This is a genomic window from Kushneria phosphatilytica, from assembly GCF_008247605.1.
In the GTDB taxonomy this organism is placed as follows: Bacteria; Pseudomonadota; Gammaproteobacteria; order Pseudomonadales; family Halomonadaceae; genus Kushneria; species Kushneria phosphatilytica.
On record NZ_CP043420.1, the window covers coordinates 1,151,692 to 1,264,688 of the forward strand.

Sequence of the window (112,997 nt, forward strand, 5' to 3'; positions counted from 1 at the left end):
CGCAAACCAGGCCCCGTAGAGCAGGGTGATCATGCCGACCAGCGTGACAATGTAGAACCACCAGTGGGTACCCGAGAGTATCGGGAACATGCGTGCCAGCAGAAAGACACCCGCTTTTACCATGGTGGCTGAATGCAGATAAGCGGAAACCGGTGTGGGGGCTGCCATCGCATGGGGCAACCAGAACTGGAAGGGGAACTGGGCGGACTTGGTAAAGCAGCCCAGCAGTACCAGCACCAGCATCAGCGGATAGAGCGGGTTACCGCGAATCTGATCAGCGTTGGCAATTACGGTATCGATATCGTAGCTGCCCACGACCTGGCCAATCAGCAAAAAACCGGCCAGCAGGGCGAGTCCGCCGGCACCAGTGACGGTGAGTGCCATGCGTGCCCCCTTGCGGGCATCGCTTTCACGATACCAGTACCCGATCAGCAAAAAGGAGGAGAGGCTGGTCAGTTCCCAGAAGAACCACAAAAGCAGCAGGTTATTGGCCGTCACGATACCGAGCATGGCGGTCATGAACAGCATCAGAAAGCCATAGAACCGCACGATCGAATCATTCTCGGATAGATAATAGCGGGCATAGAGAATGATCAGCAGGCCGATACCGAGAATCAGCAGGCTGAACAGAAAACTCAGGCCGTCGAGACGAAATGCCAGCGACAGGCCCAGTGCCGGTATCCACTCCAGCGAGTGACGTAACACCTCGCCATCAAGGATGGTGGAGGTTTGCGACAATGATATGCCCAGTGCGATAGCCGGCAACAGGGCTGTCAGCCAGGCACACCAGCCACGTGAGATATGCTGGCACATCAGGGGTACCAGGCTACCTGCCAGTGGCAAGAGCACTATCAGTAGCAGGACCATTCAGGACTCGCTCTGTCTATCGTTCGGAATGTGCTGTCAATGACCGGCAGTGGTCGACTGACGTCAGATTAGCAGAGGGCACCGCCGTCATGGCGGGAGATACCGGCAGGCGGGTCGGTCAGGAAGGGGCGACGAAAAAACCGGGGAGCGTGAATCCATGCCGGAGCCCAATCCCGACTTCCACCGTGTACGGTCATATCGTCAAAGCGCTGTGGTGCGGCGCCTGGCGTGGTCATGGTCATCTCCTCATCCCTGGTGACGCGGTGTCACCACCGGCTTCGGGTGGCAATCATGAACCGGGCGTCAATAATCCGGCCGAATGTAGCATGCTCCCCCGGGAGCATCCAGCCGAGCCGGCGCCGCTATCTTAAGAGGCGGCCAGGCCCATGGTCGAAGCGTGCCTGTATCGCTGCCTTCAGCGTTAAGGCATTATCACGCGCCGTCGCTGGTTCGAAAATAGCGTTGGCAGTGTCGGTTCAGGCAGGGAGGAGAGGCGGTGAAAACCATCATGATAACTGGCGGCGCGGGTTTTATCGGCTCGGCGCTGATACATCACATCATCGATCATCGCTATGAGCAGGTGCTCAATGTGGATGCGCTCACCTACGCCAGCCAGCCCGAAGCGCTGGCGGGACTGGAGCGCCTGTCGCGCTATCATTTCGAACGGGCCGATGTTCGCGATGCCTCGCGCATGTCACAACTGCTGGCGCAATATCAGCCCAATGCCGTCATGCATCTGGCTGCGGAAACCCACGTCGATCGCTCGATCGCCGGCCCGGAGGTTTTCGTTGATACCAATGTGACCGGTGTAGCCTCCCTGCTCGAGGCTTCAAGACAATACTGGCAGGGGCTACCGGATGATGAACGCGCACATTTTCGATTCCTGCATGTTTCCACCGATGAAGTTTATGGTGCGCTGGCGGAAGGCGCCGCTGCCCCGGATGAATCCTCCCCCTATGCGCCCAGTTCTCCCTATGCCGCCAGCAAGGCGGGTGGCGATCATCTGGTAAATGCCTGGCACGCGACTTATGGTCTGCCCATATTGCTGACGCGGAGCACCAACAATTATGGTCCCGGACAGTATCCGGAAAAGCTGATTCCGCTGATGATCCTCAATGCGCTCGCCGGTCGAGCCCTGCCAGTCTACGGCGACGGCCGCCAGTGTCGAGACTGGCTGCATGTCGAGGATCATGTCCGAGCGCTGTGTCGGATACTCGACGCCGGTCAACCGGGGGAGAGCTACAACATTGCTGGTGGCGCCGAGCGCAGCAATCTGGTGATCATTCAGTCGCTTTGCGATGCTCTGGCGCAACAGGCGGGCCTCGATAGTGCGGCACTACGGGCACTGATTTCACATGTTACCGATCGGCCGGGGCATGATCGCCGTTATGCGCTCAATGCACGTCGCATGCGTGATGAGCTCGGCTGGGAACCGAATCACAATCTCGGGACCGGACTGGCAGAGACAGTAGAGTGGTATCTCTCCAATGTACATCGATGGCAGCGGCTGTTCGAGCCGGCAGCCGATAGGTGACGCTCATGACACCATCAGGGTACTGCCATGCCTGGCTGACCCCTGCAGATGTTGTCGAATCAGGAGTTCTTGCTCGATGAACATGATGTCTTCCACTACACCTCGACTGCCACTGGGGCTGGGGCTGGCAGGGCTGCTGCCCTTTGTGCTCTGTGCCGCGGTCGTGGTGCTGGCAGGGTTGCCATGGCAGGCCATTGCCATGCAGGCTTTTCTCTATTACAGCGCCGTGATTCTCTCCTTCCTGGGCGGTATTCACTGGGGTGTAGCCATGAGCCTCGATCAGGGCGGCAGCACGGAGTTCAATGGCCGCATGGTTATGGCCATGGCTCCAAGTCTGATCGCCTGGCCCTCACTGATGCTCGATGCCCGTTTCGCTCTGCTGGCGCTGATGGCCGGCTTTCTGCTGGTGCGGCTGTACGAGCGTCAGAGCGATAGCGTTGCGCGCTTGCCTGGCTGGTATCTGGCCCTGCGCACGCTGTTGACCGTAGTCGTGGTGCTGACCCATCTGGTGCTGGTGATCTGGTTGTCGCTGTTGCCGGTCTGACGTGGTTTCAGGGATCAGAAGAGCCGTGCCAGTAATGCCACCACGGCGGTTTCCACCCGCAGAATACGCTCGCCCAGATGGATACCCTCGAACCCGGCAGCCAGCAAACGCTCGACTTCGTAGTCGACAAATCCACCTTCCGGCCCGATGGCCAGGGTGACCGGCGAATCAAGGGGCAATTGACGGGGACAGGCCGAGGATTGCCCGGGATGTGCCAGCAATGCCCGGCGATTCTCGATCAGGTTTGGGAGCGTATCTTCCACGAAAGGGCGAAAACGCGGTGCCATATGAATGCGGGGCAGTCGGGTATCGCGCGCCTGTTCCAGTCCCAGTATCAGATGGTCGTGGATACGTGACACGCTCAACTCCGGTGACTGCCAGAAGCTTTTCTCGACCCGGGCGGTATGGAGCAGCGTCAGTTCCTTGACCCCTAGTGCAGCAATGTTTTCCAGCGTACGTGCCAGCATGCGTGGGCGGGGCAGGGCCAGCAATACATGAACCGGGAGGGCCGCTGGCGGTGTTTGATCCAGTGCGTCAAACGTAAGCTCGACGGCATCGCTGGACAGTTCGGTGATGATGGCGCGACCGATACCGCCTTCTTCGACCCCGACCATTAGTGTGTCGCCTTGTCTGGCTCGATGGACGTCATGCAGGTGGCGAAGACGGCGTGGGTCCGTAACCCGAGCGGTATTCGGTGAGTACTGTTCCTCTGGCTTGAGCAACAACAGGTTCATGGGGCGCTCGCTTGAAGGGTGTCTGCAGCCCCCCATGATAACCTGCTGTCATCATTGCTGCCCGGGTGGGGCCTGTGACTGCGTGGCGGATCACCGGGTGGCCTGACATAATGAGCACCATTTGACACAACGGTTTGCAATACGCGGGCACACTCCGTGTGCCCCTCGACAGGATGGGACGTCATGAAGGTTCTGATCATTGGCGGCGGAGGCCGTGAGCACGCCCTGGCGTGGAAAATCGTGCAATCGACACGGGTCGAGCGTGTCTGGGTTGCACCGGGCAATGCCGGGACTGCTCGCGAACCCGGTGTAGCCAATGCGGATGTAGCCGCTACCGATCTTGAAGGATTGGTGGCCTTTGCCAGCGATCACGCCATCGATCTGACTATCGTGGGGCCCGAAGCACCTTTGGTGGCCGGTGTAGTGGATCGTTTCCGTGGGGCCGGGCTGGCCATCTTCGGGCCGACGCAGGCAGCGGCTCGTCTGGAAGGGTCCAAGGCCTTCAGCAAGGATTTCCTGGCGCGCCATGATATTCCCACGGCGCAGTATCGCAGCTTTACCGATCTCGATGAGGCGCTCGATTATCTGCATCAGCAGGGCGCGCCGATCGTGATCAAGGCCGATGGGCTGGCTGCCGGCAAGGGCGTGGTGGTTGCCATGACGCTGGATGAAGCCGAGGCGGCAATTCGTGACATGCTCTCCGGTAATGCCTTCGGCGATGCCGGTGCTCGCGTGGTCATTGAGGAGTACCTTGAAGGCGAAGAGGCCAGTTTCATTGTCATGGCCGATGGTGAGCATGTGCTGCCGCTGGCCACCAGTCAGGATCACAAGCGGGCTTATGATGATGATCAGGGGCCCAATACCGGTGGGATGGGCGCTTATTCACCGGCCCCGGTCGTCAGTGAGGCGGTTCATCAGCGCATCATGGATGAGGTCATTACCCCTACCATTGCCGGTATGGCGAGTGAAGGCTGTCCTTATACCGGCTTTCTGTATGCCGGTTTGATGATCACCCCCGAGGGGGCGCCGAAAGTCATCGAATTCAACTGCCGCTTCGGCGACCCCGAGGCTCAGCCGATCCTGATGCGACTACGCAGTGATCTCATGGAGCACTGTCTGGCAGCCCTCGAGAGTCGACTCGATGGCCAGACCTGCGAGTGGGATGAGCGTGCTGCCGTCGGGGTGGTGCTGGCTGCCGGCGGCTATCCGGGCAGTTATCGCAAGGGCGTGCCGATTCAGGGCATGGAAGCCTGCGAGGCAGAAGGCCGTCGGGTCTTCCAGGCCGGTACTGCCGAAAGCGAGGCCGGCGGTGTAGTCAGTAGCGGCGGTCGCGTACTGTGCGTCACGGCATTGGGCGAGGATGTGCAGGCTGCCCGCGATCGTGCCTATGATGGACTGAAGGCCATTCGCATGGAGGATGGCTTCTATCGGCGGGATATTGCGCATCGGGCGTTGAACCGCGGCTGAGGACTTTATCGGCTGCCGCCATGTTGACGTTCGTCGGGACGTGCTCCGGCACGTTGTCGGAGTACGTCGAGCGAGGAGAGGGGTCATGTCGCGCGAATATCCCATCGTTGCCGTGACCGGGTCATCCGGAGCGGGCACTACTACGGTGCGGCGGGCCTTTGAGCGCATGTTTGCGCGCGAGGCCATTCACGCCGCTTTCGTCGATGGCGATGCTTTCCACCGTTACTCTCGTGATGATCTGGCACGCATTTTTGAGCAGGAGCCGGAGCGCAAACACGAGCTATCGCATTTTGCGGTCGAAGCCAATCTGCTTGATCGACTGGAAAATCTGTTCATCGAATATGGCGAACAGGGCACCGGTATCTATCGGCAGTATATTCATGCCGAAGACAAGCGCATGCTCGAGCAGGGCTATCGAGTAGGGACTTTCACCGAATGGCAGTCGCTGCCGGGCGGCACTGATCTGTTGTTCTATGAAGGACTACATGGCGGGCTGGTGTCGGAACATCATGACATCGCCCGTCATGTCGATCTGCTGGTGGGAGTGACGCCGACGGTCAATCTGGAGTGGATCCAGAAGATTGACCGCGATATCAACATGCGTGGTTACTCTCATGAGGCGGTAGTCGATACCATCCTGGGCCGGATGCATGATTATGTGCGGCATATCCTGCCGCAGTTCTCACGCACTCATATCAACTTCCAGCGGGTGCCGAGTGTGGACACTTCCAACCCGTTCGAACCCCAGGCGATCCCTTCCGATGCCGAATCCTTTGTGGTCATTCGGTTTCGGGATCGCACCAGTGCCGATTTCCCTTACCTGTTGACGATGCTGCGTGATGCCTTCATGACACGGCCCAATACTCTTGTGGTGCCGGGCTCCCAGATGCCACTGGCCATCGAGCTGATTCTGGCGCCGCGAGTGGAGCAACTGCTGGCGCAGCGTCGCTTCCGCTGACCGGATGAGATCCGAACTGCGCTTTTGGCGCTATTGTCAGCTGATTATGAAGACACTGTTGAGGTGATGGCGTTCACAGGTACTGACATGAAGGCAGGAGTGCCCTGCCTGCCATCGTCGCCATTCACCCGATCAGTAGTGTTAATGTGACGGCTTGTCGTCTCAATTCAGCCACTTCCGGAGTTGCCATGGCCACGCTTTTCGATCAGATCATCAATCGCGAGATTCCCGCCGAGATTGTCTTTGAAGACGACCAGGTGCTGGCGTTCAACGATATCAATCCTCAGGCGCCCACCCATGTTTTGATCATTCCGAAGAAACCGATCGCCACACTCAATGACATCACCGAGGATGATCTGGAACTGGTCGGTCGGCTGCATCTGACCGCGGCGCACATCGCTCGTGAACGTGGCATCGCGGAAGAAGGCTACCGGGTAGTCATGAACTGCAACGAGTATGGTGGTCAGACTGTTTACCATATTCATCTGCACCTGATGGGCGGTCGTCGCTTTACCTGGCCGGCCGGTTGAACTCGCAGTTGCCGGTGTTGAAGCGCGTCGTTGCATCATGGCGCATGCGTTATAACAGGGATTGTCGCTGAGCGTTGTGACCGCGACGCCCGATGTCGCTCGGCATTAGGGGTTTTTCTGCAGCAAAAGTGGTATCGCGGATATTGGTCAGACTGGAATACGTGATTCACGCAAGGAGGGACGATGACACGTCAATGGCGAACCCGGGACCGCTGGATAATTCAGCTCGATGGTATGCTGCGCACCCTGGTGCCTGGCGCTCTGGTGCCAATACGACCTTCACCGGCGCTGGGTGCCGGTGATACGGCTGCGGGTCGACTTGAGCGCCGCCAGATCATTTCACTGATGCGTTTCAATCACAGCAGTGGCATTTGTACCCAGGGGCATTACCACGGTCAGGGGCTGATGGCCCGTAACGCCATTATCGGTCAGCGAATTTCGGATGCCGCTGATGATCAACGTGACCACCTGGCCTGGTGCGAGGGGCGGCTGAAGGAACTGGGTGCCCATACCAGTCCCCTCAATCCGTTATACTACGCTGCCTCATTTGGCGTCGGGGTCATGGTGGGCAGAATCAGTGATCCGATCAGCCTGGGATTCATTCACGCCGGTTCCGAACTGGCGACGACCCGTCTGGAAACCCAGTTGCGGTATCTGCCCGGAGGCGACCAGCGCTCGCGGGCTATCCTTGAACGCATGCGCGATGACAAGGTGCACCATGCCTACACTGCCCTGGAAGCTGGCGGGCGGCGTTTGCCTGCTCCGTTGCGCTGGGGATTATCGAAGGTGGCCGGCGCGATAGGGCCGGGCAAACGGCTGAGATAAGTGCCCTGGGCAAATTCAGCGGCGCCGTCGGGCACTGGGACCGCGAATTGCACGACTGCCGGGTTGCCCCGGCAATGACGTGTCATCGGGGGCGTTCGCTGTCTGTCTCGGTGGCCAGTAGATCCCATGCCGAGATGAAAAGCGCGGCAATCAGCGGGCCGATGACAAAGCCATTGATACCGAACAGAGCCATGCCGCCCAGAGTGGAAATCAGGACGACATAGTCCGGCAGCTTGGTATCCTTGCCGACCAGAATCGGGCGCAATACATTATCTACCATCCCGATGACCAGTACGCCCACCGCAATCAGAATGACTCCGCGCCCGATGTCTCCGATGGCCATCAGCCAGATGGCCACAGGCGCCCAGATCAGCCCGGCACCGATGGCAGGCAACAATGACAGAAAGGCCATTACGACCCCCCACAGCAGGGGTGCCTCGATCCCAAGTAGCCAGAAAGCAATCCCCCCCAGGGCGCCCTGGGTGGCGGCCACGATGATATTGCCCTTGACGGTGGCGCGGGTAACGGCGATGAACTTGCTCAAAAGCTGATGTTTCTGGCGTGGGCTCAGCGGAATGGCCTGGCGAATACGCCGGGCAAGCGTTACGCCGTCACGTAGCAGGAAAAACAGCAGATAGAGCATGACCCCGAAACTGATCACGAACTGCAGGGTATTCTGACCGATATTGACGGCCTGGCCGGCAAGAAACTGACTGCCCTGCATGGCCCCTGCCGAGAGGCGATCGCGCAGGCCGGAAAAATCGCCGATACCGACGCCTTGCAGCCATTGTTGCACCGTGGGGGGCAGGGCTGACCGAATCTGCTCTATCCAGAGTCCCAGGTTAAGGTCGCCCGAGCGTATCCGCTGATAGACGCTGGCACCTTCCTGTACCAGTGAGGCGGCAATGAAGATAACCGGAATGATGACAATGACCAGACAGATCATCAGGGTGGTAAAGGCTGCTGCATTGCGACGGCCCTGCCATAACCCGAGCATGCGCTGCTGAAGTGGCATGAACAGTAGCGCCAGAATGACACCCCAGAATATGGCGCTGAAGAAGGGCAGCAGAATCCAGCAGAAGGCGACCGAGACGCCTGCCAGCAACAAACCGAAAAATCGGCGATCAACCGGTTTATCCATTTATGCGCTCCGGTATGTACCCTGATGGGCAAGTGCCCGGCCGCAAGGCCGGGACCGGGCTGTAGGGCATCGTCTGCAGACGAAAACCTCAGTCCATGTTGCGCGAATAGAAGATTTCCAGCATCTCGCGTCGCAGGCGGCGCTCGATATCGTCGGCTTCTTCGAAGGAGAGATCGCGTCGCGATGTGCCGAACAGATAATTATCGAGGTTGAAGTCCTTCAGCAGCATCTTGGTGTGAAAAAGATTCTCCTGATAGACATTGACGTCGGTCATCTGATAGGCGCGCTTGGTATCCTCGGCAATGTAGTCCTGAATCGAGGCAATGTCGTGATCAATGAACAGCTTGCGGCCATCGACATCACGGGTAAAGCCGCGAACCCGGTAGTCGGTGGTCACGATATCGGAGTCGAAGCTGTGAATCAGATAGTTGAGGGCCTTGAGCGGTGAAATCATCCCGCAGGTCGAGACATCAATATCCAGTCGGAAGGTACTGATGCCGTTATCCGGATGCGACTCTGGGTAGGTGTGTACCGTCACGTGGCTCTTGTCGAGATGCCCCACCACGGTTTCCGGCAGCGGTCCGGGACCGGGTTCGATATGTTCGGCCTCCTCCTGATCAAGCTCATGCTCTGCAATCAGCAGGGTGACGCTGGCGCCATGGGGCTCGTAATCCTGACGCGCCACATTAAGAACATGGGCGCCGATGATATTGCTGACATCGCGCAGTATCTGAGTCAGGCGCTCGGCGTTGTACAGCTCATCGATATAATCGATATAGGCGAGGCGCTGCTCTTCCGTCTTCGCGTAACAAATGTCGTAGATGTTGAAGCTCAGCGAGCTGGTCAGGTTGTTGAACCCATGGAGTCGGAGCTTGCTGGTCAATTCCGAACCTCCCGATTGCACGGCGGTGGTTCACCCGACGAGCTGGCGTCGGAACCCGGACAGGCAGGGAAAGTCGATATGCACCTTCCCCTGCAAGGCCGCGTATTATGCACAGGCTGGGGCAGTGTTGCACCTGTTCTCGCCAGCCGGCCTGTTGATTCAGGCGCCTGCCTCGCGAATCTCGAAGTCATGGCTGATCTCGACCCCGCCACGCTCGAGCATCAAAGAGGCACTGCAGTATTTCTCTGCCGAGAGTTCGACAGCCCGTTTGACGCGTTCTTCCTTCAGGCTGCGTCCGGTGACCACAAAGTGAATGTGGATGCGAGTAAAGACCGCCGGTGTCGAGTCGGCCCGTTCGGCTTCGATCTCGGCAACGCAATCGGTGACATCGGCTCGCGCTTTTTCAAGGATGTTGATGACATCATAGGATGTACAGCCGCCCAGCCCCATCAGCAACATTTCCATCGGACGAGGGCCGGTATTACGGCCACCATTATCGGGGTTGCCATCGATGACAACAGCATGTCCGCTGCCTGATTCGGTGACGAACTGACGGCCATCGGTCCATTTGACGCGCGCTTTCATTGCAATGCTGTCCTGTAATTGACAAGTGTAAGAGTCCGAAATGACCGGCCGGTCTGCCCACACGGCACCCTGTTATCGGGAGAGGCGGGCATCAAGTCGAGCCAGTCGGTCGGGGGTGCCGATATCATCCCAGTCACCACGGTAATGATAACCACCTATCCGATTCTGCTGTATGGCCTCGGTGAGTAGTGGTGCCAGACGGCAGGGCTTGCCATCGGTCAGATGGGCGACCAGTGCAGGATCGATCAGAGCGAGGCCGGCATAGGTCAGCTTTGGTATCCCCTCGGTGTGCAGTCTGTTGTGCGCATCCAGATGGAAATCTCCCTCGCGGTGCTGGAGAGGGTTATCAACCATGACCAGCTGGGCAAGATCGCCGGAGGCCAGGGTCAGTCGGGTGGGCTCAAGATCGCACCAGACATCCCCGTTGATCAGCACAAAAGGGGCTTCGCCCAGCAGTGGCAGGGCACGGCGAATCCCGCCAGCCGTTTCCAGCGGGCTGGCTTCACGACTCCAGTGGATATGGATGCCATATGTCTCGCCATCCCCCAGCGCTGCGATCAGTTGCTCGGCCAGATGACTGACATTGATGACGACTTCCGTGATACCGGCGCGGCGCAACCGCTCGAGATGATGAACAATCAGCGGACGGCCACCGGCCTTTAACAGCGGTTTGGGCGTATGCTCGGTCAACGGACGCATGCGGCGCCCGAAACCGGCTGCCAGAATCATCGCTTTCATGAAGCGCCCCCCATACTGGTGGATTCGGACAGGCGCGCATCCAGCCCGGGCATGAAGGTATGTTCAAACCAGTGATGAAAACCACCGAATTGTTGTCGATTCAGTCCCTGACGTACATGTTCGGCGAACAGCGGCAGCATGCGCAGATAGCGGGATTTGCCATCGCGGTGTGCCAGCCGGCAGAACAGCCCCAGCACCTTGAGACTGCGTTGGGTGGCACTGGCATCGACCAGCTCACGAATGGCTCTGGCGGATACCGGCTCGATCAGGCCATGGTCATGGGCGCGGCGATGCCAGGCCTCGATCCAGTGCCGCTGCGCTCGATCCGGCCAGGCCGGATTGCGATCACGCAGCAGCGAGGCCGGATCATAGGTCAGTGGTCCACGTACAGCGCCCTGAAAGTCGATGATCCAGAGTCGATTTTGATGACACATCAGGTTCTGGGGGTGAAAGTCACGGTGTACCGTTACCTGGGGCTGATCGATCATCGAGCTGATCAGCGTGTCACGAAGTCGAGGCCACTCGTCGGGTGGCGTCAGGGAAAGCCAGTGCAGACACCATTGCGGAAAAAGATCGAGCTCACGGCCCAGCCATTCGCTGTCGTAGCTCGGTAGCTGATCGGCAGGCTGGGTGGCGACATCGACCGCGAGTTCAATGGCCTGCGCCATTCGGTTGATGACGGGTGCCGGCAGACTGCTGCCGGCCGGCGAAGGGTGTTGCTGCAACTCCTGCAGCTGCGAGCGCAGCATGATGTCGCCAAGATCCTGCAACTCGATGAAACCCTGTTCGATATCGGCTTTCTCAATGCGCGGCACCGGTAGGCCTCCCTGGCGCCATTGACTTGCGATCTCGACAAAGGCTCGGCAATCTTCCTGTTCGGGTGGGGCATCCATCAGAATGCGGGTGCTGCCATCGGGCAGGGTCAGGCGAAAATAGCGGCGGAAACTGGCATCGTCGGCGATCACGCCGAGATCCAGGGTGTCCGGGCGCAACCGATGGCGCTGTGCCACCCACTGGCGCAGGGCATCGAGCCGCGTGTCCATGAAACCTCCTCAGGTTGACGGTCCGGGTCGCGCGCCGCATGCTGACGCAGTTTTGCCATCCAGCCGGATGCTGCGTGTGCATGAACCGCGCAGTAAGCAGTAAAAGATGCCGGCTGGGTACGATACCGGTTTTCAGGTGCCAGTACACCGCTTTATGACAGCAAGGATATCCAGGGATCATGGGCCAGCGACTTTTCTGGACCGCCGCCTCTCTGACGGGGCTGCTTACGTCAATCGGCGCCCAGGCGGCCCCCGAACCGCTACCGGCTGATCAGCTCGACTGGCAGCCATGGGGGGCTGACCGCCCCGGCGACGCCTTGTGCCGCGGACACTATGTCATGCCGGAGTATCGCCTCGCGCCAGGGAAAACAACGTCCCAGATTCGTTCCTCGGCCGACAATGCCGATTACGGTCTGGATGGGCAGACCATTCTCAATGGTGATGTCGTTCTGCGCCGCGGCGATCAGCAGGTCGAGGCCTCACGGGTGACCGTGAACAAGGCACGTACTCAGGCAACACTGGACGGCCCGCTGACCTGGCGTCGGCCGGGTGTGCTGGTGCGTGGCAGCGATGGCCAGGTCTCGCTTGTCAGCGATGCCGCTCATGTCGACCAGGCACACTACGTCGTACACGATCAGCATATTCGCGGCGATGCCGATCGGCTGGCCCGATTGAAGGATGGTCGATACCGTCTGACCAGTGCCACCTATACCAGCTGTGATCCTCAGAGCAGCCTGTGGAAGATCGTCGGAAGTGACGTAACGCTCAATCGTGAAAAGGGCTATGGTACGGCCACCAATGCACGTCTCGAGGTTGAGGATGTGCCGGTCTTCTACTGGCCCTGGGTGCGTTTCCCCATTGATGATCGTCGCCAGAGCGGGTTTTTATGGCCCACGGTCGGCTTCAGCGGAGATAACGGGCTGGATTATGCCCAGCCGTACTATCTCAATCTGGCGCCCAATTACGATGCGACCATCACGCCGCGCTATATGGTCAATCGTGGTGCCATGCTGGGTGGCCAGTTCCGCTACCTGATCGATGAGAACAATGCCGGTTTCATTGAAGGGAACTATCTCCCTGATGATCAACAAGGCACGGATGAAGACAATGGCGATGATCTGAAAGGAGAGGATCGCTGGCTCTTCCGTTTTGCCCAGAATGGTCAGCTCAATGATCGTACGCTCTACAATCTGCGCTACGGCGCGGCCAGCGATGGCAATTACTTTGATGACTTCGGGCAGACCTTTGGCGAAAAGGACACCGACAATCTGGAGCGGCTGGCGCGTATCGATTACGCCGGCAGCGCCTGGCATCTGCAGGCACGGGCTCGCGGCTACCAGAAGATGGACTATCCGCTACGTGACGATGACAAGCCGTTCTATGAGCTGCCCGCCCTGATTGCCAATGGCAGCTGGCGTCAGGACAGCGGCCTTTACGAAGAGTGGAACACCTCGGCGATCAACTTCTGGCGCGATGTTGAAGCCGATAATGTGCCTATTCGCGAGGCAGCGACCGGTACCCGGCTGAATCTGGCACCGGCGATCGGCTATCGTCGTTCCCCGTCCTGGGGCTTTTTCGAGCCCCGCATGCAGCTGATGTATACCCAGTATGATCTCGATTGGCACAATCGAAACGGCGCGGAAGGGCGCGATGATACCCCTGACCGAACGGTGCCGATCTATTCGGTCGACTCCGGTCTGATCTTCGAGCGCGAGACCTCATTCTTCGGTGATGGCTATCGACAGACGCTGGAGCCACGCCTTTATTATGCGTATGTGCCGTATCGGGATCAGAGTGACTACCCCGAGTTCGATACTGATGAGCAGCCGCTCTCCTATGGCCAGCTCTGGTCGCCATTCCGGTTCAGCGGCATCGATCGGATCGGCGATGTCAACAAGGTCTCCTATGGTGTGGCTTCGCGCTTTCTGGAGGACGACACCGGTCGCGAAAGACTGGCGCTCTCGATAGGGCAGAGCCACTATTTCGAGAATCGTCGCGTGGTGGATGCGCAATACGATAACCTCAATGATACCTACCGGGATGAACTCGATTATCGTAATCATCGTGACGAATCACCGGTAATCGGTCAGCTGGATTGGCAGATCACTGATGCCTGGTCAGCCCGTCAGGCACTTTTCTACGATACTCATCGTGATCGTACCGAGAAGAGCGCCAGCTATCTGCGTTATCACGATCCCGAGGGTGGTCTGGTACTCAATCTCGGCTATCGCTGGGAGGTTGAAGGCTTCGACCCCTCCGGAGACAACGATGACCGACTCGGCTATAACCGCGATGAATACGATGTCTCCTTCGCGTGGAAGGCGACGCCGGGCATTTCCCTGCTGGGTCGCTATCTCTACGATCAGACCAACAGTCGCTCGCTCGAGAAGCTGGCAGGCATCAGGTTCGACGATTGCTGCTACGGCGTGGAAGTGGCCTGGCGCGAGTGGGTTGATGACGATGACTCGGCCAATACCATCGAAGATGACGAGACCAAGCGCGGTATTTTCCTGCGCTTCGTGCTCAAGGGGCTGGGCGGTCTGGGTACGCCACCGGACAGCTACTACGCCGATGCGATTCCAGGCTATCGACCCGATCGTTTCTGAACGATGTGCTCCGACCGCTTCGCGCGGTCGGGGATGAGTAGTGCTCGACAATCACGTTTGTATATCAGGAAGAGAGTCTCATGAAAGCAGGCAACCTGCGCAACCCGCGTCTCGCACCGCTGCTGGCTCTGGTCATGGCGCTGGTGCTCACACCGCTGGCGCATGCCGAGGTCAAACCGCTGGCGCGCATCGTGGCTGTCGTCAACGATGATGCCATCATGTCGACCGAACTTGACGACCGCGTCAGGCAGGTTCGCAGTCAGCTGCAGAGTCGTAACGTGCCCATGCCGGATGACAGCGAACTGCGCCACCAGGTATTGCAGCGCATGATTACCGAACAGATCGAGTTGCAGATGGCGCAGCGTGCCAATCTCTCGGTCAGTGATACCCAGCTCAACAAGGCATTGCGTTCGATTGCCCAAAATAATGACATGACCCTGGATCAGTTCTCGCAGCATCTGCAAAAGCAGGGTCTGTCGCTGGGAGATGTACGTGAGCAGGTGCGCCGTGAATTACTGATCAACCAGGTGCAGCAGCATGAAGTGGCTGGTCAGGTCAATATTACTGATCGCGAGGTTGATCAGTATCTGCAGAATGCCGGTGCCAATGCCAATGTACAGTATCACCTGGGGCATATTCTGATCGCGGTGCCGGAGGCGCCTACGCCTCAGCAGGCGCAGGCGGCCAAACAGAAGGCCCAGCAGTTGCGCGAACGAATCGAATCGGGCAAGGCCAGCTTTGAGCAGGTAGCGGCCAGCCAGTCCGATGGTTCGAATGCCCTCGATGGCGGCGATCTGGGTTGGCGTAGCGGGGCCGAGCTGCCCACCGTTTTTTCTGATGTGGTACCTGACATGTCGGTAGGCGATGTCAGTCAGCCGATTCGCAGCCCCAGCGGCTATCACCTGGTCAAGCTGCTCGACAAGCGCGGTGGTGGCAGTGCCGATCAGCAGCGTGATCAGGTTCGTCGTCGTCTGTTCGAGCGCAAGGTCAATGATCAGCTTGAGGCCTGGACTCAGGAGATCAGAGCCTCGGCTTACATTGATAACCGTCTTGATGAGCACGGTAATACTGCGGGCAGTAGCCAGTGACCGAGCGATCGGATAGCCCGGTCATTGCCCTGACGCCAGGGGAGCCGGCTGGTATTGGCCCCGAGCTGGTGGCGAGGCTGGCCTGTGAGCCGTATGAACGGCCGGTCCGGTTGGTGGCGGTAGCCGATCCGCACTTGATGCGCGAACGGGCCCGCAGTATCGGGCTCGCCCTTGAAGTGATCGAACTTGCGGCGGATGAGCCGGTCCCCGCTCTCGTCAGCGGCCAGCTGGCAGTATGGCCGATAGCACTGCGTGAGCCATCCCGGGCGGGTGTGCTGAATCCCGTTAATGCCGATTATGTGCTGGAAACCCTGCGTATAGCAGCGCACGCCTGTCTATCGGGGCAGGCGGCTGCCATGGTGACAGCCCCGATTCACAAGGGGGCGATCATCGAGGCCGGGCATATCGGCTTTACCGGTCATACCGAGTTCCTGCGTGACCTCTGCGGCGTGGAAGAAGTGGTCATGATGCTGGCGACCCGTCTGGGCGAATCGGCCCTGCGCGTGGCGCTGGCGACCACTCATCTGCCACTGAAGGAGGTCAGTCAGGCGTTGACACCAGCGCTGCTTGAGCATGTGCTGATGCTCCTGGATCAGGACCTGCGACGTCATTTCGGTATCGACCAGCCACTGGTGCGGGTCTGTGGGCTCAATCCTCATGCTGGAGAAGCGGGGCACCTGGGCCGGGAGGAGATCGATGTCATTATTCCGGTGCTGGAAAAACTGCGCCGCAAGGGGCTTGCCGTAGAAGGGCCGCTCCCCGCGGACACCCTGTTTACACCGCATCATCTCGAGGGCGCCGATGCCATTCTGGCGATGTACCATGATCAGGGGCTACCGGTGCTCAAACATGCCGGTTTCGGCCGGGCGGCCAATATCACCCTGGGGCTCCCGCTGATTCGCACCTCGGTCGATCACGGCACTGCGCTGGATCTGGCTGGCACCGGTCAGGCAGATCCCGGCAGTCTGCATGTCGCCCTCGATATGGCGCTGGAGATGGTCCACGCCTCGCCCGCACGCTGACCCCCCGGATATTCGAACCATGGCAAATTCTCCCGGCCCCTTGCGGGCACGCAAACGTTTCGGTCAGAACTTTCTGCGCGATGATCGTGTCATCGCCCGAATCGTAAAAAGTATCCAGCCACGACCGGAGGATCGACTGGTTGAAATAGGCCCGGGTCAGGGTGCATTGACCGGGGCGCTGCTGGAAGCCCATGGCAGGCTTGATGCCATCGAGCTTGATCGTGATCTGCTGGCCGGACTGCGCACCCGGTTTTTCAACTACCCCGACTTTCGCCTGTATGAGGGGGATGCGCTGCATTTCGATTTTGCCGAGTTGCGTGGTGAAGGGCCGCCTTTGCGTGTGGTCGGCAATCTGCCCTATAACATTTCCACGCCGCTGATCTTTCATCTGATCGACAGCGGGGCGGCGATTCGTGACATGCACTTCATGCTGCAGCGCGAGGTGGTTCAGCGTCTGGCGGCTGAACCGGGTGGTGGCCAATGGGGTCGGCTATCGGTGATGGCTCAGTACCACTGTCAGGTCATGGCGCTGTTCAGCGTCCCGCCGGATGCTTTTGTGCCGCAGCCGAAAGTGGAGTCAAGCATCGTACGGCTGGTGCCCTGGGGGCAAAAGCCGCATGTTGCCGAGGATGAAGCTTTGCTGAGTGAACTGGTAAGACGTGCCTTCGCCCAGCGACGCAAGACCCTGCGCAACAACCTGCGTGGCTGGATTGACAGCGAGACCCTGACAGCGCTGGAGATCGATCCGGGCCGCCGGCCCGAAACCCTGACAGTGGCCGAATTCGTGGCACTGTCCAATCATCCGGCGGTGACACGGCCGCAGTAATGGACATGATGAATCTCACCCCGCAAGGGAGTAACGCATGACGACCTGGGCGATCGGCGATCTGCATGGCTGTTGCCGCGAATTCGAAACACTGCTTGATAAAATCGACTTTCAGCCGGGGCGCGATCGGCTCTGGCTGACCGGCGATCTCATCAATCGGGGGCCCGAGTCGCTGGAGTGTCTGCGTCTTGTCCATTCACTCGATGAGCATGTCGAGGTGGTGCTCGGCAATCATGATTTTCATCTGCTGGTGGTGGCGCACGGGCATGGCCGGGAGAAGCGCGGCGACACGCTGCGCCCGATTCTGGATGCGCCGGATGGTGAAGAACTGATGGACTGGCTGCGTCGTCAGCCGCTGCTCGTTCAGCAGACCTTCGATATTGATCGCACTCGGGGGCGCGAGGCCACCGTCATGACGCATGCGGGTCTGCTGCCGCAATGGTCGCTTGACCATGCTGCCGCTCTGGCCAGGGAGACGGAGGCGGTACTGCGCAGCGACACCTTTTTCGAGCTGCTGCCCGAGCTTTATGGTAATGAGCCTGCATTGTTCGAGGAGACACTCACGGGCTGGTCGCGTCTGCGGTCATTGATCAATATCTTCGCCCGAATGCGCTTCATTGATGCAGAGGGGCGGCTCGACTTCAGTGCCAAGGAGGGGCTCGACAGTGCGCCCGAGGGCTTCCTTCCCTGGTTCAGCTATCCTCGTCAGGACAATCTGCGGTTGATCTTCGGTCACTGGGCAGCACTTGAAGGGCGAACGCCGGGCGCACGCATCGATGTGCGCGCGCTGGACACTGGTTGTGTGTGGGGACGTTCACTGACAGCGCTCGATATGGAAACCGAAGACACGATCAGTGTGTCGTCCCGAGACGGAGAGTCATCATGAGCTTCAATCATATCGACCCGGCAACGCTCAGGCTCTGGCTGGATGAGCAGCGTCCGCTGACGCTGGTGGATATCCGCGATCCATTCAGTTTCGAGAGTGGCCATATTCCCGGTAGTCGGCATCTCGACAACACCAGTGTGGGCGATTTCGTCGATCGAGCTGCTCCGGAGCAACCGGTCGTGGTGGTCTGTTATCACGGCCACTCGAGCCAGCAGGCAGCCGGCTGGCTGGCCGGACAGGGCTTTCAGGAGGTTTACAGCCTCGATGGTGGCTTCACCGATTGGCAGTATCGTCATCCCGAGCACGTGGCGTCACGTAACGGCGGTGGGCAGGGAAGTTCGTGATCTGTCCGCCGCTTGATCGCCGCGATGATCCGGCTACCCGAGGACTTGAGGTCTACTGTGTGGGTGGAGCGGTGCGCGATGCCCGACTGGGCATCGCCAGCATGGATCGTGACTGGGTGGTGGTCGGGACTACCGTGGCGACAATGCTTGAACGCGGCTTTCGCCAGGTGGGGCGCGATTTTCCGGTCTTTCTGCATCCCGAGAGCCATGAGGAGTACGCGCTGGCGCGTACCGAACGCAAGTCCGGCCGCGGCTACACCGGCTTCGAGGTGCATGCCGATCCCACGGTGACGCTCGAAGAGGATTTGCGAAGACGCGATCTGACGCTCAATGCCATGGCCTGTAGCGCTACCGGCGAACTGGTCGACCCCTTTGGCGGGGCCGGGGATTGTGATGCCGGCCTGCTGCGCCATGTCTCGGAGGCCTTTGTCGAGGATCCCCTGCGGGTGTTGCGGACGGCGCGCTTTCTGGCGCGTCTGGCCCCCCGGGGATTTCGTATCGCCGATGAAACCCGGGCGCTGATGGCTACCATGGTGGCGCAGGGGGAGATGCACGATCTGGTCGCCGAACGAGTCTGGCAGGAGACCGAACGGGCACTTGGTGAGGCCCAGCCACAGGCCTATTTCATGGCGTTGCAGGAGTGCGGGGCGCTGCATGAACTGATGCCGGCGCTGGTCGGTCATGAGACGGTGGCCATCGGGTGTCTGACTCAGGGGCTGGCAGGCGATGCGGTGCAACGTTTTGCGCTGTTGATGTCGGTACTGGATGAAACTGCGTTCGAGACTCTGGGTGACACTCTGCGCGTGCCCAACCTCTGGCGTGAAGAGGCCGTGTTGCTGATTCGCAGTCTCGAACAGCTTGATGGGCAGGCCATACGTTCGGCGGAGGGGATCGGCAACTGGCTGAAGGCGATCGATGGCTGGCGTCGCCCCGAACGGATTGAACGTGTCCTGCACACGCTTTCGCTGCGATGTCCGGATATTGATGCAGCACCGTTGATGCAGGCGCACGCTGCCGGGCTGGCAGTATCGCCACAAACGCTGATGGCCGAGGGGTATCGCGGTGCCGAGCTCGGCCACATGATTGCCCTGCGACGTCAGCAGGCGATAGAGGCGACCCTGCACAAGGCCGAATGACACAGGGAACGGCGCTGCATCGCTTCAGTCCGGCAGAGAGATACAGCCTCCCTGCCATTCGAAATGAATCGGCCAGAGTCGCTGACGTCCGGGGTCGAAGGTTTGCCAGAGTTCGGCGAAGGACCGGCCTTCAAGTGGATGATGGCGCTGCGGGCAGAGTTCGGCGAGCGGCCGTAATACGAAGGCATTACGGGTGATTTCCTCGCGCGGCAGGTGGACGCCATCGATGATCCCGACGTGGTCATCGACCAGTAGCAGATCAATATCCAGACTGCGGGAGCTGAATTTCGGTGCATCATGTCGCCGGCCCTGCGCCTTCTCGAGGGTTTTGCTCCAGCGTGATAGTTCACCGATGCTCAGATCGGTCCTGAAGCCCACCACCAGATTGAAGAAGTTACGCCCGCTGCTGAAACCGACCGGTTCACTTTCGAAAACCCGTGAGATGTCCAGAGACCCGAATTCTCCTTGCAGAGCATCAAGCGCTGCGCCGAGATGACGATAACGGTCGATATTGCTGCCCAGCCCGCTCAGTACATAGCTCATCTCAGCCCTCGCGCTGTCCGCGTTCGATGCGAATGCCGACGAACGCGGCATCAACAACCGCGCCAGGCTTTCGCAGCGTCAGACGCACCCAGGTGACCCCAAACGCCTGCTGCAACAGTTCGGCCATGCGTTCGGCAAAGGTTTCCACGAGTTCAAAGCGGTGTTCGTTGCAGAATTTCTGAAGCCGTGCACTGATGGCAGCGTAATCGAGCGTGGCAGAAAGATCGTCATCCCGTGCGGCACGAGCAATATCACAACCCAGCTCCAGATCGAGCAGCAAGCGTTGATGAATCTGTTGTTCCCACTTGTAGACGCCGATCACGGCTTCCAGTGCCAGACCCTCGATCAGTACGGTATCCATGATGCTTTCCCGAATAAACGTCAGGAGAGATTGGCGGCTGACGGAGATGTCAGCTCATGTAGTGGCCAGCGGGCAACGGCGCGCATCGAGCCGGGGTCGCACTCGCCGGCCAGCAGTCGCTGGGCCCCGGCATAGGCGATCATGGCGCCATTGTCAGTGCAGAAGCGGCCGCGTGGATACCAGACCCGGGCGCCGCGGCGTGCCAATGCGGCATCGAGCCGTTCCCGCAGGCGTCGGTTGGCGCTGACGCCGCCAGCGGCCACCAGTCGGGTCAGCCCGGTCTGCTCCAGTGCACGGCGGCACTTGATGACCAGCGTATCGATCACGGCCTCTTCGAAGGCGAGCGCAATATCGGCACGATCCTGATCGCTTGCAGGATGCGTCTCCTGCAGCTTGCGGAGTGTCGTCAGGGTATGGGTCTTCAGCCCGGAGAAACTGAAATCGAGTCCGGGGCGGTCCGTCATCGGTCGTGGAAAGCGAAAACGCTCCGGGTTGCCCTGCTCGGCCAGGCGAGCGACATGCGGACCACCCGGATAGGGCAGGTCGAGCATGCGTGCTGTCTTGTCAAAAGCCTCGCCGGCGGCATCGTCGACCGACTCTCCCAGTAGCCGATAACAGCCGATGTCCCGGACCTCGACCAGCTGGGTATGGCCGCCGGAGACCAGTAGCGCGACAAAGGGGAACTCGGGACGATCCTCTTCCAGCATGGGGGCCAGAAGATGTCCTTCCATGTGATGAACGCCCAGTACCGGTATCTGCCAGGCCTTTGCCAGCCCATGAGCTGTCGAAGCGCCTACCATCAAGGCACCGATCAGGCCGGGACCCGCGGTATAGGCGATGGCATCCAGCTCGCCTCTTGCCAGCCCGGCTTCGCTGAATACCTGCTCGATCAACGGCAACAGCCTGCGCACATGATCGCGTGATGCCAGTTCGGGTACGACGCCCCCGTAAACGGCGTGAAGATCGGTCTGACTGTGTAGCGCATCGGCCAGTAGCCCGCGTTCGCTGTCGAACAGGGCAACACCGGTTTCATCGCAGGAGGTTTCGATGCCCAGTACGCGCATGGCCTCGCTCTCCGGAAATGGCGTGATGGCCGCCCGGCGGACGGCAGTGATTGAGGCGCATTCTACCCGCTGGGGGCGGCGCCGTCAGCGACATGCACAAGTTTGCAGTCAGCATCGCTGAAGAGTACAATGCTTGACCTTGCAAGCCGGGCTGTGCATCAAGGCCGCGTCATGGGCCTGGCGCTGCAATCGTGAAAATCGGGCTTTTGCAGTGCGATTTTGCGATGCAAGTGCTCCCGGACCGTTGATGACGGTATTGAGCACATTCATGACTGAAACGTTACCTTAAGGTGGTGATTGCTTAATGCCTTCTGTCAAAGTACGTGATAATGAACCGTTCGACGTAGCGCTGCGGCGCTTCAAGCGCTCCTGTGAAAAGGCTGGCGTGCTCTCCGAAGTACGTCGTCGTGAGCATTACGAAAAGCCGACAGCCGAGCGCAAGCGCAAGGCAGCAGCTGCCGTGAAGCGTCACGCCAAGAAGCTGCAGCGTGAACGCAAGCGTTTCGAGCGGATGTACTGATCGCCCAGGCGAATCGGTACTGCGTACGAGAAGCGGTCGCCCGCCGCTTCTGGAGGGATGACGAACGGCCGCTCTAGCGGCCGTTTGTTTTTTAACAGGGCCTGTTGGTTCAACAGAAGCCTCGATCCTCTTCATGCTGCGTTCTCCCTGCATGTATCTGACGTCTATCCGGCGTTGATGACAATGCAGACATGAGCGAACATGGATAACTGATCATTCGGATAACCATGATCGGATCGGCTACTGAGATCGGTTTGCCACATCCGCGGATGCATCATGGCTGGCAGGATTCCACAACACTTCATCGATGATCTTCTGGCGCGCTGCGATATTGTCGATATCGTGGGAGAGCGTGTGCGCCTGAAGAAGTCCGGGCGTAACCACTCCGGGCTATGTCCCTTTCATCAGGAAAAGACCCCTTCCTTTACGGTCAGCGCCGAGCGTCAGTTTTATCACTGCTTTGGCTGTGGCGCCGGAGGTAACGCGCTGCGGTTCATCATGGAGTACGAGCGGCTGACTTTTCCCGAAGCCGTGGAACAACTGGCCGGTCGCCTGGGTCAGGAAGTACCGCGCGAAGGCGAAAGCGATGTTTCCCGTGAGCGTGCCCGACAGCATGCGCAAAAGCGCGAGGAGGCCGTTAATCTGCTGGAGCGGGCCAATCGCTTCTATCGGCAGCAATTGTTGACGGGGGATAGTGAGAAGGCCATGGCATATCTCCGGCGCCGCGGCGTCTCTGATGACATTGCCGAGCGCTATGCGATCGGTTTTGCACCGCCGGGCTGGGATAATCTCAAGCAGCATCTTGGGTCACATGGTGTCGAGGAATCGGTCCAGGTCGAATACGGCCTGTTGGTGCAAAAGGAAGAAACCGGCCGCAGCTGGGATCGCTTTCGTGACCGACTGATGTTTCCGATTCGGGACTGGAAGGGGCGGACAATTGCTTTCGGTGGTCGGGTGCTGGGGGATGATAAACCCAAGTATCTGAACTCTCCGGAGTCACCGGTCTTTCACAAGGGACGTGAGCTCTATGGGCTGTATGAAGCTCGACAGGCCGCTGGCCGCCCCGAGCGATTGCTGATTGTCGAAGGCTATATGGACGTCGTTGCCCTGGCCCAGTTCGGTATCAATAACGCCGTTGCTACTCTGGGCACGGCGACATCGCAGGAACACCTCAAGCGATTGTTCCGATTGGTCGATGAAGTTGTATTCTGTTTCGATGGCGATGACGCCGGGCGACAGGCCGCTCGACGAGCGCTGGATACAGTGCTGCCAATGATGATCGATGGTCGGCAGGCACGTTTTCTGTTTCTGCCGGAGGGTGAGGACCCGGACTCACTGGTGCGCAGTGAAGGGCGTGAAGGGTTTGAAAATCGGGTGGTCTGTGCCGGATCACTGTCCGAGTTCATGTTCGAACAGGCAGCTCAGGGGCGTGACCTGGGGCGGCTCGAGGACCGTGAGCGGTTTGCCAGTGCCGTGCTTGCCCATGTCGCCAGGCTGCCCGAGGGCATGCTGCGTTCGCTGATGTTGCGGGAACTGTCGCAGCGTAGTGGGCTGGAAGTGGTCCGGCTTGAAACCCTGATGAATAATTCGGGTAATGAGGTGCGCCAGGCCGCACCGATCGAGGACAGCGCTGCAGATCACCAGGTACCCACCGGTTCATCATGGCAGGCGCGTGAGTCGCGTTCGTCCGGACGTGATAACCGCCTGTCATTGCCGGACCAGGCGCTGCATCTGCTGGTGCATGCCCCCGGTCTGGTGACCCGACTGCCTGAAGGCATCGACTGGTGCCCGGAAGGTGATGACGGGCGTTTGCTGGCGGAAGTGGTACAGCTGCTGCGTTCGGGAGGGTATCGCTCTCCCCAGGTAGTGCTGGCGCACTTTCATGGCACCGTTGAGGGGGAGCGGCTATTGGCGCTGATGCGTCGCGAGTTGCTGATCCCTCACGATAGACGCGAGATGGAACTCGAAGGGCTGGTGGGGCGTTTTCGTCGTGACAGCTCGCAGCGTACGCCCGAACGTGAACTTCAGGCCTTGCTGGACAAGGAGCGGGAGGGAGCAAGACTCAGTGACGAGGAAAAACAGCGATTTCGTGCGCTGATCAGCGAGCTGGGCGGCATCGGGGGTTGAAAACCCGGAACTGCACCCTATTAAACATGTCAAGAGCGCTTGAATGCCAAGCGTAACGGATAAAGCTAACACACCTGAATGCAGTAGCAAACGGTTTGGTGGCGTAAATGCCGTCATTCACTATACTGGTCTGACAGTGCGACCGTCATGGTAATCGCGTTCAGGTGCTTCACTCTTCTTCGAGATAGGTTTCTATGGCTGGAATGACACCGCAGTCACGTCTGAAGGAGTTGATCGCGCGCGGGAAGGAACAGGGGTTCCTGACCTATGCCGAGGTCAACGACCATCTGCCCGAGGATATCGCCGACCCTGATCAGGTCGAAGACATCATCGGCATGATCAACGACATGGGTATCAACGTCGTTGAAGAGGCGCCCGACGAAGACACTCTGATGATGTCCGACCAGTCGCCGGATGAATCGGCTGCTGAAGAGGCTGTCGCTGCGCTGGCCGCCGTTGAAAGTGATGTCGGTCGTACTACTGATCCGGTGCGCATGTACATGCGTGAAATGGGTACGGTCGAGCTGCTGACCCGCGAAGGCGAGATCGAGATTGCCAAGCGCATCGAGGAAGGGACTCGTCAGGTCATGGCGGCACTGGCTTACCTGCCTGGCGCTGTCGATTCGATTCTGGATGCCTATGATGCCACTCAGGATGAAGAGGCGCCCGGTCGGTTATCCGATCTGTTTTCCGGATTCATTGATCCCGATGAAGGTGTCCCGGGTGTGGCCGAGGTTGAAGAGCCCGAGCCTGCTCCTGCCGAGGAAGACAGCGGTGATGTCGGTGATGATGGCGACGACGAGGACGATGACGAAGAGAGTGACAGCGAAGAGTCGTCCGGCGACAGCGGCCCCGACCCGGAGCTGGCCCGTGTGCGTTTCGAGCAGCTGCGTGAACAGAACGAGCGCGTTCGTGCCGCACTCGAAAAGCATGGCCTGAGTTCGAAGGAAGCAACGGCTGAACAGGAACGGCTGGCGGAACTGTTTGCGCCGATCAAGCTGGTGCCGCGTCATTTCGAGCGTCTGGTCGGGCAGATCCGGCTCAGTGTCGGTCAGGTGCGTGATCAGGAAAAAACCATCATGCAGACCGTGGTCAAGCGCTGCAAGGTGCCGCGCAAGACCTTTATCGCCTCTTTCCCGGGCAGCGAATCCGATACGGCCTGGCTCGATCATTTCATCGAGAAGAACGGCAAATATGCCGAGGCGCTGGAAGGCTGGCGCAGCGAAATCCTCCGTGCTCAGCGCAAGATCGCCTTCGAGGAAGAGCTTGCTCAGCTCCCGGTAGGTGAACTCAAGGAGGTCAATCGCCGCCTCTCGATCGGTGAAGCCAAGGCCCGTCGTGCCAAGAAGGAAATGGTCGAGGCCAACCTGCGTCTGGTGATCTCGATTGCCAAGAAGTACACCAATCGCGGCCTGCAGTTCCTGGACCTGATTCAGGAAGGCAACATTGGTCTGATGAAGGCCGTCGACAAGTTCGAGTATCGGCGCGGTTACAAGTTCTCGACTTACGCCACCTGGTGGATTCGTCAGGCGATTACCCGCTCCATTGCCGACCAGGCACGGACCATTCGTATTCCGGTCCACATGATCGAGACGATCAACAAGCTCAACCGGGTCTCCCGCCAGATGTTGCAGGAGATGGGTCGCGAGCCGACGCCCGAAGAACTGGGCGAGCGCCTTGAGATGCCGGAAGACAAGGTGCGCAAGGTGCTCAAGATCGCCAAGGAGCCGATCTCCATGGAGACACCGATCGGCGATGACGAAGACTCGCATCTGGGCGATTTTATCGAGGACGGCACCATGGTGTCGCCGATCGATTCCGCCACGGGTGAAGGCCTGATTGAAGCGACCCGCAATGTGCTGGGTGGTTTGACGGCTCGCGAGGCCAAGGTGTTGCGCATGCGCTTCGGTATCGACATGAATACCGATCACACGCTGGAAGAGGTCGGCAAGCAGTTCGACGTCACTCGCGAGCGTATTCGCCAGATCGAAGCCAAGGCGTTGCGCAAGCTGCGACATCCCTCTCGCAGCGAAGCTCTGCGCTCCTTTATCGAGGAGTAGGCAAGCCTTTGCAGACTGCGTAACGATCCGGTCAGGGGCGCTCCATGGAGCGCCCCTTTTGTTTTCCTGCCTAACACTGACCCGACCGAGTCACGCATGAGTGACAATCGCTACTGTTGTGGGCGTTTCAGTTCATCGAGCAGCCAGTCATGGACGGCGCTTATGCGCGGATCATCGAGAGCGCCGGGAGGGTGGACCAGTACATACTGCTTGCCAGTGGCGATACGTTCGCGGAAAGGGGCTATCAACTGACCTGAAGAGATTTCATCACTCAACAGGGTGCGGCGTGCAATTGCCACTCCCATGCCGGCAATGGCCGCGGCAATGGTGAGATCATGACGATTGAAGGTATAGCCGCGTTGGACATTGATCGCCGGGGCGCCGATGGCTTCGAGATAGGCCTCCCACTCGGCATGATCGCTGCTGCCCCGCCAGGCGGTGACATCATGCAGTAACGGATACCAGGCCAGGTCGGCCGGCTGACGCAGAATCGGTCGGCCGCGTAGCAGCGAAGGCGCGCAGACCGGGAAGATTTCTTCGGCCATCAGTGGGGTCGTACGCATGCCCGGGTAAACCCCTTCGCCGAGATCAATGGCCAGGTCGAAATCTCCGTTGGCCAATGACTGACTGCTGTCCTCGGCCTGCAGGCGCAGGTCCAGTTCCGGGAGCCTTGCTCTCAGGCGTGGCAGTCTGGGCAGCAACCACCGGGCAAGAAAGGAGGGCAAGGCCCTTAATCGGATCTCGCCACTCATCAGGCTGCGTGAAAGTCGCTCGATCTCCTGATCCACTTGCCCGTAGGCATCGATGACCACGCTGGCCAGACGCTGTCCCTCCGGTGTCAGAGAGAGGCGCCGGTGATGGCGATGAAACAGCCGAAACCCCAGCCGGGCTTCGAGCTGCTTGATCTGCTGGCTGACCGCGCCCGTGGTGATGTGCAGCTCACCAGCCGCCTGGGTAAAGGAGAGACACCGCGCCGCTGTCGCGAATACGTGGAGCCCACCATGCATTGCACCATTGAGTCGGGGCATGGCCACCTGCTTCGGTTTAGTATTACTAAATAGATGCTTAGACAATATCGCTTGAGACTGGGAGATAAAAGCATAAACCTGTCAGTCATACGTGATGTCTGAGTCAGCTGATTTAGTTCTGCTTACAACAATACGGGAGCCCTGACATGCCTATCAGCGTCTTCGAACTGTTCAATATCGGCATTGGTCCTTCCAGTTCCCACACCGTGGGCCCGATGCGGGCCGCCCGGCGGTTTCTCGAGTCACTGCAGCAGCGCATTGCTCTGGAGCGGGTGAGCGGGATCGAAATTCATTTGCATGGCTCTCTGGCCGCCACGGGGCAGGGCCATGGCACCGACCGGGCAGTCATCATGGGACTGATGGGTGAACAGCCCGACCGTATTGATCCGGCGATTATCGATCCCTGTATCGAAGAACTGTTGGAAGCGCAGACCCTGCGGCTGGACAATCGTGTTGATGTGCCCTTTTTGTGGGGGCGTGACCTGCACTGGTCGCAGGAACCATTGCCCCGCCATCCCAACGCCCTGACGCTGGTGGCCTGTTTGCCCGGTGATGCCTGCTTTTCCCAGACCTGGTATTCGCTCGGAGGCGGCTTTGTCGTCGAGGCCGGAGAAATCGATGACGAGGCATCACTCGACGAGACGGTGGCGTTGCCTTACGAGTTCAATAGTGCTGATGAGCTGCTTGAGCTGTGCCAGCAGCATGATCTGAGTATTGCCGAGCTGATGCTGGCCAATGAACAGGCCTGGCACAGCGAGGCGGAAATTCGTGAGCGACTGCTGACCATCTGGCAGGCGATGCAGGCCTGTGTTGAGCGTGGTCTGCATCAGCAGGGCACGTTGCCGGGAGGGTTGAACGTACCACGTCGGGCACCCGGGTTGTATCAGCGGTTGCAGCGTAACGAGCGCAATCTGATTGCTACCACCTTTTCGGCAATGGAGTGGGTCAATCTCTATGCGCTGGCGGTGAACGAAGAGAACGCCGCGGGCGGGCGCATGGTGACAGCGCCCACCAACGGCGCCGCCGGGATCGTGCCGGCAGTACTGCATTATTGGATGCAGTTCGAAGAGAGTGCCTGCGAACGCGGAGTAGTGGATTTTCTATTGACGGCCGGCGCGATCGGTATCCTGTGCAAGAAGAATGCCTCGATCTCCGGTGCCGAAGTGGGCTGTCAGGGAGAGGTCGGTGTGGCGTGTGCCATGGCGGCAGCGGGGCTTGCTCAGGTAATGGGAGGCACCCCGGCTCAGATCGAGAATGCTGCCGAAATCGGCCTTGAGCATAATCTCGGTCTGACCTGCGATCCGGTCGGCGGACTGGTACAGGTACCCTGCATCGAACGCAACGCCATTGCCTCGGTCAAGGCAATCAATGCGGCCCAGTTTGCTCTGGGGGGCGATGGTACCCATTTCGTCTCGCTGGATCGGGTGATCCGTACCATGCGTGATACCGGGCGTGACATGCAGAGTGAATACAAGGAGACCTCGCGCGGCGGCCTGGCCGTCAACGCCATCGAGTGCTGAGAATGTCAGTGGCTTGAGAGCGAAGGCGTACCGGGCGTCGACATGCGTTCGACCAGGAAATCGACGAACTGGCGCACTCTTGAAGAGGGCTGACGGTGGCGGGGATAGACGATCCAGGCACCGGTATGCGGATAGCGGAAGGCTTCGAGGACACGCTCCAGCCAACCGGTCTGCAAATGTTCATCGATCAGATCTTCTGGCAGCTGTGCCAGGCCCATGCCCCGAGTGACCGCATCCAGCATGGCCCGTGAAGAATTGGCCTGCCAGTTGCCGGTCACCCGGGGTTCACGACGCTGACCATGAACTTCGAACAGCCAGTGATCGTCAGCGCCGGTCAGACAGTTGTGCCGGGTCAGATCGCTCAATGTCGCGGGACGGCCGTGCCGTTTCAGATAATCCGGGGTGGCCACCACATGCAACGGACGTTCGCATAGTCGGCGGGCAATCAGGGTCGAGTCCTCCAGCACACCGATCCGAACCCCCAGATCGAATCCTTCTCCGATCAGATCGAACGATTCGTCCGTAAAGGTCATCTGCACGTCAAGCGTGGTATGGGCGTTGGCAAATTCGTTGATCAGTGGAGCGATATAGCGCTCGCCGAAGACCGGAGGGGCGACCACCCGGAGGGTGCCGCTGGGCTCATCACGCAGGGTACGAACTGCCTGCTCGGCTTCGGCCAGCCCACTGAGCATCGGCAGGCAGCGATCAAAGTAGAGCAGGCCGGCGTCTGTCAGATGGAGTCGGCGTGTGGTGCGATAGAGCAGAGGCACGCCAAGCTGCTGTTCAAGCTGGCTGATCAGGCGGCTGACGTGTGAAGGCGAAACCTTGAGGTGACGGGCCGCCCGCGAGAAGCTGCCCACGCGCGCCACTTCGATGAAGGCTTCAATCCGATCCCAGCGCTGCATGATGTCCCTCGCTTCCCGGTGATTCTATCTGCCACGTTCGTTGATCAGCAGGTGCTCCAGGACGGCAGCGGTCTGCAGGATACGAGCGTCTTCTCCTCTGGGACGGGCCACCATCAGACCCAGTGGCAGGGACCGGTCATGCGGCTGGAACGGCAGAGAGAGTGCACAGGCATCAAGATAGTTGAAAACATTGGTGTGACGCAGCGCCCGCCGATTGGTCTCCATGAACAGCGATCGGTCACGCTCCAGGGGCGCCCGTTCAGGCGGCAGCAAGGGGGTGGTGGGCAGCAGTACACCGTCAAAACCGACCATCTCTCGTTGAAAGCGTTGTTGTAGCGTCTCGCGCGGCCAGAGGCGTTCGAGATAGTCGTGCGCCGTGATCGCCACGCCGTCACCGAGTCGTTCGGCGACGATGGGATCAAAGCGCTCCGACATTGTCGCCAGACGCTCATGATGCAGAGCGGCAGCTTCCGGTACGACCAGACCGCCCCGGGCGTTGATGGCGACAGTCTCTTCGATGGCTTCGATCGGCAGTCGTTCGAGCTGACAGCCCTGTGCTTCAAGCTGCGCGCAGGCTCGGTCGAAGAGGGCACGAACCTCATCATCGAGCTCTTCGAACAGCGCTCCCTGTGGCAATGCCAGCCGCAGTGGGCGCGGTGAGGCGTCCAGGTCCGGGAGCCTCTGTTCACTCAGGGCTGCCCATAGCCTGGCGCAACACTCCACGGTGGGGGCGATGGGACCGACACAATCGAGACTGGTTGATAGCGGCCACGCGCCTTCGCGCGGCACGCTCTCCTGGCTGGGCTTGAACCCGGTGAGGCCGCAGAAGGCGGCCGGCACTCGCAGCGACCCCCCGGTATCGCTGCCCAGGGTAGCTGCTGCCAGGCCCAGGGCGACTGAAGCTGCCCCGCCCGAAGTTGAACCACCGGGAATGCGCGCAGCATCGAAGGGGTTGGGCGGGGTGCCGTAATGTGGATTGAGCCCCAGCCCGGAGAAGGCGAATTCGGTCATGTTGGTGCGACCGAAAGCCAGGGCGCCGGCGCGGCGCAGCCGAGTTACGGCTGGCGCGTCATGCGCTGACACCGGTTGATCGTCAAGAACGCGAGATCCCGCTCGCGTGATCTCGCCGCGAACATCGAAAAGATCCTTGAGGCTGATCGGGACACCCTCAATGCCGCTGGCTAAGGGCTCGGGATCCGCCATGGTGGCATGCTCCAGCCGCTCCAGACCGGGGTCGAGAAAAATGGTGTCGCGGTCCGGATGATTGCGAATGCGTTCCACCAGAGCACGGGTGCTCTGTGCGGGTGAGAAATCGCCACGCTGCCAGGCAGTCATCAGCTCGGCCAGCGAGCGCTGGCGTACCGGGCGTTGCCAGAAGGCGTGGGCCTGAGAAAGCTCTGTCATTACGTTATTGTCTCGCCCTGTAATTATTGAACGATCGGCAGAACATCAATGGTATAGCCATGCTCGATGCGCCTGTTGTGTACGGGGTCGAGCAGTGCCATGTCAAAGCGACGGCTCGAGCGTACGCCACCGCGAGCTGGCACGGTACCGCACCATAGTGCCGTATGCGGTGCAAGCTCACCATTACGAGCAATTTCTTCGGGTAGACGGGCGAACAGCTCCGCGGGATCAAGCAGTTCCGCCAGGGTGCCATGCTGGTAGCAGACGGACTCTCCCGCTTCCTCGATGTGGCTCTCCAGCAACAACTGATCCCAGTGTGGGCGGATCTCATCAAATGCCCAGATGTCGCGACCGATTGGCTTGGCGCAGAGCTGCTTGGATTCGGCGACGCCCACGGCTTCAAGCTTGCGGTCAGTATGATCGGAGCCAACTGTTACCCACAGTCGCCCCTCTTCATCACTGAGCAGACAGACCTCGACCTCACCGGAACCGGCTTCTCCCAGCATCTGGATCCTGGACTGCTGGGTGACAAGCCATTCACTGCAGCGGTAAAAAAGCGGTGTGGTTGAAGGAGGCTTGACGCCAAGTTCGGCCAGTTCATCGATATGATGCTGAACTGCCGTTTGATCGCGTCCTGCCCAACCGGCGATGGCAATCCGGTGAATGACAATCTCGTGGCGTTCACTGCCGTGGTGGAAGACCGGCATGGGTATCTCCTTGTGAAGGTTGCAGGGTTCAGAGCGCGTTCGGTAGCCACAGTGCCAGTTGTGGCCAGAGGATCAGGATGATCGCCAGTACCAGCATGGCGACGATATAGGGCAGGGTTCCCAACACAACGTCACTGAAGGGGCGCCCGGGGCGCGACGCCTGAACGATGTAGAGATTGAGTCCTACCGGTGGTGTGATCAGCGCCATTTCAATGAACAGGATCATGACCACGCCGAACCACACCGGATCGAAACCGGCGGAAAACAGTAGCGGAGCGACGATGGGGAGGGAGATCACCATCAGTGACAGGGTTTCGATGAAAAAGCCCAGCACAATGAACAAGGCCAGGACAGCCAGTAGCAGAGCCATATCACTGAGCTGTAGTGAATTCAGCAGGTCGGTAAGTTTGCCCGAGAGCCCGGCTGAAGCCAGCGCGAAATTGAGAAACGACGCCGCCAGGATAATGAACAGGATCATCGCGGAGGTCCGCACGGTATTGTCCAGAGCGGCCAGCAACATGCGGTGATCGAGACGTCGGTTGCAGGCAGCCAGAATCAAGGCAACCACGACCCCCAGAGCCGCTGCTTCGGTAGGCGTGGCCCAACCGAGGTAGATGGAGCCGACGATGGCGATGAACAGGGTCAGCAGCGGTAACAGGAAGGCGGAGTGGCGCAGACGCTCACGCCATGAAGAGCTTCGGCTCGGGCCCCCCAGGGCAGGGCGCAGATAACATAGTAAAGCGGAGGTCAGGAGAAACAGCAGGGTCAGAATCAGCCCTGGTATCAGCCCGGCCATGAACAGTTTCGGGATCGAGGTCTGGGTGAGAAAACCATAGACGATCAGATTGATCGACGGTGGAATCAGAATGCCCAGGGTGCCGCCGGCGGCGATGGTGCCGCAGAACAGGCGTGGATGGTAGCCGAGTTGCTCGCCCTGTGGCAGGGCAACAGTGGAAACGGTCGCTGCCGTGGCTACCGAAGAGCCGGACGTTGCTGAAAACAGCATCGACGTCATGACATTGGCGTGCAGCAGGCCGCCGGGTAACCAGGACAGCCAGTGATCCATGGCGCGATAGGCACGTTCGGCAATGCCGGCGCGCACGATGATTTCTCCCATCAGAATGAACAGCGGAATGGCGATCAGCAGAAAGGAGTCAGCAGCCGACCACAGGTTCTGGCCCAGGGCGCGTAGCAGCGGAAAGAAGGCAAAGAACTGATCAACGCCAAAGGCCAGCAGAAACAGTGCGACTGCCACGGGAATGCCGGTCAGTAGCAGGGCCAGAATCCCGATCGATAGAAAGGCCAGCATCAGCGTGACTCCTTCATCGATGACGGATCCGGGTCAGTAGACGATACGGTTTCATCGTTCATGCCGATCAGGGTGGTCAGGGTGGGGCGATCTCCCATGAGGGCTGCCAGCAGACTGCGAACACCCAGCACCGAAGTGGTCAAGGCAAACCAGCTGTAGCCGAGTACCCAGATCAGCTGGGGGATCCACAGCGGTGTCGAAAGCGGGGTATTGGCCGTGGCGTGGTTGTGCAGCGAGGTGGCAAGCACTGGCCAGGCATGCAGCATGATCAGCCAGCTCACCAGATTGAGCGCCGAAATGGCGACCAGATCGAGTACTGCCTGAAGCCATGTCGGCAGCCGTGAATAGCCCAGATCGATACGGATATGCGCCTTCTCGATCAGGGTATGCGCCAATCCCCAGGAGGAGAGAATCGCGAGCATATAGCCGGAGTATTCCTGAACGCCATCCAGTGACTCACCGGTCAGTTTGCGGCGAATCACTTCCAGGGTGACGAAGGCGACCACCGCCAGCAGCGCCAGTCCGATCAAGCGGGCGGCCCAGCGTGACAGCAGTCGGGTCAGGGCGACCAGACGGTCGCAGGCATGAAGCAGGGCAGTCATGAGTTCCCCTCCGCGATGGACCGGGCGGCTGCCCGGTCGTCAGCGTTGGTGTCAGTGCCTGATGAGCGGTGTCAGGGCGTCGGTACCTTGAGGTCGACGATGGGGCCGACCTGGTTGTTCCAGGCCTTGCGGGTGGGGGCATCGACCCTGGCTGCCCACGCCGGCAACACATGATCCCCGAGTGCCTCGCGGGCATGCTGTTCGTCGGCCTTGCTCGGTTCCACCAACGTCATGCTGGCCGGTTTGCCGTGCTCACACTGCCCACCCTGCCCGGTGAGGCAGGCAATACCCTGTTGCGTTTCGGTATGGGCGTTTTCCCAGACCGGTTTGACGAAGTTCTGCTGAATCTGCTCGGTCAGCAGTTGCTGCTGTTGCTTGGAAAGCGCATTCCAGCGCTTGTTGTTGATGGCTGTAAGCACATAGTCCCATCCGCCGATCGGCAGCGGCATCAGGTAGCTGCTGACATCCTGCCAGCCGGCACTGTAGCCGGAGAGTGAGCCGGTCACGGCACAATCGATGACCCCTCGCTCCATGGCGCCGGGGACTTCGTTGAAGGCAAGATTGACACTGTTGGCGCCAATCGCCTGCAGGAATTCGCCGGTGGAACGCCCGCTGGCGCGCACTTTTTTCCCCTTGAGATCGGCCAGCCCCTTGATCGGTGTATTACAGAACACGATCTGCTCGGGATAGGGCACGATGGCCAGGGCATGGCTGTCAAAGCGCTGATTCATGGTGCGCTGAGCGATCGGCATATAGGCGTTGGCAACCCGGTGTGCAGTATCGACATCCGGTGCCATCATCGGCAGATCAAGTCCTTCGAGTTCGGGCGCATCACTGACCACGTAATCTGCCGAGGTCATGCCGACATCAAATAGCCCATTGGAGAGGTAGCGAAAAACATCGGAGCTGGCGATGCCCATCTGATCGAAGGTGGTCATCTGGACATTGAACTGGCCATCACTGGCTTCGGGCAGGGTCTTCGTCCAGAAGGGCTTTTCGAAATCCTGGTGCAAGGCAAGGCTGCTCCAGCTGCCCACTACCTTGAGGTCGGTCGCCGCCAGCGCACTGCCGGAAGAGGCAAACAGTGCGGTGGTCGCCAGCGTCCAGCCCAGTGAGGTGTGCCTGAGCCAATTGGAGAGGTGTTGCAATGATGCCATGGGATACTCCCTCTATTGTGATTGTCGGAGCTCGGTAGCCGGATCGCGCCGCGATCTCAGCTGTATTTCAGGTGGGTGTTGGGGACATCGGTGATCAGCATGTGACCCGGACTATGAGTAATGGCCAGAGGCAAACGAGCATTTTCCAGCGCTACCTGGGGAGTAACGCCGCAGGCCCAGAATACCGGGATGTCACCGGGCTCGATGACCGGCGGGTCACCGAAGTTGGGGCAGCTCAGATCCGTAATGCCGAGCTGTTCGGGGGCACACAGATGTATCGGGGCACCATGTACCCGCGGCATGTCACTCGTTACCTGAACGGCGCGAATGGCATCACCCGGCGGCATGGGACGCATCGACACCACCAGGTGCCCATGGAAGGCGCCAGCCGGAGTCAGTTCGATGCGAGTGCGATACATGGGTACATTGCGCTCGTGGAGGATATGTCGCACCGGTATGCCATCAGCGAGCAGCGCCTGTTCAAAGGAAAAGGAACAGCCGATGGCAAAGCCCATCATATCGTCCTGCCAGAATTCGCGGATATCTTCCGGCTCATTCACACAGCAACCATCCCGATAAATTCGGTAACGGGGCAGATCGGTACGCAGGTCGATATCGGGCGCCAGACTGGGCAGGTGAGGATCACCCGGTTCGGTGACACCCAGTAGTGGGCATGCCCTGGCATTGGCAATACAGAAGCGAAGAAAGTCATCGCCGTACTGCTGAGGCAGGATCACCAGATTGGCCTGTGCATATCCGTCGGCGAGTCCTGCCGTGGGGCCTTTCCAGCGGCCATGGCGGATAGTGTCCCGGATGGCATCAGGGGTGCCGGTGGGGCGTACAGCAGCAAAATGGCTCATGGCTGATCTCGCTTGTTGTTGTCCATGGCCGGTTGTTGGCCGGCGCGAGCATCTCCTGTTCAAGCTATCCGCTGGGCGGTCATCATTCAAATCGATTTTAATGATTATTGATGATCGGCAAATCCTTTCATTTTTTCATGCTGTGCGGCTTCATACCGGTGCCCAATGGATGTTCGAGTTGATCGCACCGGGCGATATCGATCGCCAGTGAAGTCAGTGATTCTGCGAGGGTTCGCTCCATGTCCTGCTGCCAGGACGCGGTAAAATCGAGTTCCGGCAGGTGGCAGGGCAGGTTGATCAGCGCGCCTTCAAGGATCTCCTGTTCGACCAGACGAGGCGGAATGGCGCCGATACCGAGTCCATCCAGGGTCATGCGAACTACCGTCGATAGCGAACTCGAGCAGTGCAGCTTGACACTGTCGAGGCCATGCTGACGCAGCAGTGAACTGAGCTCATGATAGGGTCGACTGTTACGGGCGAAGGTAATGACGGCATGACCGCGTAGCGCTTCAAGCGTGAAGTGCTCCGTGCTCAGGTCTGTTCCGGGTGCTGTGACCATGCCCATGGCATAGCTGCATAGATAGCGGTTGAGCACATGTTCAGCAGTGACGGGGCCCATCAGAAATGCCATGTCGAGATCATGAGCGGTGAGTCGGGCCGCCAACCCGGGCGAACTGTCCACTTCCAGTTCCAGCGTCATCTCTGGAAAGCGATGGGCAATTTCGTTGAGCAGATCGGGGAGCCAGCTGTGCGCAACACTTTCCACTACGCCCAGTCTGAGGGTGCCGCTGAAGGCGCTGGGCTTATGCAGCATGGCAACTGCCGTCTGGCGATCGGCCAACAGTTTCTCGGCATGGCGCAGAAAGATGCGACCATGCGATGTCGGTTTGATCGGCCGCTGGCCACGTTCAAGCATGGGTTCGCCGAGTAGTGCTTCCAAACGGCTGATGCGCTCGGAGATCGATGGCTGGGTCAGATGCAGATGCGCAGCGGCGCGACGAAAGGAACCCAACCGCACAATCCAGACAAAAGCCTCCAGCTCCTTGAAATCAAACACGCCCGTGGTCTCTTTGGTTGCTGAAGTATTGAAATTCCTGTCACGGCAAGCGTTGGGGGGAGTGTCAACGCCCTGTTTTACGGATACTTGTTCAATTATTGCCATGCAGCAATGGTGATTTGCGTCATGATTGTCAATTGTTGCGATGACATGACGCTTATGGAGTGCATAGTAGAGCCGTGTGCAGGGCGTTTCGACGCGACGTCACAATAACAATCAATGCCGTTCAAGACGACTTGTGGAGGTGCCTTTCATGGCAACGGTTGGTGACACAATGCCCGGTGAAAATAACGGGCACAGGCCCATGACGGTCGGTTTTCTGCTGCTCAATGATTTTACCCTGATCTCCCTGGCCTCTGCGGTCGAACCACTGCGCATGGCCAATCAGCTGGCGGGAAAAGAACTCTACTGCTGGTATACGCTGACCCATGATGGTGAATCGGTCAGGGCCAGCGATGGACTCTCGATCACGCCGGATGGCAAGGCCTCTGAAATATCGGGGCTGGACATGGTGGTGGTCTGCGGTGGCGTAGGCATTCAGAACAGCGTTACCCGGGCTCATATCAACTGGTTGTGCAGCCAGGCAAGCCCGACGCGACGACTGGGCGCCATCTGTACCGGCAGCTGGGCGCTGGCTGCTGCCGGGCTGCTGGATGGCTATGAGGCCAGCGCTCACTGGGAATGTCTGGCTGCCATGCAGGAGGCTTTCCCTCGCACCATGCTCTCCACAAGGCTTTATTCGATCGATCGTGATCGCTTTACCTGCACCGGGGGTACGGCGCCGATGGACATGATGCTCAACCTGATCTCACGTGACCATGGTCGGGAACTCTCCGCCGGTATCTCGGAGATGTTCATGTGCGAGCGTATGCGCAGCGAACAGGATCAGCAGCGAGTGCCACTACGTCACGTGATCGGGGCCCGCCAGCCGCGACTGCTCGAGATCGTGGCGCTGATGGAAGCCAATCTGGAAGAGCCGATTGCTCTCGATGAACTGGCCAGTTATGTCAATGTGTCACGGCGTCAGCTGGAGCGCCTGTTCCAGCGTCATCTGGGGTGTTCTCCCTCGCGTTACTATCTCCGCCTGCGCCTGGCACGGGCACGTTCTCTGCTGCGTCAATCGGCGATGTCGGTCATTGATGTGGCTGCGGCCTGTGGTTTCGTTTCCACACCGCACTTCTCCAAGTGCTATCGCGAATCCTTCGGTACCTCGCCACGTGACGACCGCGGCGAAACCGTTCGCATGCAGCGTCTTGAACCACTGCCCAGGGCGATGAAACCGAGTGGCGAGAGACTGACTCCGGTGAGTGCTGCAGCGCTGGCACTGGACCATGCCCGGGGAGAGCCGACCTACGCCAGTCTGGCGTTCTGACTGATGCCTGCGCTGATGAGTCAGCTACCCATCAGCGCAGTCACCATGCCGAACACGGCCACGCCGGCCAGTACGGGCCAACCGAGCGAACGGGTGCGATACCACACCAGTAGTGTGGCACTTGCTCCGGCCAGGGTGGACAGCCAGGCCATTGGCTCATTACCGCTCGGTACCAGCGCGTGTCCCAGTAGTGCGGCGATCATGAGCGGACCAAGCCGGCCCAGCCAGCGTGGCATGGCGTCGTGTCTCGCTTCCTTTGCCCGGGTATGTAGCCGTGCCTGGGCCCAGAACAGCGGCAGCAGTCTCATCATCAGTGTGCCCAGAGCAGCCGCCAGGATGGTCAGCCAGAGCATCATGCTATTCATTATCGTCCCTCATCGGGCTGATCTTCCGTCCAGCTGGGTTGAATTGGTAACAGAGCAGACCGCACAGGGCGGCGATGGGCACGCCGATATGCTCGAGTTCGTTCAGGGTGAAGAGCATGGCCGTGATAACGCTGACCCCCAGTGCGATGGCGCCATGACGTGATGTGCAGTGAGGTACCAGCAGCACCAGAAAGAGTGCCGGGAGTGCAAAGGGCATGACACGTCCCAGCAGCGGCCACTGCATCATCAGCCATTCGCCGGCATAGGCCCCGAGCGCCGTACCGATCACCCAGCTGCTCCAGGCCAGCAGCGCGGCTCCGATGAACCAGCCGATCCGGGCTGATTCGGCAACACGCGGCAGACGTGCCTGCGCCAACGCGAAGATCTGATCGGTCAGACCATGCATCAGCCAGAGCCAGTGTCGACTGCGCGGCAGCCAGGTCGCCAGATTGGGCGCGTAGACAATATGGCGCAGATTGATCAGCAGCGTCATTGTCAGCGCCAGCCACCAGGGGGAACCCGCGGCTATCATGCTGACCAGCACGAACTGCGAAGCGCCCGCGTAAATCAGTGCCGATATGGCGATCGCCTGCCAGGGGGTCAGACCCGCCTGAACAGCGACGAGGCCAAAGGAGATGGCCACCGGCAAATACCCGCCAAGTAGGGGCAGGGCATCGCGCATGCCACTCCGCCAGGGCTTCATGGCCATGCCCTCAGCGCTCATCCGCGAGGCCTCCGCGGGGCATAGAGGATGGTGATCAGCATCGCGACCGGTTGATCGCCGGCTGCGTAGAGATGTTCGCAATCAGCGTTGAACTCAAGCGAGTCGCCAGCGTCGAGTTCCGTTGGTGCTTCGGTAGGACCTACCCGAATGTGGCCATGAATCACCTCGACCCGCTCGCGGGCATGGGGCGTATGCGCTTCGGCAATACGACGGCCGTGCGGATCGCAGTGCATCAGATAGGCATCGACCGGACAGGCATCATCAGTTCCCTGTTCGAGCAGGGTAACGCGCATGCCGCTATCGATCAGGGCGCCTGTCGCCGGGGCGACCAGTGTGCCGAAGGGCACTTCCAGTTGCCGGGCCATTCGCCAGAGTGTATCGAGCGTGGGATTGCCGATCCCCTGCTCGATACGCGAGAGGTTTGATTTGGCAATCCCGGCCCGCTCGGCCAGATGGGAAAGCGACCACTCGCGCTGTTGCCGCAGACAAGTGATGCGTTGTCCCAGTGCCTTCAGGGCGTGCTCTTCCATCTAGGGGGCTCCTGTGATCATCTTGTTCCTTTAATCGAACGTTTTATATATGGAACAGATTGGTGTCAAGTCGGCGCATGATTGGCCATGACGCATTCGGAACACCGGGGTGTCGCTTTTGAAGGCCGGGGACGAGAAGCACGGCGATATGCTGCGACAAACAACAGGGCGCCCGTCAGGCAGACAACGGGCATTGACCTGCAACCGCGTCCGAAGGAGTTCGTCATGGCCACTGCTGCTGCCACATCATCGCTGCATGATGATGCCATCGTGATTGATGGATTGATCATCGCCAAATGGGATCGCGCACTGTTCGAGGACATGCGCAAGGGTGGACTGACTGCGGCCAACTGCACGGTGTCGGTGTGGGAGAATTTCGAGGCCACCGTCAACAACATCGTTGCCGTCAATGCGTTGATGCGAGAAAGCAGCGACCTGGTGAGGCCGGTACAGACCACGCGGGACATCACCCGAGCGAAGGAGGAAGGCAAGACCGGCATCATTCTTGGTTTCCAGAATGCCCAGGCTTTCGAGGATCGGCTGGGTTATGTCGAGATCTTCAAAAAGCTCGGCGTGGGTATCACCCAGCTGTGCTACAACACCCAGAACATGGTGGGCACCGGGTGCTATGAACGTGACGGCGGCCTTTCCGATTACGGCCGTGAGGTCATCGGCGAGATGAACCGGGTCGGCATGATGTGCGATCTCTCGCATGTCGGTGCCAAAACCTCCGAAGAGGTCATCCGCGAATCGCGGCAACCGGTCTGCTACTCCCACTGCCTGCCGACCGGCCTCAAGGAACATCCCCGCAACAAGTCCGACGAGGATCTGAAGTTCATTGCCGATCACGGCGGTTTCGTCGGGGTCACCATGTTCACGCCGTTTCTGAAGGCCGGTGTCAACGCCACCATCGAGGATTACGTCGAAGCGATCGTCTACATCATGAACATCGTTGGCGAGGATGCGATCGGCATTGGTACCGACTTCACCCAGGGCCAGGACGAGGCTTTCTTCGAGTGGCTGACCCACGACAAGGGCTATGCCCGCCGGCTGACCCGCTTCGGCGAAATCATCAATCCGAAGGGGATCAGGACCATCGGTGAATTTCCCAATCTCACTCAGGCGTTACTGGATCACGGGCTCTCCGAGCCGGTGGTGCGCAAGATCATGGGAGAGAACTGGGTGCGTACCTTACGCGACGTCTGGGGCGAGTAATTCACCGAGCCTGTTGCGTTCGCGGGCAAAGAACAATTTCAGAGGTAACCGATATGACCCTGACGGCACCTGAACTGCCTATCAGCGTCGACAGCGAAACCGGTGTCTGGACCACCGATGCGCTGCCGATGCTCTATGTGCCGCGGCACTTTTTCATCAATAACCACGTGGCGGTCGAGGAAGCACTGGGTATCGAGAACTACGCCCGCGTGCTTTATGACGCCGGTTACAGGTCAGCCTGGCACTGGTGCGAGAAGGAGGCCGAGCTGCATGGCATCGAGGGCGTGGCGGTCTTCGAACACTATATGCATCGACTCTCCCAGCGCGGCTGGGGTCGTTTTATCACCGAAGAGATCGATCTCGAGCGTGGAATCGCACGGGTGCGACTGGAGCACTCCTGTTTTGTCTATCAGCTTGGCAAGGTCGAGCGTCGGGTCGAGTACATGTTCACCGGCTGGTTCGCCGGGGCCATGGACCAGATTCTTGCTGCGCGTGGTAGTTCGCTGCGCACGGTAGCAAAGCAGACCCAGAGTGCGGCGGAAACCGGCTGTGAGGTCGGTTATTTCGAAGTAATGCCGAAAGCTGTATCGGCTTGACCGGCCGGTTGATCGAGGTGTGCCATGGCTTATGAAACCCTGCTCAAGCCGATCCGGATCGGCAACCTGACCATTCGCAATCGAGCGGTCAGTACTGCTCATGCCGAGGTCTATGCCACCGAGGGCGGCATGACCACCGAGCGCTACGTGCGCTACTACGAAGAGAAGGCGAAAGGTGGCTGCGGACTTTGCATCTGTGGCGGCTCTTCGCCGGTGTCGATTGACAGTCCGCAGGCGTGGTGGAGTTCAGTGAACCTGGCCACCGATCGGATCGTGCCGCATTTCCGGAATCTTGCCGATGCCGTGCATCGTCATGGTGGGAAGATCATGATCCAGATCACCCACATGGGGCGTCGTTCTCGCTGGGATGGTTTCGACTGGCCGCATCTGCTGTCGCCCTCGGGCATCCGCGAGCCGGTCCACCGGGCGACCTGCAAAACCATCGAGGAAGAGGAGATCCATCGGGTAATTGACGACTTCGCCCAGGCGGCACGTCGGGTGAAAGAGGGCGGGCTCGATGGTATTGAGCTCTCAGCGGTGCACCAGCATCTGATCGATCAGTTCTGGAGCCCCAGGGTCAACAAGCGTACCGATGAGTGGGGCGGCAGTTTCGAGAATCGCATGCGTTTCGGCATGGAGGTGCTCAAGGCCGTGCGTGCCGAGGTTGGGGACGACTTCTGTGTGGGCTTGCGCATCTGTGGCGACGAGTTTCATCCCGATGGGCTGTCGCATGAGGACATGAAAGAGATCGCCGCCTGGTATGATGCCACCGGCATGCTGGATTTCTTCGGCGTGGTGGGATCGGGGTGTGACACCCACGACACGCTCGCCAATGTCATTCCCAATATGTCCTATCCGCCCGAACCCTTCCTGCATCTGGCCGCGGGAATCAAGGAAGTGGTCTCGGTACCGGTGATCCATGCCCAGAACATCAAGGATCCGACCCAGGCCAACCGTATTCTCGAGGGGGGCCATGTCGATCTGGTGGGCATGACCCGGGCACATATCGCCGATCCGCATCTGATTGCGAAGATCAAGTCCGGCGAGCCGGACCGTATCCGTCAGTGCGTCGGTGCCAACTACTGCATCGATCGTCAGTATCAGGGACTGGATGTGCTCTGCATCCAGAATGCGGCAACCTCGCGTGAGCATATGGGTCTGCCGCACGAGATCGAGCGCAGCGATGGTCCGCCGCGGCGAGTGGTGGTGGTCGGTGGGGGCCCCGGCGGCATGGAAGCCGCGCGTGTGGCAGCCGAACGCGGGCATTCGGTGACGCTGTTCGAGATCGAGCCCCAGCTTGGTGGTCAGATCACCATCGCCGCTCGCGCGCCCAATCGCGATCAGATCGCCGGCATTACCCGCTGGTACGAGATGGAACTGGCGCGGCTGGGGGTGGAATTGAAGCTCGGTACGCGTGCCGATGACGCCATGATCCGTGACCTGCAGCCCAATGTGGTGATCCTCGCCAACGGGGGCAACTCCTTCACCGATCAGGTGCCGGAGTGGGGCGCCACCGATGGCCTGGCGGTCTCGAGCTGGGACATTCTCCGGGGCACGGTCGAGCCCGGACGCAATGTGCTGGTCTATGACACCACCTGTGAATTTGCCGGCATGTCGGTGGCGGACTACCTCGCCAGCCATGGCGCCCAGGTGGAGATCGTGACCGACGATACCAAGCCGGGCGTCGCCGTCGGTGGCACTACCTTTCCTACCTACTACCGCAGTCTCTACGAGAAGTCCGTGGTAATGACCGGTGATATGGCCCTGCACAAGGTTTACCGCGAAGGAGAATCGCTGGTGGCACTGCTGGAGAACGAGTACACCGGCGAACAGGAAGAGCGGGTGATTGATCAGGTGGTGATCGAAAACGGTGTGCGTCCTGACGAAACGCTCTACTACGCATTGAAGCCTCGCTCGCGCAATCATGGTCAGCTGGATCTGGAAGCCTTTTATGCGGCCCGGCCGCAGCCATGCCTGGCGCATGATGACGGGGATTATGCGCTGTTTCGGATCGGGGATTGCGTGTCGCCGAGGAATACGCATGCGGCGATCTATGATGCGCTTCGCCTCTGCAAGGACCTGTAGGAAAGCTATTGCGCTCGGTCATGCAGTGTTGAAGGCCGGCTCACGATACTCATGGACACATCAGTCCACTGCACTCGTTCGCCGGCCTTCGCCTTGCCTGACCTTCGCTCATGACGCTTTCTCGGCGTAGCACCATGAACCGAGGGAGAAGATGCCATGGACCCACTACTCTCCGTTTTGATTTTGGCAGCGCTGGCCATGGGGGCACTGGGGGCCTGGCGGCGCATCCGCCTGTGGCGCCAGGGACGCCCGGCATCGGTCAACCTGCTGCAGGGCATGTTGCGCATGCCGCGGCGCTATCTGGTCGATCTGCACCACGTGGTAGCGCGTGATCGCTATATTGCCCACACCCATGTCGCCACTGCAGGCGGTTTCGTGGCGGCCATGGCATTGGCGATCGTGGTTCATGTGCTGGGATTCGAGAATGCCATCATGGCCGGCCTGCTGGGGCTCGCCAGTCTCGCCATGTTCGTGGGCACCCTGTTCGTGGCGCGCCGGCGCGTGAGACCGCCGGCGCGCCTGTCGAAGGGCGCCTGGCAGCGCCTGCCGAAAAGCCTGATGGCCTTCTCGTTCGGCATGCTGATGGTCAGCCTGCCACTCGGGGGCCTGATACCGGAAGGGGCGGTCAGTGCCCTGACGAGTCTGGTGCTGGGGATACTGGTCGGCTGGGGTCTGCTGGAGCTGCTGGTCGGCATGGGCTGGGGCGGGCCGATGAAACATGCCTTCGCCGGCGCGTCGCATCTGGCCTTTCACCGGCGCCCGGAGCGTTTTACCGATGTCAGTGGTGAGAGCCGGCACCCCGGCAGTCGCTCCACGGCGCTACTGCCACTCGATCTTGATGGCGAACAGACACAGGGCAGCGAACACCCCATGGGGGTCGGCCGGCCCGGTGATTTCAACTGGCAGCAGTTGCTGGGGTTCGATGCCTGTGTACAGTGCGGACGCTGCGAGGCGGCCTGTCCGGCTCATGCCGCCGGACAGCCGCTCAATCCAAAGAAGCTGATCCAGGACATGGTGGTTGGCATGGCCGGGGGCAGTGATGCGCACTACGCCGGTACGCCTCATACGGGGCATACCACTGGCGAGCACGGCGGGGCCCCCGGAGAGCGGATCGTACCGCAGCTGGTTGAGCCGGAGACGTTATGGTCGTGTACCACCTGCCGTGCCTGCGTCGAGGAGTGCCCGATGATGATCGAGCATGTCGATGCCGTGGTCGACATGAGACGCTTTCTGACCCTGGAAGAGGGTGCCACGCCGGAAAAGGGCGCCGTGGCACTGGATAATCTGATTGCCACTGACAATCCCGGTGGGTTCGATAACGCCAGCCGGCTCGACTGGGCCGCCGATCTCGAGTTGCCACGCATTCGGGAGCGGCCGGAGGGTGTGGATGTGCTGCTGTGGCTGGGGGATGGCGCCTTCGATATGCGCAATCAGCGTACCCTGCGCTCGCTGATCACCGTGATGCGGGCTGCCGGGGTCGATTTTGCCGTGGTCGGTGAAGAGGAACGCGACAGCGGCGATCTCGCCCGTCGCCTGGGCGATGAGGCCACCTTCCAGCAACTGGCGCAACAGAATATTGCCACGCTGTCGCAGTATCGCTTTGAACGCATCGTCACCTGTGATCCGCACAGTTTCCATGTACTGGGACGCGAATATCCCGATTTCGGTGGCCATTACCGGGTGCTGCATCACTCCGGGCTGCTGGCCGAGCTGATCGATGACCAGCGGCTACGGCTGGCGCCGGCGGTCAGCGGTTCGTCGCTGACCTGGCACGATCCCTGTTATCTGGGCCGCTACAACGGCGAGTTCGAGGCACCGCGTCGCGTACTGCGGGCACTGGGCATGGAGGTGCGTGAAATGGCACGTTCCGGCTACCGTTCGCGTTGCTGTGGCGGTGGCGGTGGCGCGGCGCTGACCGATGTGCCCGGCAAGCAGCGCATCTCCGACATGCGCATGGGCGATGCCCGCGATACCGGAGCTGAGGTCGTGGCCGTGGGGTGTCCGCAGTGCACCGCCATGCTGGAAGGTGTGGTCGAGCCCGGGCCACAGGTACTGGATCTGGCCGAACTGGTGGCTCGGGCGCTGGTGGTTGAAGAGAGCAATTCATCGACTCTGCGTGAACCGCAGGAGGAGATGTCGGCATGAACAGTAATATCATCGTACGTCGGGATCCGCGTGCCGAACGGATTCGGCGTAATCGGCTGCATCCCCGCCATCACGAGTTCTGCCAGCCGGCGGCGCGCTGGATGGGGCCGAATGGGGTGATGCGACGTAATCCGCATGTTACGGCAGCGATCGGTCCGAACGGTCTCAGGCGACTCGATCGTAGTGGCGCGACGGTCACCGCAGGCGCGTCGTCGCACAGCGTGAATGACGAACGCCACGATCAGCGGCGCCAGGTCACCCTTGAGTCGCCGGCCTTTCTGGTGGCGGTGGTACCCGAATGTCCGGAAGGACGGCTCTCTTCCCATGACCGTGATCTTCTGGGACTGGCGCGGCAGATCGCCGATCGTGATCCCGCCAGTCCTGGTGCCGTGCTGGCGATCACTTTCGATCACAATGCCCCGGAGCTGGCTGACGCCGGGGCCGATCGCTGGCTGGCGCTTGATGATGACGGCTATGCCGGCTACAGCCCGGAGTCCCGGTTAACTGCACTGGAGACCGTGGAACGCTGCTGGTCGCCCCATCACTGGCTGCTGCCGGATGGTCCGGCCGTTGGCAGCGACCTGGGGCGGCGGCTGGCGGTACGGCTGGCCCAGCGCAATTCGGCCGGTGAGGAGGCACGTGCGGCGACCCGGGTCTGGCAGGTCGACAAGGGGTACTGCCTCTGTCGTGGCGGTGGCGGGCATCAGGATATTCGCCGGCCGCTGCCGCATGTAGTACTGGCGCTGACAGAGTGTGCCGAGCCGGTCAGTGACACGAGACACGAGGCCAGAGTGGTCACGCTGGATACTACGCCGGTACCGTCGATCCGGCGGGTGACCGATCATGGTCGTGTGGCCGTCGATCCGTCGCGGATCGCCCTCGACCAGGCCCCCTTCATTCTGGCTGGCGGGCGCGGTATCGGTGACTGGGCAGGCTTTCACGAGACCGCCAGATTGCTGGGCGCTGCCGAAGGGGCCTCCAGGGTAGCGGTTGATGACGGCTACATGCCGCGAGCACGTCAGGTCGGGGCCACGGGCACCTTTGTCACGGCCGGTTGCTACATCGCCGTGGGTATCTCCGGTGCGGTACAGCATCTGCAGGGTATCGAGCGCTGTCAGCGGGTCGTGGCGATCAACAGCGACCCCGGCTGTGACATGGTCAGGCGCGCCGATCTGGCACTGATCGGCGACGGTGATGCAATTCTCGCGGCGCTGGCAGTGCGTCTCGGGGCGAGTCAGCAAGAGGAGTATCACCATGACGTCGCCTGAGGTACGGGTACTGGTCTCCAGCGGGCGTCATCCCGTCTCCGGACGCTCGGGGGCGGCGCAGGAAGATGCCCGGGCATTGGAGATGGCGCTGGCCCTGGCAGGCGAGCGGGTCTCGTTGCTGCATGCCGGTGATCCGGAAGATACGTCCCTGCGTTACTACCTGGGGATGTTTCATGATGTACCGGATCTGCCCGCTGTGGGTAATGCCGGTCAGCTTGAACTGCTCTCCATGACTGCATCATCGGATGCCTCACCGCTGTTGGCCGAGCGATTGCGTCACACAGGCGCTTCACTGGTGATGACCGGCATGCGCTCGGAAATTGGTGAAGGGTCAGGATTATTGCCCTATTTGCTGGCCGAGCAGCTGGGATGGAATCTGGTCGCGGGTGTCGCGACCATCGAGCAGTGCGATGAGGAGGGCGTTACCGTGCTGCAGGCGTTGCCGCAGGGGCAGCGGCGACGGCTGAGTGTTCGTCTGCCTTGTATCATTACCGTTGATCGGGCTGCACCGGCACCGCGTCAGAGTGCGCATGGGCCGGCAAGGCGCGGGCGGATTCGGGTAATCGAGCCCGATGCGGCTACGGCGCAGCCTGATCTGCTACGCAGTCAGTGGCAGTTCGAACCGGCCCGGGTGCGGCCAAAGCGGCTGAAGGTGATCAAAAGCGGTTCTGCGCGGGAACGCATGCGTGCGGCATCCTCGACCGGCAGTGGTGGCAGTGGGCAGGTCATGACCGAGCTGACGCCGGATGCGGCAGCCGAAGAACTGATCCGTTATCTCAGAGCCGAGCGGATGATCCAGTAAACCCGGGTGTAGCCTTCATGCCTGGTCTGCAGACCAGGGGGTATCTCCTGGCCATCTGTTGCAAAAGGAAGGCAATCCAGGCGCTTGTGACAGAAAATGAAGGTAACGTGCGGACTTGTCACCAAAAGGACACGCTGGTATAGCATCGTCTCAGCACCTCTTGATGACATGGGGAGTTCCAATGCGCCAACCCATGGTGTTACGTCTGCACGCTTCCGGTATTCCGATTGACTGGCTGACGCTTGAAGAGGCTGCCGTGCTGATGTCACGGCCGTCGGAGGGGGGGCTGGTCTGGTCGGATGGCGAGGGTGCGCATCGCCTGCATGGCGGTACCAGCTCGCTGACCGGTCGGCAATCCTATATCGATATCCCCGAAGTGCTGGGGGTATCGCCACCCACCCATGCCATGCTTGCCTTTGAACATACCGGCTTCAATCGTGTGCTGTGCAAGTATCGGGAAGGTTTGTGCTGTGCCTATTGCGGTGATCTGCTGACGCGTCAGGCGCTGACCATCGATCATATCCTGCCACGCTCCCGCGGGGGGCGGCTCTCCATGCTCAATGCCGTGGCCTGCTGTCAGCGTTGCAACAGTCTCAAGGGCAATCGCACTCCTGAAGAGGCGGGTATGGCGCTACTGCTCAAGCCGTTCGTGCCGACCATGGCAGAAGTGCTCTACATGACCCGGCCGCGGTACATGACCCCGCGTCAGCTCTGGTATCTCAAGGCACAGTTTCGCAACGCCTCGTTGCGGGACTATCTCAGCGAGGCCCTGGCGGCCTGATGTCAGGGACCGGTCGACGCAACCGGCTGCTCAGTAATCCAGCAGCCGCTGCATCCGCTTATCGAGCCTGACGCCTCCCAGCAAGACCCTTGCCGGGTCGACAACTTCAAATTTTCCCTTGTGATAGCGCCTGGCATGGTGCTGATCAAAGATCACGATGGGGGTGAGATCGCTGCGAGCATGCTCTGGCAGAATCAGCGGCGTGAGGTTATCCAGAATCAGGTGACTGCCATCATCGCGGCGATAGCGCAATACGGCATGGTAACTCGGCGTGAGCTGGTCTTCTGCGGCCATCAGATCCATCCGGTCGGGGGGGACGCCTGCCTGACGCAGGATCTGATACTTGGCCAGGGCAAAATCTTCACAGTCACCAGCGTTATCCCGAATCAGGCGATCGAAGCCCTTCCATTCATCCCGGGTGTCCGGTGTCTGGCGAGCAGCGTTGTTGATGACACGATTGACGTAGGCGAGCTGTTCAAGCCCCTTCAACTGACTGGCTCTTGCCACGAAATCCCCACGACTCAGGGTGACCGCCGAGGCGGAAGTATCGTCCCAGTAAGTAAAGGCATGAGCCGGCAGTACCCACAGCATCAGCAGGCTGAACAGCAGAGCACCCATGCAATGGTATGTCGTGCGACAGCGTCTGAGCAGGCGTGACCAGCGCGCGAACTCGATCATGACAGACTCCGTTCGGGATATCGGGCCTGATGCTACGGCACTGTCGCGCGCTCGAAGGTCTGATCAGATGGTGATTCGACGGTTATTTCTCCTGTGGTGCTGCTTCGCGCTTCAGCGATGGGACGGGATGTACATCACTCAATGCCGAGTGAGTAGTGCCTCGGTGGGGAATGACACTGAAACTGCCATCCGTTTCCAGCACGACTGCCGCGATCGCTTCGATGTCGGCATGACCCTGTTCGCGAATGGCTGCACGAATTTCGGCCTCGACGACGCGTTCTCGACGCATGATGTCATGACGATAGGTGCCTGCTTCGAGTAGCAGCGCCGGTTCGGCCTTGATCAGTCGACGCATGAAAGGGGAGCGCACCGAGGTAAAGGTAATGGCGAATTGCAATAGCACCAGCACGCATAGTGCCACGATGCTCTGTAGCAGACTGACACTGGAGGACATCAGGGCGCTGGCAAGTACCGACCCGAGGGCAATGGTGACGACGAAATCAAAGGCATTCCATTTCGACAGGGTGCGCTTGCCGGAAAGACGCAGTACCACAATAAGCGCCAGGTAGGTGAGGATACCGACAATCAAGACATGCCCGATTGACTGCATGAGGTGCTCCAGAATAACAGGGTTGGGTGTCCCTCCAGCATAGAAACTTCCCGGTGATCAGCCACCCTGCCATGGGTCATGACCTGGTTGCGACATGTTTGCAACCGGCGCCGTCATTGACCTGCACGCCGATTGTGGTGCTGAAGAAAGCGCGTTATCCTGGCGGAACAAGGCTATCCTGCGCGCGAGATTATTCGTGCGCGATAACAATATCCTGCCATGCTGGAGGGCCTGCCATGATGATGGCCGAACTCATCGACCAAACCGATTTTCGTCATCGCCTGAGTGCGCTGGGCGTCACCATTCATTCGGACGCTTCGCCCATGTGCGCAGCGCGCCTGGCCGCACGTTGTCATCAGGCACAGGGTGTAGAAGGACTGGATGCGCTGGTACGTGAACTGATGGGCAAGCGTGACGTCATGCTGCCATGCGTTCGCGAGGCCATCGAGGCGCATCTGATACCAGTACTGGGGAATTCGCCCGGTAGTCACTGAAAGCGGTGTCGGGCTATGGCTCGTAAGCACGCGTTCCTGTCATGCTGCCCCGGTTCCAATGACCGGGGCAGTGTCGTTTCAGCAGGCTGAAACCCTGCTGTCTGCTGCTAACCTCTGGCCAGCGATAGTGCCGGCTCCTCCGGTATGCTTTCATTGGCCTCTTCACCTGTCAGATGGGTGAGCATCCGCTCGCCATACCACTGCAGGAAATCGATCACGCCGAACTCGAAGGTCGGTGAATAGGGTCCGGGGCGATACGCCATGGAATTGATGCCGCGCTGATTCTCCTCGGCCAGTCGACGGTCCTGATCATTGGTGGCATCCCATACGGCGCGTAGTCGCTCGGGGTCATAGTCGGTCCCCTCTACAGCATCACCACGTACGATCCATTTGGTCGTGACCAGAGTTCGCTGGGGCCCCAGCGGCAGCACTCGGAAGGTGATCAGATGATCGCCGAGACAGTGGTTCCACGAGTTGGGCAGATGAAGGATACGTAGTGAGCCAAGATCCGGCGTAGTGAGACTTCCCATCAGCTTCTGACAGCCCACCTTGCCATCCGGCGTCATTGACACGATGCCATCGATCAGTGGTGTGCGAGTGAGGCGATTGCGACGATCCAGCCGAGTCAGCTGCCATGGGATGTTGCATGCCTCCCAGGTGGCCTGCTGACGCTTGACCAGCTCTCGGTAGGCATCACTGGCACGGGGGTCATCGGTATCGTCGAATTCCTGCAGCGAGGCGAGAAGCTCCGGATGGGCACCACTGCAGTGATAGCATTCGCGGTTGTTTTCGATGACCAGCTTCCAGTTGGCTTCCTCGACGATATCGGATTGCACGGCAACTCTGGCGTTGTCCATTTCATAGAGCGCCATGTAGTGCTCGAGTGTGGTCAGGAAGTCGTCAAGCGGTGGTGGTGTCTCGGCCAGACAGACAAATACGAACCCCCCGGCTTCACGCACGTGAAGCGGCTGCAGGCCATAGGCGCTCAGATCGAAGTCGTCTCCCATATCCTGGCCGGCAAACAGCAGGCGTCCATCAAGTTCATAGGTCCACTGGTGGTAGGGGCAGACCAGTTTGGCGACCTTGCCTTTTTCGTGTAGACAGAGCCGTGAGCCGCGATGGCGACAAACATTATGGAAACCATGGAGTGTGCCATCACCGCCGCGCACGATAACGATCGGATTGTCACCGATGTCGAGGGTGACGAAATTGCCCTTCTTCGGCATTTCGCAGCCCATGGCGGCGAACAGCCATTCGCTTTTGAACAGGGTTTCCATTTCCAGTTCGAACACGCGCTGATCGTTGTAGAACGGCTGCTCCAGAGAGAGCCGAGGATCGCGTCGGCTGAGCATGTCATATACGGCATAACGGGTCTGCTGGCGGACATCATCTTCCGGCAGGCGGACAAGCGAGTGCATGGTATTCCCTCCCATGGCACGGCAGTAAGAACAATGATGCGCTCATCGGCATCGATGTGACTTGAGTCTGCGCCGGAAAGGGGCCGAAGGGTTGTCCGCTCGCGACGCCCTCTGATGCGAAACCGACGCTTTGGAAGACCCTGCCGAATGTGACTGGTGAGAACGACTAACTGCGTGTCGTGAATGGGAAAGTCATCGCTGACAAGTGGCTCGACAATCGATCTCATGATCTCCCGCGGGAGATGCTGCCATACCGGCTGTCACGTGAAAGCCGGTTCATCCGTATCGATATCGCGCTGGCAGGGGGACGACCATGTCCGAAGCGTTTCTCAATCCGGTCAACACCCAGACCTGGACCAACGGTCGCCACGAGGTGCGCTGTGTCAAGGTCATCCAGGAGACGCGTGACGTACGCACCTTCTGTTTCATGGCCGAGCAGCCGGTGATGTTCTTTTTCAAGCCGGGGCAGTTCGTGACGCTTGAACTCGACATCGGCGGGCGTCAGATCATGCGCTCTTACACCATATCCAGTGCACCCTCGGTGCCCTACAGCTTTTCGATCACCGTCAAGCGGCTACCCGACGGTGAGGTCTCGAACTGGCTGCATGACAATTTCGGTGAAGGCGACCGCCTGGTGGTGCATGGTCCGGTGGGTGGGTTCAACGCCATCGATCACCCCTCGGAAAAGGTGCTGTACCTCTCCGGTGGTGTCGGTATCACGCCGCTGATGTCGATGACCCGCTGGTTCTTTGACACCAATGCCAATGTCGATATTGCCTTCGTACACAGTGCCCGGACGCCGGCGGATGTGATCTATGCCCGGGAGCTGGAACACATGGCATCGCGCATTCCCGAGTTCGATCTGCACATTGTCTGTGAGCGCCGTGAGATCGGGCAGAGCTGGGCCGGCTACCGGGGCTTTCTGACCCGGCAGCTGCTGGAACTGATAGCCCCTGATTACCTTGAACGCGAGATTTTCTGCTGCGGTCCCGAGCCTTACATGAAAGCCGTGCGCGGTATCCTGAGCGATCAGGGATTCGACATGTCGCATTACCATGAAGAGTCCTTTGGCGCCACGCCGGCATCGGTCCGTGAGGATGCGCTGGAGTGGTCCGAAGCCGCCGAGGCACAGGCCGAGGAAGTCGATCGGGCTGATCTGATTCCGATCGAGTTTGCTGAAAGCGGGCGCAGTATCCGGGTGGGCGATAACGATACCATTCACGCTGCCGCCGCGCGGCTCGGCCTGCATATCCCCAAGGCCTGTGGCATGGGCATCTGTGGGACCTGCCGGGTCATGATGCTCGAAGGTGAAGTCGAGATGGAGCACAACGGCGGCATAACTGAAGATGACGAAGCTGAAGGGTATATTCTGTCCTGCTGTTCACGACCGAAAGGGCGGGTGGTCATCGACTATTGAGTCCGAACCATATTGACCGATTCGGTCAGTGTCATTGGGGCGGTGATTTGCGGCACTATTCGAAACCATTGGACGACCTTCCTCGGGAGAACAAGACATGGTGACGGATGAGTGTCGCTGCCGCTGGGCGCAGGGCAATGCGCTGCTGGCCGAGTATCACGATCATGAGTGGGGCGTGCCGGAATACGATGATCGTGCCCTATGGGAAAAGCTGATGCTGGACGGTTTCCAGGCCGGGCTGTCGTGGCTGACCGTACTGCGCAAGCGGGAAGCCTTCCGTGAGTGCTTCGCCGGTTTCGAGCCGGAACGTGTGGCGCAATTTGAAGAGCCCGATGTTCAAAAGTTGCTCGAGGATGCACGCATCATCCGCTCACGTGCCAAGATAGAAGCGACCATCGGCAACGCTCGCGCCTATCTGGCCATGCGTGATCAGGGCGAGCCTTTTGGCGCCTTCGTCTGGCAGATGATCGGTCATCGGCCGATTCAGAACGAAGGGCCGGTACCAACACAGACAGCCCTTTCAAAAGAGCTCTCTCAGGCGCTGAAACGACGCGGTTTTCGCTTTGTCGGGCCCACCATCGTGTATGCCTGGATGCAGGCGGTAGGGATGGTCAACGATCACGCTGAACACTGCTGGCGGCGTCAGCCGGTAGCGTCAATGGCCGACCGATGCTGACATTCCGGGTTTCGGCCTGACAATGAGCGAAAGGTGCCATGGCTCGAATTCCTCCATGTTCTATGCTGCAGACAGGGGCGCACCACGGCTCCCTTCGGATAACCGAGTTAAAACCCGTACCCGCCTGTCGATGGCGCCCACGGCAAGTGGGAGGAGGTGTTACATGATGATGCAGCATGTCTGGGGACTTCTGGCCCATCCCGGCAGGGAGTGGCAGCAGATACGTGGAGAAGCGGAATCGGAGACCATTGCGCAGCATTACACTCGCCATGTGCTGCTACTGGCGGCCATACCCGTGATCTGCTCGTGGATCGGTACTACACAGTTCGGCTGGAATTTCGGTGAAGGCAAGGCCGTTACGGTGTCACCGGTTACGGCATTCTATCTGGCGATTGTCTTTTACATCATGCTTCTCGCGGCTGTCGCTCTGATGGGAAGCGTACTGCACTGGCTGGCCCATCGGTTTCCCCACCGGCCGAGTCGACGGCGCTGTATCATCTTTGCCGGTTATATTGCGACGCCGATGTTCCTCAGTGGCATTGTCGCGATTTATCCGCTGATCTGGCTGTGTCTGCTCGCCGGTACGATTGGCCTGTGCTACACAGGCTGGCTCCTCTATCAGGGGGTACCGGGTTTCTTCAGTGTCAATGCACGCGATGCCGGCATCGTTTCAGTATCCACTCTGGGTATCGGTGTACTGGTGCTTGAGGCGCTGCTGGCGGCCACGGTGGTGCTCTGGGGATATGGTCCGGATCTTTTCTGATGATTAGCGGTATGTTGCGGTTCGCGGCCACCTTCGGGTGGCCGTTTTTGTTTCCGCCACGCTCGTGGCTGCGTCAATGACCTGTCCGAAAACGACAACTACGACAAATGGCCAGGTTCCTGCTTGTCGGGTGGGTTGGACACTGACGAGTGGAGCGTCGTATCGGCTGCTGAAGCATGCAGATCATACGGGTACGCCTTTACGGCGCTGTTGGCGTATCGGGTCCCAATGCGCCTGACATATCAGCAGAGGAGTGAACCTCATGGCTTCAGCAGATAATCGCGGTGTTGTGTATCGAGGTGCCGGCAAGGTGGCGGTTGAAGATATTGCTTTCCCGGAACTGGCACTGGGTAATCGCAAGTGTGAGCATGGTGTCATTCTCAAGGTGCTGACCACCAATATCTGCGGCAGCGATCAGCATATGGTGCGTGGCCGTACGACGGCTCCCGAGGGGCTCGTGCTGGGTCACGAAATTACCGGAGAAGTCATCGAGTGTGGCCGTGATGTCGAATTCGTCAAACAGGGGGATGTTGTCTCCGTTCCTTTCAATGTCGCCTGTGGTCGCTGTCGCAACTGCCGTCGGGGCGATACGCACATCTGTCTCAATGTGAATCCTGCTCGACCCGGTGGCGCCTACGGCTATGTCGATATGGGGGGATGGGTCGGCGGTCAGGCCGAGTATGTCATGGTGCCTTATGCCGATTTCCAGCTGCTGGTCTTTCCCGACAGGGAACAGGCCATGGAAAAGATCCTCGATCTGACCATGCTGACGGATATCTTTCCGACCGGTTTTCATGGCTGTCTGACGGCCGGGGTGCAGCCGGGCTCTACCGTGTATATCGCAGGCGCCGGACCGGTGGGGTTGGCGGCGGCGGCTTCTGCGCGGTTGCTGGGGGCCGCCTGTGTCATTGTCGGCGACATGAAACCGCAACGTCTTGAACAGGCGCGCAGCTTCGGTTGTGAACCCCTGGATCTGCGCCAGGATGCCAGTATGCCGGAATTGATCGAATCGATTCTGGGGGTCCCGGAAGTGGATGCGGCAGTGGATGCTGTCGGCTTTGAAGCCAATTGTCATGGGCACAATCATGCCCATGAGCAGCCTGCCACGGTACTCAATGCGGCGATGGAAATTACCCAGGCCGGCGGCCGGGTCGGTATTCCGGGGCTCTATGTTACCGAGGATCCGGGGGCTTCCAGCGAGGACGCGAAGCACGGCAATCTGTCGATGAAATTCGGTCTGGGCTGGGCCAAGGCCATGTCTTTTCATACCGGCCAGACACCCGCGATGCGCTATCAGCGACAGCTGATGCAGGCCGTTTTGCATGGCAGGGTGGAAATCGGCAAGGCCGTGAACGCTACGCCGATCAGTCTTGAGCAAGCGCCAAAGGGCTATGCTGATTTCGATAGCGGTGTGGCCAAAAAATTCGTGATTGACCCGCACGGCATACTGAACACCTGATCGGCGGAGACGCTTTTGCGTCTGCCTGCTCAGGAGGTCGTTCAGCACATTGGCACAGTGCCTGGCGTGCTGCATCACTATGGTAATCGCCCTGACATATACCTCCGAGACGCCAGGGCACACCCGAGGCCGGGGATACACTCGCCATGATGGAGCGCGACTGCTTCTCGGGGTACTCCCGGATCATCGCTTGACGCATCATTGAAAGGAGCACCGGGCCACGTTGTGTGGCCCGGTGATGTCAGTGTCGGATCAACTGACTTCGTTGATCACGGCATGTGGGAAGTGACGCCGCAACATGCGGTTCTGGAAACCGTCGACGAAGCGGCAATTGATGATAATGATGAAGCGCTCGAAAGGCTGATCCGGATCTTCCTGTTCGAGACCATTGGCGCCGTGGTAGAGCCGATCATCGCGCAGATGGAGGACCTCGCCGGGTTCCAGCACCTGACGGGCCAACAGTTGTGTACCGGCCTTGTCGGCGTAGAGACAGCTGTCGCCTCCCCGGACATTCTCACGATTGAGTACCATGATACTGAGGAACTGGCTGCCGTCGGCGTGAATGCCCTGGCCCTGCAGCGGATCCAGCTGGCCTGTACCCTTGACTCCCGTGATTTGCATCAGGATTGGCTCGCGTGGACTGATCCCCCAGAGCTCTGTCCAGGCCCGCACGAAGGCCTGCACATCGTCCCGTTCGATGAAGGATCGCTCCAGGGCAGGATAATAGCGCAGCTTGTCCGCCATGCTGTCTGCATCATTGAACATGCCGCCCTGAGCCATTGGGCATTCACCCATGTCGGCAATGTCGCCATCATCGGTAATGTTGAGCCATGCCATGCGCTTCCAGCGATCGTTGACGTAGGGGTCGCGCGGAAGGTCGTCAAGATAGCGTTGCCAGGCCGCCAGGTCGATCTGATGGCTCATGTCGGTGATACTCCAGTTTTGTGCCTCGAGATCACGCTCGACATGTGGTGCCCAGAACTGATGGCGAGTAGCAGCACTGATATGGGTCACTTGCATTAGAGACTTCCTCTTGATTGAGTTTGCCCCACCAGGGGCCGTTATGTGGTCAGGCCGTCGTTTGACGACCTCGATCAGAAGGGCAACAAAAAATGTTAAAGAGTGTTATTTCGCGTATCTGAGCAGTACATGAGATGCTGTTTTGCTCATTTGCGAGCCGGTTCATGCTTTTGCGTTGAAAAGTCCCAGGGCGCGTGTAAAAAGGGTTGGGCAAAACACCCTTTAAAAGTTGTGGCCCTGCTCAGCTTGTGGGGTGAGACTGGAATTGGCATTGAAGTGGGGGTGTGGGCTGAGGCGGCACACTTTGGACTGAGGGAGGGAAAATGGCCGACCGGATAGGCAGAGGGGCAATGGGCTTTGCCATTGCACTGGCCGTGGTGCTGGCCTGTAGTCTGATGGCGCTGGAATGGACCCGGGTGTCGCTGGCCTGGCAACAGGGGGCAAGTCTCGCCATCCTGCTGCTGCTGTTATTGACCATTGGTTATATTGCCCGCGGCTGGCGGCGTCTGGATGTGGAATTCCGGACTCGGGTCGGCCCTGAAAAACTGGCTCTGGCCCAGCGTCGTCACGGAGAAAGCGAGCAGCGTTTCCGGGCGTTACTGGAGAGCCTGCCGAAGGTGGCGGTTCAGGGATATGATCGCGAGCGACGAGTGATCTACTGGAATGAAGCCAGTACGCAACTCTATGGTTACGATGCCGAGGAAGTGCAGGGCAGTCTGCTCGAAGATCTGATCATTCCCGGGGAGATGCGTGAAGATGTGATACGCGCACATCGCAACTGGATTACAAAAGGAGATGCCATACCCCCCGGTGAGCTGGAGCTGGTCAGTAAAAGTGGCGCGCCGGTTGCCGTTTTCTCTCACCACGTCATGCTGGGTGAGCATACGCACGATCCACTGATGTTCTGTGTTGATGTCGATCTTTCCGATCAGAAACAGGTCAGACGAGAGCTCGATTTCGTCACGCATTTCGATCCACTGACCCGATTGCCCAACCGGCGCACCTTCGAGTCCGAGCTTGAGGGGTTCATGCGCGAGTGTCAGCGGCGACGCATGCATCTGGCGGTACTGTTTATCGATCTAGACCGCTTCGGTGATGTGAACGTGGCGCGTGGCTTTGAACAGGGCAATCAGTTGCTGATGCAGGTGGCCGATCGTCTTCGCGAGTGTCAGCAGGACTCGGCATTGCTGTCGCGCTTTGATGCCGATGAGTTCGTCATGGCCTTTGCCTATCTGAGCGCAGAACGGGATGTATTAACGCTGATCGACCGCATCATGGCGCAGTTCAGTGCTCCCTTTGCACTTGAAGGGGGTGAGCTGCACGTGACCGCAAGGCTGGGGGTGAGTCTTTACCCTGATAATGGTCGTGAAGCAGCCGAGCTGATTCACCATGCCGAATTGGCCAAGAATCGCGCCAAGGGCTCCGATCACAGCCGATACTGGTTCTTCAATCGCCAGATTCACGACACCCTTTTACGGCAGCATGAATTGCTGGAGCGGCTCCAGCGAGCCATCGAACGCCAGGAGCTGTGTGTTCATTATCAGCCCCAGGTCTCATCAATGAGTGGGCGTATCGAAAACCTCGAGGCCCTGGTGCGCTGGTTTCCGGAAGACGGGGGTGAGCCTGTCCCGCCGAGCGAGTTCATTCCACTGGCCGAGCGCTTTAATCTGATTCATCGCCTGGGGGACTGGATTGTTCGTGAGGTCTGTCGTCAGCAGGCCTGCTGGAAAGCTGCAGGATTGAACGGGTATCGCATCGATATCAATTTCTCCGGGCGTCAGATTGCCGTACCCGGTGTCTTTGATCAGCTTCAGCGTTGCATGCAGGAGTATCATCTCAACCATCGCGATATCGGCATCGAGCTGACCGAGAACGTACTGGTTCAGGCTGACGATAGTGTGCTTGAGTCGCTGCACCGGCTCTATCATCGCGGTATGAAGATCGCCATCGATGACTTCGGCACCGGTTATTCGACGCTGAGCTATCTCAAGCTGTTTCCGGTCACCTCGCTGAAGATCGATCGCAGCTTCGTAACCGATGCACCTGCCAGCCCGCGCGATCGGGCCATTCTGGCCGGGATAGTCTTCATTGCGCATCGGCTGGGTCTTGAAGTCGTGGCTGAAGGGGTCGAAACCCTTGCCCAGCTTGAGCTGATGCGTGATCTCAATTGTGATCTGGTCCAGGGCCATTATCACTTCCGTCCCATGCCGGCCGCTGAGGTCCAGCGCCTGATGCGTGATCAGCCATTGCTCAGCATCCCCTGAATATATTGTGGCCATCACACTCGACGGGCATGTCGCAAACGCATCATGGCATGGCGTCAGCGAGCACTTGACCCGGTAGCACCCGTTCTACCATCGCCCCTGACAGGCTCGTTCTGCCGGAGAACGGGATACGCAGCGTGACGCGCGGGGAGAGGTATCATGGAACGCTACTCGGGATTCGGACTGGTCCGCCATGCACTCAGCCATCATGAGCAGTGGCAGCGCATGTGGCGCAATCCGGCGCCGAAGTCGCATTACGACGTCATCATTGTAGGTGGTGGCGGTCATGGGCTGGCGACGGCGTGGTATCTCGCCAAAGAGCACGGCATTACCAATGTCGCAGTGATTGAAAAGGGATGGCTGGGTGGCGGCAATACCGCCCGCAACACCACCATCGTGCGTTCCAACTATCTGTTCGACGAATCCGCACGTCTCTATGAGCATGCGCTCAAGCTGTGGGAGGGGCTCTCCCAGGACATCAACTACAACGTGATGTTCTCGCAGCGTGGTGTGCTCAATGTGGCGCATACCATGCAGGATGTGCGTGATACCCGCCGCCGGGTCAACGCCAACCGGCTCAACGGCATCGACAGCGATTATCTCGATGCCGATGGCGTGAAGAAGCTGGTGCCGGCCATGGATTGTTCGGAGAACGCCCGTTATCCGGTACTGGGCGCTTCCTTTCAGCCGCGTGCCGGTGTGGCCCGGCATGACGCCGTGGCCTGGGGATACGCACGCGCGGCCGACAGCCGCGGGGTGGACCTGCTGCAGAATACCGAAGTCACCGGTTTTCTGATCGAGAACGGCGAGGTGAAAGGCGTCGAAACCTCCCGTGGCGAGATTCGTGCCGGCCGCGTCGGTGTCGTGACTGCCGGCAACTCCGGCACCATGGCCAAAATGGCCGGTTTCCGATTGCCGATCGAATCTCATCCGCTGCAGGCGTTGGTCTCCGAGCCGCTCAAGCCGGTGATCGACACCGTCATCATGTCCAACCAGGTCCATGGCTATATCAGCCAGTCCGACAAGGGGGATCTGGTGATCGGCGCCGGGGTCGACGGCTACGTCGGCTATGGCCAGCGTGGCAGCTACTCGATCATCGAGCACGTCATCCAGGCGATCGTCGAGATGTTTCCCTCGCTCTCCCGGGTACGCATGAACCGCCAGTGGGGCGGTGTCGTCGATACCACCCCGGATGCTTCTCCGATTATTTCCACCACACCGGTCAAGGGCCTCTTCTTCAATTGCGGCTGGGGCACTGGTGGCTTCAAGGCCACGCCCGGCTCGGGACACATTTTTGCCTGGACACTGGCAAAAGGACGCCCGCATCCGATCGCCGAACCCTACTCGATGCAGCGTTTCCATACCGGGGCGCTCGTTGATGAGCATGGTGCGGCGGCGGTGGCGCACTAGGCCCCGGCGGCTCACTGACGCCCTGACGGATTTCCAGGTTTTGCAACGGGATAATCACCATGTTCTACATCCGCTGCCCTTACACCCACGAATACCACAGCGAAGAGGAGTTCAAACCCTGCGGGCAGGCGCAGATCCGGCGGGCCGAGTCGCCGGTCAGCACCAGTGACGAGCAGTGGGGGGACTACCTGTTCTTTCGCGACAACATCCGTGGAGTTCACCACGAGATGTGGATGCATCTCCCGACACGCCGGTACTTCAATGTGACCCGTCACACTGTCACCAACGAGATTCTGGAAACCTGGCGCATCGGTGAAGAGCCGCGCTACCGTACGGATGGCCGTGGCGGCGTGATCGATACTCAGGCTGATAACGATGGCGAGGAGGTGGCATGAGTCAGGTCAATCGTCTCGACGCGGGGCGCATGAACAGCGAGCACATCGACCGCTCTTCAACGCTATCGTTTACCTTTGACGGTCGCGAGCTGGCTGCGCATGCCGGTGATACCGTGGCTTCGGCACTGCTGGCCAACGGTGTCGATGTGGTGGGTCACAGCTTCAAGTACGCCAGACCGCGCGGCATCATGGCGGCCGGCTGCGAGGAGCCCAATGCCATCCTGCAGATGGGCGCGACCCCCGAAACCCAGACACCCAATGTGCGCGCTACCCAGCAGCCGGTATACGAGGGGCTGGTGTGCGAGAGCGTGGGGCGCGGACGCAATTTCATCGAGCGTCAGCAAAAGTCGCTGACCGGTCTGATTGGCAAGTGGGGCGGCCGGTTCATGCCGGTGGGCTTTTACTACAAGACCTTCATGGCACCGCAATCCGCCTGGCTGACCTACGAGAAATTCATTCGTGCTGCTGCTGGGTTGGGGCGCGCGCCCACCGTGCCCGATGCCGACACCTATGACCACATGAACCGCTACTGCGATGTGCTGGTGGTGGGGGCAGGCCCCGCCGGGCTGGCGGCAGCACTGGCGGCAGGGCAGGCCGGTGCCCGGGTGATCGTCTGTGACGAGCAGGAACAGATGGGCGGCTGTCTGCTGGACTCCCGCGAGCGCCCGGATGATCAGCCAGCGGGGGAGTGGTTGGCGTCCACCCTCGCCGAACTTGAGGCCATGGAAGATGTGCTGCTGCTGCCGCGCACTACCGCCAACGGCTATCACGATCACAACTTCGTCACCCTCCACGAACGACGTACCGATCATCTCGGCGATCGTGCGCCGGCCGGCATGACCCGCCAGCGCATGCACCGGGTCCGCGCGCAGCGGGTCATCCTGGCGACCGGTGCCCATGAGCGCCCGCTGGTGTTTGCCAATAACGATCTGCCCGGTCATCTGCTGGCCGGTGCGATCTCCTGCTATATCCGCCGTTATGGTGTGGTGCCCGGGCAGCAGCTGGTGCTGGCAACGACCAATTCTCACGCCTACCGTGCAGCGCTGGACTGGCTCGATGCCGGTCGGGAAGTGGCAGCGATCGTCGATGCCCGGGCCGAACCCGACGGTACGCTGGTCAATGAGGCGCGTAGCCGTGGCATCCGCATTATTACCGGCGCCTCGGTGATCGAATGCCGCGGCGATGATCGGGTCAGTGAGGCGCTGGTGGCAGACATCGATATTGACGGCTTTCGGGTGACCGGTGAGACCGAAGCCATCGCCTGCGATACCCTCGCCAGTTCCGGCGGCTACAGTCCGGTGGTGCACCTCTCGGCCCACACCGGTTCCAAACCGGTCTGGAACGATCGCATTCTGGGGTTTGTGCCCGGTGAGACGAAGCAGCAGCTGCACTATGCCGGCGGCGTGCATGGTATCTATCCGCTGGCAGATGCGTTGGCTGACGGTGTGCTGGCCGGTAGCGATGCGGCCGTGGCAGCCGGCTACGAGCGTGTGTCGCCGAACCTGCCGAGTCTGGCGACGGTTGAGGAGAGCCCTCAGGCAGCGCTTTATCATGTGCCGCATACGCACGCGACGATGCGTGCGCCCAAGCAGTTCGTGGATCCTCAGAACGATGTCACCGCTGCCGGCATCGAGCTGGCCATTCGTGAAGGCTTCGAGTCGATCGAGCACGTCAAGCGCTACACCGCGATGGGCTTCGGTACCGATCAGGGCAAGATCGGCAACATCAATGGCATGGCGATCGCGGCCCGGGTGCTGGGACAGACCATTCCCGAAACCGGCACCACGGTATTTCGTCCCAACTACACACCGGTCAGCTTCGGGGCCATCGCCGGGCGATATTGCGGCGCAATGTTCGATCCCGAGCGTTACACCGCCATGCATCGCTGGCATGTCGAACACGGGGCGCTGTTCGAGAATGTCGGTCAGTGGAAGCGGCCCTGGTACTATCCCGGCTGGGGCGGGGCACGCGGCGCCAATGGCGAAGAAACCCTGCAGGAGGCGGTCAATCGCGAGTGCCTGGCGGTGCGCAACGGAGTAGGCATCCTTGATGCGTCGACGCTGGGCAAGATCGACATCCAGGGACCGGATGCCCGCGAATTCATCGGGCGTGTCTACACCAATGGCTGGGAGAAGTTGCCGGTCGGCAAGGGGCGTTACGGGCTGATGTGCGGCGAGGATGGCATGGTGATGGATGATGGTGTCACCACCTGTCTTGGCGAACATCATTTCCTGATGACCACTACCACCGGTAACGCCGCTCAGGTGCTGGACTGGCTGGAGCTGTGGCATCAGACCGAGTGGCCGGAACTGGAAGTGTTCTTTACCTCGGTGACCGATCACTGGGCCACCATGACACTGACCGGTCCGAAAAGCCGTGAACTGCTGGAACAGCTGACCGACATCGATCTCTCCCGCGATGCCTTCGCCTTCATGGCCTTTCGCGAGGGCACGGTGGCGGGCATTCCGGCGCGGGTCTATCGCATCTCCTTTACCGGTGAGCTCTCTTTCGAGATCAACGTGCAGGCCAATTACGCCATGCATGTCTGGGAGGCGCTGTTTGACCATGGCGAGGCCTTCGAGCTAACCCCCTACGGCACCGAGACCATGCACGTGCTGCGTGCCGAGAAGGGCTTCATCATCGTCGGGCAGGATACCGATGCCACCATGACGCCCGAGGATCTCGGCATGACCTGGGCGATCGGCTATCGCAAGCCATTTGACTGGGTCGGCAAGCGCGGCATGGCGCGTGTCGATCTGCAGCGTGACGATCGCAAGCAGCTGGTCGGGCTGAAGCCGCTGGATGGTAGCGAGGTAGTCCTGCCGGAAGGGGCCCAGATCGTCTTCGACCCCGAGCAGCAGATTCCCATGACCATGGTGGGGCATGTGACCTCAAGCTACTACAGCGCCACGCTCGGGCACGGTTTCGCCCTGGCCGTGGTACGTGGTGGCCATCGCCGCAAGGGTGAGCATGTCTATTTGCCTCAGCCCGATGGTTCCACACTGGAAGCCGAGATTGTCAGTTCCATGTTCTATGATCCCAGGGGAGAGCGTCAGCATGTCTGAATTCGCTGTTTTCGATCCGCATCCGGTGCGCTCCGGGAGTGCCGAAGAGTCAGCCGACAGTCTCGATGGCGTGCGCACGCAGTCTCCGCTGCATGATGCAGCCTCTCCTGTATCACTGAGTGCGCAGGAGCAAGCGGGGGTGCTGCTGGGGGAGCGCGCCTTCCTGGGGCATCTGGTGATCCGGGGAAGTGCCGATGATCCCGATTTTGTCAGTGGTATTGAAAAGGTGCTGGGGGTCGCCCTGCCGGTGACGCCCATGACCTCGACAGTCGGAGAGATGGCGAGGCTGCACTGGCGTTCACCGGATGAGTGGCTGCTGATTGTCCCCGGGGGTGAAGAATACCGGTTGGAGCTGGCCTTGAGAGAAACGCTGGGTGGGCATGTTGCGGTAGTGGATGTCAGTGGTGGACAAACCGTGATCATGCTATCCGGTGCAAAGGCCCGGGAAGTGCTGATGAAATCCGCGCCGGTGGATGTTCATCCGCGCGCGTTTCCGGTAGGGCGCAGCGTCACCACCTGTTTTGCGCGTGCCCAGGCCATGATCTGTCGGGTTGGCGAAGCGCAGTGGGAGCTGGTGATTCGACGCAGCTATGCCGATTACCTGTGGCAGTGGCTGCTTGATTCCGCCACCGAGTATGGCGTGGCTCGACAGGGTTGAGCGCATCCCGGAAGGATTGTGCCGGATCGCGCGTCCATGGACGCGCGATATGCCTTCAGGTGATGTGTCTTGCGTCTCTCCATGGCAGGTAACCGCTAATGCAACAAGCATTTTTACTGCTCGTCTGATCCCGATGGTGTGGGCTAAGATCATGACTCTCGGCGAGTTTTTCGCCATGGTGTTAACGCAGGTTATAACAGCATTTCCGTTTGTCCCCTGACAATGCTTCTACCGGTTCCTGCAGTGTGCGGTGCAGGGCCTTTCACAAGTAGATCGCATGCCAGGTGACGAGGGGAAATACATTCATGGATGGTAGTGACGTCGATATCATTCGCCATTTTGAGGAGTACTGTGGACTCGAGGAGGATGACAGAGCGTTACTGAATGAACTGGAGCGCCATCCCATGACGCTCTCGGCGGGTGATCTTCTCTGGGAAGAGCATCAGACGGCTGATGCCTTTTATGTACTGCGCAAGGGCTGGGCCTACTCCTATCGCGCCATGAATGACGGCACCCGGCAGGTACTGGATGTTTATCTGCCAGGGGATGTGATCGGGCTGAGGGAGTTTTCATTTTATAAACGCCTGAGCAGCGTTGCCATGCTTACCGAGGTATCGCTGGGGCGCATTTCGTATCGTTACCTCATCAGCCTGTTCGGCAGTTCGCATCGCCTGACGGCCCTGTTTTTCTCGATGCTGGCCGGCCAGCAGGCGCTTCTGACCGAGCGTCTGGTCAATGTCGGCCGACGCAATGCCCGTGACAAGCTGGCTCATTTCATCTGTGAGATGTACATGCGTCTCAAACGGGTTTATCCGGAACTGCCACAGCATTTTTGCATGCCGCTCTCCCAGCAGATGCTGGCTGATATCCTGGGGCTCTCTTCGGTCCATGTCAGCCGGACCTTCAGTGAGTTGCGTGAAACCGGGCTGGTCTATCGTGATCGCAATCGCATCAGTATTCCCGACCCCGAGCTTCTGATTCGGGCGACCGGGTTCTCTGATCACTATCTTCATGAGCGGGTATCCGATCAGCTTTTCGAGTCGGAGACGTTATGGCAGGAAACGGGACTCTCATCGCGAAGTGCCGCCGGTGATCGCAGCATGGCTGCCGATCCGGACTGATTCTTGTCCCGCAGCCGGTACCGGCATGCTCATGAGCGTCGGGGTGTCATGCGCCGAGGGGACACGATGATTTACAATAGAGTGGATCATCATGCCCGAAGACGGGTTTACATCAACACGCGAGGTAGTTCATGAGTATCAGATCGCGCGCAGCGATTGCCTGGGAAGCAGGGCAGCCGCTGGAGATTGACGAAATCGACGTCGAAGGGCCGAAGGCCGGTGAAGTACTGGTCCGTGTCGTCGCGACGGGCCTCTGTCATACCGATGCCTATACGCTCTCCGGCAAGGACCCCGAGGGCAACTTTCCCGCCATTCTCGGTCACGAGGGCGGCGCCGTGGTCGAAGAGGTTGGTCCGGGCGTGACTTCGCTCGAACCCGGCGATCACGTCATTCCGCTCTATACCGCCGAGTGTGGCAAGTGCAAGTTCTGTCTCTCCGGCAAAACCAACCTCTGCAGTGCCGTGCGTGCCACTCAGGGCAAGGGGGTCATGCCCGACGGGACATCGCGTTTCTCGAAGAACGGCAAGATGCTCCATCACTACATGGGCACCTCAACTTTCTCAGAATATACCGTGGTGCCTGAAGTATCGCTGGCGAAAATCAGTCGCGAAGCGCCGCTCGACAAGGTCTGTCTGCTGGGCTGTGGCATTACCACCGGTATCGGTGCGGTGCGCAATACGGCAGGTGTCGAACCGGGCTCGACGGTCGCAGTGTTCGGTCTGGGGGCGATCGGTCTGTCGGTCATTCAGGGGGCTCACCTGGCAAAGGCCGCACGCGTCATTGCCGTGGATATCAATCCCGAGAAGTTCGACTTCGCCCGTCAGATGGGCGCTACCGATTGCATCAACCCCAACGATTACGATCGTCCCTTCCAGGAAGTGCTGGTCGACATGACCGACGGCGGGGTCGATTACTCGTTTGAATGCATCGGCAACGTCAATGTCATGCGCACGGCGCTCGAGTGCTGCCACAAGGGATGGGGCGAGTCGATCATCATCGGAGTGGCCGGTGCCGGCGAGGAGATCTCGACGCGGCCGTTCCAGCTGGTGACCGGTCGTGTCTGGAAGGGCTCTGCCTTTGGCGGCGTCAAGGGGCGAACCGAGCTGCCGGGATACGTCGACAGCTATATGCGAGGCGAGATCAATATTGATGATTTCGTCACGCACACCATGAAGATCGATGAGATCAACCACGCGCTTGATCTACTGCACAAGGGCGAGAGCATTCGTACCGTGCTGACCTTCTGAGCTTGTCCCGAACCGTGCGCCGCTCTGTCCCGGGCGGCGCACTGTCATGGGGCGGGCAGGATAATGTGCAATCTTTCAGATCTGTCGGCGCGCGTTCGGTAAGCCGAATCACGTTGGTCAAAACCGTAGTGGAAGGAGCAAACGATGGCACAGCACGCGATCGAGCGGGTCAGCGCCAACAAGAGCTTTGGTGGCTGGGTCAGCCGGTTTACGCACTACTCCGAGGTGCTGGACTGCGACATGACCTTCGGGATCTATCTACCACCCCAGGCTGAAGAAGAGCGGGTGCCGCTGCTCTGGTGGCTGTCGGGATTGACCTGCACCGATGAGAATTTCATGCAGAAAGCCGGCGCTCAGAAGCTGGCGGCCGAGCTGGGCATTGCGATCATCTGTCCGGATACCAGTCCCCGGGGGACGGATCTGCCCGGTGAGCACGAGCGTTTCGATTTCGGTTCCGGAGCCGGTTTCTATGTCAACGCCACCCGTGAACCCTGGTCTCGGCACTATCGGATGTATGACTATGTGACCCGGGAGCTGCCCGAGCTGATACGAGAGCACTTCCCGCTCAATGGCCGTGAAGCCATCAGTGGTCACTCAATGGGTGGGCACGGTGCCCTGGTCTGTGCGCTCAGACAGCCGGGGCGCTACGTCTCGGTCTCGGCCTTTTCGCCGGTTTGTCATCCAGTCAACTGCCCATGGGGTGAGCAGGCTTTCAGTCACTATCTGGGTGATGATCGTGCGTTATGGGCCGAATATGATGCCTGTGCACTGATCCGTGCCGGCACCTCGCGCCAGCCTCTGCTGGTTGAGCAGGGCGAGGATGATAACTTCCTCGATGAGCAGCTGCAGCCCGGTGAGCTTGAACGCACCTGCCAGGAGTGTGATCACGAGCTGACCCTCAACTATCGGCCAGGCTACGATCACAGCTACTTCTTTGTCGCCAGTTTCATCGATGACCATCTGCGCTATCACGCCCGTTATCTGCAGGCAGAATGAGGCGCTCGGGTATGCCCGGCCGGGCATACCCGATGATTTCCTTCCTCTTCCCGGGTAAGCGTCTGTTACCGCAATCCCTTACAATGGCGCTTCGCGGCCGGGCAGCGTAGCACTCTGATGGCTGCTTCCCGGCAGCTACAACAAATGCCATGACAATCACGATGACACGGCAGTCGGCTGGGGCAGCCGAAATATGTTCGTCATGAGGGAGAGGGGTATCCATGCTGGGGCGACTGGGACGTTGGCTGCTCAAGGCCGTGGGTCTGCTGATGATGCTGAGTGTGCTGGTGGTGGTGCTGTTTCGATTCGTGCCGCTTCCGGGTTCGATGGTAATGCTCGAGCGCTGGGCTCATGCACGAATGACAGATCAGTCCATCGATATCGACTACCACTGGCGCTCGCTTGATCGGCTCTCGAATCAGGCTGCCCTGGCGGTGATCGCTGCAGAGGATCAGCGCTTCCCCTTCCATCACGGTTTCGATTTCAGACAGATTCGTCGATCACTGAAGGCATGGTGGTTCGAGGACAGACCGCTACGGGGGGCCAGTACCATCAGTCAGCAGACCGCGCGCAATGTCTTTCTCTGGACGCAGCGCAGCTGGGTGCGCAAGGGGCTGGAGGTATGGTTTACCGGTCTGATCGAGTTGCTCTGGCCCAAAAGCCGGATTCTCGAGGTGTATCTCAACGTCGTGGAGTGGGACCGAGGCGTGTTTGGACTGCAGGCCGCAGCCCGGCACTACTATGGCATTGATGCCGATCAGCTCAGTGCCGCACGAGCGGCCAGACTGGCGGCCGTGCTGCCCGATCCACGTCATCGCAGCCCACTCCATCCGAGCGCCAGCGTGATGCAGCATGCTCGCTGGATTCGCCAGCAGATGCGTCAGCTGGGCGGAACGGCTTATCTGAAAGAACTTCAATGATCGTGCTACGATGATCTCGGCAGCAGGTCGGAAGGGAAATTGCAGTCACTACAATTTGTTACTGCAATTTCCTGAACTCCCCGCGATACCGACCGTCAAACTGTCAGGTAACTCAAAGCAGGTATAAAGCGGGCGGAGCCGAGGCTCGAACGTCCATGGCAAAGCAAAGTACGGAGGAATCAATGAAACGGACGACTGCGTTTCTTTCAGCCACGCTCATCGCCACCGGGCTCGCTTCGGGGCCGGTCATGGCTGCCAGCCAGTCCCAGGGTAGCGCTGCTCAGTCTCAGGGCCAGACACAGGCCCAGCAGAACTTCAGCGACCAGCAACTCCAGAACTTTGCTTCGGCATCGCAGGAGATTGCCGGTATTTCCCAGACCTATACCAAGCGTCTGCAGAATGCCGATGGCTCCGATCAGCAACAGAACATTCGCCAGGAGGCGAATGACAAGATGGTCCAGGCCGTCAAGGACAACGGGCTGAAAGTGGATGAGTTCAATCAGATCGGTCAGGCCGTTCAGAACAATCCGCAGATGATGCAGAAGGTTCAGAAAATGGCGCAGCAGCAGCAATAAGTGCACGCCTGATCTGATCTCATAAAAAACCGCCTTCGGGCGGTTTTTTTATGGGTGAGTCGCAAGACAGGTTCGCAGCCCCGTTGATCTTCTACTAAAGTCGCATCCCTGAATATTCAATACGGAAGCAGGAGGCTTCCGGTCACCACAGGGAAGTGAGGCATGACAAAAGAGCAACAGGCTTCCGGCAGTGCGCTGGGCTACGTGATCTGTATCTGTCTGGTCGCCGCGCTGGGCGGTATTCTTTTCGGATATGATACGGCCGTGATTTCCGGTGCAATCGACTCGATTGCCACCTGGTTTGAGCTTTCTCCCACCCTCAAGGGCTGGGCTGTTTCAAGCGTGGTTATTGGCAGTATCGTCGGTGCCGGCGGTGCCGGGTGGCTGGCCAATGTGCTCGGCCGCCGGTTGACCATGCAACTGGCGGCCGTGCTGTTTCTGGTGTCAGCCATTGGCTCGGCACTGGCTTTCAGCTTCTGGTTCTACATTGCCCTGCGTGTCGTGGGCGGGCTGGCGGTAGGCATTGCCAGTGTAGTGTCTCCCATGTACATGGGAGAGCTGGCGCCACAACGCTGGCGGGGACGAACGTTGAGCATGTTCCAGCAGTCGCTGGTGGTCGGCCAGACCATTGTTTTCTTCGTCAATTACTTTATCGCCCGGGATGTTTCCACGCAGTGGCTGACAGAGCTGGGGTGGCGCTGGATGCTGGGCTCGGAGGCCATCCCGGCGGTGCTGTTTGGCGTGCTGCTGTTTCTTGTTCCGGAATCGCCGCGCTGGTGCATCATGAACAATCAGTTCGATCGGGCGCGTCGCGTACTCAATCGCTTCAATACTCGTGAACAGACCGAACAGCTGATCGAGGAAGTGCGTTACTCGCTGCAGGGTGGCCAGGCCAGCGGTCGCCGGGCGATGAACCAGCAGCGCCGCAATGAACGCAGAGCTTCGCGTGGGGCCATCCGCCAGCCGATCCTGTTGGGGATTACCGTGCTGGGCATCTTCATTTCCGCCGCTCAGCAGTTTACCGGTATCAATGTGGTGATGTATTACGCGCCCACCGTATTGTCCGGTGTCACCGATTCGACCGGTAGTGCGTTACTGCAGACCGGTTATGTGGGCCTGGTCTTTATCCTGGGCAATCTGCTGGGGATGATGCTGATCGATCGCACCGGGCGCATCCGGCTGATGACGGTCGGCACGCTGGCCTGTATCGCCAGCATGGCCGTACTGGGCACTGTTTTCTGGTTTGATGTGAAGGGGTATACGGCGATGCTGGCCATCATGGTCTATGTCGTCGGTTATGCCGTTTCCTGGGGCTGCTGCAGCTGGACGCTGCTCTCCGAGATCTTTCCCAATACCATTCGGGGCACCGCCATGGCATGGGCGATGGGAGCGCAGTGGACCGCCGGTTTCATTGTCGCCCAGACCTTCCCGATGATGCGGGGCAGCGAATGGCTCAATGCAGCCTTTCATGGCGCCTTCCCGTTCTGGCTGTTTGGCTTGCTGACACTGGGCAGCCTGCTGATCACCTGGCGATTCGTGCCGGAAACACGCAATGTACCGCTGGAGTCCATGGAGCAGCTGATGGGCGAGAAGTTTCGCCATGGCCGGGTGAAGAACCGCGATCGTTTCATGACGGCCGGGACCGGTCAGGCCTGATCCGGTAACGGCACCCCCCGTTCAAACGACAACGCCCCGGCATGGCAGGGGCGTCGTCGTGAAAGCGTGGGGGATTACTGTCCGTGCGAGATGACAAAGGAGAGCAGCAGTGGCAGATAGATGAACGAGGTCAGTGTCGAGCAGAGCACCAGGTTGGCCACGAATTCCGGTGAACGTCCTGCCTTCTGGGCAAACAGGTAGTTATAGACCGCGACCGGCATACACATCATCACGACCAGAATCCCCAGCGCCTGTGAGGTCAGCCCCAGTAGCCAGCCGATCAGCAGGGCGATGCCACCGGCCACTACCACGCGTGCCAGACCGAAGCCGATGCCAATGTTGAGACTGCGGGCGCGGATACTGGCCAGCGCTACGCCCAGAGTGATCAGCATCATGGGGATGGTGAACCCCGCCAGCAGCTCCACACTATTGGCCAGCCAGGCTGGCAGCTTGATCTGAAAGGCCATCAGCAGCACGGCGATGACGATGGCGTAAATGGTAGGCGTGGTAAAGATGCCTCGAAGCGGTCGGGAGCTGCTGGTAATGCAGCCCACCACGAACTGGGACATCGACATGACCACAAAAACTGCCACGGCCAGGGGAAAACCCTTGTCATCGAACGCATACATTGCCACCGGCAGCCCCATGTTACCGGTATTGGGAAACAGGGTCGGCGGTACGATGACCCGCCAGTCCATGCGTGTAATGCGTGCCAGGATCAGACCGATGATGCCCATCACCACCAGCACACTCACGGTGGCCAGTGCCATGCGCGAGAAGGCACCTAGTTCGACATGCGTTCGGGTCAGTGAGTGGATGATCAGGCAGGGCGTGCCGACATTGAGCACCAGCTTGGTGATGAACCCTGTGGGGTAGGGCTGTTTGAAGCGTACCCAGAAAAAACCGACGCCGGCGCCGGCCAGTACGGGGGCCATGACGGCGAAAAGTTGAGCAAACATGACGTTCCTTGCAAATGGCGGAGTGACCGCGCCGAGGCGGTGGCCAGAGGCGCCTTGTTGTCCTTGGAAGATGCGCCATTATACAGGGCGATAATGCAATAAGACCATGGTTGTATGACGAGTGGTCTACTCCGCGTCGTGAGCTGAAGCAGGCCGGTAATGAATGGTGTGCCCCTTCTGCCGACCGACCGCCTGATCCTGGGCGACCTGTTGATCACCATGGCAGGCACGCAGGGTGAGAGGGCGGATCAGATCGCCCTCATCCAGATAACGCCAGAAGCGCTGTGGCATCTGCCGCCGGGTGACCCGTGGATTGACCCGGGCCGGGTTGAAGATGCTGGCGTAGTACAAGCGCCACAGACGTGTGCCTTCATCGTCTTCCGGTATGGCCCGGGCCCACTGTCTGGCCTGCGCCGGGCAGGGCCGCTCGATGTCGAAACGCTCTCCATCTCCCCGAACGGCGCCCAGTGGCGTGGCGATGAGCCACCGGCGCTGACCCATCCGGGCCAGAAAGTGTTCGCCGGCTTCCTGCAACACATCGTGGGCGGGTTCAAACCAGGCCACGAACTCGGGCTCACCCGACTCATCGATTGCACGGCGATGAAATCTGAGAAAGGCATGCAGGTGATGCGCTTCATGCTCGACGGCCTTGATACGCTGATGCAGCACACTGCCATCTCGATCTCCGGCCAGCAGTGCCGCGCCGTCGCCCCGGGCCAGCCGCCAGACAATGCGATAAAGCAGACTCCAGCGGCTCTGGGTCGGCTCATGGAGTGAATGAGGCAGAAAACGCGAGGCCGTTTCGAGCCAGTCGATGGCCCGACGCGATAGAGTCAGACGTCGTGTCACCACTTCAGGGCAAGGTTGGCAGCTGGCATCGGCGAACAGATCACCGCTGCTGTCACTGTCCTGCCAGAGAACATGCTCCGGGGCGATATCGGCAGCCAGCAGGTGACGTGCGTGCGCACGCCAGGCCCGGAAGGTATCGGATTCCAGTGTGACGGTGATCAGCGTCATGCAAGAACTCCTGTCGAGACTTACCAGAGCGCCAGCTGCGAAGGCCGGGGCGTATTCAGTGACTGACGCAGGGCTGCGCTCTCGATGCCATCGCCGCGCGGACGATAGTCCTGGGTGACGATAAAGGGTGTCACCCGATCCAGTACGCAACGCAGGCGGGCGACATCGGCATAACGAATGCGGCGCTCGCGGCGCAGCTCGATCAGCCGATGTACGCTGGTCATGCCCAGCCCGGGCACCCGAGCCATCATCATCGGCTCGGCGCGATTGAGATCAACAGGAAAGTGCTCGCGGTGGTCGAGCGCCCAGGCCAGCTTGGGGTCAATATCGAGATCGAGCTGACGTCGGCTGCTCAACAGCTCCTCGGCGCGGAAACCGTAACCCCGCATCAGGAAATCGGCCTGATAAAGCCGATGTTCACGCATCAGGGGTGGTGGCGCCAGCGGCACCGAGTTCGGACTCTGTGGGATAGGGCTGAAGGCCGAGTAGTAAACCCGCTTGAGCCGGAAGTCACCATAGAGCGACTGGGCCCGATGCAGGATGGTGTGATCGTCGCTGTCATCGGCGCCGATGATCATCTGGGTGCTCTGGCCCCCGGGGGTGAAGCGGGGGGCGCCGCGTTCGGCTGCGGCCTCGACACCCTGATGAATGGTGTTCATGGCGGTATGAATGCTGCCGACGTTTTTCTCCGGGGCCAGCCGGGTGAGACCGGCATCGGTAGGCAGTTCGATATTGACGCTGAGTCGGTCGGCCAGCTCACCCGCCTCGCGGATCAGTTCGGGGGAGGCATCGGGGATGGTCTTGAGATGAATATAACCGCGAAACTCATGTGTATGACGCAGTAGCCGGGCGACGCGGACCAGCTGTTCCATGGTGTAGTCACTGGAGCGAATGATGCCCGAGCTCAGAAACAGGCCACTGATGGTGTTGCGGCGATACATCGACAGGGTCAGCTCGACCACTTCTTCCGGAGTGAAGCGCGCCCGCGGCACACTCGAAGAGCGGCGATTGATGCAGTATTGGCAGTCGTAGAGGCAGAAGTTGGTCAGCAGAATCTTGAGCAGTGACACGCAGCGACCATCCGGCGTGAAACTGTGACAGATCCCGGTGCCGTTGGTCGCACCCAACCCCGTCCGCCCCTTCGATGAACGCTGCGGTGCACCACTGCTGGCACAGGAGGCGTCATACTTGGCGGCATCGGCCAGTACGATCAGTTTCTGAGAGAGCTCTTGAGCCATGAGCATGCTCCGGGTCGAATACTGTTCAAGTATACAGTATTTGGGGCTGGTGCATGCAATGCATCGACGTTGATGGCAAAATGAGAATCGTTAACGGTTACCCGCCCATTGGCTTTTTCCTGTTCGGATCCAACCTGTCATGACGCTGCTCAAGGTCGTATTGCGCCATTATCGTCTGTCGTTCATTGCCGTTATGGTACTCAGCCTGCTCAGTGCCGTGCTGGGCATTGGCGTGATCGCCTTCATCAATCGGCGCCTGATCGACGCGCAGGGGCAAACCATTGCGACGCTGTGGCCTTTTCTTGGACTGATTGCATTATTGCTGGTGATCTCGCTGGCGGCGCAACTGTCGCTGACCCTGCTGGGCCATCGCTTTGTCTATAACCTGCGGGGGCGGCTGGTCAAACGTTTGCTGGATACCGATATCGAGCGTATCGAAGCGCTGGGCAGTGCACCGCTGCTGGCAGCCCTTTCCAGTGACATTCGCAACATCACCGTGGCCTTTGTGCGCCTGCCCGAGCTGATTCAGGGGGTGGTGCTGTCGCTGGCGGCGACGGTCTATCTGGTGATGCTCTCCGTGCCCCTGTTTCTGGTCACCGCTGCCTGGCTGATTGTCACGCTGGCCGTGGGGAGTCGAATGGTGCGCAGCGTCTATCACCATCTGGGGCATATCCGGGACGCAGAAGATCAGCTCTATGGCGACTTTCAGGCCATCATTGATGGACGTCGCGAGCTGGCGCTGAACCGTGATCGGGCGCAGCAGCTGTATGAAGAGGATTTCACTCGCCACGCACGGGACTACCGGCACCACATCATCCGTTCCGATACCAGTCATCTCTCGGCCGGTAACTGGACCAATATCATGATGCTCGGGGCCATTGGGGTGGTCTTTCTGCTGGCCAATGCCTTCGGATGGGCGAGTACAGCGGTCGCGGCCACCTTTGCCCTGACGCTGCTGTTCATTCGGGCGCCGCTGATTCAGGCCGTCGGTGCACTGCCGACGCTACTTTCAGGGGAAGTTGCCTTCCGACGGCTGCAGGCGCTGGAACTGGCGCCCTGGCACCCGGATTTCCAGCCCGCCGAGCAGTTGCCCGATGACTGGCAGCAACTGACCCTGGAAGGTGTGCGTTACACCTATGCGCCCCGCGGTGAGGATGAACCCTTCACGGTCGGGCCGCTCGCGCTCACGCTGAAACGGGGCGAGCAGGTATTCGTGATCGGCGGCAACGGCAGCGGCAAGTCAACCTTCGGCCGGCTGTTGAGTGGCTTGTACGCACCGCATGAAGGGATGCTGAAACTGGATGGACAGAGTATTACCGACGTCCTGCGGCCGGCCTGGCGAGAGCGCTTTGCTGCGGTGCTGACCGATTTTCATCTGTTCGATCGGCTGCTCGGGCCGGACGGCGAAGAGGCAGACCCGGTCCTGGTCGATGCATGGCTGGACCGGCTCGGCATGCGTGAAAAAGTCAGTCTCACGGCGGGCCGCCTTAACGATACTCGCCTCTCCCAGGGGCAGCGCAAGCGACTTGCCCTGCTGCTGGCGGTGGCCGAACAGCGCGACATACTGCTGCTGGATGAATGGGCCGCGGACCAGGACCCGGTGTTCCGCCGGGCCTTTTATCTTGAGCTGTTGCCCGAGCTGCGCCGCCTCGGCATTACGGTGATTGCGATCACTCATGATGAGCGCTATTTCGCGCAGGCGGATCGGCTGCTGCTGATGCAGAATGGGCAACTGCGCGAACTGGAGGGCGATGATTATCACCGCGCCTCCCACGATGCGTTGCAGGTAGCGTCAGAGCCGGCGCAATCCCCACATGAACCAGGCTCCCCCGATCAGTGAGGCGACGAGCCCGGCAGGAATCTGATCGGGGAAGGCCACTATTCGGCCCAGCCAGTCTGCCAGCACCATGATCAGCATGCCGATCAACCCGGCGCCCAGCAGATGCGAGCGGGCGTCCGGCAGTCCCACCAGCCGTGCCATGTGCGGCGCCATCAGTCCGATGAAGGAAAGCGGCCCCACCACCAGCGTGGCGCCGGCCGTCATCACGGCCATCAGCGCCAGCAGCAGGATGCGACTGAACCGAACATTGATGCCCAGCGCATGGGCGCTGTCCTCGCCCAGTGGCAACAAATCCAGCCAGCGGTGGAAGGGGAGCGTCGCGATCAATAGCACGGCGGCCGCTGCCAGAGCGATCAGCGCCGTGGTGCCATCCACGTAGTAGGTTGAGCCCGAGATCCAGGCGAGCAGCTTCTGGGTGCGCGGGCTGTTACCCGACAGCGCCAGACGCTGCAGGGCATCGAACAGGGCCGTAATGGCTACCCCGGAGAGCAGTAGACGTTGCGGCGCCAGTCCGTTACGCCGGTTGAGCAGCACCAGCAAGCCCAGGGTCAGCAGCGCCCCCAGCGTACCGAACAGCAGTGAGGCGCCCTGTGAGGCCAGCGGCGTCAGCATGATGACGCCCAGTACGCCAATCGCCGCCCCGGCACTGATGCCCAGTACTTCGGGACTGGCGATGGGGTTACCGGTGATGCGTTGCAAAATGGTACCGGCCAGCGCCAGCATCAGGCCGCTGGCAGCGGCAGCCGCGACCCGCGGCGCGCGCCATGGCCACGCATCCATCAGATTGCCCGGGGCCGGCCAGTGCCACCCCTCGCGCCCCTGACTCAGGCTGAGCGCAATGACTACCCCCAGTAACAGCGCCAGACCCAGCAGCATCAGCAGACGTTTGGGGGCGGGGTGCCGATAGAGGTAGGCCATGGGAGCACTGGGTGCCCGATCACCCTGAAGGGACAGGCGCGGAATCAGCCACAGCAGCAGGGGCGCGCCCAGCGCGGCGGTGGCTGCGCCGGTCGGCAGCAGCGTCGCGAGCGGACCACTACCGAATTGAAGCAGCAGATCGGTGGCCAGCAGCAGCAGTGCACCCAGCACAGGTGCCCAGCGCAGCCGATGACTCAGCCGGCGTGCCCCCAGCAGCCGCACGATGGCGGGCGAGGCGAGGCCGATGAACCCGATGATACCAACCTGACTGACCACGCAGCCGGTCATGAAAACGGCGATGGCAAGTGTCACGAACCGCAGTTGACGCAGCGACACCCCGAGATTGCGTGCGCCCTGGTCGTCGAAATCGAGCAGTGCCAGAGGCCGCAGCAGGAGCAGCATGACACCACCAGCCAGTGCCAGGCGCAACAGCAGAAACTGCGTGGCACCCCAGCCGTTCTGAATCAGCGAGCCGGCGTTCCAGATGAACAGATCCCGCAGCCGCTCGGGGTAGAACAGCATCAGCGTACTGTTGATGGCACTGAGGTAGAGACTGACCACCAGCCCGGCCAGTACGATGGCCATGGGTGCCAGCCCACGCCGCCAGGCCAGCGCAAAGACCAGCGCTGTCGCCAGGCCCCCACCCAGCAGGGCGACCCACTCACGGCCGATGATCAACCAGCCGGGTGCCCATAATGAAGCCGCCACCAGTGCCAGCTGAGCGCCGTTGGCGACCCCCAGGGTCGTGGGGGAGGCGAGTGGGTTCTTCAGCACCTGCTGCATCAGGGTGCCGGCCAGCCCCAGTGCGGCGCCGCCCAGCAACGCCACACAGATTCTGGGCAGCAGCGAGAAATGCACCACGACCTGTTCGATCGCCTCATCCCGGGGGCTGGTGAGCGCTGACAGCCACTGATTGGCAGGCAGCAACTGGTGCAATCGATAGACGATCATCACTACACAGGCCAGCGCCAGTACGCTGCACAGATGCCCCGGTGTCACCCGCCGCTGTCTCATGGCTCGCCTCCGTGGTCGCCGGAGGGCAGCGCCTGATGAAGCTCCCGGGCAAAACGCGCCATGGAGGCGAGTCCGCCAAAGCTCCATACGGGGTCGAGCTCATGCACCTGACCATGGCGGACGGCCGGCAGATGCTGCCAGAGTATGTTGTCTTCAAGTTGGCCATCGACCGTGGTGGGCAGCGGCCGGATTACCAGCAGACGAGTATTGGCGGGCAGGTGGGCCAGCTCATCGATGCCCAGCTGACGAAACCCCCAGTCATTGGCCTCGCCCTGCCAGGCATTGGTCAGTCCGAGTTGATCGAAAACGGACTGAAAGAGGCTCCCCTGACCATAAATACGCACATGGCGGCTATCGATGAACTGCAGCACGGCGACCGGAGAGTGCTGATCGACCCCGGATCGGCGGATACGAGCGATCTCCTCGCTGACGCGAGTGATCAGCTGTTCGGCAGCCTGTTGGTGATGAGTCAGCTGACCCAGCTGGCGGGTCACGCGCAGGGCTTGCTGCCAGGGATCACGATCACTGGTGTAGATATTGAAGATATGGACCGGAGCGATGCGTGAAAGACGACTGTCACCTGCCAGAAAGGACACGGTGACGATGCCATCGGGAGCGAGTTGCGCCAGCAGCTCCAGATTGGGCTGGTTGCGCAGGCCGATATCCTGCACGCCCTCGGGGATGGCCGGTTCTCCTACCCAGCGCGCGTAGCTCTCCGGTGCCGCCACGCCAAGCGGCGTCACCCCGATGGCAAGCAGCGTTTCGGTCATTGCCCAGTCCAGCGAGATCAGTGCCGGGGTCGAAGAGGGTTCATCGGCACGCGCGGGGGTGCGCGTCAGGCTGACCAGTGCCAGCAGCATGAAGCAGACAACAAGCCACCACCGGCAGGTGAACAGAAGCGTTGTTTCGGCAGTCGGTCGGCACTGAGCCGCAGGCCGGGGTGACGCTGAGGTCACGCGCAGTCCTTAATGAATGACGGCGACGGGATGAGACCCGTGTGGATGAGTAATGACATGCATGGGAATGCCGTAGATGGCTTCCAGGGTCTGGTCGCACATCAGCTCTCGGGCGTCACCATGGGCCAGCAGCCGACCACCGTGCAGGGCGACCAGGCGATCGCAGAAGCGGGCTGCCATGTTGATATCATGCATCACGATGACCACGCCGAGCTGCAGTTCATGGCTGAGATCGCGCACCAGTTCGAGCACTTCGAGCTGGTGGGCCACATCAAGCGCCGCCAGCGGCTCATCGAGCAGCAGGTAGTCACTGCCCTGCGCCAGCAGCATGGCCAGCCAGACACGCTGACGCTCGCCACCTGACAGGGTTTCGACCAGTCGGTCGGCCAGCGTTTCGGTATGGGTCAGCGCAATGGCGCGATCGACGGCCTGATGATCGCGCCGGGTGAAACGACCCAGCAGGCCGTGCCATGGATAGCGCCCGAATCGGACCAGCTCGCGCACGGTCAGGTTTTCGGCGCTGGGCAGCTGCTGTGGCAGGTAGGCCACGCGGCGGGCAAATTCACGACTGCCCCATTGGGAGAGCGGTTTGCCATCCAGTTCGATACTGCCACGCGTTGGGCTTTGCTGCTGAGCCAGCAGCTTGAGCAGGGTCGACTTGCCGGAACCGTTATGCCCGATCAGGCCGCAGACACAGCCTTCTTCGAAGGAGAGATCGAGCGGTTGCAGCAGCGTTCTGCCTGATACGTCAAAACCGGCCGCGTTGAGTTCGAACATGCAGACTCCGATCCGGACCAACCAGGGAAGGAATACCTCATGCAGGGACTGTATCCGCCGGAGAGCCCGCGTGAGAGGGGCACACCGCATGGATCAGAATGAATACGAGCGTATCTGAAATACGAATTATTATCAACGTTACCCGCAGGCGCAACGCGGTCAGTGCGCGTTGTGGGCGACACCGATAAAGGTGATAGCGCGTTCCTCCAGTTCGGCAAAATCGCCTTCAAGGCGAGCGCCGGCCGGCCAGGCATCCGATAATGAACGCCGCAGCTCGAGCAGACAGCGCCCCCGCTGCTCGAGCAGCCGCGGCAGCGTCTCCGGCTCAAGCTCTGCATCATGAAAGTAGAAGCGGGTGCCGGTGAGGGGGTAGAGCGCCTTGAACAGGCTCTCCTTGAGCGAGAAGGTCAGCGTGACACAGCGGGCGCGATCACCGGGGGGGATCGAGTGGAGTGCTTCGCGCTCGCGTGATGTCAGTACCGCGGGGGCGATACGTTCGGCGCGGGTGAAGTCTAGCCATCGTTCGGTATCGATCCCTGCCCCACGCCAGTGATGGCGCGAGGCGACCAGGGCAGCCGCCAGGCCATGGCTGTGGGTGATCGAGCCGCACGCCTCAGAAGGCCACTGGGGTTGTCGATCGGCAAGCGGCAGCAGGGCGGAGGCTTCAAGGCCCAGGGCAAGCAACGCCTGGCGGGCACAGTAACGACCGGCCAGGTACTCGGCACGCCGCTTGGTGGCCGCATGCTCAAGCGTTGCGGGCCGTTCGACATCGGCCTGGTGCCAGGCAGTCTCACAGAATTGTGCCGGGTCGAATCGGCTGATGAACAACCAGGGCGCAGGCGTTGATGCCGGCAGGAAAGGCCAGGCCGGCATCGGCGGGGTCATGAAGACAGGGGCATCAGGCGATGTATGCAAGGCTTTAACCGGGCATCAGAGTGACAGCAGGCCAACCACGATACCGCCGAAGATCAGCCATTTGACGATGTAATAGACCGTGCGGTTTTTCTTTTTCAGCCGTTTGCCGATTTCCCGCACCTTGTAGACGTACTTGAAGGCCCGATTGATGCCGCCGGTGCGATCGTTTTCATCGTTGGGCGAGGCGGCCGCGGCCATCACGTTGCGGCTGAACCAGCGGTTGACCGCCGCCGCCCAGCGATACTTCATCGGCCGCTCGATATCGCAGAAGAGAATCAGCCGGTTCTGATCGCTGTAATTTTCGGCGTAGTGAATAAAGGTCTCATCGAACAGCACTGCCTGGCCATCGCGCCAGCTGTAGGACTCGCCATCGACATTGATCAGGCAGCGGTCGTCGTTGGGCGTCCGCAGCCCGAGATGATAGCGGATCGAGCCGGCGTAGGGATCGCGGTGCTTCATCAGCTTGCTGCCGGCGGGCAGCTCGGCAAACATCGCCGCCTTGACGCTGGGGATGCCGGCCAGGATTTCGGTCGTGCGCGGACAGAGCTGGCGCGCTGATTCATGGCTGTCGTTGTACCACTTGAGATAGAAGCGCTTCCAGCCGCGGCGGAAGAACGAGTTGAAGCCGGCATCGTCCTTCTGCTGCGAACCCTTGATATGATTTTCCAGGGCCAGCGCTTCATCGCGAATCTCTTCCCAGCGAGCGGTCAGCGGCGCCAGCTCGGGGAAATCGGCTTCCCGATGATAGGGCTGATCAGGCACCTTCGAGAACAGATACATGAAGGCGTTGATGGGCGCCATGAAGGTCGAGTGATCGGAGAGCTGGCGGAAAAAGCGGTGTCGCACCCGGCCACGAAAATGCACATAGAGCACACTGGCCACGATCAGGGCCACGATGATGATCTTGATCATGGAGCTTTCATACCTGACTGGACTGGTTCGATCGGAAGGTTGACGTTGCAGTTCGGCAGTCTCGCATGTTCGACCAAAGGTGTCATCGCAACGCGAGCCATCGTTTTCATCCTGATGGGTTGAAGGTCGGATCGCTGATCCGCAGCTATCCTGTAGTGATCCATAGCGTCATTCACGGATGACCACATCGTGATTCAACAGGAGGTTGCATGCTGCCATCCATTGGACTGGGCACCTACAAACTCAAGGGAGAGGAGGTTATCGACTCGGTCACCAATGCGCTTGAGCTGGGTTACCGCCATATCGATACCGCGCAGATGTATGACAATGAGCGTGAAGTCGGCCGAGCGATCGCCGACAGTGGCGTGCCGCGTGACGATATCTTTCTGACCACCAAGGTATGGACCGACCGCTTCCGCCATGACGACCTGATCGCCAGTCTGCATGAAAGCCTTGAGCGGCTGGGCACCGAGTATGTCGATCTGGTGCTGTTGCACTGGCCATCACCGAATGGCGAAGTGCCCATGGCTGAATCCATGGCCGCCCTGGTCGAGGCCAAACGGCAGGGGCTGACGCGTCATATTGGTGTATCGAACTTTACCAATGCCCAGCTCGATGAGGCCCTGAATCTCGAGGGCGGCGATCAGATCATCACCAACCAGGTCGAGGTGCATCCCTTCCTGGCCAATCGCAAGGTGGTCGATCACTGCGAAGCACGCGGTGTGAAGGTGACCGGTTATATGCCGCTGGCAAGGGGCAGGGTGATGGAAGACGACACCCTGAAGGCCATTGCCGAAGAACAGAATGCCACGCCGGCTCAGATCGCTCTGGCCTGGGTCGCCTCGCGGGATATCGTGGTGATTCCTTCCTCGACCCGACGCGAGCATCTTGAATCCAACATGGAAGCGATGAAGATCTCACTGACCGCCGATGAGATGACCCGCATCGATGAACTCGATCGTGGCGAGCGTATTGCCAACCCGAGCTTTGCGCCCGAGTGGGATGAGTGATTCATCACAGCATCCCATAACGACAACGCCCTGCCGAATGGCAGGGCGTTTTTGTGGCGCGAGTGGCTTCATGTGTCAGCCGGCCGGCACCAGCTGTGCCTCGAAGTTGATCGGAATGGTATCGGTCAGCTTGTTGTAACCGAGCAGCGAGAGCACCGTCTGGGCATTATCGAGCTGCATCAGCTGCCGGGTATCGACGCTGATCGGCTCTGCGGTGGTTACGTGATAGCGATGCTCCGCCGTACGCGTGAGCTTCAGCGGCACCCGTTCGGTCCGGTCAAAGTGATTGCCCCGCGCCCGGATGGGCAGATTACGCGTAATCGATTCGCCCACGTTCAGCTGGCTCAGCCACTGCGGATCAACCTTGGTATGCAGGGTCGCCATCGGTGATTTCGAAAAGCCGGAGAGTAATCCGGCCAGGTTGCCCTGATCCTTGAGCAGATCGGTTTGCGACAGGCTCAGTGGCAGGGTCAGGTTACCGTCGTCATCGATGGTCCCGTCGAGTTGCGAGACATGATAGGTATGGGGCACATTGCCGCTCGGGCGCTGATCGGTTACCACCGCGGTAATCCGGCTCTGATCCGGATTGAAGCGCCATGCGGCCTCTGCTGCGGTGCTCAGGGTTACTGCCATCAGGCCACCGAGGGCAATGGCAGTCAGGGAAATCAAACGCATAATGCTCTCCATGCCGGTAGGCGCTGGCCTCGGCCGAGGCCTTTGGTTTATCATACGCCCCCGCCGGTAAAGGGCCCATAGCTCAGTTGGTTAGAGCAGGGGACTCATAATCCCTTGGTCGCAGGTTCGAGTCCTGCTGGGCCCACCATTAAAATCAAGCATTTAGCGATTCATGCTGGTGAGTCCCATGTTCCAAGGGTACAGTTTCGGTACAGTGCCGATCCTTCAGCCCCCTGGAGATTTTCATGGCCACCATCGTCAAGACCCCCTCAGGTAGCTGGAAAGCCGTCATCCGCAAGACCGGCTGGCCCACCACCGCCAAGACCTTTCGTACCAAACGTGACGCTCAGGATTGGAGCCGCCGCACCGAAGATGAAATGGTGCGTGGTGTCTATATCCAGCGCAGTGCCTCAGAGCGCATGACTTTGGAGTCGGCGCTCAAGCGTTACCTGGCCGACGTTACTCCCACCAAGAAGCCCAGCACTCAAAAGAGCGAGCGTGGTAAGGCCACGAAACTCATCGAACACTTGGGTAAGTATTCTCTCGCGGCTTTAACGCCTGACCTCATCGCAAATTATCGCGATACTCGTTTGAACAGCCTTGGGCGTAGAGGTTCACCGATCAGCCCCAACACTGTGCGCCTAGAGCTCGCATTGCTTGGGCACCTCTACACCGTGGCCATTCAGGAGTGGGGGCTAGGCCTGACCTATAACCCCGTCCAGAACATCCGCAAGCCGAGCCCAGGGGAGGGACGCGACCGGCGCTTGAGCGCCGACGAGGAAAAGCGCCTGTTTGCCGTGCTACAACAGCACAGCAATCCCATGCTGGCCTGGATCGCCAGAATCGCCCTGGAAACGGGCATGCGCTCCTCGGAAATCCTGACCCTCACTCGCTCCCAGATCGACGTGAAACGCCGCGTGGTGCGCCTCACCGACACCAAGAACAACGAAGCACGCCTGGTGCCGCTGACCCAGGCCGCCACCGAGGTGTTCAAGCAGGCTTTGAACAACCCAGTGCGCCCGCTCGACTGCGACCTAGTATTCTTCGGTGAGCCTGGAAAAGATGGCAAGCGCGGTCCTTACGCCTACACCAAGCTATGGAATCAGGCGAAGAAGAAGGCTGGCCTCGATGACTTCCGCTTTCACGACCTGCGACATGAGGCCGTCAGCCGGCTGGTAGAGGCTGGACTATCCGATCAGGAGGTCGCCGCGATCAGTGGGCATAAGTCCATGCAGATGTTGCGGCGGTATACGCACTTGAGAGCCGAGGATTTGGTGGCCAGGCTGGATAGAGTAAGGAGGCAATAACATTGTGATAACCCAGATTCTAGCCATCTTTTTATAGTTTGTGGTTGGCTTTAAGGAAGGTTATCCCATATAGCCAAATCTTCAGGGTCGATAGGGTAAGTGGAGGTTTTAATTTCTTTCCATAGCTCTATCGCCTTGCCAAGATTAGATGCGCGCTTAGAGATATTTTGCCTAGTTACACCGAGGCGCCTGGCTATTTCTGCTTGCGCAACTCCATCAATTAGCATATCCATGATAGCCATGTCGCGATCTCTAACATTGAGTTGAGCCAATCTATAAGCTACCCACCGAGCATGCTGCTTTTGTACTGGATCAAGAATATTGTAGTAGTATCCTGTTGCTCTTACATTATGTAGATGATGGGTGAATAAATCCCTTTTGTTGTGGTCTGTACGGTATAAGGATTTCGGGTTTCTAGGGTCATGCTCTTCGCAAAACCTTGAGCTTTCCAAGCTGAAATCTTTTCCTAAATCTATTTCTTGTGCTGCACGACTCTTTTTCCAACAAAGTTCGCAATGGGGTTTTTGTCTACCTGTTCTATTTGTTTGTGTTTTGGTTTTTGAGAAATAGTAATTACTAGTGTGTTTAGAATCCCGATAAGAACAGAATCTTAATACTTTTCGAATTACGTCAGCGTCAGCCGTAGCGCTTGTGTTTTTATATTTTTTGAATCTTTCTGAAATTTGAATATCGGCTCTATCAGCACTTCTTTTCTTGCAGAATTCTGAAAATGCCTCTCCGCTAAGTAAGTTCTCCATGTTGTGTCTTTTCAGACAAGCGTTGACGCTCTCATCCAATGCATCCCTGACTAATGACCAAATCGACCAGCGCCTGGAACCTGTCGTGTGCGATTCCGTGACATTGTCTCGAAAATTAATAAGGGCTTCCGCAAGCTCCGGCGAGCAGCCGGGGACTGGGTTGAGCAGGTAGAAATCCTCACGCATCCGCTTGTCCTTAGGATATGTCTAAGGTTGTCAACCATTCTTACATATATGGTTCCTTTCTTTCCACTTTGCTCGGCATAGATTACGCAAACCAACGTAACCAATGGATGCTGACCGATGGAAACGACAAAGATCGCAATCGAGCGCTCCCTGCTCGAAAAATATGGACCTCTCATTAGCCTGCCCCAGCTTGCTGAGCTGTTACATCGGAGCCCCGATGGTCTTCGCATAGCTATGAGTAAACCGCACGGTTATGCGCAGGAGATCAAAAAAGCGCGAATCAAGATCGGTCGCCGGGTGTATTTCCGAACGCCTGAGATCGCCGAGTACATCGCCTCAGCGGAATGACCAATGAATTATCGTGCCGCGGACTGGGTTTTCGCTCTGAAGCGCGACTCAACCACCAAGATGGTTCTGATGGTGCTCGCCTATCATGCCGACCCCGAAGGGAAGAGCTGGCCAAGCATGAACCGGATCGCGGAAAAGAGCGGCAGCTCTACTCGGACTGTTCAGCGAGTATTGAAGGATTCACGGGCAGACGGCCTGCTTACCATCGAGCCCCGTTACGATAAGCACGGTCGCCAAACCTCTAATTGCTATTACCTAGCGCTTGATAGGGCCCCTGACACCCTGTCACCCCCAAAGGGGGGGAGGGTGACAGGGTGTCAGGGGGAGGGTGACACGGGTGACACCCCCGGGGGTGACACAGCTATGTCACCCCTAGAACAAACAAAGGAAGTAAAAAAGGAAGTTAGGAGCGACCCTGTGGATAACTTCGAGAATGAGCATGAGTCAGTCGAGGAGATGGTCGGGTCATTGCCCGATGCAGTGATGCAAGGCGAGAAGGCCTTGATTGCGCGTATGCTTCACCAAGTCGACCTTGGCTATGCGGGCCTGCTGATTGATGAGCTGAAGGGTGCTTTGGTGTGCGGGCGAATAAACAAAGCACCTGTGAACTGGTTTCGAGCAGTCGTACGTCGCTATCACGAAGGAAATTTCGAGCCCACCTATGCCTGCTTTGAGTACTCACGCCGAGCGGGGTATGGGCAGCCAGAAGCGACGCAAGGCAGGGAAGCCTTCTTGCAGATCAAAAAGCAGTTGTCTCAAGGCGAAATGAAAAATAACGCCAAAAAGGCGTAACGATGCTTCCTGAGGCGCTTAAATGCTCAACCTAAGGGGGTTGGATGGGTTGGTTGAAGAAAGCCCTCAGAGGGCATTCTGAAGCGATTTTAGTGATGAGTTCACGTGGGGCTATTGCTGAGCAGCGAGTTTCTAATATTTACGTGAGTTTGTCACGGTTACTAGTTCGGCGGGAGTAAATGATGGAGCCACTAGGTCGTCTAGGCATCCTGGTCTTACCGATTGCGCTGTACGCAGCGTTATTTCTTCTTTTGGCGTTCCGATTCAATCGGAGGGTTGCTGCAAAGCGCTGCGGCAATAATGTCCCGGATGAAAGGCGCCATCATAAGGCACGCTAGGGCAAACAAAGGCACGGTAGGGCTCGCTAAGACACAGTAAGGCAAATAAAGGCAAGGTAGGGCAAACAAGGGCACTGTAAGGCACTTATAGGGCAATGCCTTAAAATGCCTCAGAAGAAAATGGCAGGATGTGCATTGTAGGCCTACGCCGCAAGCGGCTGGCCAACAATGCATAGGGCTTACTCGCCCTTGGGGCTCGACACAGATCCTGCTCTGCGAGGCAGAGCGGCTACCGCCGCTTAAGTGACAAGGAGATAAAATGGGAAGTCAGACAAGGGTGCGTCAAAAGCCGATCAAGGTTTGGGTCGATGAAGGCGAAAAGCTGTCGATAGAGAGTAACGCCAAAGCCTGCAACATGAGTTCCTCTGCCTTTCTGAGAAACCTTGGCTTGGGCTATGAGCCCAAATCTATGCTCGACTATGCAGCGGTAGGTGATTTGATGAAGCTGAATGGCGACCTTGGAAGGCTAGGTGGGCTCTTGAAGATGGCGTTGACCAATAGTGAAGGTCAGAGAGGGGAAGTGGCGGAGATGATCGAGTTGTCTGCCCTGTTATCTCGAATCGAAAAATTGCGCTCTGAAATACGAGATAAAGTACAAGTTATTTAGGTTCTGCGGTTTCTTCATTACATTAGATTTGGCTAGGGCCGCCTAGCGAGACGGCGGTAGTATTAGGTCACGGCAATACCATGTCTGATAAGCCAAGTGTTGCACTTGCCCAATAAAAACCGCCGATTAAGCTAGTGTTATTTTCAACCATTCCAAGTGGCTGAAACGCAAAATTCATAGAGCTCTTTTTTACTGTTTCTTTTTCTAACTATCCTCGATGATACATTTTTGTATCCGAGAGAATGTAATGAAGATTCAAATATCTGCTCAGAATCCACCAGATTACCATAGAATGATGAGTTGCCTACTATGTAATCTATTTTTGCTCCATGATTAAGGTGATTTCTTAAGCTAGAGAAATGGCTGTGCATATCGTAGAAATACTTATGGACATACCTGGCCATCAGTTCGGCGTTTTTATTTTCAGCATTTAAAATCTTTTCGCAAACAGCTAAGAGACTTTCGGGAAGATTCACATTATCAGGAGCCCAGTCCTTAAGTTTGCTCGTGGCCGTTCCCCAAGTTCCACCTATCGCACGCCAATCAAGCTCACCTGCTTCTTGCTTCTCATTAAGGAACTTTGTCCAATACATGTATGGGCGAAGCTCACGGATGTAGCTCATCCTGTTTGGGTAAGGAGGAGAGGTTATTACATGGTCATAAGTATTATCGCCCAAGGCGTCTAGAGTCCTAGAGTCACCTAGGAAAAACCCTGCCTTACCTGTAAGATTGGATTTGGCGCTAAAAGTAATAGCTTCAACTATGTCTTTGAAAAGAAGTTTTATTTGGTTAATTTCATATCTGGTGACCTTATCTTTAAAGGACATTGAAACATGATTGAAGTCAGCGGAAGATGTTTCAATCATTAGCCTGCAAAAACTAATCCATGCGAGTGAGCTGTACTTATTCTCGCTAGGCTCTCCAAACTCATCAACAATAGAAGACCTTAAAGCACACAGTAGTGGCAGAGTATGCCCGCACCACCATCTTTCGATGTTATGTATTTTAGGTGCCCAGTTTTCAATTTCTAAAAACTGAGGGAGGTTGTTAATGACACGGTCAATGCGCGCTTCTAATGCTTCAATCTCATTCTCTTCAAACTGAGCGCACTTAGCATTTCCGAACCAAACAAGAAATGGATTAATGTCCAATGAGTCAGAAGCCATGCCGCTTTCAGAAGCACACAAGCCCGTAGTGGCCGTGCCAGAAAAAGGTTCTAGGATTCTTGCCCTCCTAGGAGTTTCTTCTACAAGCTCCTGCACAAGTTTTACGGAATATGCGGGGGTTAGCCTTAGCCATCCATGTCTTCCCATTTCTTTATTGAATCGGAAAGTGTAATCAGATCTTTGTTTAACAGATAGCATTACTCAGCTCTCAGTAATTTTTCCAAAACCATTTCTATTTGCATGCGCAATTCTTCCGAATTTCTCTCAAAAAAAGCTGCCATATCATACCCCAGAACTTGTCTACAGAATGCAAATAGAGAAATGTTTGGGTTGTCATTATTGAGGCCTACGAGTATACCACAACTATTGTTTCTGTACCTAACTACTATGTCATTATCAATTTGGGATGAAAAGACTGAGAAAACAGGAAGGTAGCCTTTAGACCAAGCAACTGTAGCATTGTCTATATCGCCATTTTGGCGTTTGCTATCCTTGCTTTTATAGCCTTGTCTTACTTCAAAGACTATGCCGTTCGGTGGGTATTGAACTTGTAACCCATCACAATAGTTTCGTAGCCAAGATTCTGTGGCTGCTTTAACCTCGTTATTGACAACTTCGTCTAGTTTTAAGCGGCCATCCAGTGAAAGAGTTTTATCTTTGCCAGACCTTGTTTGAGCAGTATAAGACCAAGTGGCTAAAGCGCGATCATTGTAGCCAGTCTGATCAAAAATTATTTCCCTGAATAAGCGCTCACAACCTATACCGATTTGCCTATAAACTGAAGTCATGCCGCCCGCAGCTTTGTGTGCAGCATACATTAAATCACTATTAACACCTATCCAGGAATAGAATGGGTCATCCCCGTATATTTCATGGAACTTCTGTAAGTCGACACCAACTTTACCACCGGCCCCAAGTTTAGGCTTATAGTGCTCGCAAGATAAAATCGGTGAAACGAAAATATCAAAATACTTATTATCAGATTGTGACGGCATTTCTTTTCCCTGGCTTATTAAATAATTGCTCAACTTCGGCTCATACATTAGAGGAGAGCCGGTACGGTACCAACCCTCCTCCCTTTACCGCCCATTCGCTTAGGGCCAGCATGATACCTATAGCCATGCATAGGCGCACTCGTTGGCTTCATGCTATCATTGATAGCATTGTAATCATATGGAGAGTCTGGCATGGCTTCGATCACGATTCGCAACTTGGACGACAAATTGAAGGCTCAGCTTCGCATGGAGGCGGCTAGGCATGGCCATTCCATGGAAGAGGAGGTTCGCATCATTCTGCGTAGTGCCTTGAACCAGCCTCAAGCAAAGGGGCTAGGGAGTCGCATACGTGAGCGGTTCGCAGACGCGGGGGGCATCGAGCTGGAAGTATCGCCTAGGTCGGATAAGCCTCGTGATCCGGGCTTCGGCGCATGATTGTTCTTGATACCAATGTGCTATCTGAGCTGATGCGGCCTGAGCCAGACACCCGGGTTGTCAACTGGCTGGATAGGCAGGACGCTATTTCCGTGACAATTTCCGCTATTACAGTCGCAGAAATTCTCTATGGTATCGAGCGCCTGCCAGACGGCAAACGCAAGCGTGGTTTCGCGGCCATGGCGGCGGCAATGTTCGAGGAAGATTTCTCTGGCCGCATTCTATCGTTCGATAGCGGGGCTGCGATTCACTACGCAGAGCAGGTCGCTGCCAGCGAGGGCGTAGGAAGACAGGTTCACATGGCCGATGCCCAAATTGCGGCTATCTGCATCCAGCATGGAGCGGTGTTGGCGACACGCAATATAAAGGATTTCGAGACGCTGAGCGTCGAGACGATCAATCCTTGGGAAATGGGCTGATATCGGTACACTGACGGTACAGTAGCTGGTTCGGGTAGGTTACACTAACCTTCGCTAAGCTTCTGATAATCCAATACTTTAACCTTTGCTAGGTTACGGTTGATTTCGTAGACTTTTCAGTATCTTATTGATTTAAAAGCGAACTCATAATCCTTAAGTGCATTTTTACGTTCTGCCGGGCCTGCCAACCCCGACTTACCCTTTTCCTTTTAGTTTTTGATCTTTTAGCAGAAATTGGGCGCCATCAGTCATTATTTTTGACGCTTCTGGCTTCTGTAATCGTAGGCTTGGTGGTTTGTATTATTTATAATCCCCAAGGTTGTAAAAAATAGTGTTCAAAATTGACTGCGACCGATTTATATCAGAGATGTTTTATTGCTATCAGGCAGGGTAGAGCACTTTTTGTTATAGCTGGCACTCACTGCCAGTATTTGAGTGCCCTACCTCGGCAGGATCATGATTCACCGCCATGGCGGCTACGTTTGTTCGTTACAGCTGATGGCTATCAGCTTCTGTGTCGACTCGGCAAAAGGTGCCTCTTATAGCGGCTGAGAGGTGGGCCGATAGAGTACCTCGTTGATATCGACATCTTCAGGTTGAGTGATCGCGAAGTAGACGATGCGCGCGAAGGAGTCCGCCGGAATTGCCGCTGAGGCGTAAAAGCCGCCGATCGCCTCCGAGGATTCCGAATCGGTGATATGGCTGGGCAGCTCGGTATCGATGGCTCCCGGGGAGATGATCGTCGAGCGCAGGTTGTAGTCCTTGACCTCCTGGCGAAAACCTTCGCTGATGGCTCGTACCGCGTGCTTGGTGGCGCAATAGACCGTGCCCGCCGGAGTCACCTTGTGACCAGCGACCGAGGAGACATTGATCACATGGCCGAACTGCTGTGATTTCATCTGCGGTAGCACTGCGGCGATGCCGTAAAGCGTGCCCTTGAGGTTGATATCGATCATGTTGTCCCACTCGTCGATTTTCAGCTTCTCGAGAGGTGACTGTTGCATGAGCCCCGCGTTGTTGAGCATCACGTCGATTTTGCCATAACTCGAGACCGCTTTATCGACCAGCGCCTGAACGTCAGCCTGGCGTGTCACGTCGGTCTGCAGGGCCAGGGCCTTGCCGCCGGCGGCTTGGATCTCATCGACGATCTTTTGCAGGCGATCCATGCGTCTTGCGCCGAGTACCACGATGGCGCCATGGCTTGCCAGGTGTCGGGCGGTGGCTTCGCCGAGACCGCTACTGGCGCCGGTAATAACAATAACTTTGCCCTGAATATCCTGAGTCATCTTTCTCTCCTGAGAATGAAAGTGGGTGGTGCGATCACATGAGTGGGGGTGAGCAGTGCTTCAGCGCGCGGTGAAACCGCCATCGACCGGTAGTGCGTGCCCAATCACGAAGGTAGAGCCCGGGCCACACAGCCAGAGCACGGCGGAGGCAATCTCCTCAGGGCGACCCAGGCGGCCGATTGGCTGCTCTCGAACGATCTCCTCGAGCGGCAAATCGCCACGCTCGACCATCCTTTGCACCATCGGAGTGTCGATGGTGCCGGGGCAGACGGCGTTGACGCGGATGCCTTGGGCGGCGTATTCCAGTGCCGTGCTTTTGGTCATGCCGACCACGCCATGCTTGGTGCCGTGATAGATTGAGCGCCCGGGCAGGCCCACCAGGCCACCCAGTGAGGAACAGTTGACGATGGTGCCGCTGCCTTGTGTACGCATCTGGGCGAGCTCGTATTTCATGCAGCACCAAACGCCGAACAGGTTGATCGAATTGACACGGGCGAACTCTGCGCTGGTGGCATCGGCAGTTTCGCAGGCGTCGCTTTGTACGCCTGCGTTATTGAAGGCGGCGTCGAGTCGGCCATAGGTAGCGACAGTCTGTTCGATCAGGTGCGCGACCTGGTCTTCCTGAGCTACGTCGCAGAGAATACCGGTGACCTCATGGCCCTCGTTCTCAAGTGTGCGCACCGCTTCTTCGAGGCCCCCCTGACTGACATCGGAAAGCACGACACGGGCGCCTTCTTCGGCAAAGGCTCTGGCCGTCGCGAATCCCATGCCCATGGCGGCGCCGGTAACAAGGGCGACCTTATTGGCGAAATCGGTAGGCATTCGAATGATCTCCTGGATGATGTGCAAGGATTCGAAAGGGCGCTGGAAAAGGCACTGAACACAGTGCTTCCGAACGAGGCGTGCAGATCAATCCGTGATCAGCCCGCGCGACTCGAACACCGCCCTGAAGACCGGCATGGCTGAAAATACCCTCGGCCATCCGGCATAGAACGCCAGCTGAGTGAGCGTTTCGGAGGCTTCGGCCCTGGATAGCCCGTTATCCATGGCACGATTGAGGTGAAAGGTGACCTGCTCGGGCTGACCGGCAGCCACCAGCGCGCTGACGGTCACCAGGCTTCGATCTCTGGGGGCCAGGCCTGGACGCAACCACAAATCCTGAAACAGCGCATCGGTGGTGTATTCGACTACGCCCGGTGCCACCGCACCGAAGCGTTCGGCCACCAACTGCTGACGTTTGGCCTCGGCTTTTTCGTCAAGCGGCAGGCGCTGCGTGGGCACCGCAGGCGCGGACGAGTTGTCGATCCCCCGTGTCGCGAAGACATCCTCCAGAATCGCCACGGCGGTGGTGGCGTTACCCCAACCGGTGTAAAACGCGAGATGGGTGATGATCTCGGAGAGCTCGTTGGGGGTGACGCCATTGTCCAGTGCGAGATTGAAGTGATAGGGCAACTCGGCGACCTGTTGCTGAGTGATCAGCGCCGATAGGGTCACAAGGCTGCGATCCCTGGGGCTCAGGCCGGCTCGGTGCCATAGCTCACCGAGCACCATCTCGTTGGTGTAATGCGCAAACGCTGGCGAGACGCGGTTCATTTCGCTCTCGCTGGGCGCAGGCGAGAAGTCCCGAGTCGCTCGTGAGTCCGGCATCTGACTGCAGGCTGCCAGCACGCCGAGCAGGGGGAGCGTGCAAAGATATCTGGTGAGCATGACGTGGTGTCTCCGGCAAACAGCGACGGGAAGCGGTGCAGTAGCCTTCGGCCCGGTGTGCGGGCGCGGGAGCACTCGCAACCGGATGTGATGCCGGATCAGTGTCGATACTCTTCATCACTGACCGGCTCCAGCCACTCGACGGCGCTGCCATCGACCTGTTTCTGGATGGCGATGTGTGTCATCGAATGCGTGGCCATAGCGCCGTGCCAGTGTTTGACGCCCGGTGGTGTCCAGATCACATCGCCTGCCCGGATCACGTGCTTCTCACCGCCTTCTTCCTGAATCCAGCCCCTGCCGTCGGTAACGACGAGGGTTTGTCCTGCCGGATGGGTGTGCCAGTTGGAGCGCGCCCCCGGCGCGAAAGTGACTTCGCCGCCGGTGGTCTGGCGGACATCATTGCCATCGAAGAGCGGGTCGATCAGCGCGTGGCCGGTGAACAGATCGGCACGTCCCACGACCGTATCCCGATCCTGGAGATGGCTGATCTGCATGTTTCCCGCGTGGGCAAGGCCCGCGGCCAGGGTCAGGGCCAATGCGGCCATCAGGTGGTTGGTTTTCATCGTGTCGACCTCTGCGTAACGGTGCCGGTGGATGTTTCGATGACCCGGCATTCGACGGGGGAGTGATACACATCGACCAGTGAGAGAAACCTTTGCACAGCTTGCTGTGACCGACCATGGCGCAGAGATGCAAACACTCATGAGGCGAGCTCATGGGTGCCCGGGACAAAACTGGCACGATTACCGGATTGGTATTCGAGCGTCAGGCAGGGTGGCGGCTCGTCATCAGTGGCGGAGCCGGCCGTTGAGACTGGATGACCGCGAAAGCCCGGTGAGCACGAAAGGGAAAGACTGCACAGGGCACCGTCGCCGTGGTCGATGGTGGTGGCCATCGGCAACGGTGCGCCGCCTTGCGAAAGCGGGTTCGGATTACACCTGGCTCAGGGCGTTAACGAGAATCGAGAATGCCGGGGAGGACTGCCGGCGATGAGGGTAGTAGAGGAAATAGCCGGTAAATGGCGGGCACCAGGCTTCCAGCACCGTTTCGAGCTTCCCGGCAGCGATGGCTTCCGCCGCCATGCCATCAGGGACATAGCCGATACCGTAGCCATCAATGGCCGCGGTAAGTATCGGTTCGGCGGTATTGAATGTCAGTTGCCCTTGTACCCTGACCCGAATCTCGTGGCCGTCCTTCTCGAACTCCCAGGCATAGAGTCCGCCGTGGGTTGGCAGTCTGAGGTTGATACAGTGATGCCGGGTCAGTTCCTGTGGCGTGCCGGGTCGGCCATGAGTGCGAAAATACTCCGGTGAGGCGACGGCGCGCATGGCGAAATCCGGCCCCACGCGCACTGCGATCATGCCCTCGCTGACCTGTTCACCCAGGCGGATACCGGCATCGAACTGCGATTCGACAATATCGGTGAGCTGATAGTCCGTCACGACCTCGACATGGATATCCGGGTACTGCTTGAGCACCGGGCGCAGTTTGGGCCAAACGATGGTGTTGGCGGCATAGTCCGTGGTGGTGATGCGGAAATTGCCGGCCGGCTTGTCGCGGGTATCGATGATCGACCACAGTTCACTCTCCAGCTCCTCAAGCATCGGCACCACCCGATCCAGCAGCCGCTGTCCCTCTACCGTGGGGGCCACCTTGCGGGTTGTTCGGGCCAGCACCTTGATGCCCAGACGCGTCTCGAGATCCCGAACCGTATGACTGAGCGCCGATTGAGACACGCCCAGCTGTGCCGCGGCCCTTGTGAAGGTGCCTGCCTTGGCGACAGTGGCGAAGGCCACCAGACCGGTCATGTTCTCTCTGAGCATTCATGAGCTCCTTTCATGGGTGCTGCCTGTGCAAGCGGATTATCAATGCGCCGAGGGCTGCTAACCTGCGGCTGCTATCAGCGATCGTGTTATCGCCACCCTTCAGGAGGTTGTCATGAAAATCAATCGCGTCGGCACGCAGCCATCCACACCGGGGCCGGAAGACTATTTTACCGGCACCGTTCGCATCGACCCACTGTTCAGCGCCGAAGAGCCCGGGCGCACCAGTGGTGCTGCAGTAACGTTCGAGCCCGGTGCGCGGACGGCCTGGCATACCCATCCGGCCGGTCAGACGCTGATCGTCACGGCAGGGGTTGGCCGGGTTCAGCGCGAAGGAGGGGCCATCGAAGAGATTCGCCCCGGCGATGTCGTGTGGTTCCCGGCGGGTGAGAAACACTGGCATGGTGCGGCGCCCGATGTCGCAATGACCCATATTGCCATTCAGGAATCGATCGATGGCACCCCGGTGACCTGGCTGGAGAAGGTCCGCGACGACCAGTACGAAGGCCAGGCATAAGCCCTGGTGGCGCTCCCCGGTTGATCCAAACCTGTAGCTACAGGGGTTTGCCATCCAGAGAGTGCTCCATGATGGCAAGCGTGAGAAAGAAATGGTGCTGGGCTGCCCTGAACGCTTCGTCACCATCGCGTCTCAGGATGGCCTGGACCAGCTGCTTGTGTTCACGTCGTGCCCGCGGCAGGGATTCTGCCGGGTAGGGCTCCGAGCCAAATCCCAGTGTGGCTCGGGCCGTGAGCTGCCTGGACTGGGTCTCAAGATGTTGATTGGCCGTCATCGCCATGATGCACGCATGCAGCTTCTGATCCAGCTCCCGCGCCCGCGAGGCATCGTCAGTCGCGCAGAACTCGTCGAGCAGGTGTTGCAGCTCGCTGGCCTGTTGCTGATCGTGCCGTTCAGCGGCGGTTCTCGCGACAAGTCCTTCCACCAGGCAGCGGTAATCGAAGAAATCCTTTAGCTGAGGCATCTCCTGGGCAAGGATGCGCTGCGCCGTATCGGGGGAGGCGTCGCTGACACGCTTGTACGTCACGAAAGTCCCGCCATCACGGCCTCGTCGTGACTCAATGAGCCCGAGCTCACTGACGATTTTCAATGCCGCTCTTACAGTCACACGGCTGACTGCCTGCCGCTCCGCCAATTCACGCTCTGATGGCAATCGATCACCCGGTGAGTAAGCGCCGATCGCGATGGCCGTCACGATTCTGTCGGCCAGTTCCTGCCTGGCGGAACCGGTTTCCCCGGCCAAAGTCCGGTCTGAATGACACGGCTTGTTCACAAGAACCCCCAAAAGGTATTTGAACAATACCTTTTACTGTGATTTTCTGATTCCGGTGAGTCGATACTGGTCACGACTCAAAAATTGCCGGGCTGAGTGTGCTCTTCAGGTCCAAAAGGCCGTTGTAAAACGAGCTCTGCATGACTGATGGCATCAGACCGGACCCGCGCACAGCTTACCAGTATCGAGCGCTACAAGAAGGCCAACGGCTCCCACAGGGCCATGTCAGATGTTGGCTAACCGACTAGAACAAAAGGAGATTTCTTGTGAGCCACAACACGCTGGAAAGCCTTGGGTATACGCAGGAGCTTTCCCGAACCCTGAAGCTGAGAGATCTCGTGATCTACGGCCTCATCTTCATTGTGCCCATTGCGCCCTTCGGGATTTTCGGCCACGTGATGAGTGCCAGTGGAGGCATGATCGTTACGGCCTACATTATCGGGCTTGTCGGCATGCTGTTCACGGCCATCTGTTATTCCGAAATGGCCAGGGAATTCCCTGTAGCAGGCTCGGTATATTCGTATGTATCACGGGGCAGCAATGGTTTTATCGGCTTCATGGCCGGCTGGGTCATGTTGCTGGATTACATTCTTATTCCGGCGTTGCTGTATGTGGTGGGTGCATTGGCGATCCATGACATATTTCCTGCGCTATCGCCTTTGATCCTCATTGTGGCGTTTGTCCTGTTCAATACTTATATCAACATCCGCGGGATCAGTTTTACGGCGGCATTCAACAAATGGATGCTGGTGGCAGAACTTCTTGTGCTCGCCATTTTCCTGATCATGGGGGTCGTCGCGGTCAGCCATCATGTCAACGGTGCCGTCTTCTCGGCAGCCCCGGTTTATGATGCTGATAACTTCTCACTCGGCCTGATCATTTCTGCCGTGCCTATCGCTGTTCTGAGTTTTCTGGGGTTCGATGGCATTTCGACTCTGGCAGAAGAGGCCAGGGGGGGCGGGCGAGCCGTCAGTCGAGCGATCTTCCTGGTCCTTCTGATCATCGGTGGCCTGTTCATCGCCCAGACCTGGATCGCGGCGCTGATTCAGCCGGATCCTGCAAAATTCGAGAATCTTGATACCGCCTTCTATGAAACGGCGCGTATCGCAGGCGGTGGTTGGCTGGCTACTCTGACTGCGGCCACCACGGCGATTGCCTGGGGCATTGCCGATTCCCTGGTCGCACAAATCGCGACAGCCCGTATCCTCTACAGCATGGGGCGTGATCGACTGTTGCCGGAACCGCTTTCACGTGTGCATTCGCGATTCAAAACGCCTTATATCAGTACGCTGCTTGTTGGAGCGGTATCCATCGTGGTCGGGATGGCCTTCATGAATTATCTCGCCCTGCTCACGTCAATCGTGACCATCGGGGCGCTGACCGCCTTCATGGTGCTCAATATCAGCACCCTTTACTATTTCGTGTTTAAAAAGAAGTCCGCCAACGTATTTCTCCATGTCATCTGTCCGCTGCTGGGTCTGGCCGTAGTGGGTTATATCTGGAGTGGCTTCGAGTATTACACGATCCTCACGGGCCTTGGATGGACCATCCTGGGCGTGGCCATTTACGCCGTGGCGCAACGTCGCGGCCGGTCTGTCAGCATGGAGATCTAGGATGAACTTCAAGACCATTCATGACATTCATCACTGTTTCGATCACGCGCTCCAGCCGGTAGAAACCATCAGCTCGGGCGACACTCGATGTTTTGACATCCAGGATGCCAGTGGCGGCCTGATCCAAAAGGAGAGTCAGGCCGACATCCTGACTCGCTTGCCTCATGATGCGTTGAACCCGGTCTGTGGTCCTCTGTTTATCGAGGATGCTGATCCCGGCGATGTCATCGAAATCGAGCTGGAAGATTTCGAACCTGGCGCATGGGGGTGGACCGGCCTTATTCCCGGATTCGGCTTGCTGGCCGATGATTTCACGCAGCCCTGGCTGAAAATCTCGGAATACGACAGTGAGTCGGTGTACTTTCGCGATGATATCGTGATTCCGTTTCGCCCCTTTGCAGGCACCATCGGTCTGGCGCCAGCAGAACCCGGACAACACTCCATTGTGCCGCCTCGTCTGTGTGGCGGTAATCTGGATATTCGTGATCTCGTCAAAGGTTCCAAACTGTATTTACCCGTTCAGGTCAGGGGCGGATTGCTCAGTATTGGCGATACTCATGCCTGTCAGGGTGATGGAGAAGTCTGTGGCACGGCCGTCGAAACCGGTATGAAAGCCACCGCAACAATTCGGTTGCATAAAGGGGACAGGATTCTGGCACCGATGTTTGATATGCCACCTGTCGAGAGGGATCAATCCCTCAATGAAGGCTTTATCGTGACCACGGGGGTGGGCGCTGATCTGATGCAGGGCGCTCGGGATGCTGTTCGATTCATGATGGATCGCCTTGTGAAAAAGGCGGGGATGGAAGAAGAGATGGCCTATGCACTGTGCAGTGTGGCAGGGCAATTACGCATTAGTGAGATTGTCGACCAGCCAAACTGGGTCGTGTCCTGTTATATGCCGAAAGCCATCTTCAAATCCACGAGCCTCAAGGCAATCTGAGCGGCTTTAATGTCGTCGATGACCGAGCTCCCGGCTCGGTCTTTTTACTCAGTTTTCAGAGAGCACCTGGTCGAGCGAGCTTTCGAAGCCAATGCCGGAACGCGCATCATGGTTAACTGATCATTTCTTTCAGCGGAAAACGCTGTAATATCAGCCTGATGAAGGTGATTTTTATCGGCTTGTCAGAGACCCTCAAAGAGCTTGTATGGAACTGAGGCATTTAAGGTATTACATAGTTGTTGCCGAGCAGCTGCACTTTGGGCGCGCTGCCAGGCTACTTAATATCTCTCAGCCACCATTGAGCAATCAGATAAAGAATCTTGAAGAAGAAATCGGTGTTCAACTGCTGGTCAGAAATAACAAGGAAGTTCGTATAACGCCAGCGGGTCAGTATTTTCTCGAAGCAGCCAGAAAATGCATAGCGGCGCTGGACAAGGAAATTGAATTCACCCAACGAATCGCACAAGGCAAGGAAGGGACCGTTTCCATAGGTTTTAGTGGCACCATGTCGTTTCATGTGCTCCCGTCTATTGTCAAGGATTTCAAGAAGAATCATCCTGGCATCGATATACGTCTGCAACAGTTAACTACATACAATCAGATTGTTGGGTTGATTCATGGAACCATTGATATAGGTTTTCTTGTTTCTCCGGTTTCTGACCAGCGAATAGATAGTATCACTATACTGGAAGAGCGCTTCGTTGCCTGTCTGCCCAAAAATCATCCACTGGCGACTGGCTGTCAGGTTATTGATGTAAGCAGACTTGGCAATGAAAACTGGGTCATGACGCCCCGCGAAGCAGGTCACGGTTACTACGATGCAATTCTGACATTGTGCAAGGAGCATGGTTTCAAACCCAATGTCATCCAGACAGCTCAGGAACAGCAAACACTGGTAGCACTTGTGGCTGCTGAAATGGGCGTTACATTACTCCCGCAATCTGCAACCTATATAAAAAATGACCATGTCGTATACAAGGAAATCGATTCGAACATGAAAAAGATCAGCTCGATGGCCTGGAATCCCGGTTTGTTGACAGATACAGCACGGCTTTTTATTCATCATGTTGAGGAGAGGATGCAAAAAGGCACGATCCATCAATTGATCGTGCCTGAGTCCTGAATGCCTTTAAAAGGGGCCCAGGTCAATTGCTACTGCAATACCCAGTGCCACCGCTCCGATAAGTATCCAGATCAATAGCAAGGGCATCACGAATTTCAGCCACTTGATCCATGGCACACCGCCAATGGCAATACTGGCCATCAGAATTCCCGAGGTCGGCGTAATAATGTTGGTGAACCCGTCACCAAAGTTATAGGCCAGTACGGCCACCTGTCGGGTCAAGCCGATGGTGTCTGCCAAAGGCGCCATGACGGGAACAACAATTGCTGCCTGGCCGCTGGCAGAGCTGATAATGATATTGAATGCCAGGTTGAAGACATACATGCCCAGCGCTGCTAAAACCCCGGGTAACGGTTGGAGCATTATCGCAATCGAGTTGACAATGGTGTCCAGAACATAAGCGTTTTCGAGCACCACGACGATGGATCTGGCAAGACCAACAATTAATGCTGCGTACAGCATCCCCTGTGCGCCTTTGATGAATAGGCTTACATACTGGTTTGCCGATATCTTTTCAATCACTGCTGTGCCAAGGCTGATAACAAGAAATAGTGCAGCCATTTCATGCAATCCCCAGGAAAGATTGAATACCCCTATCACGTAGCCGATCATGCAGAAGGAAAAATAACCCAGTATCACCTTGTGCTTGTGGGTGAACTCGCTGGGGATCGCGCTATTATTTTCAACTTCTGCAGGGAAGGGGATATCTCCCAGCACTGACCTGTTCTGGTCTTTTGAAATTTTTGAAATGTAATAACAAAGATAGGCGATTGTGGCTGTCAGAATGCATAGATAGACGGCGAAGCGAAACCATAAACCGCTGAAGATGGGCAAACCTGCAATCTCCTGTCCGAATCCGGTGGTAATGGGGTCCAGACCACCAATGGTATAGCCCGCGTAAGCGCCCAGATAAATGATCGCCACACCTGCGACAGCATCAAGTTTAAAGGCTCTGGCTATAATGATACCGATCGGGATAAAAGCAATAACAGCCGTTTGCAATGCTCCGATGAAACCGGCTGCCGAAAAAACGATCGAAACTGCCACAATCAATGCATATTTTTTATCCTGCGTTTTTCTGATCAGTTTCATAATGCCAGCCTGAATGGCACCAGTATGATCGAGGATAGCGAATGCACCGCCAATGGTTAATACAAGGAAAATAATATTTGCAGAGTCAATCAACCCGGACTGTATGGACAGGAAAAAGTCGTAGAGTGTTGTCGGACTGGCAGGCAATGATTCATAACTGCCTGGCACTACCATTGCAGCGCCATTCTCTGTTGTACGCTCGAAGCTGCCTGCTGGAATGATCCAGGTCGCAATTGACGCAATGATCAGCATGGCAAACAGGATGACGTACGAGTCCGGTATTTTTTTCTTCTTGTTGAGCGCTGAGGCAGCGGGTTCTGTTTTTTTCATTGTGATCTCCCTGGATACTACAAGGGTAAGCGCAAGGTCTTACCCTGTCAGTGATTAGCGGATGGTCAGTGACTCAAGATCTCTCGGGAAATAAGTAATCATTTCCATGCCTTTTTCCGTTATCACGATCGTATCGGAGTGCCGGAAGGCGCCAATCCCTTCCACATACAACCCGGGCTCAACGGAAAAGACCATGCCGGGCTCGAGAAGGGTATGATCTCCCAGATCAAAAAATGGCGCCTCATGGTTCAAGAGACCCATGTTATGGCCAGTGTGATGTTTCACATATTGAGTCAGGCCATTGTCCTGAAAATATTGCTGGACCTCTTCCTCGACTCTGGAAGCGGGAATACCCGGTTTAATGGCTCTAAACGCAACTTCCTGTGCCTCATGCATATGATTGAAGAACTTTTCCTGCTCCCTGGTAAATTCTTCAATAAACATGGTGCGCTCAAGCTCGCTTTTGTATCCCCATACGTCACAGGCGGCCTGAGAGACAACATTAAAGCCTTTTTTGAATACGGCGTTCTGGTTTTGCGAGTGCGGAAAAGCCGAATGTGGCCCAATCTGGCCTCGATAGAATGCATGAGCCGGGGAACCGTAAGGGCGGTATCCTGCGCCCAGTGTTTCAAACATTGCTCTGGTCGCTTCCTGAGTAGCGCGACCTTCTGCTTCCATTTCCCGGCCACCAGTGTGGGTGTACTTGACCAGCAGGCTGTGTGCCAGATTACCCCAGCGTGCAGATTCCCTGATGAGCTCGATTTCATTCGGTGATTTGATATAGCGCTGTCTTTCTACAAGCCCCTTGATGGAGCACTTGCTGGCAAATGTGATCAACGAAGTGATAAAAGGACCTGCATAGCCCTTGGCCGAACCATAGCCTTCGGCATCAAGACCTACATTCAGAGCGCCAAAGTTCTTGTCCTGAAGGACGGCCCTGAGATACTCCATCGGGTGAGTAATGCCAGGGTATTCGGGGTAGTCATGGGTCTCGCTTATGACGGCATATTCCTGTGCGTGCTCCACCTCCATACGAGGTACGAACAAGCTGAAAACACCCCTGGAATCGACTATGAGGGAGATGGGCCTTTCGGAAGGTCGAAAATTGAACCCTGTCAGATAAAATATATCGGTGACGTTGAAGAGTAGCGCTGCATCACACTGTTGGCTCTGCAAATTCCTGACGAATGTATCTTGTCTGGTTTTGATTTCCGAGGTTGGGATTTCCAGAATCATGGCGCGAGCTCCAGAATTGAACACTTCTGGAAGCTAACAGCGCTGTTTTGCGAGGGTAAAATACTATATAAATTCTGTTCGATATCCTGAAAGTATCATCGTTATTGCGTCAGGTTCTCAAACGGTTTTTCTGATCTTCTGTTGTTGAGCATGGCAAAAATTTTCTGCTCAAGAAAAATGTGTATCAGGTTTTTCCGGAAAACAGATTTCTTGTTAACTGTGTTTGGTGCCTTTTATTTATCATGTTGTCTTTGGATCTGGGGGCCTGGGGATAGGGAAACCCTGTCTGGGAGAGCCTGCTGAGCTTTCTGGTCGGCCATGTTTCAAACTTCCAGCAGCCGATAGCCGACACCCGCTTCCGTCTGGATCAGGGTAGGCTGCTCGGGGTCATCGCCCAGTTTGTAGCGCAGTTTGCTGATGATGATGCGCAGATAGTGCGTATCCCGCTGATGTACGGGCCCCCAGATGTCCTTTAACAGTTGTGTTTGTGTGATCACCCGTCCCGGATGCTCGGCCAGCATGGCCAGTACCGCATACTCCCGGGGGGTCAGCCTGATGAGTCGACCTGCCAGTGTGACCTTTCTCATATCGAAATCGATGATCAGCTCACCTGCTTGCAATCGTCTGGGCGCGGATGATTCGCCAGTACTGCTACGCTGCCGCAATACGGCTCTGACCCGAGCGAGCAGCTCCTGGATACCAAAAGGCTTGGTGATGTAATCATTGGCACCGGCGTCCAGGCAGGCCACCTTTTCGCTTTCCGAATCCCGCACCGACACGACGATGACCGGAATCCGGCTCTGCTCGCGGATGGCCTGAAGCACTTCCTGACCCTCGATATCAGGGAGGCCCAAGTCCAGCAGTACCAGGTCCGGTTGGTCGCTGACAGCCATTAAAAGCCCCTGGCCACCGGTTTCCGCCTCGAGCACTTCGTAGCCTTGCGAACGCAGGCTGATACGCAGAAAGCGTCGAATCGGTAGCTCATCATCGACGATCAGGATGCGCGCATGGTCAGGGGTCATTCACGGCCTCGCTATCCGGGTCAGTGTCTGCAGAGTCGAGCAGTGGCAAACGGATCACGATACTGGTGCCCTGGCCCGGGGAGTTGCTTTCGGCGTGGATGGAGCCGCCATGCGCGCCGATCATTCCACGGCAGATGGCGAGTCCGAGACCACTGCCATGTTTGCCACGGTCCCCTTCGCCGCCGGTAAAGAACATGTCGAAGACCTGTTCACGAAGCGCTTCCGGAATGCCGGGGCCCTCATCGCTGATGCGCACGATGAGATCGTCCTGTTGGCGTTCAGCGCTGATGCGAATGCGTCCATCGGGGGGTGAGAAGCGAATCGCGTTTTCGATGACATTAACCAGCGCCTGCTCGATCAGCGCCGGGTGTACGTAGAGCAGGGGGAGCTCGGCAGGCCAGTCGCGCTCGATGCTGATGTGATCCAGCGCAGTGGCCAGGCGTTTGAGGGCGGCGTTGATCAGGTCGGCCAGTGCCACCCAGTCCCGCTCGATCTTCAGGGTGCCATGGCCGAGACGCGTCATGTCCAGCAGGTTCTGGATATAGCGGTTCAGTCGCTCGCTTTCACCCAGGACACCGTCGAGCAGTTCGCGCTTGTCGTGCTGTGAGAGCTGATCGTCCAGATCGCGCAGAGAACTGGCAGCTCCGATGATCGAGGCCAGCGGCGTGCGCAGATCATGAGATACGGAGGAGAGCAGCGCAGAACGCAGTCGCTCGTTCTCTTCGGCCAGCCTTGCGGCGCCCAGATCATGCACCAGCCGTGTACGTGCCAGCGCCATGCTCAACTGGTTGAGCAGCGTGTCGATCAGGATCTCCTGATCGTGCTCCAGCGGAACATCCCGCGCCCCCAGTGCCAATCCGATCACGCCCAGCACCTCATCCTTTTCGACCAACGGAATGAACCGCCAGTGTTGCGATGCCAAGGTTTGCGAGCCATGCCCGCTCGGGCGGCGGTGATGCCAGGACCAGGTCGCCGCCTGTCTGGCGGGCTTCTCCAGACGAGCCTCACCGGGGTGGGCATCGGTGATCTGCAGCTCATCCTCTCCTTGTACATACTCCAGAAACACCGTTTGAGTCTGCAGCCAGTTGGCCAGGGTCGTGACCCCCGTGGCTCGAGCGCTGGCATGATCGGCCGAGATCGAGAGCGCTCGGGAAAACTGCAGCAGCTGACGGGTCTGGTCGCGGCTGGCCCGCAGAGCAATCAGCTGGCGGCGGGCTCTGCCGGCCAGTTGCCCGCCGATCGTTGCTACCACGAAAAAGAAAAAGACCGTCAGCAACTGATCCCGATTCACCATCGCCAGCGTGTAGCGGGGCTCGGTGAAGAAAAAGTTGTAGGCCAGAAAACTCAGCACGGCGCTGAGCATGGCGGCGCGGGTGCCGCTATAGGTGGCAGTGATCAGGACGCCGGTCAGAAATACCAGTGACAGGTTGGCCAGCTCCATGGAACGATCGATGAGCAGGGCCAGCCCAAGTGTTCCCGGTAGTATCAGCAATGGAGGGAGCCAATCGCGAAGATTCAGGGTGATACGCCGACTCGGTAGCCAGTGAAAAGGTTCGCGTCGCTCAGTGCCTGCCACGATGACCAGATCAAAGTCGCGAGCCTGTCTCAGCAGTTGCTTGCCCATCGAGCGGTGCCAGAAATGCCATGGGGGCTCTGTACGCCGACCGATGATCAGGGTGGTTATGTTGTGACGCCGGGCATAGGCGAGCAGTTCGGCGACCCGATCCTGACCGGGCACCACCACCATGTCGCCGCCCAGCCGCTCGACCAGTTGACTGCTTCGCTCGATGTCGAGCCGCAGGGTGCGGGAAGCATCGCCCGTATCGATATGAATCGCCTGCCAGCTGGCACTGCGCCGTTCGGCCAGGCGGTGGGCGGCACGAATCAGGCTGGCATCCTCGGGGCGTCCGCTCAGTGCGATCAGTACCCTGGGCCTGACCGGCCATGGCCCCTGTGCCCCCAGCGCCCCCATGGAGTCGCGGACATCGCTGTCAACGCGCTCGGCCATGGTTTGCATCGCCAGTTCACGCAGTGCCGTGAGATTGGCCACGCTGAAAAAACCATCCAGTGCTGCGCGGGCCTGCTCCGGCACATAGATCTTGCCCTGCCTGAGCCGCTGGATCAGTTCATCGGGTGTCAGATCGATCAGGGTGATATCACGTGCTCGGGTGATCAGCGAATCGGGTACGGTCTCGCGCATGCGAATGCCGGTAATCCGTGCCACGGCATCGTTGAGACTTTCGATGTGCTGAACGTTCAGGGTGGTCCAGACATCGATGCCGGCCTCGAGCAGTTCCTCGATATCCTGATAACGGCGCGGGTGACGTCCGCCGGGAATGTTGCGATGCGCCAGTTCGTCCACCAGCACGATGGTTGGTGCGCGCTTGAGCACGGCATCGAGATCGAACTCCTGAAAGCGTCGCCCCTGATGCTCGCACTCGGCCAGCGGGATGCGCTCGATACCCTCGCACAGGTTTTCTGTGTCCTCCCGGCCGTGGGATTCGATGACGCCGATCACGATCTCTTCCCCCTCGGCGATACGATCCCGGGCGGTGCGTAGCATGGCGAAGGTCTTGCCGACCCCGGGGGCAGCGCCCAAAAAGAGGCGCAGACAACCACGCGCCTCGCGACGCGTGGTTCTGAGTAGCGCATCCGGATCGGGGCGCAGCGCCTCGCGGGTTTCCGAACCGTTCATGAGCTGGCGATCATTCAGTAACAGGACTCCGTTCATCCAGCGCCAGGTTGAGGCGCAGTACATTCACAGCCGGCTCGCCGAACCACCCGGTATTTTCGGTCGCTGTCCGGATGGCCTGTTCGACAGCTGTCATGGGCAGGCCGCGCTCACGGCTGATGCGCGGCGCCTGAGCCAGGGCGGCGGCAGGCGTGATATGCGGATCGATGCCCGAGCCCGAGGCGGCCAGCAGATCAACCGGAATGCTGCCGGGTGCCAGAGCGTCTGTTGTCTGCAGCATGCGGGCTTCAGCCATGGCGCGTTCATGCAGCGCCGGGTTGCTCGGCGCCAGATTGGAGCCGGCAGCGGCATCGGGTGCATAGCCCGCAGCGGAAGGGCGGCCATGGAAGTACTGCGCCCCTGCGAAAGGCTGACCCACCAGGGCAGAGCCCACCATGTTACCTGATCGATCGTACAACAAACTGCCGTTCGCCTGATGTGGAAAGAGTACCCCACCCAGGGTAGTGACAACGAAGGGGTAGATCAGGCCCAGCAGTACGGCAAGTACGAGCATCAGACGGAACGAGGAGAGCAGCGATACGCGGGCCGGCAGTGACGTATTCATGAGGTGACTCCTGGCAGGAGAAGGGCGATCAACATGTCGAGCAGTTTGATGGCCGGGAAGGGCAGCAGTAGTCCGCCGAGGCCGTAGATCAGCAGGTTGCGGCGCAGCAATGCGGTCGCCGAAGAGGCCTTGAACCGAACGCCGCGCAGGGCGAACGGAATCAGGGCGGGGATGATCAGGGCATTGAAGATTACTGCGGCCAGTACAGCCGATTCGGGCGAGTGCAGGCCGAGGAGATCCAGCGCTCCCAGCGCCGGCATGCTGGCGGCAAAGAGTGCCGGCAGGATGACAAAGTATTTCGCCACGTCGTTGGCCAGCGAGAAGGTGGTCAGCGCGCCGCGAGTAATGAGCAGCTGTTTGCCGATCTCCACGGCAGCCAGCAGCTTGCCCGGATCAGAGTCGAGATCGACCATGTTGCCTGCTTCTCGTGCTGCCTGGGTGCCCGAGTTCATCGCCAGGCCCAGATCGGCCTGTGCCAGGGCCGGGGCGTCGTTGGTGCCGTCTCCCATCATTGCGACCAGACGCCCGGTCGCCTGCTCCTTGCGAATGATCTCCAGCTTGCGCTCGGGTGTGGCTTCGGCCACATAGTCGTCGACCCCGGCTTCCGCCGCGATGGCCGCAGCCGTGATCGGATTGTCGCCGGTAATCATCACCGTCTTCACACCCATCTCACGTAATTGTGCAAAGCGTTCGGCAATGCCGGGCTTGATGACATCCGAGAGTGCAATGAGGCCAAGCAGTCGGCTGCCCTCGGCGACGGCCAGCGGGGTAGCGCCTTCACGGGAGATGCGCTCGACCAGCCGCTGGTAGGTCGCGGGCACGTTGCCGCCGTGCTCTCGCACGAATGTCGCGATGGCATTGGGGGCGCCCTTGCGCAACTGCACGCCGTCGGGCAGGTCGACACCGGACAGTCGCGTTGAAGCCGAGAAGGGGATGAATTCGGCTCGGTCACTCAGCGTGGGCGCCGCGCCCTGGTCCCTGGCGAGTAACACGATGGAACGCCCTTCCGGGGTCGGGTCGGCCAGCGAGCACTGACAGGCCACATCGCGGAGCCGTTCAATGGCCACGCGATCGCAGGGGGTGAACTCGGTGGCGTGTCGGTCCCCCAGGGTGATCGTGCCCGTCTTGTCGAGCAGCAGGGTATCGATGCTGCCGGCGATTTCTACTGCCTTGCCGGACTTCGCGATCAGATTGGCGCGCATCGCTCGTTCCATGCCGGCAATACCGATGGCCGGCAGTAGCCCTCCGATGGTGGTGGGAATCAGACAGACCAGCAGGGCGACCAGCATGATCGGTGAGGGGGTGATGCCGACGAACCCTGCCATGGGCACCAGCGTGACCACCACGATCAGGAAGACCAGCGTCAGGGTGGCCAGCAGCACCGACAATGCCAGCTCGCTGGGCGTTTTCTGGCGGCTGGCGCCTTCGACCAGCGCGATCATGCGGTCGAGCAGTGACTCGCCCGGATCGACGCTGACCTCGATGACCAGCTCATCGGAGAGCAGTTTGGTGCCGGCACTGACGCCGCTGTTGTCGGTACCGGCTTCGCGCAGTACCGGTGCGGATTCGCCGGTGACGGCAGACTCGTTGATGGAGCCGGCGCCTTCGATGATCTCGCCATCGGCAGGAATCAGCTCACCGGCCATGACCCTGACCCGGTCGCCGCGGCGCAGTGTATCGGCAGAGACAGTGGCTTCGCTGCCATTCTTTTGCAGTTGGCGAGCCCTGAGCTGGCCACGGGTAGCTCGCAGGCTGCCGGCATGAGCCTTGCCGCGGGATTCCGCCAGAGCCTCGGCACCGTTGGCAAACAGCACGGTCGCCAGCAGCATCAGCGTCACCGCCAGGGCAAAGGCGATGCTTTCGCCCCGGACTGCCGCCAGTCCGGTATGGAGTGCGCAGACCAGGGTGCCGAGACCGACCACCGCCATCACCGGATTACGGGCCAGCGAGCGGGGCCCAAGTCGCAGCAGGGACTCCCGGAACAGGTGGCCCCAGCGAGGCCGCCATTGTGCATGTGGTGTGGCAGGGCGGGTTTGGGTCGAAGTCGACATGATGCCTTATCTCCTCACAAGCCGAGTGTCAGCTGTTCCGCGACCGGGCCGAGCACCAGCACCGGGAGGAAGCCCAGCAGGTTGATGATGACAATGACGCCCGCAGTCAGACCGACAAAGGCACCGCTGTCCATGTCCAGAGAGCCGCGACCCGCAGGAGCGGTGCGCTTGCCGGCCAGCCATGCAGCGACGGCCAGCGGGGCGAGCATGGGCAGAAAGCGGCCGACCAGCAGGGCGATGACGCAGGTCAGGTTCCACCAGGGCGTACCATCGCCCAGCCCCTCGAAGCCGGAGCCGTTATTGGCAAAGGCCGAGGTGTACTCGTAAAGCACCTGGGAGAGGCCGTGAAAGGCAGGGTTGGAAGTGCCGGCCAAGGCAGGGAAGGCGACCGTCAGCGCGGTGAGGCCGAGAATGATCAGCGGCTGGGCGAGAATCGCCAGCGAGATCCAGCGCATTTCGCGAGTCTCGAGTGGTTTGCCCAATAGCTCGGGCGCACGGCCGATCATCAGTGAGCCGACGAAGGCGGCCAGCATCAGATAGAGCAGGTAGCCGATCAGCCCGACCCCAATGCCGCCGAAAGTCACGTTAACGAACATATCCATCAGCGTGACTGCACCACCCAGCGGGTTGAAGCTGTCGTGCATGGCGTTGACCGAGCCGTTGGAGGTCTGGGTCGTCCAGCTGGCCCACAGTGCTGACATTTCCGGGCCGAAGCGCACCTCCTTGCCTTCCATGTTGGGGCTTCCGGCGATGGCCAGCCCCTCGAAGGCAGCATTCGGCATCTTCTCCGAGACGATCATGGCCGTGGTCGAGGCCAGCGAAAATGCCAGCATCACTGCACCGATCCCCATCATCAGACGGCGCCGTCCCGTCATGACGCCGATGGCAACGAGCAGTGCTACAGGGAACAGCAGCAGGGAGACGGTCTCGATCACATTGGACAGCGGCGTGGGGTTTTCCAGCGGCACACTGGAATTGGGGCCGTACCAGCCACCGCCATTGGTGCCGAGCTGTTTGATGGCGACCATTGAGGCGACCGGTCCGAGCGGAATGTGTTGCGTCGTGGTCACCGTGCTGTCCAGCGGTTGTACCGTTTGTGCCCCCTGGTAAGTGCCGGGGACGCCTTGCCAAGTCAGCAGTAGCGCCACCAGGGTGGCGACCGGCAGCATGACGCGCACTAACGTGCGCATCAGATCGCGGTAATAATTGCCCACATCGACGACGGCGCCTTTTACGTCCGAGGCTGTGGTGGAAGACGGCTTCTTGAGCAGGACGCGCGCAATCGCCAGCAGCACCGCCAGGCCCGTTGCCGGCGTAATGAACTGCAGGGTCACGATGGCGAAGGTCTGGCTCATATAGGAGAGCTGGGCCTGGCCTGAATAGTGTTGCTGGTTGGTATTGGTGGCAAAGGAAACGGCCGTATGCAGGGCCGTATCCCACGACATGCCCGGGATACGATCGGGGTTGAGCGGCAGCCACCCCTGGGCCATGAACACGCCCCAGGCCAGCAGCACCAGCACGATATGCAGCTTGGCCACGGCCCAGGCATAAGTCTGCCAGGTCATCGTGCGTTGTGCATCGACCCCGGCCAGACGATAGATTCCGGACTCGATGGGCAGAAAGAAACTCTCAAGAGGCGCCTTTCGCCCATCACCCAGTGAGTGGGCCATGTACAGCCCCAGTGGGATTGCCAGGCCGATAACCAGCGCATAACAGAGAATGACGTCGTTCATCATCTGCTCCCCTTAAAATCGCTCAGGCCATAGCAGGGCGGTGAACAGATAGGCGCCCATCGCCAGAGAGAGAATCAACAGAAAGATCTGCATTGCCTGATGCCTCGGTCGGTGGAATGAGCCAAGGCTAGGGAGTCAGGGCGTAAAAAATCGATTGGGCGTGGCGGGGAGAACCATAAAAAGAACGTAAAAATGGTGCTCTGCGCCAATTGATTCAGCGTGGTGATTGCTTTGGAAGACGAAAGAGCCGCCTGGGCAGAATCGGACTCAGCTCTCCATTTTCATGGCAATGGATGTCAGCGGTGACAGCACCGTCCAGCCGAGATGATCATAAAGGGCTCGGCCTTCTTCGGTGGCTCCGAGGATAGCGCGGCGAGCGCCCTGTTCGCGGGCAATATGGCCCAGCGCCTGCATCACGTATCGGCCCAGCCCGCGACGTTGATGGTCCTTGTGCGTTTCGATCTGATCGAAGATGGCGTAATCGTGCGCCAGCGCAAGACGACCGCTGGCGGCCAGCTCGCCATGACACGTTTCGATCTCGAGCCCCGTGAAGAGTTCGTGCCTGGTGGTTTGCATCCGATAGCCCGGCGGCAGGGCTTGTGTCAGCGACGCTGATGAGAGTGTGGTGGCCATCAGGTGAGCCTGAGGATCGAGCTGCCAGTTGTCGGGCAGTAACGAGGCTACGACGGCTATCGGCTCGAACAGCTTGATATAGACGTGGGGGTCATGGATGCGTGAGATCAGTGCGCGCACCCGGGCATAATCGGGTGTGGTCATGATGTAGCGCGCCTGCTGGCGCAGCTCACCTACCTGCACATGAAAAAAGCCGTCGTGTCGGGTTGGCGGCAGGGTTTCACGCGTGCGGGTCCAGCCCAGGACCCAGGCTTCGATATCACGCTCGCCCGGAAAGGTGTCGTCCGCTGACCGGTGCCGATCAGACACGATATGGCTCCATGAGCTTCATATTCCCTCTTGCTCCATGTCTTCAGGCGCTCTTCGGGTAAGGCCAGCGTACCGCAGCACACGGCGACGGCCATCAGAGGCGCTGATACCCCATCACGAGTTGTCGTTGGTCTGTTGATGACAGCCCGGATACGCTTCATCCGCTCGGCACTGCCGGGTAGGGCAGTCGGGATAAGCTACCACAGGCAGCAGGATGTCATGA

108 protein-coding genes, 1 tRNA gene and 1 pseudogene (2 of these 110 only partly in view) are annotated in these 112,997 nt (G+C 58.9%); 56 read left to right on the forward strand and 54 right to left on the reverse strand.

The annotated features are described in order from the left end of the window. A protein-coding gene (locus FY550_RS05095; RefSeq protein ID WP_070976263.1) for a monovalent cation/H+ antiporter subunit A crosses the window boundary here: on the reverse strand, positions 1-867 show its beginning. 1,929 nt of this gene lie to the left of the window's left edge; 867 of the gene's 2,796 nt are visible here — the first part of the coding sequence; it begins with the start codon at positions 865-867; its stop codon lies beyond the left edge, outside the window. Positions 868-935: 68 nt separating this feature from the next. Continuing rightward, positions 936-1,103, reverse strand: a complete 168-nt coding sequence (locus FY550_RS16835) for a hypothetical protein (RefSeq protein ID WP_168169269.1) — start codon at positions 1,101-1,103, stop codon at positions 936-938. A 260-nt stretch (positions 1,104-1,363) separates the two neighbouring features. Here FY550_RS16835 and rfbB point away from each other — a divergent pair, with 260 nt between their 5' ends. Further along, positions 1,364-2,401, forward strand: coding sequence for a dTDP-glucose 4,6-dehydratase (rfbB, locus tag FY550_RS05100; protein WP_070976265.1), 1,038 nt, complete (start codon positions 1,364-1,366; stop codon positions 2,399-2,401). 76 nt (positions 2,402-2,477) lie between these two features. Continuing rightward, positions 2,478-2,945, forward strand: a complete 468-nt coding sequence (locus FY550_RS05105) for a DUF3429 domain-containing protein (RefSeq protein WP_070976268.1) — start codon at positions 2,478-2,480, stop codon at positions 2,943-2,945. 14 nt (positions 2,946-2,959) lie between these two features. On the opposite strand, the gene FY550_RS05110 is transcribed toward FY550_RS05105, so the two are convergent. After that, entirely contained in the window at positions 2,960-3,679 is a 720-nt protein-coding gene (locus FY550_RS05110; protein WP_070976270.1) for a 16S rRNA (uracil(1498)-N(3))-methyltransferase, read from the reverse strand. Positions 3,680-3,862: 183 nt separating this feature from the next. Between FY550_RS05110 and purD the strand changes: the two genes are divergently transcribed. The 4 genes from purD (at position 3,863) to coq7 (ending at position 7,459) form a co-directional block, all read left to right on the forward strand. Then, positions 3,863-5,146, forward strand: a complete 1,284-nt coding sequence (gene purD / locus FY550_RS05115; protein WP_070976272.1) for a phosphoribosylamine--glycine ligase — start codon at positions 3,863-3,865, stop codon at positions 5,144-5,146. An 85-nt stretch (positions 5,147-5,231) separates the two neighbouring features. After that, positions 5,232-6,104, forward strand: a complete 873-nt coding sequence (locus FY550_RS05120; RefSeq protein ID WP_070976275.1) for a phosphoribulokinase — start codon at positions 5,232-5,234, stop codon at positions 6,102-6,104. Between the two features lie 188 nt (positions 6,105-6,292). Continuing rightward, positions 6,293-6,634 carry a histidine triad nucleotide-binding protein gene (locus FY550_RS05125; RefSeq protein ID WP_149054395.1) on the forward strand — a complete coding sequence of 114 codons (342 nt, stop codon included), beginning with the start codon at positions 6,293-6,295 and terminating at the stop codon, positions 6,632-6,634. A 183-nt stretch (positions 6,635-6,817) separates the two neighbouring features. Then, positions 6,818-7,459 carry a 2-polyprenyl-3-methyl-6-methoxy-1,4-benzoquinone monooxygenase gene (gene coq7, locus FY550_RS05130; RefSeq protein ID WP_070976277.1) on the forward strand — a complete coding sequence of 214 codons (642 nt, stop codon included), beginning with the start codon at positions 6,818-6,820 and terminating at the stop codon, positions 7,457-7,459. Between the two features lie 82 nt (positions 7,460-7,541). On the opposite strand, the gene FY550_RS05135 is transcribed toward coq7, so the two are convergent. The 5 genes from FY550_RS05135 to FY550_RS05155 form a co-directional block, all read right to left on the reverse strand. Further along, on the reverse strand, positions 7,542-8,600 hold the full coding sequence (locus tag FY550_RS05135) for an AI-2E family transporter (RefSeq protein WP_070976280.1): 1,059 nt from the start codon (positions 8,598-8,600) through the stop codon (positions 7,542-7,544). 88 nt (positions 8,601-8,688) lie between these two features. After that, complete coding sequence (gene speD, locus FY550_RS05140) at positions 8,689-9,483, reverse strand: adenosylmethionine decarboxylase (protein ID WP_070976282.1); 795 nt, start codon at positions 9,481-9,483, stop codon at positions 8,689-8,691. Between the two features lie 159 nt (positions 9,484-9,642). Next, a complete protein-coding gene (locus FY550_RS05145) occupies positions 9,643-10,068 on the reverse strand; it encodes an OsmC family protein (RefSeq protein ID WP_070976284.1) in 426 nt (141 codons plus the stop codon). A 72-nt stretch (positions 10,069-10,140) separates the two neighbouring features. Further along, positions 10,141-10,806, reverse strand: coding sequence for an N-acetylmuramate alpha-1-phosphate uridylyltransferase MurU (murU, locus tag FY550_RS05150; RefSeq protein ID WP_149054396.1), 666 nt, complete (start codon positions 10,804-10,806; stop codon positions 10,141-10,143). Continuing rightward, positions 10,803-11,849: an aminoglycoside phosphotransferase family protein gene (locus FY550_RS05155; protein WP_070976288.1), complete on the reverse strand. Its 1,047-nt coding sequence runs from the start codon at positions 11,847-11,849 to the stop codon at positions 10,803-10,805. Before FY550_RS05155 ends, murU begins: the two co-directional genes overlap by 4 nt. A gap of 179 nt (positions 11,850-12,028) precedes the next feature. On the opposite strand from FY550_RS05155, the gene FY550_RS05160 reads away from it, so the two are divergent. The 7 genes from FY550_RS05160 (at position 12,029) to FY550_RS05190 (ending at position 19,757) form a co-directional block, all read left to right on the forward strand. After that, positions 12,029-14,455: an LPS-assembly protein LptD gene (locus FY550_RS05160; protein WP_149054397.1), complete on the forward strand. Its 2,427-nt coding sequence runs from the start codon at positions 12,029-12,031 to the stop codon at positions 14,453-14,455. Positions 14,456-14,535: 80 nt separating this feature from the next. Next, positions 14,536-15,543 (forward strand): peptidylprolyl isomerase, encoded by a 1,008-nt coding sequence (locus tag FY550_RS05165; RefSeq protein WP_149054398.1) that lies wholly within the window; start codon positions 14,536-14,538, stop codon positions 15,541-15,543. Then, the gene (gene pdxA / locus FY550_RS05170) at positions 15,540-16,565 is read left to right on the forward strand and encodes a 4-hydroxythreonine-4-phosphate dehydrogenase PdxA (RefSeq protein WP_070976300.1); all 1,026 of its coding nucleotides are present in this window, start codon (positions 15,540-15,542) and stop codon (positions 16,563-16,565) included. Before FY550_RS05165 ends, pdxA begins: the two co-directional genes overlap by 4 nt. Before the next feature lie 19 nt (positions 16,566-16,584). Beyond that, on the forward strand, positions 16,585-17,391 hold the full coding sequence (rsmA, locus tag FY550_RS05175; protein ID WP_070976302.1) for a 16S rRNA (adenine(1518)-N(6)/adenine(1519)-N(6))-dimethyltransferase RsmA: 807 nt from the start codon (positions 16,585-16,587) through the stop codon (positions 17,389-17,391). A 37-nt stretch (positions 17,392-17,428) separates the two neighbouring features. Beyond that, positions 17,429-18,277: a symmetrical bis(5'-nucleosyl)-tetraphosphatase gene (locus FY550_RS05180; protein ID WP_070976304.1), complete on the forward strand. Its 849-nt coding sequence runs from the start codon at positions 17,429-17,431 to the stop codon at positions 18,275-18,277. After that, positions 18,274-18,621: a thiosulfate sulfurtransferase GlpE gene (gene glpE, locus FY550_RS05185; RefSeq protein WP_070976306.1), complete on the forward strand. Its 348-nt coding sequence runs from the start codon at positions 18,274-18,276 to the stop codon at positions 18,619-18,621. The genes FY550_RS05180 and glpE overlap by 4 nt, the downstream gene beginning before the upstream one ends. Further along, on the forward strand, positions 18,618-19,757 hold the full coding sequence (locus FY550_RS05190; RefSeq protein ID WP_276204948.1) for a polynucleotide adenylyltransferase: 1,140 nt from the start codon (positions 18,618-18,620) through the stop codon (positions 19,755-19,757). Before glpE ends, FY550_RS05190 begins: the two co-directional genes overlap by 4 nt. Positions 19,758-19,781: 24 nt before the next feature. On the opposite strand, the gene folK is transcribed toward FY550_RS05190, so the two are convergent. From folK to tsaD, 3 genes are read right to left on the reverse strand one after another with little or no spacing between them, the layout of a single operon-like run. Further along, positions 19,782-20,300 carry a 2-amino-4-hydroxy-6-hydroxymethyldihydropteridine diphosphokinase gene (folK, locus tag FY550_RS05195; RefSeq protein WP_070976309.1) on the reverse strand — a complete coding sequence of 173 codons (519 nt, stop codon included), beginning with the start codon at positions 20,298-20,300 and terminating at the stop codon, positions 19,782-19,784. A 1-nt stretch (position 20,301) separates the two neighbouring features. Continuing rightward, the gene (folB, locus tag FY550_RS05200) at positions 20,302-20,661 is read right to left on the reverse strand and encodes a dihydroneopterin aldolase (RefSeq protein WP_070976311.1); all 360 of its coding nucleotides are present in this window, start codon (positions 20,659-20,661) and stop codon (positions 20,302-20,304) included. A 20-nt stretch (positions 20,662-20,681) separates the two neighbouring features. Further along, positions 20,682-21,725 carry a tRNA (adenosine(37)-N6)-threonylcarbamoyltransferase complex transferase subunit TsaD gene (gene tsaD, locus FY550_RS05205; protein WP_070976313.1) on the reverse strand — a complete coding sequence of 348 codons (1,044 nt, stop codon included), beginning with the start codon at positions 21,723-21,725 and terminating at the stop codon, positions 20,682-20,684. A gap of 304 nt (positions 21,726-22,029) precedes the next feature. Between tsaD and rpsU the strand changes: the two genes are divergently transcribed. The 3 genes from rpsU to rpoD all read left to right on the forward strand — a co-directional run bounded on the left by rpsU (position 22,030) and on the right by rpoD (position 26,432). After that, complete coding sequence (rpsU, locus tag FY550_RS05210) at positions 22,030-22,245, forward strand: 30S ribosomal protein S21 (RefSeq protein WP_019952611.1); 216 nt, start codon at positions 22,030-22,032, stop codon at positions 22,243-22,245. A gap of 276 nt (positions 22,246-22,521) precedes the next feature. Then, positions 22,522-24,372, forward strand: coding sequence for a DNA primase (gene dnaG / locus FY550_RS05215; RefSeq protein WP_070976317.1), 1,851 nt, complete (start codon positions 22,522-22,524; stop codon positions 24,370-24,372). 194 nt (positions 24,373-24,566) lie between these two features. Next, a complete protein-coding gene (rpoD, locus tag FY550_RS05220; RefSeq protein ID WP_070976319.1) occupies positions 24,567-26,432 on the forward strand; it encodes an RNA polymerase sigma factor RpoD in 1,866 nt (621 codons plus the stop codon). Between the two features lie 110 nt (positions 26,433-26,542). Here the strand turns inward: rpoD and FY550_RS05225 are convergent, their stop codons facing one another. After that, positions 26,543-27,460: a LysR substrate-binding domain-containing protein gene (locus FY550_RS05225; RefSeq protein WP_070976322.1), complete on the reverse strand. Its 918-nt coding sequence runs from the start codon at positions 27,458-27,460 to the stop codon at positions 26,543-26,545. A gap of 146 nt (positions 27,461-27,606) precedes the next feature. Between FY550_RS05225 and FY550_RS05230 the strand changes: the two genes are divergently transcribed. Beyond that, positions 27,607-28,980 carry an L-serine ammonia-lyase gene (locus tag FY550_RS05230; RefSeq protein ID WP_070976324.1) on the forward strand — a complete coding sequence of 458 codons (1,374 nt, stop codon included), beginning with the start codon at positions 27,607-27,609 and terminating at the stop codon, positions 28,978-28,980. Between the two features lie 5 nt (positions 28,981-28,985). Here the strand turns inward: FY550_RS05230 and FY550_RS05235 are convergent, their stop codons facing one another. From FY550_RS05235 to FY550_RS05270, 8 genes are all read right to left on the reverse strand, one after another. After that, positions 28,986-29,885 carry a LysR family transcriptional regulator gene (locus FY550_RS05235; protein WP_070976327.1) on the reverse strand — a complete coding sequence of 300 codons (900 nt, stop codon included), beginning with the start codon at positions 29,883-29,885 and terminating at the stop codon, positions 28,986-28,988. A 24-nt stretch (positions 29,886-29,909) separates the two neighbouring features. After that, positions 29,910-31,289 carry an amidase gene (locus FY550_RS05240; RefSeq protein WP_070976329.1) on the reverse strand — a complete coding sequence of 460 codons (1,380 nt, stop codon included), beginning with the start codon at positions 31,287-31,289 and terminating at the stop codon, positions 29,910-29,912. 23 nt (positions 31,290-31,312) lie between these two features. Further along, positions 31,313-31,996 carry a DUF2848 domain-containing protein gene (locus FY550_RS05245; protein ID WP_070976332.1) on the reverse strand — a complete coding sequence of 228 codons (684 nt, stop codon included), beginning with the start codon at positions 31,994-31,996 and terminating at the stop codon, positions 31,313-31,315. Between the two features lie 28 nt (positions 31,997-32,024). Continuing rightward, positions 32,025-33,305, reverse strand: coding sequence for a TRAP transporter large permease (locus FY550_RS05250; RefSeq protein WP_070976334.1), 1,281 nt, complete (start codon positions 33,303-33,305; stop codon positions 32,025-32,027). Then, entirely contained in the window at positions 33,305-33,907 is a 603-nt protein-coding gene (locus FY550_RS05255; protein WP_070976336.1) for a TRAP transporter small permease subunit, read from the reverse strand. Before FY550_RS05255 ends, FY550_RS05250 begins: the two co-directional genes overlap by 1 nt. A gap of 71 nt (positions 33,908-33,978) precedes the next feature. Further along, complete coding sequence (locus tag FY550_RS05260; protein WP_070976338.1) at positions 33,979-35,064, reverse strand: TRAP transporter substrate-binding protein; 1,086 nt, start codon at positions 35,062-35,064, stop codon at positions 33,979-33,981. A gap of 56 nt (positions 35,065-35,120) precedes the next feature. Further along, on the reverse strand, positions 35,121-35,924 hold the full coding sequence (locus tag FY550_RS05265) for a putative hydro-lyase (RefSeq protein ID WP_070976340.1): 804 nt from the start codon (positions 35,922-35,924) through the stop codon (positions 35,121-35,123). 127 nt (positions 35,925-36,051) lie between these two features. Beyond that, positions 36,052-36,981 carry a LysR family transcriptional regulator gene (locus FY550_RS05270; protein ID WP_070976343.1) on the reverse strand — a complete coding sequence of 310 codons (930 nt, stop codon included), beginning with the start codon at positions 36,979-36,981 and terminating at the stop codon, positions 36,052-36,054. 253 nt (positions 36,982-37,234) lie between these two features. On the opposite strand from FY550_RS05270, the gene gbdR reads away from it, so the two are divergent. Further along, positions 37,235-38,353 (forward strand): choline metabolism transcriptional regulator GbdR, encoded by a 1,119-nt coding sequence (gene gbdR / locus FY550_RS05275; RefSeq protein WP_084387926.1) that lies wholly within the window; start codon positions 37,235-37,237, stop codon positions 38,351-38,353. Between the two features lie 20 nt (positions 38,354-38,373). Here the strand turns inward: gbdR and FY550_RS05280 are convergent, their stop codons facing one another. From FY550_RS05280 to FY550_RS05290, 3 genes are read right to left on the reverse strand one after another with little or no spacing between them, the layout of a single operon-like run. Continuing rightward, positions 38,374-38,718 (reverse strand): AzlD domain-containing protein, encoded by a 345-nt coding sequence (locus tag FY550_RS05280; RefSeq protein ID WP_070976345.1) that lies wholly within the window; start codon positions 38,716-38,718, stop codon positions 38,374-38,376. Continuing rightward, positions 38,711-39,442, reverse strand: coding sequence for an AzlC family ABC transporter permease (locus FY550_RS05285; RefSeq protein WP_070976348.1), 732 nt, complete (start codon positions 39,440-39,442; stop codon positions 38,711-38,713). The genes FY550_RS05280 and FY550_RS05285 overlap by 8 nt, the downstream gene beginning before the upstream one ends. Further along, entirely contained in the window at positions 39,439-39,972 is a 534-nt protein-coding gene (locus FY550_RS05290) for a helix-turn-helix domain-containing protein (protein ID WP_070976350.1), read from the reverse strand. Before FY550_RS05290 ends, FY550_RS05285 begins: the two co-directional genes overlap by 4 nt. A 225-nt stretch (positions 39,973-40,197) precedes the next feature. Between FY550_RS05290 and FY550_RS05295 the strand changes: the two genes are divergently transcribed. The 7 genes from FY550_RS05295 to FY550_RS05325 all read left to right on the forward strand — a co-directional run bounded on the left by FY550_RS05295 (position 40,198) and on the right by FY550_RS05325 (position 48,864). Then, positions 40,198-41,187: a dipeptidase gene (locus tag FY550_RS05295; protein ID WP_070976352.1), complete on the forward strand. Its 990-nt coding sequence runs from the start codon at positions 40,198-40,200 to the stop codon at positions 41,185-41,187. A gap of 53 nt (positions 41,188-41,240) precedes the next feature. Continuing rightward, positions 41,241-41,783, forward strand: coding sequence for a DUF5943 domain-containing protein (locus FY550_RS05300; protein ID WP_070976354.1), 543 nt, complete (start codon positions 41,241-41,243; stop codon positions 41,781-41,783). 24 nt (positions 41,784-41,807) lie between these two features. After that, positions 41,808-43,868 (forward strand): oxidoreductase, encoded by a 2,061-nt coding sequence (locus tag FY550_RS05305; RefSeq protein ID WP_070976356.1) that lies wholly within the window; start codon positions 41,808-41,810, stop codon positions 43,866-43,868. Between the two features lie 156 nt (positions 43,869-44,024). Continuing rightward, positions 44,025-46,013 carry a (Fe-S)-binding protein gene (locus FY550_RS05310; protein WP_070976358.1) on the forward strand — a complete coding sequence of 663 codons (1,989 nt, stop codon included), beginning with the start codon at positions 44,025-44,027 and terminating at the stop codon, positions 46,011-46,013. After that, the gene (locus FY550_RS05315; protein WP_070976361.1) at positions 46,010-47,281 is read left to right on the forward strand and encodes an electron transfer flavoprotein subunit alpha/FixB family protein; all 1,272 of its coding nucleotides are present in this window, start codon (positions 46,010-46,012) and stop codon (positions 47,279-47,281) included. The genes FY550_RS05310 and FY550_RS05315 overlap by 4 nt, the downstream gene beginning before the upstream one ends. Then, positions 47,268-48,083: a hypothetical protein gene (locus tag FY550_RS05320; RefSeq protein WP_070976363.1), complete on the forward strand. Its 816-nt coding sequence runs from the start codon at positions 47,268-47,270 to the stop codon at positions 48,081-48,083. Before FY550_RS05315 ends, FY550_RS05320 begins: the two co-directional genes overlap by 14 nt. 181 nt (positions 48,084-48,264) lie before the next feature. Further along, on the forward strand, positions 48,265-48,864 hold the full coding sequence (locus FY550_RS05325) for an HNH endonuclease (protein WP_168169270.1): 600 nt from the start codon (positions 48,265-48,267) through the stop codon (positions 48,862-48,864). 30 nt (positions 48,865-48,894) lie between these two features. On the opposite strand, the gene FY550_RS05330 is transcribed toward FY550_RS05325, so the two are convergent. Together FY550_RS05330 and FY550_RS05335 are read right to left on the reverse strand one after the other, a co-directional pair. Next, positions 48,895-49,542, reverse strand: a complete 648-nt coding sequence (locus tag FY550_RS05330) for a transglutaminase-like cysteine peptidase (protein WP_070976365.1) — start codon at positions 49,540-49,542, stop codon at positions 48,895-48,897. Positions 49,543-49,624: 82 nt separating this feature from the next. After that, positions 49,625-50,152, reverse strand: a complete 528-nt coding sequence (locus FY550_RS05335) for a DUF421 domain-containing protein (RefSeq protein ID WP_149054399.1) — start codon at positions 50,150-50,152, stop codon at positions 49,625-49,627. 236 nt (positions 50,153-50,388) lie between these two features. Here FY550_RS05335 and FY550_RS05340 point away from each other — a divergent pair, with 236 nt between their 5' ends. Continuing rightward, positions 50,389-50,646, forward strand: a complete 258-nt coding sequence (locus tag FY550_RS05340; protein ID WP_070976368.1) for a hypothetical protein — start codon at positions 50,389-50,391, stop codon at positions 50,644-50,646. A gap of 107 nt (positions 50,647-50,753) precedes the next feature. Here the strand turns inward: FY550_RS05340 and FY550_RS05345 are convergent, their stop codons facing one another. Beyond that, entirely contained in the window at positions 50,754-52,064 is a 1,311-nt protein-coding gene (locus tag FY550_RS05345; RefSeq protein ID WP_070976370.1) for an aromatic ring-hydroxylating oxygenase subunit alpha, read from the reverse strand. A 313-nt stretch (positions 52,065-52,377) separates the two neighbouring features. Here FY550_RS05345 and FY550_RS05350 point away from each other — a divergent pair, with 313 nt between their 5' ends. The 4 genes from FY550_RS05350 to fdhA all read left to right on the forward strand — a co-directional run bounded on the left by FY550_RS05350 (position 52,378) and on the right by fdhA (position 56,379). After that, on the forward strand, positions 52,378-53,481 hold the full coding sequence (locus FY550_RS05350) for a hybrid-cluster NAD(P)-dependent oxidoreductase (protein ID WP_070976373.1): 1,104 nt from the start codon (positions 52,378-52,380) through the stop codon (positions 53,479-53,481). A gap of 97 nt (positions 53,482-53,578) precedes the next feature. After that, a complete protein-coding gene (locus FY550_RS05355) occupies positions 53,579-54,157 on the forward strand; it encodes a DNA-3-methyladenine glycosylase I (protein WP_070976375.1) in 579 nt (192 codons plus the stop codon). A 163-nt stretch (positions 54,158-54,320) separates the two neighbouring features. Beyond that, the gene (locus FY550_RS05360) at positions 54,321-54,920 is read left to right on the forward strand and encodes a Yip1 family protein (RefSeq protein WP_325062975.1); all 600 of its coding nucleotides are present in this window, start codon (positions 54,321-54,323) and stop codon (positions 54,918-54,920) included. Positions 54,921-55,182: 262 nt separating this feature from the next. Then, complete coding sequence (gene fdhA / locus FY550_RS05365) at positions 55,183-56,379, forward strand: formaldehyde dehydrogenase, glutathione-independent (RefSeq protein ID WP_070976377.1); 1,197 nt, start codon at positions 55,183-55,185, stop codon at positions 56,377-56,379. Positions 56,380-56,631: 252 nt separating this feature from the next. On the opposite strand, the gene FY550_RS05370 is transcribed toward fdhA, so the two are convergent. Next, complete coding sequence (locus FY550_RS05370) at positions 56,632-57,399, reverse strand: 2OG-Fe dioxygenase family protein (RefSeq protein WP_084387928.1); 768 nt, start codon at positions 57,397-57,399, stop codon at positions 56,632-56,634. Between the two features lie 323 nt (positions 57,400-57,722). On the opposite strand from FY550_RS05370, the gene FY550_RS05375 reads away from it, so the two are divergent. From FY550_RS05375 to FY550_RS05425, 11 genes are all read left to right on the forward strand, one after another. Beyond that, positions 57,723-59,663 carry a putative bifunctional diguanylate cyclase/phosphodiesterase gene (locus FY550_RS05375; protein WP_233350275.1) on the forward strand — a complete coding sequence of 647 codons (1,941 nt, stop codon included), beginning with the start codon at positions 57,723-57,725 and terminating at the stop codon, positions 59,661-59,663. Between the two features lie 159 nt (positions 59,664-59,822). Further along, positions 59,823-61,073 (forward strand): sarcosine oxidase subunit beta family protein, encoded by a 1,251-nt coding sequence (locus tag FY550_RS05380; protein WP_070976379.1) that lies wholly within the window; start codon positions 59,823-59,825, stop codon positions 61,071-61,073. A gap of 59 nt (positions 61,074-61,132) precedes the next feature. Further along, positions 61,133-61,468 carry a sarcosine oxidase subunit delta gene (locus FY550_RS05385; RefSeq protein WP_149054400.1) on the forward strand — a complete coding sequence of 112 codons (336 nt, stop codon included), beginning with the start codon at positions 61,133-61,135 and terminating at the stop codon, positions 61,466-61,468. After that, on the forward strand, positions 61,465-64,533 hold the full coding sequence (locus tag FY550_RS05390) for a sarcosine oxidase subunit alpha family protein (protein ID WP_149054401.1): 3,069 nt from the start codon (positions 61,465-61,467) through the stop codon (positions 64,531-64,533). Before FY550_RS05385 ends, FY550_RS05390 begins: the two co-directional genes overlap by 4 nt. Next, positions 64,526-65,191, forward strand: coding sequence for a sarcosine oxidase subunit gamma (locus FY550_RS05395; RefSeq protein WP_084387929.1), 666 nt, complete (start codon positions 64,526-64,528; stop codon positions 65,189-65,191). Before FY550_RS05390 ends, FY550_RS05395 begins: the two co-directional genes overlap by 8 nt. 305 nt (positions 65,192-65,496) lie before the next feature. Next, positions 65,497-66,312 (forward strand): Crp/Fnr family transcriptional regulator, encoded by an 816-nt coding sequence (locus tag FY550_RS05400; protein WP_070976384.1) that lies wholly within the window; start codon positions 65,497-65,499, stop codon positions 66,310-66,312. Positions 66,313-66,449: 137 nt separating this feature from the next. Continuing rightward, on the forward strand, positions 66,450-67,559 hold the full coding sequence (locus FY550_RS05405) for an S-(hydroxymethyl)glutathione dehydrogenase/class III alcohol dehydrogenase (protein ID WP_070977298.1): 1,110 nt from the start codon (positions 66,450-66,452) through the stop codon (positions 67,557-67,559). Positions 67,560-67,703: 144 nt separating this feature from the next. Then, a complete protein-coding gene (fghA, locus tag FY550_RS05410; protein WP_149054402.1) occupies positions 67,704-68,555 on the forward strand; it encodes an S-formylglutathione hydrolase in 852 nt (283 codons plus the stop codon). A 221-nt stretch (positions 68,556-68,776) separates the two neighbouring features. Further along, the gene (mtgA, locus tag FY550_RS05415; RefSeq protein WP_070976386.1) at positions 68,777-69,475 is read left to right on the forward strand and encodes a monofunctional biosynthetic peptidoglycan transglycosylase; all 699 of its coding nucleotides are present in this window, start codon (positions 68,777-68,779) and stop codon (positions 69,473-69,475) included. 182 nt (positions 69,476-69,657) lie between these two features. Beyond that, a complete protein-coding gene (locus FY550_RS05420; protein ID WP_070976388.1) occupies positions 69,658-70,050 on the forward strand; it encodes a DUF4168 domain-containing protein in 393 nt (130 codons plus the stop codon). Between the two features lie 162 nt (positions 70,051-70,212). After that, positions 70,213-71,706: a sugar porter family MFS transporter gene (locus FY550_RS05425; RefSeq protein WP_149054403.1), complete on the forward strand. Its 1,494-nt coding sequence runs from the start codon at positions 70,213-70,215 to the stop codon at positions 71,704-71,706. 74 nt (positions 71,707-71,780) lie between these two features. Here the strand turns inward: FY550_RS05425 and FY550_RS05430 are convergent, their stop codons facing one another. The 3 genes from FY550_RS05430 to FY550_RS05440 all read right to left on the reverse strand — a co-directional run bounded on the left by FY550_RS05430 (position 71,781) and on the right by FY550_RS05440 (position 74,920). After that, complete coding sequence (locus FY550_RS05430; RefSeq protein ID WP_149054404.1) at positions 71,781-72,665, reverse strand: AEC family transporter; 885 nt, start codon at positions 72,663-72,665, stop codon at positions 71,781-71,783. A 126-nt stretch (positions 72,666-72,791) separates the two neighbouring features. Beyond that, positions 72,792-73,682 (reverse strand): TIGR03915 family putative DNA repair protein, encoded by an 891-nt coding sequence (locus tag FY550_RS05435; RefSeq protein WP_139148618.1) that lies wholly within the window; start codon positions 73,680-73,682, stop codon positions 72,792-72,794. 20 nt (positions 73,683-73,702) lie between these two features. After that, on the reverse strand, positions 73,703-74,920 hold the full coding sequence (locus FY550_RS05440) for a putative DNA modification/repair radical SAM protein (RefSeq protein WP_070976393.1): 1,218 nt from the start codon (positions 74,918-74,920) through the stop codon (positions 73,703-73,705). Positions 74,921-75,059: 139 nt separating this feature from the next. On the opposite strand from FY550_RS05440, the gene FY550_RS05445 reads away from it, so the two are divergent. Then, positions 75,060-76,760 (forward strand): multidrug ABC transporter permease/ATP-binding protein, encoded by a 1,701-nt coding sequence (locus FY550_RS05445; protein ID WP_070976396.1) that lies wholly within the window; start codon positions 75,060-75,062, stop codon positions 76,758-76,760. Here the strand turns inward: FY550_RS05445 and fhuB are convergent. The 5 genes from fhuB to lpxO all read right to left on the reverse strand — a co-directional run bounded on the left by fhuB (position 76,713) and on the right by lpxO (position 82,252). Continuing rightward, positions 76,713-78,692, reverse strand: coding sequence for a Fe(3+)-hydroxamate ABC transporter permease FhuB (fhuB, locus tag FY550_RS05450; protein ID WP_070976398.1), 1,980 nt, complete (start codon positions 78,690-78,692; stop codon positions 76,713-76,715). The genes FY550_RS05445 and fhuB overlap by 48 nt on opposite strands. Then, a complete protein-coding gene (locus FY550_RS05455) occupies positions 78,689-79,648 on the reverse strand; it encodes an iron-siderophore ABC transporter substrate-binding protein (protein WP_199287852.1) in 960 nt (319 codons plus the stop codon). The genes fhuB and FY550_RS05455 overlap by 4 nt, the downstream gene beginning before the upstream one ends. Positions 79,649-79,657: 9 nt before the next feature. Then, positions 79,658-80,425: an ATP-binding cassette domain-containing protein gene (locus FY550_RS05460; RefSeq protein ID WP_070976402.1), complete on the reverse strand. Its 768-nt coding sequence runs from the start codon at positions 80,423-80,425 to the stop codon at positions 79,658-79,660. Between the two features lie 159 nt (positions 80,426-80,584). After that, positions 80,585-81,340 carry a 4'-phosphopantetheinyl transferase family protein gene (locus FY550_RS05465; RefSeq protein ID WP_139148619.1) on the reverse strand — a complete coding sequence of 252 codons (756 nt, stop codon included), beginning with the start codon at positions 81,338-81,340 and terminating at the stop codon, positions 80,585-80,587. Between the two features lie 15 nt (positions 81,341-81,355). Then, positions 81,356-82,252: a lipid A hydroxylase LpxO gene (lpxO, locus tag FY550_RS05470; protein WP_199287853.1), complete on the reverse strand. Its 897-nt coding sequence runs from the start codon at positions 82,250-82,252 to the stop codon at positions 81,356-81,358. Between the two features lie 209 nt (positions 82,253-82,461). Here lpxO and dkgB point away from each other — a divergent pair, with 209 nt between their 5' ends. Continuing rightward, on the forward strand, positions 82,462-83,262 hold the full coding sequence (gene dkgB, locus FY550_RS05475) for a 2,5-didehydrogluconate reductase DkgB (RefSeq protein WP_070976408.1): 801 nt from the start codon (positions 82,462-82,464) through the stop codon (positions 83,260-83,262). Positions 83,263-83,337: 75 nt separating this feature from the next. Here the strand turns inward: dkgB and FY550_RS05480 are convergent, their stop codons facing one another. Next, positions 83,338-83,937: a hypothetical protein gene (locus tag FY550_RS05480; RefSeq protein ID WP_084387931.1), complete on the reverse strand. Its 600-nt coding sequence runs from the start codon at positions 83,935-83,937 to the stop codon at positions 83,338-83,340. A gap of 71 nt (positions 83,938-84,008) precedes the next feature. On the opposite strand from FY550_RS05480, the gene FY550_RS05485 reads away from it, so the two are divergent. Together FY550_RS05485 and FY550_RS05490 are read left to right on the forward strand one after the other, a co-directional pair. Then, a tRNA-Ile gene (locus FY550_RS05485) sits at positions 84,009-84,085 on the forward strand. Positions 84,086-84,182: 97 nt separating this feature from the next. Continuing rightward, entirely contained in the window at positions 84,183-85,244 is a 1,062-nt protein-coding gene (locus FY550_RS05490; protein ID WP_070976412.1) for a tyrosine-type recombinase/integrase, read from the forward strand. Positions 85,245-85,294: 50 nt separating this feature from the next. Here FY550_RS05490 and FY550_RS05495 read toward each other — a convergent pair whose 3' ends face one another. Further along, entirely contained in the window at positions 85,295-86,188 is an 894-nt protein-coding gene (locus tag FY550_RS05495; protein ID WP_139148620.1) for a hypothetical protein, read from the reverse strand. Between the two features lie 117 nt (positions 86,189-86,305). Here FY550_RS05495 and FY550_RS05500 point away from each other — a divergent pair, with 117 nt between their 5' ends. The 4 genes and pseudogenes from FY550_RS05500 to FY550_RS05510 all read left to right on the forward strand — a co-directional run bounded on the left by FY550_RS05500 (position 86,306) and on the right by FY550_RS05510 (position 88,273). Beyond that, positions 86,306-86,536: a DNA-binding protein gene (locus FY550_RS05500; RefSeq protein ID WP_233350276.1), complete on the forward strand. Its 231-nt coding sequence runs from the start codon at positions 86,306-86,308 to the stop codon at positions 86,534-86,536. 60 nt (positions 86,537-86,596) lie between these two features. After that, positions 86,597-86,701 (forward strand): annotated as a pseudogene (locus tag FY550_RS17215) (helix-turn-helix domain-containing protein); the annotation flags it as partial. Positions 86,702-86,953: 252 nt separating this feature from the next. Further along, positions 86,954-87,328 (forward strand): hypothetical protein, encoded by a 375-nt coding sequence (locus FY550_RS17050; RefSeq protein ID WP_233350277.1) that lies wholly within the window; start codon positions 86,954-86,956, stop codon positions 87,326-87,328. A 597-nt stretch (positions 87,329-87,925) separates the two neighbouring features. Next, entirely contained in the window at positions 87,926-88,273 is a 348-nt protein-coding gene (locus FY550_RS05510) for a plasmid mobilization protein (RefSeq protein ID WP_070976419.1), read from the forward strand. A gap of 143 nt (positions 88,274-88,416) precedes the next feature. Here the strand turns inward: FY550_RS05510 and FY550_RS05515 are convergent, their stop codons facing one another. After that, positions 88,417-89,637 carry a DNA methyltransferase gene (locus FY550_RS05515; RefSeq protein WP_070976421.1) on the reverse strand — a complete coding sequence of 407 codons (1,221 nt, stop codon included), beginning with the start codon at positions 89,635-89,637 and terminating at the stop codon, positions 88,417-88,419. Beyond that, a complete protein-coding gene (locus FY550_RS05520) occupies positions 89,637-90,467 on the reverse strand; it encodes a hypothetical protein (protein ID WP_199287854.1) in 831 nt (276 codons plus the stop codon). The genes FY550_RS05515 and FY550_RS05520 overlap by 1 nt, the downstream gene beginning before the upstream one ends. A gap of 159 nt (positions 90,468-90,626) precedes the next feature. Between FY550_RS05520 and FY550_RS17220 the strand changes: the two genes are divergently transcribed. Together FY550_RS17220 and FY550_RS05530 are read left to right on the forward strand one after the other, a co-directional pair. Next, positions 90,627-90,869: a FitA-like ribbon-helix-helix domain-containing protein gene (locus FY550_RS17220; RefSeq protein ID WP_070976423.1), complete on the forward strand. Its 243-nt coding sequence runs from the start codon at positions 90,627-90,629 to the stop codon at positions 90,867-90,869. Then, complete coding sequence (locus FY550_RS05530; RefSeq protein WP_070976425.1) at positions 90,866-91,288, forward strand: type II toxin-antitoxin system VapC family toxin; 423 nt, start codon at positions 90,866-90,868, stop codon at positions 91,286-91,288. The genes FY550_RS17220 and FY550_RS05530 overlap by 4 nt, the downstream gene beginning before the upstream one ends. A gap of 539 nt (positions 91,289-91,827) precedes the next feature. Here FY550_RS05530 and FY550_RS05535 read toward each other — a convergent pair. The 5 genes from FY550_RS05535 to FY550_RS05555 form a co-directional block, all read right to left on the reverse strand. Next, positions 91,828-92,574 (reverse strand): SDR family oxidoreductase, encoded by a 747-nt coding sequence (locus FY550_RS05535; RefSeq protein WP_149054405.1) that lies wholly within the window; start codon positions 92,572-92,574, stop codon positions 91,828-91,830. Positions 92,575-92,634: 60 nt separating this feature from the next. Next, on the reverse strand, positions 92,635-93,396 hold the full coding sequence (locus tag FY550_RS05540) for an SDR family oxidoreductase (RefSeq protein ID WP_070976433.1): 762 nt from the start codon (positions 93,394-93,396) through the stop codon (positions 92,635-92,637). 87 nt (positions 93,397-93,483) lie between these two features. Further along, positions 93,484-94,281: a carboxymuconolactone decarboxylase family protein gene (locus FY550_RS05545; protein WP_070976440.1), complete on the reverse strand. Its 798-nt coding sequence runs from the start codon at positions 94,279-94,281 to the stop codon at positions 93,484-93,486. Between the two features lie 98 nt (positions 94,282-94,379). Beyond that, entirely contained in the window at positions 94,380-94,844 is a 465-nt protein-coding gene (locus FY550_RS05550) for a (R)-mandelonitrile lyase (RefSeq protein ID WP_199287855.1), read from the reverse strand. 369 nt (positions 94,845-95,213) lie between these two features. Continuing rightward, complete coding sequence (locus tag FY550_RS05555; RefSeq protein ID WP_070976446.1) at positions 95,214-96,104, reverse strand: LysR family transcriptional regulator; 891 nt, start codon at positions 96,102-96,104, stop codon at positions 95,214-95,216. Between the two features lie 115 nt (positions 96,105-96,219). On the opposite strand from FY550_RS05555, the gene FY550_RS05560 reads away from it, so the two are divergent. Then, a complete protein-coding gene (locus FY550_RS05560) occupies positions 96,220-96,621 on the forward strand; it encodes a (R)-mandelonitrile lyase (protein WP_070976451.1) in 402 nt (133 codons plus the stop codon). A gap of 37 nt (positions 96,622-96,658) precedes the next feature. On the opposite strand, the gene FY550_RS05565 is transcribed toward FY550_RS05560, so the two are convergent. Further along, entirely contained in the window at positions 96,659-97,393 is a 735-nt protein-coding gene (locus FY550_RS05565; RefSeq protein ID WP_267902459.1) for a FadR/GntR family transcriptional regulator, read from the reverse strand. Positions 97,394-97,659: 266 nt separating this feature from the next. Here FY550_RS05565 and FY550_RS05570 point away from each other — a divergent pair, with 266 nt between their 5' ends. The 3 genes from FY550_RS05570 to FY550_RS05580 all read left to right on the forward strand — a co-directional run bounded on the left by FY550_RS05570 (position 97,660) and on the right by FY550_RS05580 (position 101,072). After that, positions 97,660-99,006 carry an APC family permease gene (locus FY550_RS05570; protein ID WP_070976463.1) on the forward strand — a complete coding sequence of 449 codons (1,347 nt, stop codon included), beginning with the start codon at positions 97,660-97,662 and terminating at the stop codon, positions 99,004-99,006. After that, complete coding sequence (locus FY550_RS05575) at positions 98,930-99,949, forward strand: acetamidase/formamidase family protein (RefSeq protein WP_233350278.1); 1,020 nt, start codon at positions 98,930-98,932, stop codon at positions 99,947-99,949. The genes FY550_RS05570 and FY550_RS05575 overlap by 77 nt, the downstream gene beginning before the upstream one ends. 205 nt (positions 99,950-100,154) lie before the next feature. Beyond that, positions 100,155-101,072, forward strand: a complete 918-nt coding sequence (locus FY550_RS05580) for a LysR substrate-binding domain-containing protein (protein ID WP_070976467.1) — start codon at positions 100,155-100,157, stop codon at positions 101,070-101,072. 6 nt (positions 101,073-101,078) lie between these two features. Here the strand turns inward: FY550_RS05580 and FY550_RS05585 are convergent, their stop codons facing one another. From FY550_RS05585 to FY550_RS05625, 9 genes are all read right to left on the reverse strand, one after another. After that, complete coding sequence (locus tag FY550_RS05585) at positions 101,079-102,494, reverse strand: YfcC family protein (RefSeq protein WP_070976468.1); 1,416 nt, start codon at positions 102,492-102,494, stop codon at positions 101,079-101,081. Positions 102,495-102,548: 54 nt separating this feature from the next. Next, positions 102,549-103,730, reverse strand: coding sequence for a M24 family metallopeptidase (locus FY550_RS05590; protein WP_070976471.1), 1,182 nt, complete (start codon positions 103,728-103,730; stop codon positions 102,549-102,551). 323 nt (positions 103,731-104,053) lie between these two features. After that, on the reverse strand, positions 104,054-104,752 hold the full coding sequence (locus FY550_RS05595; protein ID WP_070976477.1) for a response regulator: 699 nt from the start codon (positions 104,750-104,752) through the stop codon (positions 104,054-104,056). Then, a complete protein-coding gene (locus FY550_RS05600) occupies positions 104,742-107,447 on the reverse strand; it encodes a sensor histidine kinase (protein WP_070976478.1) in 2,706 nt (901 codons plus the stop codon). The genes FY550_RS05595 and FY550_RS05600 overlap by 11 nt, the downstream gene beginning before the upstream one ends. Positions 107,448-107,457: 10 nt before the next feature. Then, the gene (gene kdpC / locus FY550_RS05605) at positions 107,458-108,048 is read right to left on the reverse strand and encodes a potassium-transporting ATPase subunit KdpC (protein ID WP_070976479.1); all 591 of its coding nucleotides are present in this window, start codon (positions 108,046-108,048) and stop codon (positions 107,458-107,460) included. Further along, a complete protein-coding gene (gene kdpB, locus FY550_RS05610; protein ID WP_070976480.1) occupies positions 108,045-110,099 on the reverse strand; it encodes a potassium-transporting ATPase subunit KdpB in 2,055 nt (684 codons plus the stop codon). Before kdpB ends, kdpC begins: the two co-directional genes overlap by 4 nt. Before the next feature lie 14 nt (positions 110,100-110,113). Next, complete coding sequence (kdpA, locus tag FY550_RS05615; RefSeq protein ID WP_325062976.1) at positions 110,114-111,835, reverse strand: potassium-transporting ATPase subunit KdpA; 1,722 nt, start codon at positions 111,833-111,835, stop codon at positions 110,114-110,116. Positions 111,836-111,844: 9 nt separating this feature from the next. Continuing rightward, positions 111,845-111,925, reverse strand: a complete 81-nt coding sequence (gene kdpF / locus FY550_RS17225; protein WP_070976482.1) for a K(+)-transporting ATPase subunit F — start codon at positions 111,923-111,925, stop codon at positions 111,845-111,847. A 174-nt stretch (positions 111,926-112,099) separates the two neighbouring features. After that, entirely contained in the window at positions 112,100-112,774 is a 675-nt protein-coding gene (locus tag FY550_RS05625; RefSeq protein WP_070976484.1) for a GNAT family N-acetyltransferase, read from the reverse strand. Positions 112,775-112,993: 219 nt separating this feature from the next. On the opposite strand from FY550_RS05625, the gene FY550_RS05630 reads away from it, so the two are divergent. Next, positions 112,994-112,997 carry the beginning of a LysE/ArgO family amino acid transporter gene (locus tag FY550_RS05630; RefSeq protein ID WP_199287856.1) on the forward strand. It continues 608 nt past the right edge of the window, so only the first 4 of its 612 coding nucleotides appear in the window; its start codon is at positions 112,994-112,996; the stop codon falls past the right edge of the window.

What these genes read in the sequence shown, in the direction of transcription:
- lpxO (WP_199287853.1), bottom strand. Translation starts at nt 82,252, where the DNA reads ATGATCAAGATCATCATCGTGGCCCTGATCGTGGCCAGTGTGCTCTAT.
- FY550_RS05225 (WP_070976322.1), bottom strand. Translation starts at nt 27,460, where the DNA reads ATGCCCCGACTCAATGGTGCAATGCATGGTGGGCTCCACGTATTCGCG.
- FY550_RS05460 (WP_070976402.1), bottom strand. Translation starts at nt 80,425, where the DNA reads ATGTTCGAACTCAACGCGGCCGGTTTTGACGTATCAGGCAGAACGCTG.
- FY550_RS05145 (WP_070976284.1), bottom strand. Translation starts at nt 10,068, where the DNA reads ATGAAAGCGCGCGTCAAATGGACCGATGGCCGTCAGTTCGTCACCGAA.
- FY550_RS05585 (WP_070976468.1), bottom strand. Translation starts at nt 102,494, where the DNA reads ATGAAAAAAACAGAACCCGCTGCCTCAGCGCTCAACAAGAAGAAAAAA.
- FY550_RS05240 (WP_070976329.1), bottom strand. Translation starts at nt 31,289, where the DNA reads ATGACAGAGCTTTCTCAGGCCCACGCCTTCTGGCAACGCCCGGTACGC.
- folK (WP_070976309.1), bottom strand. Translation starts at nt 20,300, where the DNA reads ATGAGCTATGTACTGAGCGGGCTGGGCAGCAATATCGACCGTTATCGT.
- murU (WP_149054396.1), bottom strand. Translation starts at nt 10,806, where the DNA reads ATGAAAGCGATGATTCTGGCAGCCGGTTTCGGGCGCCGCATGCGTCCG.
- FY550_RS05135 (WP_070976280.1), bottom strand. Translation starts at nt 8,600, where the DNA reads ATGGATAAACCGGTTGATCGCCGATTTTTCGGTTTGTTGCTGGCAGGC.
- rsmA (WP_070976302.1), top strand. Translation starts at nt 16,585, where the DNA reads ATGGCAAATTCTCCCGGCCCCTTGCGGGCACGCAAACGTTTCGGTCAG.
- FY550_RS05295 (WP_070976352.1), top strand. Translation starts at nt 40,198, where the DNA reads ATGGCCACTGCTGCTGCCACATCATCGCTGCATGATGATGCCATCGTG.
- FY550_RS05290 (WP_070976350.1), bottom strand. Translation starts at nt 39,972, where the DNA reads ATGGAAGAGCACGCCCTGAAGGCACTGGGACAACGCATCACTTGTCTG.
- FY550_RS05530 (WP_070976425.1), top strand. Translation starts at nt 90,866, where the DNA reads ATGATTGTTCTTGATACCAATGTGCTATCTGAGCTGATGCGGCCTGAG.
- kdpA (WP_325062976.1), bottom strand. Translation starts at nt 111,835, where the DNA reads ATGATGAACGACGTCATTCTCTGTTATGCGCTGGTTATCGGCCTGGCA.
- FY550_RS05330 (WP_070976365.1), bottom strand. Translation starts at nt 49,542, where the DNA reads ATGATCGAGTTCGCGCGCTGGTCACGCCTGCTCAGACGCTGTCGCACG.
- FY550_RS05500 (WP_233350276.1), top strand. Translation starts at nt 86,306, where the DNA reads ATGGAAACGACAAAGATCGCAATCGAGCGCTCCCTGCTCGAAAAATAT.
- FY550_RS05305 (WP_070976356.1), top strand. Translation starts at nt 41,808, where the DNA reads ATGGCTTATGAAACCCTGCTCAAGCCGATCCGGATCGGCAACCTGACC.
- FY550_RS05560 (WP_070976451.1), top strand. Translation starts at nt 96,220, where the DNA reads ATGAAAATCAATCGCGTCGGCACGCAGCCATCCACACCGGGGCCGGAA.
- FY550_RS05110 (WP_070976270.1), bottom strand. Translation starts at nt 3,679, where the DNA reads ATGAACCTGTTGTTGCTCAAGCCAGAGGAACAGTACTCACCGAATACC.
- FY550_RS05280 (WP_070976345.1), bottom strand. Translation starts at nt 38,718, where the DNA reads ATGAATAGCATGATGCTCTGGCTGACCATCCTGGCGGCTGCTCTGGGC.
- FY550_RS05595 (WP_070976477.1), bottom strand. Translation starts at nt 104,752, where the DNA reads ATGACCCCTGACCATGCGCGCATCCTGATCGTCGATGATGAGCTACCG.
- FY550_RS05265 (WP_070976340.1), bottom strand. Translation starts at nt 35,924, where the DNA reads ATGAGCCATTTTGCTGCTGTACGCCCCACCGGCACCCCTGATGCCATC.
- FY550_RS05375 (WP_233350275.1), top strand. Translation starts at nt 57,723, where the DNA reads ATGGCCGACCGGATAGGCAGAGGGGCAATGGGCTTTGCCATTGCACTG.
- fghA (WP_149054402.1), top strand. Translation starts at nt 67,704, where the DNA reads ATGGCACAGCACGCGATCGAGCGGGTCAGCGCCAACAAGAGCTTTGGT.
- FY550_RS05555 (WP_070976446.1), bottom strand. Translation starts at nt 96,104, where the DNA reads ATGCTCAGAGAGAACATGACCGGTCTGGTGGCCTTCGCCACTGTCGCC.
- gbdR (WP_084387926.1), top strand. Translation starts at nt 37,235, where the DNA reads ATGGCAACGGTTGGTGACACAATGCCCGGTGAAAATAACGGGCACAGG.
- purD (WP_070976272.1), top strand. Translation starts at nt 3,863, where the DNA reads ATGAAGGTTCTGATCATTGGCGGCGGAGGCCGTGAGCACGCCCTGGCG.
- FY550_RS05315 (WP_070976361.1), top strand. Translation starts at nt 46,010, where the DNA reads ATGAACAGTAATATCATCGTACGTCGGGATCCGCGTGCCGAACGGATT.
- FY550_RS05285 (WP_070976348.1), bottom strand. Translation starts at nt 39,442, where the DNA reads ATGAGCGCTGAGGGCATGGCCATGAAGCCCTGGCGGAGTGGCATGCGC.
- FY550_RS05590 (WP_070976471.1), bottom strand. Translation starts at nt 103,730, where the DNA reads ATGATTCTGGAAATCCCAACCTCGGAAATCAAAACCAGACAAGATACA.
- FY550_RS05400 (WP_070976384.1), top strand. Translation starts at nt 65,497, where the DNA reads ATGGATGGTAGTGACGTCGATATCATTCGCCATTTTGAGGAGTACTGT.
- FY550_RS05580 (WP_070976467.1), top strand. Translation starts at nt 100,155, where the DNA reads ATGGAACTGAGGCATTTAAGGTATTACATAGTTGTTGCCGAGCAGCTG.
- FY550_RS05480 (WP_084387931.1), bottom strand. Translation starts at nt 83,937, where the DNA reads ATGCGTTTGATTTCCCTGACTGCCATTGCCCTCGGTGGCCTGATGGCA.
- FY550_RS05230 (WP_070976324.1), top strand. Translation starts at nt 27,607, where the DNA reads ATGCCTATCAGCGTCTTCGAACTGTTCAATATCGGCATTGGTCCTTCC.
- FY550_RS05390 (WP_149054401.1), top strand. Translation starts at nt 61,465, where the DNA reads ATGAGTCAGGTCAATCGTCTCGACGCGGGGCGCATGAACAGCGAGCAC.
- FY550_RS05105 (WP_070976268.1), top strand. Translation starts at nt 2,478, where the DNA reads ATGAACATGATGTCTTCCACTACACCTCGACTGCCACTGGGGCTGGGG.
- FY550_RS05370 (WP_084387928.1), bottom strand. Translation starts at nt 57,399, where the DNA reads ATGCAAGTGACCCATATCAGTGCTGCTACTCGCCATCAGTTCTGGGCA.
- glpE (WP_070976306.1), top strand. Translation starts at nt 18,274, where the DNA reads ATGAGCTTCAATCATATCGACCCGGCAACGCTCAGGCTCTGGCTGGAT.
- FY550_RS05125 (WP_149054395.1), top strand. Translation starts at nt 6,293, where the DNA reads ATGGCCACGCTTTTCGATCAGATCATCAATCGCGAGATTCCCGCCGAG.
- FY550_RS05235 (WP_070976327.1), bottom strand. Translation starts at nt 29,885, where the DNA reads ATGCAGCGCTGGGATCGGATTGAAGCCTTCATCGAAGTGGCGCGCGTG.
- FY550_RS05165 (WP_149054398.1), top strand. Translation starts at nt 14,536, where the DNA reads ATGAAAGCAGGCAACCTGCGCAACCCGCGTCTCGCACCGCTGCTGGCT.
- FY550_RS05510 (WP_070976419.1), top strand. Translation starts at nt 87,926, where the DNA reads ATGGGAAGTCAGACAAGGGTGCGTCAAAAGCCGATCAAGGTTTGGGTC.
- FY550_RS05355 (WP_070976375.1), top strand. Translation starts at nt 53,579, where the DNA reads ATGGTGACGGATGAGTGTCGCTGCCGCTGGGCGCAGGGCAATGCGCTG.
- FY550_RS05420 (WP_070976388.1), top strand. Translation starts at nt 69,658, where the DNA reads ATGAAACGGACGACTGCGTTTCTTTCAGCCACGCTCATCGCCACCGGG.
- coq7 (WP_070976277.1), top strand. Translation starts at nt 6,818, where the DNA reads ATGACACGTCAATGGCGAACCCGGGACCGCTGGATAATTCAGCTCGAT.
- FY550_RS05445 (WP_070976396.1), top strand. Translation starts at nt 75,060, where the DNA reads ATGACGCTGCTCAAGGTCGTATTGCGCCATTATCGTCTGTCGTTCATT.
- FY550_RS05495 (WP_139148620.1), bottom strand. Translation starts at nt 86,188, where the DNA reads ATGCGTGAGGATTTCTACCTGCTCAACCCAGTCCCCGGCTGCTCGCCG.
- FY550_RS05550 (WP_199287855.1), bottom strand. Translation starts at nt 94,844, where the DNA reads ATGAAAACCAACCACCTGATGGCCGCATTGGCCCTGACCCTGGCCGCG.
- FY550_RS16835 (WP_168169269.1), bottom strand. Translation starts at nt 1,103, where the DNA reads ATGACCACGCCAGGCGCCGCACCACAGCGCTTTGACGATATGACCGTA.
- FY550_RS05120 (WP_070976275.1), top strand. Translation starts at nt 5,232, where the DNA reads ATGTCGCGCGAATATCCCATCGTTGCCGTGACCGGGTCATCCGGAGCG.
- kdpB (WP_070976480.1), bottom strand. Translation starts at nt 110,099, where the DNA reads ATGTCGACTTCGACCCAAACCCGCCCTGCCACACCACATGCACAATGG.
- FY550_RS17220 (WP_070976423.1), top strand. Translation starts at nt 90,627, where the DNA reads ATGGCTTCGATCACGATTCGCAACTTGGACGACAAATTGAAGGCTCAG.
- dnaG (WP_070976317.1), top strand. Translation starts at nt 22,522, where the DNA reads ATGGCTGGCAGGATTCCACAACACTTCATCGATGATCTTCTGGCGCGC.
- FY550_RS05250 (WP_070976334.1), bottom strand. Translation starts at nt 33,305, where the DNA reads ATGCTGGCCTTTCTATCGATCGGGATTCTGGCCCTGCTACTGACCGGC.
- FY550_RS05515 (WP_070976421.1), bottom strand. Translation starts at nt 89,637, where the DNA reads ATGCTATCTGTTAAACAAAGATCTGATTACACTTTCCGATTCAATAAA.
- kdpC (WP_070976479.1), bottom strand. Translation starts at nt 108,048, where the DNA reads ATGAATACGTCACTGCCGGCCCGCGTATCGCTGCTCTCCTCGTTCCGT.
- FY550_RS05255 (WP_070976336.1), bottom strand. Translation starts at nt 33,907, where the DNA reads ATGACTGCCCTGCTTCATGCCTGCGACCGTCTGGTCGCCCTGACCCGA.
- FY550_RS05155 (WP_070976288.1), bottom strand. Translation starts at nt 11,849, where the DNA reads ATGGACACGCGGCTCGATGCCCTGCGCCAGTGGGTGGCACAGCGCCAT.
- FY550_RS05435 (WP_139148618.1), bottom strand. Translation starts at nt 73,682, where the DNA reads ATGACGCTGATCACCGTCACACTGGAATCCGATACCTTCCGGGCCTGG.
- FY550_RS05440 (WP_070976393.1), bottom strand. Translation starts at nt 74,920, where the DNA reads ATGGCTCAAGAGCTCTCTCAGAAACTGATCGTACTGGCCGATGCCGCC.
- FY550_RS05385 (WP_149054400.1), top strand. Translation starts at nt 61,133, where the DNA reads ATGTTCTACATCCGCTGCCCTTACACCCACGAATACCACAGCGAAGAG.
- FY550_RS05300 (WP_070976354.1), top strand. Translation starts at nt 41,241, where the DNA reads ATGACCCTGACGGCACCTGAACTGCCTATCAGCGTCGACAGCGAAACC.
- FY550_RS05545 (WP_070976440.1), bottom strand. Translation starts at nt 94,281, where the DNA reads ATGCTCACCAGATATCTTTGCACGCTCCCCCTGCTCGGCGTGCTGGCA.
- FY550_RS05395 (WP_084387929.1), top strand. Translation starts at nt 64,526, where the DNA reads ATGTCTGAATTCGCTGTTTTCGATCCGCATCCGGTGCGCTCCGGGAGT.
- folB (WP_070976311.1), bottom strand. Translation starts at nt 20,661, where the DNA reads ATGGATACCGTACTGATCGAGGGTCTGGCACTGGAAGCCGTGATCGGC.
- FY550_RS05320 (WP_070976363.1), top strand. Translation starts at nt 47,268, where the DNA reads ATGACGTCGCCTGAGGTACGGGTACTGGTCTCCAGCGGGCGTCATCCC.
- FY550_RS05350 (WP_070976373.1), top strand. Translation starts at nt 52,378, where the DNA reads ATGTCCGAAGCGTTTCTCAATCCGGTCAACACCCAGACCTGGACCAAC.
- mtgA (WP_070976386.1), top strand. Translation starts at nt 68,777, where the DNA reads ATGCTGGGGCGACTGGGACGTTGGCTGCTCAAGGCCGTGGGTCTGCTG.
- FY550_RS05540 (WP_070976433.1), bottom strand. Translation starts at nt 93,396, where the DNA reads ATGCCTACCGATTTCGCCAATAAGGTCGCCCTTGTTACCGGCGCCGCC.
- rpoD (WP_070976319.1), top strand. Translation starts at nt 24,567, where the DNA reads ATGGCTGGAATGACACCGCAGTCACGTCTGAAGGAGTTGATCGCGCGC.
- rpsU (WP_019952611.1), top strand. Translation starts at nt 22,030, where the DNA reads ATGCCTTCTGTCAAAGTACGTGATAATGAACCGTTCGACGTAGCGCTG.
- FY550_RS05180 (WP_070976304.1), top strand. Translation starts at nt 17,429, where the DNA reads ATGACGACCTGGGCGATCGGCGATCTGCATGGCTGTTGCCGCGAATTC.
- tsaD (WP_070976313.1), bottom strand. Translation starts at nt 21,725, where the DNA reads ATGCGCGTACTGGGCATCGAAACCTCCTGCGATGAAACCGGTGTTGCC.
- FY550_RS05325 (WP_168169270.1), top strand. Translation starts at nt 48,265, where the DNA reads ATGCGCCAACCCATGGTGTTACGTCTGCACGCTTCCGGTATTCCGATT.
- FY550_RS05260 (WP_070976338.1), bottom strand. Translation starts at nt 35,064, where the DNA reads ATGGCATCATTGCAACACCTCTCCAATTGGCTCAGGCACACCTCACTG.
- FY550_RS05360 (WP_325062975.1), top strand. Translation starts at nt 54,321, where the DNA reads ATGATGATGCAGCATGTCTGGGGACTTCTGGCCCATCCCGGCAGGGAG.
- dkgB (WP_070976408.1), top strand. Translation starts at nt 82,462, where the DNA reads ATGCTGCCATCCATTGGACTGGGCACCTACAAACTCAAGGGAGAGGAG.
- FY550_RS05490 (WP_070976412.1), top strand. Translation starts at nt 84,183, where the DNA reads ATGGCCACCATCGTCAAGACCCCCTCAGGTAGCTGGAAAGCCGTCATC.
- FY550_RS05335 (WP_149054399.1), bottom strand. Translation starts at nt 50,152, where the DNA reads ATGCAGTCAATCGGGCATGTCTTGATTGTCGGTATCCTCACCTACCTG.
- FY550_RS05535 (WP_149054405.1), bottom strand. Translation starts at nt 92,574, where the DNA reads ATGACTCAGGATATTCAGGGCAAAGTTATTGTTATTACCGGCGCCAGT.
- FY550_RS05430 (WP_149054404.1), bottom strand. Translation starts at nt 72,665, where the DNA reads ATGTTTGCTCAACTTTTCGCCGTCATGGCCCCCGTACTGGCCGGCGCC.
- kdpF (WP_070976482.1), bottom strand. Translation starts at nt 111,925, where the DNA reads ATGCAGATCTTTCTGTTGATTCTCTCTCTGGCGATGGGCGCCTATCTG.
- FY550_RS05345 (WP_070976370.1), bottom strand. Translation starts at nt 52,064, where the DNA reads ATGCACTCGCTTGTCCGCCTGCCGGAAGATGATGTCCGCCAGCAGACC.
- FY550_RS05245 (WP_070976332.1), bottom strand. Translation starts at nt 31,996, where the DNA reads ATGCCGGTCTTCCACCACGGCAGTGAACGCCACGAGATTGTCATTCAC.
- FY550_RS05425 (WP_149054403.1), top strand. Translation starts at nt 70,213, where the DNA reads ATGACAAAAGAGCAACAGGCTTCCGGCAGTGCGCTGGGCTACGTGATC.
- FY550_RS05160 (WP_149054397.1), top strand. Translation starts at nt 12,029, where the DNA reads ATGGGCCAGCGACTTTTCTGGACCGCCGCCTCTCTGACGGGGCTGCTT.
- FY550_RS05600 (WP_070976478.1), bottom strand. Translation starts at nt 107,447, where the DNA reads ATGAACGGTTCGGAAACCCGCGAGGCGCTGCGCCCCGATCCGGATGCG.
- fhuB (WP_070976398.1), bottom strand. Translation starts at nt 78,692, where the DNA reads ATGAGACAGCGGCGGGTGACACCGGGGCATCTGTGCAGCGTACTGGCG.
- FY550_RS05340 (WP_070976368.1), top strand. Translation starts at nt 50,389, where the DNA reads ATGATGATGGCCGAACTCATCGACCAAACCGATTTTCGTCATCGCCTG.
- FY550_RS05310 (WP_070976358.1), top strand. Translation starts at nt 44,025, where the DNA reads ATGGACCCACTACTCTCCGTTTTGATTTTGGCAGCGCTGGCCATGGGG.
- fdhA (WP_070976377.1), top strand. Translation starts at nt 55,183, where the DNA reads ATGGCTTCAGCAGATAATCGCGGTGTTGTGTATCGAGGTGCCGGCAAG.
- FY550_RS05380 (WP_070976379.1), top strand. Translation starts at nt 59,823, where the DNA reads ATGGAACGCTACTCGGGATTCGGACTGGTCCGCCATGCACTCAGCCAT.